Origin of the sequence: Streptomyces sp. NPDC048111, from assembly GCF_043202815.1 — a bacterium.
Taxonomy (GTDB): Bacteria; Actinomycetota; Actinomycetes; order Streptomycetales; family Streptomycetaceae; genus Streptomyces.
On the sequence record NZ_JBIDBD010000015.1, the window covers coordinates 1 to 86,229 of the forward strand.

The 86,229-nt window shown below is 72.0% G+C and carries 77 protein-coding genes and 1 CRISPR repeat array; of the genes, 36 read left to right on the plus strand and 41 right to left on the minus strand.

Translation table 11 applies throughout. The features are described from left to right. The first annotated feature begins 125 nt into the window (after positions 1-125). Positions 126-387: a CRISPR direct-repeat array (repeat unit 23 nt; unit sequence AGGGGCGCGGGGAACTGCGCGAG). Between the two features lie 62 nt (positions 388-449). The 3 genes from ACGF3I_RS22700 to ACGF3I_RS22710 all read right to left on the minus strand — a co-directional run bounded on the left by ACGF3I_RS22700 (position 450) and on the right by ACGF3I_RS22710 (position 4,296). Next, positions 450-2,297: a glycosyl hydrolase family 18 protein gene (locus tag ACGF3I_RS22700; RefSeq protein ID WP_393134733.1), complete on the minus strand. Its 1,848-nt coding sequence runs from the start codon at positions 2,295-2,297 to the stop codon at positions 450-452. Positions 2,298-2,461: 164 nt separating this feature from the next. Next, complete coding sequence (locus tag ACGF3I_RS22705; protein WP_393134736.1) at positions 2,462-3,106, minus strand: response regulator; 645 nt, start codon at positions 3,104-3,106, stop codon at positions 2,462-2,464. Beyond that, on the minus strand, positions 3,103-4,296 hold the full coding sequence (locus tag ACGF3I_RS22710; protein WP_393134738.1) for a sensor histidine kinase: 1,194 nt from the start codon (positions 4,294-4,296) through the stop codon (positions 3,103-3,105). Before ACGF3I_RS22710 ends, ACGF3I_RS22705 begins: the two co-directional genes overlap by 4 nt. Positions 4,297-4,446: 150 nt before the next feature. Here ACGF3I_RS22710 and ACGF3I_RS22715 point away from each other — a divergent pair, with 150 nt between their 5' ends. Genes ACGF3I_RS22715 through ACGF3I_RS22735 form a run of 5 tightly spaced genes read left to right on the plus strand, consistent with a single transcriptional unit; the run spans position 4,447 to position 7,929 of the window. Further along, positions 4,447-5,082, plus strand: coding sequence for a hypothetical protein (locus ACGF3I_RS22715; RefSeq protein WP_393134741.1), 636 nt, complete (start codon positions 4,447-4,449; stop codon positions 5,080-5,082). Between the two features lie 23 nt (positions 5,083-5,105). Continuing rightward, positions 5,106-5,801, plus strand: coding sequence for a response regulator transcription factor (locus tag ACGF3I_RS22720; protein ID WP_393134743.1), 696 nt, complete (start codon positions 5,106-5,108; stop codon positions 5,799-5,801). Next, positions 5,798-7,261, plus strand: a complete 1,464-nt coding sequence (locus ACGF3I_RS22725; protein ID WP_393134745.1) for a sensor histidine kinase — start codon at positions 5,798-5,800, stop codon at positions 7,259-7,261. Before ACGF3I_RS22720 ends, ACGF3I_RS22725 begins: the two co-directional genes overlap by 4 nt. Positions 7,262-7,303: 42 nt before the next feature. Continuing rightward, entirely contained in the window at positions 7,304-7,738 is a 435-nt protein-coding gene (locus tag ACGF3I_RS22730; protein ID WP_393134747.1) for a hypothetical protein, read from the plus strand. Next, on the plus strand, positions 7,708-7,929 hold the full coding sequence (locus tag ACGF3I_RS22735) for a hypothetical protein (RefSeq protein WP_393134749.1): 222 nt from the start codon (positions 7,708-7,710) through the stop codon (positions 7,927-7,929). Before ACGF3I_RS22730 ends, ACGF3I_RS22735 begins: the two co-directional genes overlap by 31 nt. A gap of 67 nt (positions 7,930-7,996) precedes the next feature. Here ACGF3I_RS22735 and ACGF3I_RS22740 read toward each other — a convergent pair whose 3' ends face one another. The 3 genes from ACGF3I_RS22740 to ACGF3I_RS22750 are packed head-to-tail and all read right to left on the minus strand — an operon-like array spanning position 7,997 to position 10,151. Continuing rightward, on the minus strand, positions 7,997-8,569 hold the full coding sequence (locus ACGF3I_RS22740; protein WP_393134751.1) for a cob(I)yrinic acid a,c-diamide adenosyltransferase: 573 nt from the start codon (positions 8,567-8,569) through the stop codon (positions 7,997-7,999). Between the two features lie 13 nt (positions 8,570-8,582). Further along, positions 8,583-9,344: an ABC transporter permease gene (locus ACGF3I_RS22745; RefSeq protein WP_393134753.1), complete on the minus strand. Its 762-nt coding sequence runs from the start codon at positions 9,342-9,344 to the stop codon at positions 8,583-8,585. A 24-nt stretch (positions 9,345-9,368) separates the two neighbouring features. Further along, on the minus strand, positions 9,369-10,151 hold the full coding sequence (locus ACGF3I_RS22750; protein WP_393134755.1) for an ABC transporter ATP-binding protein: 783 nt from the start codon (positions 10,149-10,151) through the stop codon (positions 9,369-9,371). Positions 10,152-10,233: 82 nt separating this feature from the next. Between ACGF3I_RS22750 and ACGF3I_RS22755 the strand changes: the two genes are divergently transcribed. The 4 genes from ACGF3I_RS22755 to ACGF3I_RS22770 all read left to right on the plus strand — a co-directional run bounded on the left by ACGF3I_RS22755 (position 10,234) and on the right by ACGF3I_RS22770 (position 15,184). Then, a complete protein-coding gene (locus ACGF3I_RS22755) occupies positions 10,234-10,875 on the plus strand; it encodes a TetR/AcrR family transcriptional regulator (RefSeq protein ID WP_393134758.1) in 642 nt (213 codons plus the stop codon). Positions 10,876-11,010: 135 nt separating this feature from the next. Then, the gene (locus ACGF3I_RS22760) at positions 11,011-11,859 is read left to right on the plus strand and encodes a 3-hydroxyacyl-CoA dehydrogenase family protein (RefSeq protein WP_267056429.1); all 849 of its coding nucleotides are present in this window, start codon (positions 11,011-11,013) and stop codon (positions 11,857-11,859) included. Between the two features lie 136 nt (positions 11,860-11,995). Next, positions 11,996-12,319 carry an STAS domain-containing protein gene (locus ACGF3I_RS22765; RefSeq protein WP_393134760.1) on the plus strand — a complete coding sequence of 108 codons (324 nt, stop codon included), beginning with the start codon at positions 11,996-11,998 and terminating at the stop codon, positions 12,317-12,319. Positions 12,320-12,607: 288 nt separating this feature from the next. After that, positions 12,608-15,184, plus strand: coding sequence for an ATP-binding protein (locus ACGF3I_RS22770; RefSeq protein ID WP_393134762.1), 2,577 nt, complete (start codon positions 12,608-12,610; stop codon positions 15,182-15,184). 102 nt (positions 15,185-15,286) lie between these two features. Here the strand turns inward: ACGF3I_RS22770 and nucS are convergent, their stop codons facing one another. Then, entirely contained in the window at positions 15,287-15,958 is a 672-nt protein-coding gene (nucS, locus tag ACGF3I_RS22775; RefSeq protein WP_393134764.1) for an endonuclease NucS, read from the minus strand. Between the two features lie 228 nt (positions 15,959-16,186). Here nucS and ACGF3I_RS22780 point away from each other — a divergent pair, with 228 nt between their 5' ends. After that, positions 16,187-16,579, plus strand: coding sequence for an SCO5389 family protein (locus ACGF3I_RS22780; protein WP_120721356.1), 393 nt, complete (start codon positions 16,187-16,189; stop codon positions 16,577-16,579). A 103-nt stretch (positions 16,580-16,682) separates the two neighbouring features. Here ACGF3I_RS22780 and ACGF3I_RS22785 read toward each other — a convergent pair whose 3' ends face one another. After that, positions 16,683-17,720: an LLM class flavin-dependent oxidoreductase gene (locus ACGF3I_RS22785; RefSeq protein ID WP_393134766.1), complete on the minus strand. Its 1,038-nt coding sequence runs from the start codon at positions 17,718-17,720 to the stop codon at positions 16,683-16,685. A 217-nt stretch (positions 17,721-17,937) separates the two neighbouring features. Between ACGF3I_RS22785 and ACGF3I_RS22790 the strand changes: the two genes are divergently transcribed. Beyond that, positions 17,938-18,267 (plus strand): ATP/GTP-binding protein, encoded by a 330-nt coding sequence (locus tag ACGF3I_RS22790; protein WP_393134768.1) that lies wholly within the window; start codon positions 17,938-17,940, stop codon positions 18,265-18,267. Between the two features lie 32 nt (positions 18,268-18,299). Here ACGF3I_RS22790 and ACGF3I_RS22795 read toward each other — a convergent pair whose 3' ends face one another. The 7 genes from ACGF3I_RS22795 to mce all read right to left on the minus strand — a co-directional run bounded on the left by ACGF3I_RS22795 (position 18,300) and on the right by mce (position 28,312). Continuing rightward, positions 18,300-19,154, minus strand: coding sequence for an ABC transporter permease (locus ACGF3I_RS22795; protein WP_393134770.1), 855 nt, complete (start codon positions 19,152-19,154; stop codon positions 18,300-18,302). After that, entirely contained in the window at positions 19,151-20,404 is a 1,254-nt protein-coding gene (locus ACGF3I_RS22800) for an ABC transporter ATP-binding protein (protein ID WP_393134772.1), read from the minus strand. The genes ACGF3I_RS22795 and ACGF3I_RS22800 overlap by 4 nt, the downstream gene beginning before the upstream one ends. Positions 20,405-20,544: 140 nt before the next feature. Next, positions 20,545-21,324, minus strand: coding sequence for an ABC transporter permease (locus tag ACGF3I_RS22805; protein WP_393134775.1), 780 nt, complete (start codon positions 21,322-21,324; stop codon positions 20,545-20,547). Between the two features lie 3 nt (positions 21,325-21,327). Beyond that, positions 21,328-22,332, minus strand: coding sequence for an ABC transporter ATP-binding protein (locus ACGF3I_RS22810; protein ID WP_393134777.1), 1,005 nt, complete (start codon positions 22,330-22,332; stop codon positions 21,328-21,330). 95 nt (positions 22,333-22,427) lie between these two features. Continuing rightward, on the minus strand, positions 22,428-23,366 hold the full coding sequence (locus ACGF3I_RS22815) for a cellulose-binding protein (protein WP_114038199.1): 939 nt from the start codon (positions 23,364-23,366) through the stop codon (positions 22,428-22,430). Between the two features lie 114 nt (positions 23,367-23,480). Next, positions 23,481-27,671 carry a polarized growth protein Scy gene (scy, locus tag ACGF3I_RS22820; protein WP_393134780.1) on the minus strand — a complete coding sequence of 1,397 codons (4,191 nt, stop codon included), beginning with the start codon at positions 27,669-27,671 and terminating at the stop codon, positions 23,481-23,483. Between the two features lie 200 nt (positions 27,672-27,871). Next, positions 27,872-28,312, minus strand: a complete 441-nt coding sequence (gene mce, locus ACGF3I_RS22825; protein WP_393134782.1) for a methylmalonyl-CoA epimerase — start codon at positions 28,310-28,312, stop codon at positions 27,872-27,874. A gap of 139 nt (positions 28,313-28,451) precedes the next feature. Between mce and ACGF3I_RS22830 the strand changes: the two genes are divergently transcribed. The 3 genes from ACGF3I_RS22830 to ACGF3I_RS22840 all read left to right on the plus strand — a co-directional run bounded on the left by ACGF3I_RS22830 (position 28,452) and on the right by ACGF3I_RS22840 (position 32,183). Then, complete coding sequence (locus ACGF3I_RS22830; RefSeq protein ID WP_393134785.1) at positions 28,452-29,651, plus strand: acetyl-CoA C-acetyltransferase; 1,200 nt, start codon at positions 28,452-28,454, stop codon at positions 29,649-29,651. Between the two features lie 72 nt (positions 29,652-29,723). Next, positions 29,724-30,683, plus strand: coding sequence for a methylmalonyl Co-A mutase-associated GTPase MeaB (gene meaB / locus ACGF3I_RS22835; protein ID WP_393134975.1), 960 nt, complete (start codon positions 29,724-29,726; stop codon positions 30,681-30,683). 258 nt (positions 30,684-30,941) lie between these two features. Then, positions 30,942-32,183: an MFS transporter gene (locus ACGF3I_RS22840; protein ID WP_393134786.1), complete on the plus strand. Its 1,242-nt coding sequence runs from the start codon at positions 30,942-30,944 to the stop codon at positions 32,181-32,183. On the opposite strand, the gene ACGF3I_RS22845 is transcribed toward ACGF3I_RS22840, so the two are convergent. From ACGF3I_RS22845 to ACGF3I_RS22860, 4 genes are all read right to left on the minus strand, one after another. Continuing rightward, a complete protein-coding gene (locus ACGF3I_RS22845; protein ID WP_393134788.1) occupies positions 32,089-32,565 on the minus strand; it encodes a MarR family winged helix-turn-helix transcriptional regulator in 477 nt (158 codons plus the stop codon). The genes ACGF3I_RS22840 and ACGF3I_RS22845 overlap by 95 nt on opposite strands. Positions 32,566-32,702: 137 nt before the next feature. Then, positions 32,703-33,479 (minus strand): AIM24 family protein, encoded by a 777-nt coding sequence (locus ACGF3I_RS22850; protein ID WP_393134790.1) that lies wholly within the window; start codon positions 33,477-33,479, stop codon positions 32,703-32,705. Beyond that, a complete protein-coding gene (locus ACGF3I_RS22855; RefSeq protein ID WP_393134792.1) occupies positions 33,476-34,126 on the minus strand; it encodes an AIM24 family protein in 651 nt (216 codons plus the stop codon). Before ACGF3I_RS22855 ends, ACGF3I_RS22850 begins: the two co-directional genes overlap by 4 nt. Then, a complete protein-coding gene (locus tag ACGF3I_RS22860) occupies positions 34,126-34,758 on the minus strand; it encodes an AIM24 family protein (RefSeq protein WP_393134977.1) in 633 nt (210 codons plus the stop codon). The genes ACGF3I_RS22855 and ACGF3I_RS22860 overlap by 1 nt, the downstream gene beginning before the upstream one ends. Before the next feature lie 185 nt (positions 34,759-34,943). On the opposite strand from ACGF3I_RS22860, the gene ACGF3I_RS22865 reads away from it, so the two are divergent. The 4 genes from ACGF3I_RS22865 (at position 34,944) to ACGF3I_RS22880 (ending at position 39,547) form a co-directional block, all read left to right on the plus strand. Then, positions 34,944-35,288 (plus strand): DUF3817 domain-containing protein, encoded by a 345-nt coding sequence (locus tag ACGF3I_RS22865; RefSeq protein ID WP_393134794.1) that lies wholly within the window; start codon positions 34,944-34,946, stop codon positions 35,286-35,288. After that, positions 35,285-35,581 carry an MTH1187 family thiamine-binding protein gene (locus ACGF3I_RS22870; RefSeq protein WP_328309500.1) on the plus strand — a complete coding sequence of 99 codons (297 nt, stop codon included), beginning with the start codon at positions 35,285-35,287 and terminating at the stop codon, positions 35,579-35,581. Before ACGF3I_RS22865 ends, ACGF3I_RS22870 begins: the two co-directional genes overlap by 4 nt. 240 nt (positions 35,582-35,821) lie before the next feature. Continuing rightward, positions 35,822-37,588 carry a glycosyltransferase family 2 protein gene (locus ACGF3I_RS22875; protein WP_393134979.1) on the plus strand — a complete coding sequence of 589 codons (1,767 nt, stop codon included), beginning with the start codon at positions 35,822-35,824 and terminating at the stop codon, positions 37,586-37,588. 3 nt (positions 37,589-37,591) lie between these two features. Beyond that, a complete protein-coding gene (locus ACGF3I_RS22880; protein WP_393134797.1) occupies positions 37,592-39,547 on the plus strand; it encodes a galactose oxidase-like domain-containing protein in 1,956 nt (651 codons plus the stop codon). A 6-nt stretch (positions 39,548-39,553) separates the two neighbouring features. On the opposite strand, the gene ACGF3I_RS22885 is transcribed toward ACGF3I_RS22880, so the two are convergent. Beyond that, positions 39,554-40,561, minus strand: coding sequence for a glycoside hydrolase family 6 protein (locus ACGF3I_RS22885; RefSeq protein WP_393134799.1), 1,008 nt, complete (start codon positions 40,559-40,561; stop codon positions 39,554-39,556). A 200-nt stretch (positions 40,562-40,761) separates the two neighbouring features. Between ACGF3I_RS22885 and ACGF3I_RS22890 the strand changes: the two genes are divergently transcribed. The 4 genes from ACGF3I_RS22890 to ACGF3I_RS22905 all read left to right on the plus strand — a co-directional run bounded on the left by ACGF3I_RS22890 (position 40,762) and on the right by ACGF3I_RS22905 (position 45,579). After that, positions 40,762-41,268: a MarR family winged helix-turn-helix transcriptional regulator gene (locus ACGF3I_RS22890; RefSeq protein WP_393134802.1), complete on the plus strand. Its 507-nt coding sequence runs from the start codon at positions 40,762-40,764 to the stop codon at positions 41,266-41,268. 378 nt (positions 41,269-41,646) lie between these two features. Next, positions 41,647-41,985 carry a DUF3817 domain-containing protein gene (locus ACGF3I_RS22895; protein ID WP_189963748.1) on the plus strand — a complete coding sequence of 113 codons (339 nt, stop codon included), beginning with the start codon at positions 41,647-41,649 and terminating at the stop codon, positions 41,983-41,985. Between the two features lie 83 nt (positions 41,986-42,068). Further along, positions 42,069-43,769 carry a methylmalonyl-CoA mutase gene (locus ACGF3I_RS22900; protein WP_393134804.1) on the plus strand — a complete coding sequence of 567 codons (1,701 nt, stop codon included), beginning with the start codon at positions 42,069-42,071 and terminating at the stop codon, positions 43,767-43,769. A gap of 187 nt (positions 43,770-43,956) precedes the next feature. Further along, a complete protein-coding gene (locus tag ACGF3I_RS22905) occupies positions 43,957-45,579 on the plus strand; it encodes an MFS transporter (RefSeq protein ID WP_393134806.1) in 1,623 nt (540 codons plus the stop codon). A 654-nt stretch (positions 45,580-46,233) separates the two neighbouring features. Here ACGF3I_RS22905 and ACGF3I_RS22910 read toward each other — a convergent pair. Together ACGF3I_RS22910 and ACGF3I_RS22915 are read right to left on the minus strand one after the other, a co-directional pair. Further along, the gene (locus tag ACGF3I_RS22910; RefSeq protein WP_393134808.1) at positions 46,234-47,619 is read right to left on the minus strand and encodes an ATP-binding protein; all 1,386 of its coding nucleotides are present in this window, start codon (positions 47,617-47,619) and stop codon (positions 46,234-46,236) included. Continuing rightward, a complete protein-coding gene (locus tag ACGF3I_RS22915; RefSeq protein ID WP_393134810.1) occupies positions 47,616-48,311 on the minus strand; it encodes a response regulator transcription factor in 696 nt (231 codons plus the stop codon). The genes ACGF3I_RS22910 and ACGF3I_RS22915 overlap by 4 nt, the downstream gene beginning before the upstream one ends. A gap of 63 nt (positions 48,312-48,374) precedes the next feature. Here ACGF3I_RS22915 and ACGF3I_RS22920 point away from each other — a divergent pair, with 63 nt between their 5' ends. Further along, positions 48,375-49,520 (plus strand): glycosyltransferase, encoded by a 1,146-nt coding sequence (locus tag ACGF3I_RS22920; RefSeq protein WP_393134811.1) that lies wholly within the window; start codon positions 48,375-48,377, stop codon positions 49,518-49,520. Further along, the gene (locus ACGF3I_RS22925; protein ID WP_393134813.1) at positions 49,517-50,569 is read left to right on the plus strand and encodes an SDR family NAD(P)-dependent oxidoreductase; all 1,053 of its coding nucleotides are present in this window, start codon (positions 49,517-49,519) and stop codon (positions 50,567-50,569) included. Before ACGF3I_RS22920 ends, ACGF3I_RS22925 begins: the two co-directional genes overlap by 4 nt. A gap of 96 nt (positions 50,570-50,665) precedes the next feature. On the opposite strand, the gene ACGF3I_RS22930 is transcribed toward ACGF3I_RS22925, so the two are convergent. Next, the gene (locus tag ACGF3I_RS22930) at positions 50,666-51,304 is read right to left on the minus strand and encodes a TetR/AcrR family transcriptional regulator (protein ID WP_393134815.1); all 639 of its coding nucleotides are present in this window, start codon (positions 51,302-51,304) and stop codon (positions 50,666-50,668) included. Positions 51,305-51,600: 296 nt separating this feature from the next. Between ACGF3I_RS22930 and ACGF3I_RS22935 the strand changes: the two genes are divergently transcribed. The 4 genes from ACGF3I_RS22935 to ACGF3I_RS22950 all read left to right on the plus strand — a co-directional run bounded on the left by ACGF3I_RS22935 (position 51,601) and on the right by ACGF3I_RS22950 (position 55,860). Then, positions 51,601-52,569, plus strand: a complete 969-nt coding sequence (locus ACGF3I_RS22935) for a tetratricopeptide repeat protein (protein WP_393134817.1) — start codon at positions 51,601-51,603, stop codon at positions 52,567-52,569. Between the two features lie 644 nt (positions 52,570-53,213). Beyond that, the gene (locus ACGF3I_RS22940; RefSeq protein ID WP_393134820.1) at positions 53,214-53,912 is read left to right on the plus strand and encodes a DUF6230 family protein; all 699 of its coding nucleotides are present in this window, start codon (positions 53,214-53,216) and stop codon (positions 53,910-53,912) included. 99 nt (positions 53,913-54,011) lie between these two features. Next, positions 54,012-54,509: a DUF6114 domain-containing protein gene (locus ACGF3I_RS22945; RefSeq protein ID WP_393134822.1), complete on the plus strand. Its 498-nt coding sequence runs from the start codon at positions 54,012-54,014 to the stop codon at positions 54,507-54,509. After that, positions 54,499-55,860 (plus strand): hypothetical protein, encoded by a 1,362-nt coding sequence (locus ACGF3I_RS22950; RefSeq protein ID WP_393134824.1) that lies wholly within the window; start codon positions 54,499-54,501, stop codon positions 55,858-55,860. The genes ACGF3I_RS22945 and ACGF3I_RS22950 overlap by 11 nt, the downstream gene beginning before the upstream one ends. A gap of 104 nt (positions 55,861-55,964) precedes the next feature. Here ACGF3I_RS22950 and ACGF3I_RS22955 read toward each other — a convergent pair whose 3' ends face one another. The 7 genes from ACGF3I_RS22955 to pta form a co-directional block, all read right to left on the minus strand. Then, positions 55,965-57,194 (minus strand): D-alanyl-D-alanine carboxypeptidase family protein, encoded by a 1,230-nt coding sequence (locus ACGF3I_RS22955; RefSeq protein ID WP_393134826.1) that lies wholly within the window; start codon positions 57,192-57,194, stop codon positions 55,965-55,967. 196 nt (positions 57,195-57,390) lie between these two features. Then, positions 57,391-57,738, minus strand: a complete 348-nt coding sequence (locus ACGF3I_RS22960; RefSeq protein WP_393134828.1) for a hypothetical protein — start codon at positions 57,736-57,738, stop codon at positions 57,391-57,393. Positions 57,739-57,749: 11 nt separating this feature from the next. Beyond that, complete coding sequence (locus ACGF3I_RS22965) at positions 57,750-61,571, minus strand: hypothetical protein (RefSeq protein WP_393134829.1); 3,822 nt, start codon at positions 61,569-61,571, stop codon at positions 57,750-57,752. Positions 61,572-61,671: 100 nt separating this feature from the next. Next, positions 61,672-62,589 (minus strand): FG-GAP repeat domain-containing protein, encoded by a 918-nt coding sequence (locus tag ACGF3I_RS22970; RefSeq protein ID WP_393134832.1) that lies wholly within the window; start codon positions 62,587-62,589, stop codon positions 61,672-61,674. A gap of 398 nt (positions 62,590-62,987) precedes the next feature. Beyond that, complete coding sequence (pyk, locus tag ACGF3I_RS22975) at positions 62,988-64,418, minus strand: pyruvate kinase (RefSeq protein WP_393134834.1); 1,431 nt, start codon at positions 64,416-64,418, stop codon at positions 62,988-62,990. A 105-nt stretch (positions 64,419-64,523) separates the two neighbouring features. Then, complete coding sequence (locus ACGF3I_RS22980) at positions 64,524-65,753, minus strand: acetate kinase (protein ID WP_393134837.1); 1,230 nt, start codon at positions 65,751-65,753, stop codon at positions 64,524-64,526. Continuing rightward, complete coding sequence (gene pta, locus ACGF3I_RS22985; RefSeq protein WP_393134839.1) at positions 65,750-67,837, minus strand: phosphate acetyltransferase; 2,088 nt, start codon at positions 67,835-67,837, stop codon at positions 65,750-65,752. The genes ACGF3I_RS22980 and pta overlap by 4 nt, the downstream gene beginning before the upstream one ends. Before the next feature lie 256 nt (positions 67,838-68,093). Here pta and ACGF3I_RS22990 point away from each other — a divergent pair, with 256 nt between their 5' ends. Beyond that, positions 68,094-69,119: an ATP-dependent 6-phosphofructokinase gene (locus ACGF3I_RS22990; protein WP_393134842.1), complete on the plus strand. Its 1,026-nt coding sequence runs from the start codon at positions 68,094-68,096 to the stop codon at positions 69,117-69,119. Between the two features lie 27 nt (positions 69,120-69,146). On the opposite strand, the gene ACGF3I_RS22995 is transcribed toward ACGF3I_RS22990, so the two are convergent. From ACGF3I_RS22995 to ACGF3I_RS23020, 6 genes are all read right to left on the minus strand, one after another. Further along, complete coding sequence (locus tag ACGF3I_RS22995) at positions 69,147-69,815, minus strand: helix-turn-helix domain-containing protein (RefSeq protein ID WP_393134845.1); 669 nt, start codon at positions 69,813-69,815, stop codon at positions 69,147-69,149. A gap of 129 nt (positions 69,816-69,944) precedes the next feature. Then, a complete protein-coding gene (locus ACGF3I_RS23000) occupies positions 69,945-70,757 on the minus strand; it encodes a carbohydrate ABC transporter permease (protein WP_393134980.1) in 813 nt (270 codons plus the stop codon). 29 nt (positions 70,758-70,786) lie between these two features. Beyond that, a complete protein-coding gene (locus ACGF3I_RS23005) occupies positions 70,787-71,698 on the minus strand; it encodes a carbohydrate ABC transporter permease (RefSeq protein WP_393134848.1) in 912 nt (303 codons plus the stop codon). Next, the gene (locus tag ACGF3I_RS23010) at positions 71,695-73,080 is read right to left on the minus strand and encodes an extracellular solute-binding protein (protein ID WP_393134851.1); all 1,386 of its coding nucleotides are present in this window, start codon (positions 73,078-73,080) and stop codon (positions 71,695-71,697) included. The genes ACGF3I_RS23005 and ACGF3I_RS23010 overlap by 4 nt, the downstream gene beginning before the upstream one ends. A gap of 118 nt (positions 73,081-73,198) precedes the next feature. Continuing rightward, complete coding sequence (locus ACGF3I_RS23015; RefSeq protein ID WP_393134854.1) at positions 73,199-73,885, minus strand: response regulator; 687 nt, start codon at positions 73,883-73,885, stop codon at positions 73,199-73,201. Next, on the minus strand, positions 73,882-75,480 hold the full coding sequence (locus ACGF3I_RS23020; RefSeq protein WP_393134857.1) for an ATP-binding protein: 1,599 nt from the start codon (positions 75,478-75,480) through the stop codon (positions 73,882-73,884). The genes ACGF3I_RS23015 and ACGF3I_RS23020 overlap by 4 nt, the downstream gene beginning before the upstream one ends. A 139-nt stretch (positions 75,481-75,619) precedes the next feature. Between ACGF3I_RS23020 and ACGF3I_RS23025 the strand changes: the two genes are divergently transcribed. Continuing rightward, positions 75,620-76,975, plus strand: a complete 1,356-nt coding sequence (locus tag ACGF3I_RS23025) for a cation:dicarboxylate symporter family transporter (protein WP_393134860.1) — start codon at positions 75,620-75,622, stop codon at positions 76,973-76,975. An 82-nt stretch (positions 76,976-77,057) separates the two neighbouring features. Here the strand turns inward: ACGF3I_RS23025 and ACGF3I_RS23030 are convergent, their stop codons facing one another. Both ACGF3I_RS23030 and ACGF3I_RS23035 read right to left on the minus strand, forming a co-directional pair. Then, complete coding sequence (locus ACGF3I_RS23030) at positions 77,058-77,510, minus strand: phospholipase (protein ID WP_393134862.1); 453 nt, start codon at positions 77,508-77,510, stop codon at positions 77,058-77,060. Positions 77,511-77,644: 134 nt separating this feature from the next. After that, entirely contained in the window at positions 77,645-78,208 is a 564-nt protein-coding gene (locus tag ACGF3I_RS23035) for a TetR/AcrR family transcriptional regulator (RefSeq protein ID WP_393134982.1), read from the minus strand. Positions 78,209-78,436: 228 nt separating this feature from the next. Between ACGF3I_RS23035 and ACGF3I_RS23040 the strand changes: the two genes are divergently transcribed. From ACGF3I_RS23040 to ACGF3I_RS23055, 4 genes are all read left to right on the plus strand, one after another. Continuing rightward, positions 78,437-80,086: an MFS transporter gene (locus tag ACGF3I_RS23040; RefSeq protein ID WP_393134984.1), complete on the plus strand. Its 1,650-nt coding sequence runs from the start codon at positions 78,437-78,439 to the stop codon at positions 80,084-80,086. A gap of 80 nt (positions 80,087-80,166) precedes the next feature. Then, positions 80,167-80,622: a MerR family transcriptional regulator gene (locus ACGF3I_RS23045; RefSeq protein WP_393134863.1), complete on the plus strand. Its 456-nt coding sequence runs from the start codon at positions 80,167-80,169 to the stop codon at positions 80,620-80,622. A gap of 12 nt (positions 80,623-80,634) precedes the next feature. After that, positions 80,635-80,967, plus strand: a complete 333-nt coding sequence (trxA, locus tag ACGF3I_RS23050) for a thioredoxin (protein WP_393134865.1) — start codon at positions 80,635-80,637, stop codon at positions 80,965-80,967. 187 nt (positions 80,968-81,154) lie between these two features. Further along, positions 81,155-83,389 carry a HelD family protein gene (locus ACGF3I_RS23055; protein WP_393134867.1) on the plus strand — a complete coding sequence of 745 codons (2,235 nt, stop codon included), beginning with the start codon at positions 81,155-81,157 and terminating at the stop codon, positions 83,387-83,389. Positions 83,390-83,416: 27 nt separating this feature from the next. On the opposite strand, the gene ACGF3I_RS23060 is transcribed toward ACGF3I_RS23055, so the two are convergent. The 3 genes from ACGF3I_RS23060 to ACGF3I_RS23070 form a co-directional block, all read right to left on the minus strand. After that, positions 83,417-83,623, minus strand: a complete 207-nt coding sequence (locus ACGF3I_RS23060) for a DUF397 domain-containing protein (protein WP_393134869.1) — start codon at positions 83,621-83,623, stop codon at positions 83,417-83,419. Between the two features lie 77 nt (positions 83,624-83,700). After that, positions 83,701-83,907, minus strand: coding sequence for a DUF397 domain-containing protein (locus ACGF3I_RS23065; protein ID WP_393134871.1), 207 nt, complete (start codon positions 83,905-83,907; stop codon positions 83,701-83,703). Continuing rightward, positions 83,904-84,740, minus strand: a complete 837-nt coding sequence (locus ACGF3I_RS23070) for a Scr1 family TA system antitoxin-like transcriptional regulator (RefSeq protein ID WP_393134873.1) — start codon at positions 84,738-84,740, stop codon at positions 83,904-83,906. The genes ACGF3I_RS23065 and ACGF3I_RS23070 overlap by 4 nt, the downstream gene beginning before the upstream one ends. A 107-nt stretch (positions 84,741-84,847) precedes the next feature. Here ACGF3I_RS23070 and ACGF3I_RS23075 point away from each other — a divergent pair, with 107 nt between their 5' ends. Next, positions 84,848-85,333, plus strand: coding sequence for a hypothetical protein (locus ACGF3I_RS23075; protein WP_393134875.1), 486 nt, complete (start codon positions 84,848-84,850; stop codon positions 85,331-85,333). A gap of 32 nt (positions 85,334-85,365) precedes the next feature. Further along, complete coding sequence (locus ACGF3I_RS23080) at positions 85,366-85,926, plus strand: GNAT family N-acetyltransferase (protein WP_393134877.1); 561 nt, start codon at positions 85,366-85,368, stop codon at positions 85,924-85,926. The last annotated feature ends 303 nt before the right edge of the window (positions 85,927-86,229 follow it).

The following is an 86,229-nucleotide window of genomic DNA, read 5'->3' on the forward strand; positions in this document are numbered from 1 at the left end:
GGGCTCCGCCCCTCGAACCCCGGCGGGGGCTGCGCCCCCTGCACCCCCCATCGCGCCTGAACGGCGCTCGTCCTCAATCGCCGGACGGGCTGAGGTGGCCGATGCTGCCCAGCACCGAGCAGTTAAGGGGCGCGGGGAACTGCGCGAGGCAGGCTGGGATACACGTGCGGGCCGGCGCCGGTCCTGTCAGGGGCGCGGGGAACTGCGCGAGAAGCGACCGCGGTCCGCACATGACCGGGGGTTAGGGGCGCGGGGAACTGCGCGAGGCAGGCCGGGATAAACGTGCGGGCCGGCACCAGTCCCGCCAAGGGGCGCGGGGAACTGCGCGAGGAGCGACCACGGTCCGCACATGACCAGGGGGTTAGGGGCGCGGGGAACTGCGCACTGCCCGGGGTGCGGGAAGCCCCGGCCGGTGGGGGACGGGCCCAGCGGCCGGGGCGGGGGGTAGGTCAGGCGAGGCCTGCGTTCATTGCGGACAGCAGTTCGCCGTTGGAGGTGTCCCCGCTGAACTCCCAGAAGAAGGCCCCCCGGAGCCCTTGGTTCTTCACATAGGTCATCTTCCCGGTGATCGTGGCGGGTGTGTCATAGCTCCACCAGTTCGACCCGCAGTGGGCATAGGCCGTCCCCGCCACCGTCCCGGTCACGGGGCACGTGGACTTGAGGATCTTGTAGTCCTCGATGCCCTGCTCGTACGTGCCGGGCGCGGGCCCGGTCGCCGTGCCCCCGGGCGCGTCCTGCGTGACGCCCGTCCAGCCGCGTCCGTAGAACCCGATGCCCAGGTTGAGCTTGCTCGCCGGGACGCCCTTGCCGAGGAACTTCTGGATCGCCGCGTCGGTGTTGAAGCCCGCGATCGGGATGCCGTTGTACGACGTGAGCGGGGAGTGCGGGGCGGTGGGGCCCTTGGCGTCCCACGCGCCGAAGAAGTCGTACGTCATGACGTTGTACCAGTCGACGTACTGCGCCGCGCCCCCGTAGTCGGCCGCGTCCATCTTGCCGCCGGTCGAGCCGTCGGCCGTGACCGCCGCCGTGACGAGCGCCGAGCTGCCGAACTTGGTGCGCAGCGCGGACAGCAGGGTCTTCAGGGCCGCGGACCCGCTGGTGTCGCACGACAGGCCGCAGGCGTTGGGGTACTCCCAGTCGATGTCGATGCCGTCGAAGACGTCGGCCCAGCGCGGGTCCTCGACCAGGGAGTAGCAGGAGTTGGCGAAGGCCGTCGGGTTGGCCGCGGCCGCGCCGAAGCCGCCGGACCAGGTCCAGCCGCCGAAGGACCAGAGGATCTTGATGTTCGGGTACTTCTTCTTCAGCTCGCGGAGCTGGTTGATGTTGCCCGCGACCGGCTGGTCCCAGGTGTCGGCGGTGCCGTCCACGCTGGAGGAGGCGTCGTAGGTCTTCTGGTAGTCGGCGTAGGCGTCACCGATCGCGCACTGGCCGTTGGTCACGTTGCCGAACGCGTAGTTGATGTGGGTCAGCTTGCTCGCCGAGCCCGAGGTGACGATGTTCTTCACCTGGTAGTTGCGCTGGTAGATGCCCCAGTCGGTGAAGTAGCCGAGCCGCACCTTGTCACCGCCGGGCTGCGGGCCGCCGCCCCCGCCGGTGGTCGTGACGGTGACCGAGCCGGAGGACGGGCCGGTCTGGTCGGCGGTGTCGCGCGCGGTCACGCTGTAGGTGTACGTCGTGCCCTTGGTCAGGCCCGAGTCGGCGTAACTCGTGCCGGTGACGGTCGCGATCTTCGCGGAGCCCCGGTACACGTCGTAGTTCTTGACGCCCTTGTCGTCGGTCGCCGCCGACCAGGACAGCGAGACACCGGTGTCGGTGACGTTGCTCGTGGCCGGGGTGCCGGGCGCGGAGGGCGGGTTGTCGCCGGGCGGCGTCGAACCGCCTTCGCAGGAGCCGCCGTTGAGCTTGCAGCCCGAGGGCGCGCCGGAGCCGGCGCCGTTGAAGCCGAAGCTCACGCTGGCGCCGGGGGCGATGGTGCCGTTGTAGGACTTGTTCTTGGCGGTCCAGTGCGTGCCGGAGCTGGTGACGTCCGCGTCCCAGGCCGAGGTCACGGACGTACCCGAGGGGTAGTCCCACTCCACGGTCCAGGAGCTGAGGGCGGTGGTGCCGGTGTTCTTGATGGTCCAGCCGGCCCCGAAACCCGAGCCCCAGTCCGAGGACTTGGCATAGGTGGCGGTCGCCGAGCCGGCGGCTTCAGCGGGGGAGGCCAGGCCGACGAGTGCGGCCAGGGGGAGGGCGAGTGCGGTCAGGGCCGCTGCGGCTCTTGATCTGAAGCGCGTACGGATGGCTGCGGTGCTCAAGGCTGCTCCCAGTGGTGCGACGGTGGTGGGGGTGGGACCCTGCTCCGTCCGGTGGGCGCGCCGTTGAGCGTCAGGGATGGCATGCCCACCACAGCAGTGCGGTGAGCGTAGAAAGGTCTGGACCAACCGTCAAGAGGTCCAGACCTCCGACACCGTTCGGTGCGCTAGATCCCCAACTCCTGGGCCAGTACGGCTGCTTGGAGCCTGCTGCGCAGTTCCAGCTTGCCGAGCAACCGGCTGACATGGGTCTTCACCGTGGCCTCGGCCATGTCGAGGCGCAGCGCGATCTCCGCGTTGGACAGGCCGAGGCCCAGGCACGAGAGCACCTCGCCCTCGCGCCGGGTCAGGGTGTCGAGGGCGGCGGGCCGGGGCGGCGGCGCCGGGCGGGTGGTGGTGGCGAACTCCGCGATCAGGCGCCGGGTGACGGCCGGGGCGATCAGACCCTCGCCGCGCGCGACCGTGCGCACCGCCTCGATCAGGTCCTTCGCGTCGGTGTTCTTCAACAGGAAGCCCGCCGCCCCCGCGCGCAGCGCCCCGAACACATACGCGTCGAGGTCGAAGGTGGTCAGGACCAGCACGTCGGCGAGCCGTTCGCCGGTCACCGCGGCCGTCGCCGAGACGCCGTCCAGCTTCGGCATCTGGACGTCCATCAGGACCAGATCGGGGCGCAGTTCCCGGGCCAGGGCGACGGCCCGCTCGCCGTCCGCGGCCTCGCCGACCACCTCGATGTCGGGGGCGCTGGAGAGGATCAGGACGAGCCCGGCCCGTACCGCGTTCTGGTCCTCGGCGACCAGTACCCGGATCGTCATGTGCTCAACATCCTTTCCTCGCAGGGCAGTTGGACCCCGACCCGCCAGAGTTCCGCGCCGTCGGCCCCGGTCACCGGGCCCGCGGCGAAGGTGCCGCCGAGCAGTTCGGTGCGCTCGCGCATCCCGATGAGACCGGCCCCGGAACCCGGCGCGCGGGGGCCGGTGCGGTCGCCGCGGGGGCTGGTGACGCGGACGGTGAGCAGGCCGTCCGCCCGGGTCAGCACCACTTCCACGGTGCCGGGGGCCGCGTGCTTGAGCGCGTTGGTCAGGGACTCCTGGACGATCCGGTAGGCCGCGAGCTCCACCGGCGCGGGCAGCGATCCGCGGCCGGCGCGGCCGTCGTCGAGGGTGAAGACGAGACCGCTGTCGGCTCCGTTGGTGCGGGCCTGGGCGAGCAGCGCGTCGAGCCCGGCCAGGGTGGGCGCGACGGCGGGCTCGTCGGGTCCGCCGGTGTCACGCAGCAGCCCGATGAGGCGGCGCATCTCGGCGAGCCCGTCCACGCTGTTCTCGCGGATCACCGTGAGCGCCTGCCGGGTGGTCGCCGCGTCGTCGAGGGAGAGCGCGGCCGTGGAGTGGATCGCGATGGCGGAGAGGTGGTTGGCCACCATGTCGTGCAGCTCGCGGGCCATCCGGGCGCGCTCGGCGACCACCGCCTGGCCGCGGTCCATCTCGGCCAGCAGCGCGGTCTGTTCGGCCCGCAGCCGGGCGCTCTCCGCCTCCTCGCGATGGTTGCGCACCAGCGCCCCGGTGGTCGCGGGCGCGAACGAGACCAGCGCGGTCACCACCCCGATGAGCAGGGCCTCCGGCTTCTGGAACCAGGCGTAGAAGCCGATCGTCGCGCCCACCGTGATCAGGCCGGTGGTGACCGGGATGCGACGGGCCGAGGCCGGGGTGCCGTACAGGACGGCCGCGTAGACGAGGTCGGTGAACATCACGACCGTGGCCAGGCTGCCCAGGGTGAACTGGTCGAGGACCACCAGGCAGGTGCCGAGCGTCAGGGCGGCCCGCGGGGCGGTGCGGCGCAGCAGTTCGAGCCCGGCGGTGCCCGCCAGGGGCAGCAGCACCCAGGCGCCGCCCAGCGGACGGCCGCCCTGCGTGTGCAGACCGAGCGCCCACAGCAGCAACCCGCCGAGCAGGCCGGCCACGGCGATCAGGACGTCGTCGCGGTGCGGTCGGGAGAACGGGGTCACGCACCCATCCAACACGGCCGCCGCGGCGCGGGCGTCCCCGCCCGGGCCGAGACGCGGCTACACCGAAGGATGCAGCCACGTCTCGTCACTGGCGACGACGCCCCGGCGCCGGGGGCGGGCCAGCCTTGAGGGGTACGAGAGGAGACCACCGTGATCGTCACGCTGATCATCGCCTGCGAAGCCGGGTTCTGGGTCCTGCTGGCCGCGGGCCTCGCCCTGCGCTACCTCGCCGGCATGCGCCGGACGAGCGTGGCGGTCCTGCTGTGCGAGCCGCTGCTCGAAGTGGTCCTGCTCGTGGTGACCGCCGTCGACCTGAAGAACGGCGCGCAGCCGGACTGGAAGCACGGCCTGGCCGCCGTCTACATCGGCTTCTCGGCCGCCATGGGCCACCATCTGGTGACCCGCGCCGACGCCTGGGTCGCCCACCGCTTCGCCGGCGGCCCCCGGCCCGCAAGGGCGCCCAAGGGCGGCGCCGCGCGGACGGCGTACGAATGGCGGACCGCGGGGCGCTACACCGCCGCGGCGCTCATCGCGATCGCCCTGCTCCAGGCCGCGATCTGGTACGTCGGCGGTGACGGCAGCACCGCCTCGCTGCGGACCTGGCAGGGACGGATGCTGATCGTGATCGCCGTCAACCTGGTCATCGCCCTGAGCTACACGCTGTTCCCGAAGCGGACCGCGCGGGCCGAGGATCCGCCCTCGCCGCTCGCCCGGCCGCTCGGACCGGCCGCCGACCGGGCCCCCGGTGAGCACACAGCGGAGGACCGTACGCTGACCGGTCGGTAGCGGGACGACGCGAGGGAGCGCCCATGAGCGGGCCGGGCCGGGCCGGAGACGTACTGGTCGTGGACGACGACGACGCGGTGCGCCGCTCGCTCGACCGGGGACTGCGGCTCAACGGCTTCCGGGTCCGCACCGCCGACGGCGGCCCGGCCGCGCTCGCCGCGATCGCCCGGCGCCCACCCGACGTCCTGGTCCTGGATGTGTCCATGCCCGGGATGAGCGGCATCGAGGTGTGCACCGCGCTGCGCAGGGACGGCCACGACCTGCCCGTCCTGATGCTCTCGGCGCTCGACGAGACCGCCGACCGCATCGCCGGGCTCCAGGCGGGCGGCGACGACTACCTGGTCAAACCCTTCGCCCTCCAGGAACTCGTCCTGCGCCTGCACGCCCTGCTGCGCCGGCGCCCGCCCGTCGAACACGACGTGGTCCGCGCGTGCGGCCTCGTCATCGACCCGGCGGCCCGCACCGCCCACCGCGAAGGCCGCCCCCTCGACCTCACCCGCCGCGAGTACGAACTCCTCGAAGCGCTCGCCCGCAACGCCGGGATCGTCCTCAGCCGCGACCAGCTGCTCGAACGGGTCTGGGGATACGACGTCGACGTGCGCACCGACGCCGTCGACACCTTCGTCAGCTATCTGCGTCGCAAATTGGAGGCCGGCGGGGCGACCCGGCTCGTGCACACCGTGCGCGGCGTCGGCTTCGTCCTGAGGGAGCGGCCGTGAAGCTCGCCACCCGGATCGCGCTCGCCGTCGGCGTCACCGTGCCGCTCCTCGTCCTCGCCTGCGGAGGTCTGCTGCTCGCCCTGGTCGGCCGCGATCTGCACCGCGCCGAGGACAGCCATCTGCGGGCCCGGGCCACCGCCGTCGCCCAGGACGCGCGCACCCTGCTGCGGGCCGCCGCGGACGGTCGCCCGACCGCCGAGGAGAACCGCCAACGGCGCCTGCTGAACACCGCGTTGGACGTGGGCGTACGCCTGGTCGGACCCGACGGCACCTTCAGCGGCGGCCCCCAGCCCGACCCCTCGGTGGCGCTCCCCGCCGTCACGAGGACGCCGGTCACCGTGCGCGGCGGCGGCCGCAGCTGGCGGGCGTACGCGCTGCCCGTCACCGGGGCACAGGTGTCCGGCACCCTGTGGGTGTTCGAGCCGGACACCGCGAGCCGCGTGCAGATCGCCCTCGTCCGCAGGCGCGTCGTGACCACCGCGCTGCTCGCCGCGCCGCTCTCCGCGCTGCTCGCCTGGGGCATCGCGAGTGCCGCGGCCCGCCCGCTCGGCCGGCTGCGGAAGGCCGCGGCCGGGCTCGACCCGCGAACCACGTCGGCCCGCCTGGAACACCGGCCGACACGGGTCGTCGAGGTCGACGACCTGGCCGCCACCCTCCGAATGGTCCTCGCCCGCTACGACGAGCAGGCCGCCCGCACCGCCGAGGCGCTGGACACCGCCCGCTCCTTCTCCGCGGCCGCCTCGCACGAACTGCGCAACCCGCTGATGAGCATGGGGACCAACCTCGACGTCCTGGCCCACCCCGGGCTGCCCGCAGCCGAGCGCGCCGACGTCGTGGCGGACCTGCGGCGCGAGCACGGGCGGCTGCTCGGCATGCTGGTCGCCCTGCGCGAACTGGGCCGCGGCGATCTCGTCGAGGCCGAGGCGTTCCGGACGCTCGACGTCGCGGAGGTCGCCGACGCCGCGGTCGCCGAGGCCCGCAGGCGCGCGCCGGACGCGCTGATCACCCTGGACGCGGGGCCCGCGCCGCTGTACGGCTGGGAGCCGGGCATCCGGATCCTGCTCGACAACCTGCTCGGCAACGCCCTCGCGCACGGCCGGGACGCCGAGGGCCGCGCGCTCGTCGCGGTCGTGGTCGCGAAAGCCGGGGGAGAGGTGCTCGTCACCGTCGACGACCGGGGGCCCGGGATCGCGCCGGGCGCCCGCGACGAGGTGTTCCGCCGCTTCCACCGGGGGCCGGCCAGTACCGGCTCCGGGCTCGGGCTCACCCTGGTCGCCCAGCAGGCGGCGCTGCACCGGGGGAGTGCCGAACTGGGGGAGGCGCCGGGCGGGTCCGGCACGCGGTGCACGGTGCGGCTGCCGGCCGGGGCGGCGGGCCCGGGGCCCGAACTGCCCGCTCGGCGCGACTGGTTGACGGTCACGGCGGGCCGGTCACAAGGTTCCCACAAAGAGCCCTCCTAGCCTCCGGGGCGTAGCCGTACTCACCCCTCGGGAGGCAGCGCCATGAACGACACCATCCACTCGACCAGGTCGATGACGACCCGCCGCCGGATCGCGGCGGCCGCGTTCGCCGCGGCGGCGGTCCTGACCGTCACCGCGCCCGGCGCGTTCGCGGCCGACAAGCCGTCCGGCGGCGCCACGGCGCCGGCGCCCACCTCCGACGGCGCGAAGGGCGTCTGCAAGCGGGCACCCAAGGCGGGCAAGCACGTCGAGCGCGCCCTGAACCGGCTCGACGGGGGCGCCACCACGGTGGGCTCGGTGGCGCGGATGCAGCAGCGGCTCGACAACGCGCGGAAGGAGGGGCACACGGCGATCGCGACGTTGCTCGACCACAAACTGACGTACCGCAAGGGCCTGGTGACGACCCTTCAGCAGCGCCAGAAGGACCTCAAGGACGTGACGTCCTGGTGCGCGGCGAACGGGAACGGGGCGAAGTGATGCGGCGGGGCGGGGTGTGGGTGGTGGGGGTGGCGGTGACGGGGCTGCTGGTCGCTGGCTGCGGGGCGTCGCACGCGCGGCCGGGGTCGTCGTCGTCCTCCACCCCTTCCGTGGGGCAGATGGAGAAGAAGGTGAGCGACGCGGAGTCCGCCGCGGCAGCGGCGGACCAGGACACCCAGTCCAACCAGTGACCCCCCCCCGCCCCTCAGGCCCGGGCCGGGGGCGCCCCGCGACAGGCAGGGTCCCGGGGCCGCGGGGTCAGCGGTCGCCGCCCGGCACCCACAGGACGTCGCCCACCCCCGCGTTCGCCGTCCGCGCGAGGATGAAGAGGAGGTCGGACAGCCGGTTCAAATACGTCGCGGTCAGCGCGTTCATCACGTCCCCGTGGACCTCCAGCGCCGCCCACGTCGAGCGCTCGGCCCGCCGCACCACCGTGCACGCCTGGTGCAGCAGGGCCGCGCCGGGTGTGCCGCCGGGGAGGATGAAGCTGCGGAGCTTCTCCAGGTCCTCCAGGAAGCGGTCGCAGTCCGCCTCCAGCTTGTCCACGTACGACTGCTCGACCCGCAGCGGCGGGTACTCGGGGTTCTCGGCGACCGGCGTCGCGAGGTCCGCCCCGACGTCGAACAGGTCGTTCTGGACCCGGACCAGCACCTTCACGACCTCCTCGGACAGCTGCCCGAGCGCGATCGCCGTGCCGATGACGGCATTGGCCTCGTTGGCGTCGGCGTACGCCGCGATCCGCAGATCGGTCTTGGCGGTCCGGCTCATGTCGCCGAGGGCAGTCGTGCCCTGGTCGCCGGTGCGGGTGTAGATGCGCGTCAGATTGACCATGCGGCCAGAGTAGTTACGCTCCGGCCGTCCGGAACACGCGTGTGCCCACCGTCACGGCGAGCGCCGCGAAACCCGCCGCGACCAGGCCCCCGTACAGCACGGCCGGCGTGGCGTACGCGCCGAGGTAGGCCGAGCGCACCGCGTCCACCAGGTAGCGGAACGGCATGAGGTGGGACAGCACGTCGAGCCAGGCCGGCGCGAGCGTCATCGGCAGCATCAGACCGGACAGCAGCATCGACGGCATGGCGATGGCGTTGACCGCCGGGCCGAACCCCTGCGGCGTGCGCACCTTCATCGCGAGCGCGTAGGACAGCGAGGCCAGCGACAGCGTCAGGAGCGCCACGAAGACGAAACCGATCAGGACGCCCGCGAGCGGGGCGCGCAGCCCCATCACCACAGCGGCGAGCACGAGCAGCACCGCCTGGAAGACGAACAGCGCGGCGTCCCGCAGCACGCGGCCCAGCAGGAGGGCGAGGCGCGAGACGGGGGTCACGCGCATCCGCTCCACCACGCCCCAGCTGTTCTCGATGATGATCGCGAACCCTGCGAACGAGGCGCCGAACAGGCCGAGTTGGAGCAGCAGGCCGGGGACGAGCACCTGCCAGGAGCTGCCCCGCGAAGCCAGCGGCAGGTCCGTCAAAAGGGGGCCGAAGAAGAGCAGGTAGAGCAGCGGCATCAGGACGCCGAAGAGGATCTGGAACTTGGAGCGCAGGGTCTGGCGGGCGTACCTGCCGAAGATCAGCGCGGTGTCGGAGAGCAGGGGCGAGGCGGTCATGGGGAGGTCCTGGAGGGGTGTCGGCTAGACGGCTACGGGGGCGGATTCCTGGGGCGGGGCCGGGCGGCCGGTGATGGCGAGGAAGGCGTCCTGGAGCGAGGCGCCGGGGCCGCCCGCGTACCGGGTCTTGAGGTCGGCGGAGGTGCCCTCGGCCACGACCACGCCGCGGTCCACGACCACCAGGCGGTCGGCCAGCGCGTCGGCCTCGTCCAGGTAGTGCGTGGTGAGGAAGACGGTGGTGCCGTGCTCCGCCCGGATGCGGCGGACCAGGTCCCACAGGTCGGCGCGGCTGCCCGGGTCGAGCCCGGTGGTCGGCTCGTCGAGGAACAGCACCGCGGGCCGGTGCATGAGGCCCATCGCGATGTCCAGGCGGCGCCGCTGTCCGCCGGAGAGGGTCGACGTCTTGCGGTCCAAGAGCTCCGACAGGCCGAGGTCGGCCGCCAACTCCCGTGCGCGCACGGCGGATTGGGCCCGGCCCAGGCGGTAGAGGCGGCCCTGGGTGGACAGCTCCTCGCGGACCGAGAGCGTCGGGTCGACGCCCCCGGACTGCGGTACGTACCCGCACGCCCCGCGTACGGCGGCGGGGTCGCGCAGCAGGTCGTGCCCCGCCACCGTCGCGGCGCCACCGGTCGGCGGGAGCAGCGTGGTGAGCATGCGCAGCGTCGTGGTCTTGCCCGCGCCGTTGGGGCCGAGGAAGCCGAGGATCTCGCCGGGCTCGACGGTCAGGTCGATGCCGCGCACCGCCTCGACGGGCCCCGCCTTGCTCTGGAACGTCCGGGCGAGCCCGGCCGTGCTGATGATTGCCATGCCCGTAAGAAAAACAGGGCCAGGCCAAAATTGCAACGGCCCCAAAATTTAAGTGGGCTCACACATCGCCTACGCTGGTGCCATGGCAGAAGGGCTCAGGGAGCGGAAGAAGCGCGAGACCCGGCAGCGGATCTCGGACCTGGCCACCGGGCTCTTCCTGGAGCGCGGCTTCGAGGCGGTCACCATCGCCGAGATCGCCGAGGTGGCCGATGTGTCGGTGAACACCGTCTACAACTACTTCCCCGCCAAGGAGGACCTCTTCCTCGACCGCAGCAAGGGCATCGTCGACCGGCTCTCGCGCTGGGTGCGGGGCCGCGACGCGGGGGAGTCGGCCGCGACGGCGGTGCTGCGCGAGCTGCGCGGCGAGGTCGAGTCGGTGTCGCCGCGGGTCGGCCTGATGGAGGGCTACAGCCGCTTCATGGCGGTCGTCGAGGGCTCGTCCGCGCTGAAGTCGCGGCTGTGGGCGGTCGGCCAGGACGTCCTGGCGAACCTGGAGGCCACCCTGCGCGAGGAGACCGGCGCGGCCCCCGGAGATCCGCTGCCCGCGCTGATCGGCGGTCAGATCAACTGGGTCCACCAGACGGCCATGGCCGTCATCGGCCGCGAGATGATGGCCGGCCGCGACCCGCGGGAGGTCTCCCGCGAGGTGCTCGTCCTCATCGACGAGATGGAGGGGCTGCTGGGGGACAAGGTGCTCAACTACGCCGTACGGGGCGCCCGCTGAGACCCACCTCACGCCCCGCGGTGTGATGTCCGTCATCTGAGACGTGACGCGCATCTCTTAGCCCTCCCAGAACGCCGCGCGGCCGATAGCCTCCGCCAAGAAGGCTTGGGTGGAATCGCGTTGGAGGGAAGTGTCGTGGCCAGGAAGCTCGCCGTCATCGGAGCCGGACTCATGGGGTCCGGTATCGCGCAGGTCTCGGCCCAGGCGGGCTGGGACGTCGTCCTGCGCGACGTCACCGACGAAGCCCTCACCCGCGGCACCGACGGCATCAAGGCCTCGTACGACAGGTTCGTGAGCAAGGGGCGGCTGGCCGCCGAGGACGCCGAGGCGGCCCTCGCCCGCATCACCACGACCACCGATCTGGACGCCGCCGCCGACGCCGACATCGTGGTCGAGGCCGTCTTCGAGAAGCTGGAGGTCAAGCACGAGATCTTCCGCACGCTCGACAAGATCGTCCGTCCGGAGACCGTGCTCGCCTCCAACACCTCCGCCATCCCGATCACCAAGATCGCGGCGGCCACCGAGCACCCCGAGCGGGTCGTCGGCGTCCACTTCTTCTCGCCGGTCCCGATGATGCAGCTGTGCGAGCTGGTGCGCGGCTACAAGACCAGCGACGAAACGCTCGCCGCCGCGCGGGAGTTCGCCGAGTCGGTCGGCAAGACCTGCATCGTGGTCAACCGCGACGTGGCCGGCTTCGTCACCACCCGCCTCATCTCGGCGCTCGTCGTCGAGGCGGCCAAGCTGTACGAATCGGGCGTGGCCAGCGCCGAGGACATCGACCTCGCCTGCAAGCTGGGCTTCGGCCACGCGATGGGCCCGCTCGCCACCGCGGACCTCACCGGCGTGGACATCCTGCTGCACGCCACCAGCAACATCTACACCGAGTCCCAGGACGAGAAGTTCGCCCCGCCGGAGCTGATGCGCCGGATGGTGGACGCGGGTGACATCGGTCGCAAGAGCGGGCAGGGCTTCTACAAGCACTGAGCCGCCGACCACCCCGGACCTCACTCGCACGAGTGAATTAGGTATCGGTTCGCTCACGGGCGGCAACTTCTGCGGCCGTGCGGCAGTCAGTTGTTGAGTCGGTTGACGCAAAGCCAGAGCACTCTCGGGAGCGCATATGCACATCAGGGGCGACCACGTCGAGCTGGTCGTCGGGGGCCGCCTCGACGTCCGCAGCGCGGCGGACGCCCGTACGGTCCTGCACTCGGCGGTCGACGACGGAGCCGGTGACCTGGTGCTCGACCTCACCGAACTCGACTCGTGGGACGCCACGGGCCTCGGCGTGATCATGGGCGCCCACCGCCGTGCCGGACGGTGCGGCCGGCGCCTCGTGCTGCGCGGCGTACCGCCCCAGATGCAGCGCCTCCTGGTGGCCACCCGGCTGCACCGCATCCTCGCCATCGAGGGCGGCATCATCGCCGAGGCCCTGCCGCGCGTCTAGGCGCCGGCCCCGGAACCGCCGGAGGGCCGCACCGGGGGCCGGAGTCGTCGTTGTCGTGACTTGGCCGCGGGAATCGGACTCCGCACCCAATCCTCACGAGACTGTGACGTCTTGGGCGGGGCGGCACCCCGCCTGTTCGTAGATACTGTGCGGAGTCTAGGGTTCGGCTTCCCGCCGATCGACGAACCCACACGGCGGGCACCGGACCAGAAGCGACAGCGAAGAGCGAAGTGTGCAAGGGCCGGGAGGGGCAATCCTTACGCACCACGCATCTGGGGGGCTTTCACCATGGACCCGATGAACCGGGGACCGGAAGAGTTCAACCATGCCGACGACCCGGTCGGCGTTGCGGGCGCACACACGGAAACCGGCGGCGGGGCACCGCGCCCCGCGCGGGACAGGGAGCCCGTCACCCCCGACTTCGGACCGCGCGCGGCCGGACTCGCCCGGACCGTCCAGCTCGTCGCCGGCGACTTCCTGCTGACGGTCAATCCGGTCGACGGCAGCGAGATCGAGAACTGCCCGCCGGGCGAGATACCCGGCCGGCCCCAACGCCGAAGCCCCGCCGAGCGCGCCGAGGCCGAGCGCGCCGCCCGGCCGCCGCTGCCGCCCAACCTGATGCCCCTGGCCCCCGTCCTGCTGGAACGGCAGGACGAACGCGCCCAACTGGTACGGCTGCTCGGCCGGGGCCGCTCCGTGCGGCTCACCGGGCCCGCGGGCTCCGGGCGCAGCGCCCTGCTCGACGCGGTCGCCGGCGACTGCGCCGAACTCGCCCCCGACGGCGTCGTCCGCCTCTCGGGGTACCGCCGCACCCCCACCGAGCTGCTCCACGAGCTGTACGCCACGGTGTTCCACACCCCGCTGCACCGGCCCGACCGGGCGACGCTCCTCGACCGCGTCCACGACATCGGCGCCGTGGTCGTCCTCGACGACCTCGAATTCGGCGGAGCCACCCTCGAAGAGCTCCTGCTGGCCACGCCCGAGTGCGCCTACGTCCTGGGCGCCACCCCCGACGTCCCGGCCCCGCACCCCGATTCGCACGTCGAAGAGGTCCTCCTCGCCGGACTCGGCCGCAGCGCCACGCTGGAACTCCTGGAACAGGCGGTCGACCGGCCCCTGACCGACGAGGAGGCCAACTGGGCGGGTGACCTCTGGTTCGAGTCCGAGGGCCTGCCGCTGCGCTTCGTCCAGGCCGGGGCCCTGCTGCGCCAGCGCGACCGGCTGCGCGGCGAGGTCAACTCCCTCGACGCGTACGGTTTTCCGGTGGACGAGCCCGCCGAGGCCTCGGTCTTCACGGGTGAGGGCCGCGAGGTCCCGCTGCCCACGCTCGGGGAGGGTGCGGCCCCCGCGGCGCTGCTCGCCTCGCGGCTGGGCGAGGCCGCCCGTGACACCCTGCGCTTCGCGGTCGCACTCGGCGGCGAGGTGCCGCACCAGGCGCACCTGCCCGCCCTGATCGGCGACACCCACGCGGACGCGGCGCTCGGTGAACTCCTCGACAGCGGCCTGCTGTCCCCGGTCGGCTCCCGCTACCGACTGGCCGCGGGCGTCCTCACCCAGCTGGAGGGCGCCGGGTACGGCGAGGGCGCGGGGGAGCGCGCCCACACCGCGGCCCGGCACTACACCTGGTGGACCGGCCACCCCTCGGTCACCCCCGAGCGGGCCGCGGCCGAGGCCGACGCGGTGCTGGCCGCGATGAGCGCGCTCGTACCGGGCGAGGACGACGAACACCCCGCCGCCGCCGTCGAACTGGCCCGCACCGCCGCACCCGCCTTCGCCGCGGGCCTGCACTGGGGGGCCTGGGAGCGGAGCCTGCGCATCGGGTCCGAGGCGGCCCGGCTGACCGGCGAGGTGGCCGAAGAGGCGTACTGCCACCACGAGTTGGGTGTACTGGCTCTGTGCAACGGCGGCCTCGACCGGGCCCGCGCCGAGCTGGAGGCCTCCATCGGGCTGCGCGGCGCGCTCGCCGACAAGCGCGGCACCGTCGCCGGGCGCCGGGCGCTCGCGCTCGTCGAGGACCGCGCGGGCGGGCTCTCCCCGGCCGTGCGCGCCCCCGTGGGCGATGAGCTGCCCGGAGCCCGCCACGAGGACGCCAAGGCGCCGCCCGGTGGGGTGCCCTCCGCCGTGGTGACCGCTCAACTCCCCGATTCCGGCGGGGCGTTGGTCACCCGCCGGGACACCCCGGTCGGGGGCGCCATGCCGCAGGCCCGGCGCCGCACCGTGTTCGGCGGCGCCCGGCGCAACCTTGTCGCGGCCGGCGCAGGCGCCTTCCTCGCCGCGGTGCTCGGCACCGTGGTCACGCTCGGCGCGACCTCCCACCACAACGACGACGGCGGCCAGGACGGCGGCGTCCAGCAGCGGCAGTCCGCCGACGACGGCGGGTCCAGCGAGGGCGCCGACGCCGACCCCGACAACCCCGGCGGCACCACCGACCCGGGCGACAGCAAGGCCGGCCGGCCGTCGAGCCCGGTCAGACCCGGCACCAGCGGTACGCCCGGCGTCTCCGGACGGCCGAGCCCCGGCACCAGCGGCTCCCCGAGTGCAACGGGCCACCCGTCCTCGGGAGCCTCGTCGCCGGGCAGCACGACGAAGCCGACGGGCACGCCGTCGGGGAAGCCCACTCCTTCAGGCAAGCCCACTCCTTCGGGCAAGCCCTCGCAGCCGACGAAGCCGCCCACGGAGACACCCACCGGCTCTTCCTCGGCCTCCCCCTCGACCCCCGCCGGCACCGGAGGCACCGGGAGCACCGGCCCGCCGCCGTCCACCAAGGCGCCGCCACCCCCGAGCACCGCCCCCGCCTCCTCGACGTCCACCGCGTCCGCCCGATCCACGCGGCCGGAGACGCCGACCCCGGCGGGCGACCACTGACAGCAGGACCAGGACAGTTGAGTACACGAGAAGGGGCCCGCAGCACTCTGCGGGCCCCTTCTCGTACGTGCCGGATCGGCCGTGCCGCCGGCCCCCGTACCGTCAGAACAGCCGGAGCTTGTCGTCCTCGATGCCGCGCAGGGCGTTGTAGTCGAGGACCACGCAGCCGATGCCCCGGTCGGTGGCGAGCACCCGGGCCTGGGGCTTGATCTCCTGAGCCGCGAAGACGCCCTGGACCGGGGCGAGGTGCGGGTCGCGGTTGAGCAGTTCCAGGTAGCGGGTCAGCTGCTCGACGCCGTCGATCTCGCCGCGCCGCTTGATCTCGATCGCGACCGTCTTCCCGTCACCGTCACGGCACAGGATGTCCACCGGGCCGATGGCCGTCGGGTATTCGCGCCGGATCAGGGTGTAGCCCTCGCCGAGGGTTTCGATGCGGTCGGCGAGCAGCTCCTGGAGGTGCGCTTCCACGCCGTCCTTGATCAGGCCGGGGTCCACGCCGAGTTCGTGGGAGGAGTCGTGGATGACCTCCTCCATCGTGATGATGAGCTTCTCGCCCGCCTTGTTGATGACGGTCCAGACGCCCGCGTCGTCCCCCGTGCCCTCCTTGAGGGTGCAGGGCGGCGACATCCAGTTGAGGGGCTTGTAGGCCCGGTCGTCGGCGTGGATGGAGACGCTGCCGTCCGCCTTCACCAGGATGAGGCGGGGGGCGGAGGGCAGGTGGGCGGTGAGCCGGCCCGCGTAGTCGACGGAGCAGCGGGCGATGACGAGACGCATGGGGCGCAACGCTACTCGACTCTCCCCGCCGAACGCGATTCGCCCTGGAGTGCACTGTTCGTTATTGGCCGGTTATGTGCCAAGTACCTGCCATGGGCCGTACATCGCGCCTACCGTGGAAGCGGGAGGTTGTCGGTCGCGCACGCTGCGTTGTCGGGAGAGACGGCCGTCACGCTCCCCTTCCCTGCCCGTAAGGCCCCGCTCCCCGGGGTCGCGAGAGGAGAAACCATGTCGCTCGACGTCTCACCGGCCCTACTCGAACAGGCCGAGCGAGGCGAGGTCGACGAAGCCGCCTTCGTCGACTGCGTCCGGACCTCCCTGCCCTACGCGTGGGAGATGATCAGCTCTCTGGTGGCCCAGCTGAAGGTCGACGGCGGTACGTTCGCCGACAACCAGACGCCACCGCCGGACGAGCAGGCCCGCGGCCAGCTGCTGCGTGCCCTGGCGAGTGACGCCATACGCGGTGCGCTCCAGCGGCACTTCGGTGTCCGTCTGGCGTTCCAGAACTGCCACCGTGTCGCGGTGTTCCCTCTGGACCCCTCATCCGATGAGCGGCTCGCCCGCTTCACCTCGATCCGGGGTCAGCTGCTCAACCAGTCTCCGGAGCTTCGGGACTGCTGACGCCTTCGCTGCCGCTCCGCGTCGCGGGAGGTGCAACTGACGCGGGGCGGCGGTCACTTGGAGCCATCACCCCGTTCGACCCGTCCGGTACGCCGTACGCCGGCTACGTCAGAAGGGGCAGCACCTCCGTACCGAGACGGCGTACGTTCTCCTCGGTCGCCGCCAGGTCGCCCGAGCCCTCGACCAGCAGGGCGAAGCGGGTGATGCCGGTGCGCTCGGCCGTGGCCGCGAGCCGGTCGGCGGCGAGGCGCGGGGTGCCCACCGGGTGCAGACCGCACAGCAGCCCGGTGTACGCCACCGGGTCGCGCATCGAGCGGTGGCGGCCGTCGACCGTCACATGGGCGTCAAGCCCCTGCTTCAGCCAGCCCGGCATCGACTTCAGCAAGGTCTCGGCGGCCTCCGCCCGGCGGTCGGCGATCTGTGCGACGCCCGCCGAGACGTGGCCCGCTGCGGCGATCCTGTCCGGCGTGTGGCCCGCGGCCCGCGCCTCCCTGCGCCACAGTGCGACCATCTCCGCCTTGTCCTCGTCGCCGCAGTGCATCCCGAGCAGCATCGGGAGCCCGCGCTCGGCGGCCAGCTTCACGCTCTTGGGCGAGGTGCACGCCACGATCACCTCGGGGCAGGCGTCCCCGGGATCGCCGTCCAGGATCTCGGCGGGCCGGGGCACGACCGGGACCTCGCGAAAGCTGAATCGTTCCCCCGCACCCGCCACGCGGGGCTCGCGGAGCCAGCGCAGGAGCAGGTCGAGCGATTCGGGGAAGCCCTGCTCGTACGCCTTCAGGCCCGAGCCGAACACCTCCAGGTCGACCCAGGGGCCGCCGCGGCCCACCCCGAGGGTGAACCGCCCGCCCGAGGTCAGGTGCAGCAGAGCGGCCTGCTCGCCGAGCGCCACCGGGTGCGCGGTGGGCAGCACGGACACGGCGGTGCCGACCCTGATCCGTCGTGTGCGGCCGAGCAATAACGCCGCCAGCGTCACGGCGGACGGGCACACGCCGTACGGTACGAAGTGGTGTTCGGCCAGCCACACCGCGTCGAGCCCGGCCTCCTCGGCCACCTCGGCGGACCTGACCGCGCGATGGAGCGTTTCTCCCTGCCCCTGGCCCGGAAACTGGGCCGCCAGTACAAAAGTTCCGACACGCATCGCCTTCTGCCTCCTTGCGGCCGACGCGGCTCTCCCCCTCTTACTGGCAAGAACGTCTGACAAGTGCCAAAGGCACGGCCCGCCGCCAACTTCTTGCGATTGTCCGCTAAGAGTCCCTCGAACGGGTGACGCCCGGCACCCGCTCCCCAGGCGGGTACCCGCCGTGCGGGGGCCTAGGCTGGAGCGAACCGTCCGCCCCGCCCCATGAGGTGTCTACGTGTCCCCGCGCCGCAACCGCCCCAAGGGCGGCGAGAAGCCGACCGAGTCCGAGAGCCGGACGGGCGGCGACCGATTCGGCGTCCAGGGCACCGAGTCCTGGCAGGGCGAGGAGTGGTCGGTGCGGCACGTGGCGGGAGCCAGCGCCGCGGGCAAGCGCTACCGCTGCCCCGGCTGCGACCAGGAGATCCCCTCCGGCGCCCCGCACCTGGTGGCCTGGCCCGAGTACGGCGGCGTGGACGAGCGCCGGCACTGGCACAAGGCCTGCTGGAACGCGAAGGACCGCCGCACCACGCGGGTGCAGCGGTCCAGGAACGCGCCGCGGTACTGAGGCCTTCCCGGCCCCGTCCCGCCGCAACGGCCTTACACGTCGCGGGACTTGAGCGCCAGGAACGCCCCGCCGAGCGCGACGGCGGTGATCGCGGTCATGATCCACAGCGGCTCCCAGCCGCTCGGGCCGCTGTCCGAGACGGTGGCGCCGTAGAAGGCCCCGAGCTGGCTCGGGATCGAGTACTCCATGAGGAACTGGCGCACCCCGCTCAGCGATTCGGTGAACATGAACAGGGCCAGCACCAGCGGGAGCAGCACCAGACCGATCATGATCGTGATCGACCCGGCCGAGTGCCGGATCAGCGCGCCCACCGCGAGCGAGAGCAGCCCGACCATGGCCACGTAGAGGCCCACGCCCACCGTCGCGCGCAGCCACTCGCCGCCGGTCGGCGCGGTCGCGTTCGACACCAGCGCGGTCTGCGCGACGGCGACCAGGGCCGTGGTGACCGTCACGATCACGAACGCGAGCAGGAAGAACACCACCGACTTGGCCGCCAGGATCCGCCCGCGGCTCGGGCAGGCCGTCAGCGTCGTACGGATCATGCCGGTGCCGTACTCGGAGGCGATGGTCAGGACGCCGAGCGTGATCACGCAGATCAGCCCGAGCAGCACCCCGTAGAAGCCGAGCACGAGGACCGGGGTGTCGCCCATGTCGGGATCGCTGGCCCGCACCACGAACCCGGCGAGCAGGCCGAGGCCGAGCAGGAGCACGACCAGGACGCCCAGCGTCCACATCGTGGAGCGCACCGAGCGGATCTTGGTCCACTCGGAGGCGAGCGCGTCACCGAAGGTCGCCCGGCGCAGCGCGATCGGCGAGGTGTACGTACCTAGCTGCGGGCCCGGCGCCTGCGGGAAGGGCGGCTGCTGCTGCTGGTAGGGGGTGGTCATCGGCTGTCCTCGGGCTTGGTCGGGGCGGCAGGCGCGGCCGGGGCCTGCGGAACCGGGGGAGCGGCGGGGGGCTGCGGGGCCTGCTGCACCGGGGGCTGCGGGGCCTGCGGTGCCGGGGCTTGCGGGGCCTGGGCCTGCGGTGCCTGGGCCTGCGCCTGCGGTGCCGGCGGCTGCTGGGCCTGCGGCTGCTGGGCCGGGGCCTGCGCGGGCGCCGCGTACGGGTTCTGGCCGGGCGGCGGCGGGGCGTACCAGCCCTGCTGCGGGACGTCGGGGACGACCTGCGGCGGCGCGTACCCGGGCGGTACGACGGGCTGCAGGCCCGCCTTCTGGTCGTCCGTCGAGCGGTAGTCGACCGCGCCCTGCGTCATCCGCATGTACGCCTCCTCCAAGGAGGCCTGGTGCGGGGAGAGCTCCCAGAGGCGTACGTCCGCCTCGTGGGCCACGTCGCTGATGCGGGGCAGGGCCAGGCCCGTCACGCGCAGCGCGCCGTCCGGCTCGGGCAGCACCTGGCCGCCCGCCTCGGTCAGGGCGGCCGTCAGCTTCTCGCGCTGGGCGGGCTCCGTGCCGGGCGTACGCACCCGCGCGAAGTCGGCGGAGTTGTGCGAGATGAAGGCCGTGACGCTCATGTCGGCCAGCAACTGACCGCGGCCGATCACGATCAGGTGCTCGGCGGTCAGCGCCATCTCGCTCATCAGGTGCGAGGAGACGAACACGGTGCGGCCCTCGGCGGCGAGCTGCTTCATCAGGTTGCGCACCCACAGGATGCCCTCGGGGTCGAGCCCGTTGACCGGCTCGTCGAAGAGCAGCACCTGGGGGTCGCCGAGCAGCGCGGCGGCGATGCCGAGCCGCTGGCCCATGCCGAGCGAGAACCCCTTGGAGCGCTGCTTGGCGACCTCCTGGAGGCCCACCACGCCGAGCACCTCGTCCACCCGGCGGGCCGGGATGCCGGAGAGCTGGGCGAGCGAGAGCAGGTGGTTGCGGGCGCTGCGGCCGCCGTGCACCGCCTTGGCGTCGAGCAGCGCACCGACCTGGCGCGGGGCGTTGGGCAGGTCGCGGAACGGGTGCCCGCCGATCGTCACGCGCCCCGCGGTCGGCTGGTCGAGGCCGAGGATCATGCGCATGGTGGTGGACTTGCCGGAGCCGTTGGGCCCCAGGAATCCGGTGACCGTGCCCGGTCGTACCTGAAAGGAAAGGTTGTGCACGGCCGTCTTGGCGCCGTAGCGCTTCGTCAGGCCGACTGCCTCGATCATTCTCCAGCCCCATCGACGGTTTGGGTCGTCGGGGCGGTGTCCGGCGCTCGGCCGGCATGCCCCCGTATGAGTGAGGAGCTTATCCAGGCCTTTACGGTTCCGGCCAAGCCGTCACAGCTGTCACGCCGTGACCAGCGGACTCAGGCGTCCCGGTGCTTCAGGACGAGGTAGCCGCCCGCGAGCGCCGCGACCACCCACAGCGCCATGATCCCGAGGCCGCCCCAGGGCCCGTACGGCGCCGGGTCGCTGTTCATGGCGTCCGGGACCACCTGCATGATCTGCGAGCCGGCCCGGTCGGGGAAGTAGCGGGCCACGCTCTTGGCGCCCGGCACCGCCGAGAGGATCTGCGAGATCAGGAAGAAGAACGGCATCAGGATGCCGAGCGACAGCATCGAGCTGCGCAGCATCGCGGCCACGCCCATCGAGAACAGCGCGATCAGCGCCATGTAGAGCCCCGCCCCGATCACCGCGCGCAGCACGTTCGGCGCGCCGATGGTGGTGCGGTGCGGGCCCAGCAGCGCCTGCCCCAGGAAGAAGGACAGGAAGCTGGTGGCCATGCCGACCACCAGCGCGAGCAGGGTGGCCACGGCGAGCTTGGAGAACAGGAAGGTGGCGCGCCGGGGCACCGCGGCGAGCGAGGAGCGGATCATGCCCGAGCTGTACTCGGTGCCGACGACCAGGACGCCGAAGACGACCATCGCCAGCTGCCCCAGGATCATCCCGGAGAAGCTGATGAACGTCGGGTCGAAGGTCAGCTTCTCGGCCGGCTTGAGGTCGTCGAACTGCGTCTTCATCAGCGCGCACAGCGCCGCGCTGATCGCCACCGTGACGATCAGGGCGCAGGCCAGCGTCCAGGTCGTCGAGGAGACCGTACGGATCTTGGTCCACTCGGACTTGAGGACCGCGGGTACCGATGCCATCGCTCAGACCCCCTCGTCCTGGCCGGACGCGCCCCACCGGGGCGCGGAGCCGCCGCCTCCCCAGGCGGGCGGCGGCGCGGCCGGCGGTCCGCCGGGCGTGGTGGCGCCGTGTGCGTGGTACTCGACCGAACCTGCCGTCATCTGCATGAACGCCTCTTCCAGGGAGGCCTGTTGGCCGGAGAGTTCGTGCAGGACGAGCTGGTGCTGGGCGGCCAGTTCACCGAGCGCCTCGATCCTGCCGTTGTCGACCTCGATGGCGCCGTCCCCGGTCTGCACGAAGGGGACGCCGGCCTGTCCGAGCACGTCCAGGAGCCGCTCCCACTGCGGTGAGCGCAGCCGGACGAAACTCCGCGAGTTCTGCCGGATGAAATCGGCCATCGATGTATCGGCGAGCAGTCGGCCCTGTCCGATAACGATCAAGTGGTCCGCGGTGAGCGCCATTTCACTCATCAGATGGGACGAAACGAAGATCGTCCGCCCTTCGGCCGCGAGCTGCTTCATCAGATTGCGGATCCAGTGAATTCCCTCGGGGTCCAGACCATTGACGGGTTCGTCGAACATCAGGATCTCGGGATCGCCGAGCAGTGCCGAGGCGATTCCCAGACGCTGTCCCATACCGAGCGAGAAGCCCTTGGCCTTCTTGTTCGCCACCGCGGTCAGACCGACCGTGTCGAGCACCTCGGAGACCCGCGCCGCCGGAATCCGGTTGGACTGCGCCAGGCACAGCAGGTTGTTGTACGCGGTGCGGCCGCCGTGCATCGCCTTGGCGTCGAGCAGCGCCCCGATGTACTTCAGCGGCTCGGCCAGCTCGCGGTAGTGCTTGCCGTCGATGCGTACGGTACCGCTGGTCGGGTTGTCGAGATCGAGCAGCATGCGCATGGTCGTCGACTTGCCGGCCCCGTTCGGGCCCAGGAACCCGGTCACCACGCCCGGTCTGACCTGGAAGGACAGCTGGTCGACGGCGACCTTGTTGCCGTAGCGCTTGGTGAGGCCCTCAAGCTCGATCATGCGGCTACGCTAAATGCGGACAAAGCCCCCCGCCACCGGAGTGGCAGGGGGCTTCGTGGTGCCGGTCGCAGCCCACGGGGGAGGGGCTGCGGCGACTAGCGGGACTGCTGGGCCGGAACGCCGCGCGAGACGGGCTCGTCGTCGACCGGGGAGCCGGCGGCGGCCACGGCCGCACCGGTCAGCGTCGCGAGCATCTCGCGGACGTTGGTCAGCTGCGCGTTGATCGAGTCGCGGCGGTTGGTGAGCGCCGCCAGCTCGCGCTCGGATTCCGAACGGATGCGGTCCGCCTTGGCGTTGGCGTCGGCCACGATGTCCTCGGCCTGGCGCTGCGCCGTCTCCACCGTCTGGCGCGCCCGGCGCTCCGCGTCCGTACGCAGCTTCTCGGCCTCCAGGCGCAGCTGCTCCGCGCGGTGCTCGATCTCCGCGAGGCGCTTCTCGGCCTTGGCCTGACGCGACGCCAGGTCGCGCTCGGACTGCTCGCGGCGCTTGGCGAGGTTCGTCTCGAAGTCCGCGGCGGCCTGGGCGGCCTTGGCGCGGGTCTCCTCGAAGAGCGCGTCCGCCTCCTCGCGCTTGGACTGCGCGTCCTTCTGCGCCTCGGAACGGAGCTGAGAGGCGTCACCCTTCGCCTTCTCGACGATCCGGACGCCCTCGTCTTCGGCCTTCGCCTTGCGCTCGGAGGCGAACGACTCGGCGTCGTTGCGCACCTGCTGGGCGGCCGACTCGGCGAGCTCACGGTGCTGTTCGGCGGCCCGGCGGGCCTCCTCGCGCAGGTCCTTCGCCTCTTCCTCGGCGAGCCGCAGGATCTTCTCGACCCGCGCGCCGAGACCCGCGTACGACGGCTCCGCGTCGTTCACCTGGGCCTGGGCGTTCTGCGTTTCGAGGTGGAGCTCCTCGATGCGCTTTTCCAGAGAAGTGATCCGTGCCAGAGCACTGTCACGGTCGGCGACGAGCTTGGTAATGCGGTCATCCACCTGACCGCGGTCGTAACCACGCCGCACGAGCTCGAAGCCGAAGGGGGAGGAAGTGTCGCTCATGGGGTTCCTGTCGAATGAGACCGGTGAGGTGATAGGGGGAATCCTAGGGGCCCGAGCGGCGTGTCATCGAGTGGATGCCGGTTTGATCTGGAGAATGTCCAGCCTTTTGAGTGGCTAGCCCTCCGAAGACTTGCCACTCGAACGGGTCGCCCCGGCCGTGGCACCCGCCTTGACACCCGCGGACGAGCCGCCGCCCGAAGCGGATTTACCACCCGAGGCCGGCGCCTCGAATGATTCCAACGCCTCAAGTACGTCCTGGACACGGGAGATCTCGGCATTGATGTCCTGCCGGCGCCGGACCAGGACGTCGAGTTCACGCTTGCCCTCCTCGACCGTACGGCGCGCCTCGGCAGCCGCCTCGTCGCGCAGCGCGGTGGCCTCGCGGACCAGTTCGGCCTTCTTGGTCTCGGCCTCCTTGAGCAGCGCCTCCGCCTTCTTGACGGCGGCGATACGCACCTTGCCCGCCTCGGAGTTGGCGTCCGACACCAGCTGCTTGGCCTTGGCCTCCGCCTCGGTGGCCTGCTCGGTCGCGGCCTTCACCAGCTTGTCGACCCGCTCGCCCGCCGTCTTCATCTGCTCGGCGCTCTCACGGCGGGCCCGCTCGTGCAGCTCCTCGATCTCCGCCTCGGTACGCGCCCGCACCTCCTCGGTGCGCTCCCTTATGGCGGTGGCGTCCGCGCGGGCACCGGCGAGCAGCTCGTCCGCGTCCGTACGGGCCTTCTCCACCAGGGAGTTGCCCTCGACCGTCGACTCCGCGACGATCCGCTCGGCCTCCTTGCGGGCCGCGCCCACCATCGTGTCGGCCTGCTCCTCGGCCTCGGTGGCGGCGCGCAGCGCCTCCTCCTGGGCCTTGTTGACGAGCTGGTCCGCCTGCTCGGCCGCGTCCGCGCGCCGCTTGGCCGCGGCCGTACGTGCCTCGTCGAGCAGCCGGTCGGCCTCCTCGCGGGCCTCGGCACGGGTCTGCTCGGCGGCCTCGTCGGCGCGGGCGCGGTTCTTCTCAGCCTCGGCCCGCATCCGCTCGGCCGCCTGCTGCGCGGAGCCCACCGTCTCGGCGGCCTCGGCGCGCAGCCGCTCGGCCTCGCCGCTCGCCTCCGTGATGAGCTGGTCGGCCTGGGTCGCGGCGTCGCTGCGGCGCTTGTCGGCGGCGCCGCGGGCCTCGTCGAGCAGCCGCTCGGCCTCGGCGCGGGCCTCGCTTATCGTCTGCTCGGCCTCGGCAGCGGCCGCGCCGAGCGTGGAGCCCGCGTCGGAGCGCGCCTCGGTGGTGACCAACTCGGCATACGCGTTCGCCTCGTTGGTGGTGCGCTCGGCCTCCATCCGCGCCTGGCCGGTGACCCGCTCGGCCTCCTCGCGGGCGGCCGTGGTGACCTGCTCGGCCTCGGCGAGCGCGGCAGTGGTGACCCGCTCGGCTTCCTCGCGCGCCTCGGCGCGCAGCGCGTCGGCCTCGGCCTGGCCCTCGACCCGTACCTGCCGGGCCTCGGTGACCAGACGCTCCGCCTCGGCCGTCGACTCGGCGGCGAGCCGCTCGGCCTCCGCCGTTGCCTCGGTGACCAGACGGTCGGCCTGGCTCGCGGCGTCGGACCTGATCCGGTTGGCGTCCTCGCGCGCCTCGGCCCGGGTGCGGGCCGCGTCCTGCTCGGAGGAGGCCAGCGCGTCGGAGGCCTCGGTCCGCATCCGCTGCGCGTACTCGGAAGCGTCCGAACGGGCCTTCTCCGCCTCGGCCATGGCGTCCGTGACGGTCCGCTCGGCCAGCTCCCTCGCGGCCTCGGACTCCTCCTGGGCGCGGGCCCGAACCCGGCTCGCGTCCTCGCCGGCCCGCTCCCGCTCGGCGTGCGCGTCGGCGCGGACCCGGTCCGCCTCCTGCTGCGCCTCCGTCGTGGTGCGCTCGGCGGCGTGCTCGGCGGCGCTGCGCAGACCCGCGATCTCCTGCTCGGCCTCCTCGCGGAGCCCGGCCACCGAATCCCGTACGTCCTTGGCGGTCTGCTCGGCCGTCGACACCAGTTCGGTGGCGCGCCGGTCGGCCTCCTCGCCGAGCCGCTGCGCCTCGGCCTGCGCCTCCTCGACGCGCTTGCGCGCGGAGGCGAGCAGCTCCTCGCTCTGCTCCCGCGCCTGCGCGCGCTCCGAATCGGCTTCCCCGCGCGCCGAGTTGAGGGTCTCCTCGGCCTCGCGGCGGCGCCGGGTGGCCTCTTCCTGGGCGGCGGCCAGCGCCTCGGCGGCCTCGGCCCCGACCCGCTCGGCGGCGGCCGCGGCCTCCGTGCGCATACGGTCGGCGGCGTCCTGCGCCTCGGACTTGAGCCGCTCCGCCTCCGCCGCCGCCTCGGCGCGCAGCCGCGAGGCGGCGTTCTCCGCCTCGGCGCGGGCGGTCGAGGCATCGGACGCGGCCTCGGTGCGCAGCCGCTCGGCCTCCTGCTCGGCCTGCGCCTGGAGCGTACGGACACGCTCGGCGGCCTCGGTGCGGATCCGCTCGCTCTCCTCGGCGGCCTCGCGCCGGATGCGCTCGCCCTCGGCCCGGGCGTCGGCGAGGGCCTGCTCGGCGGCGGCGTGGCGCTGCTCGGCCTCGGTGTGCAGACGGGTCAGCTCGGCCGCGGCCTCGGCCTGGCGGGCCGCTATCGCCCGCTCGGTCTCCTCGCGCAGCTGGGCGGCGGCGCGCTCGGCGTCCGTCGTGGTCTGCCCGGCCTGCTCCTCGGCCTCCGCGCGCATCCGCTCGGCCTCGGCGCGGGTGCGCTCCAGGGTCTCCTCGGCCTGCCTGCGCAGCGTGTTGGCCCGCTCGACCGCTTCGTTGCGCACGCGCTCGGACTCGTTGCCGGCGGTGGTGCGCAGCTCCTCGGCATCGGCCTTCGCCTTGGCGAGCAGCTCCTCGGCGGTGCTGGCCGCCTCCTCGATCTGCTGGACGGCCTCGCGCCGCGCCTCGCCCCGGATCCGCTCGCCCTCGGCGACCGCCTCGGCGCGCAGCTGCTCGGCCTCGCCGCGCAGCCGGCGGGCCTCCTCCTGGAGCTCGACCGTCTTGGCCCGGTACTCCTTGGTGTCGTCCTTGGCCGCGCCCTTGAGCTCGTCGGCCTGCTCGGCCGCCTCGCCGCGCAGCCGCTCGGCCTCGGCCTCCGCCTCGCGCCGGATGCGCTCGGCCTCCTCGGACGCCTTGCGCGTGGTCTCCTGCGCGTTCTCGGACGCCTTGGTGAGGACCTCCTCGGCGGTGCGCGCGGCCTTCGCGAGCTGGGCCGCGGCATCCTCGGCCGCGCTGGTGCGGGCGGTCTCGGCGGCCTCGGTGCGCAGCCGTTCGGCCTCCGCCCTGGCGTCCGCGAGCGCCTGCTCGGCCTCGGCCTTGAGGGTCTCGGACTCCTTGGTGGCCTCCGCTACCAAGCGTGCGATCTCGGTCTTCGCGGTCCTGGTGCGCTGCTCGTTGGCGGACTCGGCGCTCGCGACCTGCTTGGCCGCGGCCTCCTTCGCCTCGGTGACGGCCCGTTCGGCCTCGGCCCGCGCCTCGCGCAGCGCGGCCTCCGCCTCCTGCATCCGCTGTTCGGCGGCGCGGCTCAGCTCGGCGGCCTGCTGGCGCGCCTGGTCGGCCTCGGCGGTGGTGGACGTCCGCAGCTGCTCCGCATGGGAGGTGGCCTCCTGGGCCTGTGCGGAGGCCGCGTTCAGGAGCCGCTCGGCGTCCTTGCGGGCGCGCAGCAGCGTCGCCTCCGCCTCGGCGCGGGCCGACTCGGCCTCGGTGCCCAGCCGTTGACGGGCCTCCTCGGCGATACGGGTGGCCTCCGCGCGGGCCGCGGCCAGGGACTGCTCGGCCTCCGCCCGGGACTCCTCCATGAGCCGGCGGGCCTGCGCCTCGGTACGGGCGCGCAGTTGCTCGGCCCAGGCCACGTTCTCGTTGACGTGCGACTCGACGGTGGCCCGGCGCTCGGCCAGCTCCTGGTCGAGGCGCTGGCGGCGGTTGACGGCCTCGGCGTGCAACTCGGCCTGCAGGCGCGCCTGGTGCTCGGCGTGCTCCTGGAGGATGCGCTGGGTCTGGGCGCGGGCGTCACGCAGTTCGCGCTCGGCGTCCGTGCGCAGCTGCTCGGCCTGCATCTGGGCGTTGCGCAGCAGCTGTTCGGCCTGGTAGCCGACGTTCGCCGTGTCGTAGGCGGGACGGGTCGCGAGATTGCGGCGCGCCTCGTGGAGCTTGGCGCGCAGCACTTCGACCTGGTAACCGAGATCCTCGGCGTGCTGAACGGCCTTCTCCCGCTCGGTCTTCAGCCGCTCCATCTCGGCCTCGAACCGCGAGAGGTGGTCGTCAGGCCGGTGGCTCTGGCTCTCCTGGCGTTCGTAGCCCCGCACTGCGCGGTCCCATCCGTCCCCTGGTCGCGAACACTGCCCGTACGAGCGCCGTCCGACCGCGAGTGACGGCGGACGGGCCCCCGGTGAATGGTGTCAGATCAAAACAGGGGCGTGGGTCCCAGGCCCCGACCCGACCCCGGCCCGGAACCGCCCACTGTACCGGGCCGGGAATCCGGAGGTCCGGCCTCCACTGTGTGGGCTCAGTGGGCGGACGCGTCGGTGGGTGCGGAAGTGACGAGTTCGGTGAGGACGCCGTGGCAGTCCTTGGGGTGAAGGAAGGTGATCTGCGAGCCCATCGAACCGGTGCGCGGCTGGTCGTAGAGGACGCGGACGCCCTTGTCGCGGATGGCCTCGGAGTCGGCGGTGACGTCCGCGGTGCCGAAGGCGATGTGGTGGACGCCCTCCCCGTTCTTGGCCAGCCACTTGCCCACCGCGGAGTCCTCGCGGGTCGGTTCGAGGAGCTGGAGGTAGGAGGCCCCGCCGTCGGAGGTCTCGTTGATCTTGAGCATGGCCTCGCGCACGCCCTGTTCTTCGTTGACCTCGGTGTGGAACACCTCGAATCCGTAGGTGGCACGGTAGAACTCGACGGTCCTGTCGAGGTCGAAACAGGCGATCCCGATGTGGTCGATTCGCGTCAGCATGCCTCCAGTGCAGCGCTCGCGGGGTGGTTACGCAACGTGCGCGCGATCACACCGGCTGCCCGGTGACGTGGGGCAGTACCGCTCAGTACATTCGAAGTAAACCCTCGTTCACACCTCACCTCCCAAGGGGCCGTGCCTCATGTCTGGAACGACCGGTACCACCTCAGTGATCGTCGCGGGCGCCCGTACGCCCATGGGCCGTCTGCTCGGCTCCCTCAAGTCCTTCTCCGGCGCCGACCTCGGCGGCTTCGCCATCAAGGCGGCCCTGGACCGGGCCGGCATCGGCGGTGACCAGGTGCAGTACGTGATCATGGGCCAGGTGCTCCAGGCCGGGGCCGGCCAGATCCCCGCGCGCCAGGCGGCCGTCAAGGCCGGCATCCCGATGAACGTCCCCGCGCTCACCATCAACAAGGTCTGCCTCTCGGGTCTGGACGCCATCGCGCTGGCCGACCAGCTGATCCGCGCCGGTGAGTTCGACATCGTGGTCGCGGGCGGCCAGGAGTCGATGACCAACGCCCCGCACCTGCTGCCCAAGTCCCGCGAGGGCTTCAAGTACGGCGCGATCGAGATGCTCGACGCCATGGCGTACGACGGTCTGACCGACTCCTTCGAGAACATCCCGATGGGCGAGTCCACCGAGAAGCACAACACCCGTCTCGGCATCGCCCGCGCCGCGCAGGACGAGATCGCCGCGGCCTCGCACCAGCGCGCCGCCGCCGCCCAGAAGAACGGCATCTTCGAGGCCGAGATCACCCCGGTCGAGATCCCGCAGCGCAAGGGCGAGCCGGTCCTGTTCGCCAAGGACGAGGGCGTGCGCGCCGACACCACCGTGGAGTCCCTCGGCAAGCTGCGCCCGGCCTTCACCAAGGACGGCACCATCACCGCCGGCACCTCCTCGCAGATCTCGGACGGCGCGGCCGCGGTCGTCGTCATGTCCAAGGCCAAGGCCGAGGAGCTGGGCCTGGAGTGGATCGCCGAGATCGGCGCCCACGGCAATGTCGCGGGCCCCGACAACTCGCTCCAGTCGCAGCCCTCGAACGCCATCCGGCACGCGGTCGGCAAGGAGGGCATCGCGGTCGAGGACCTCGACCTGATCGAGATCAACGAGGCCTTCGCGGCGGTCGCCGTGCAGTCGATGAAGGACCTCGGGGTGTCCCCGGAAAAGGTGAACGTCAACGGCGGCGCCATCGCGCTCGGCCACCCCATCGGCATGTCCGGCGCCCGCGTCGTCCTGCACCTCGCCCTCGAACTGAAGCGCCGCGGCGGCGGCGTGGGCGCGGCGGCCCTGTGCGGCGGCGGCGGCCAGGGCGACGCGCTCATCGTGCGCGTGCCCCGCTAGTCACGGCCCGGGCGGGCAGCCCCGGAAGCGATCCTCGACCCTATGGTGCGTACGCGACTGAACGGAGCGGCAATGGTGGACGTCCCCGAACTGGTGGCCCAGGCCCGGGAAGGCCGGCCCAGGGCCGTCGCCCGGCTGATCTCGCTGGTCGAGGGGGCGTCGCCGCAGCTGCGTGAGGTCATGGCGGCGCTGGCCCCGCTCGCGGGCAACGCGTACGTCGTGGGGCTGACGGGCTCGCCGGGTGTCGGCAAGTCGACATCCACCTCCGCGCTCGTCACCGCGTACCGCCGGGCCGGCAAGCGGGTCGGCGTGCTCGCCGTCGACCCGTCGTCGCCCTTCTCCGGCGGCGCCCTGCTCGGCGACCGGGTCCGGATGTCCGACCACGCCTCCGACCCCGGCGTCTACATCCGCTCGATGGCCACCCGGGGTCATCTGGGCGGCCTCGCCTGGGCCGCGCCCCAGGCGATCCGGGTGCTGGACGCGGCGGGCTGCGAGGTGATCCTGGTCGAGACGGTGGGTGTGGGCCAGTCCGAGGTGGAGATCGCCTCGCAGGCCGACACCTCGGTGGTGCTGCTCGCGCCCGGCATGGGCGACGGCATCCAGGCGGCCAAGGCCGGCATCCTCGAAATCGGCGACCTCTACGTCGTCAACAAGGCGGACCGGGACGGCGCCGACGCCACCGCCCGTGAGCTCAACCACATGCTGGGCCTTGGCGAATCGCGCGGCCCCGGCGACTGGCGCCCGCCCATCGTCAAGACGGTGGCGGCCCGTGGCGAGGGCATCGACGAGGTCCTCGAAGCCCTGGAGAAGCACCACGCGTGGATGGCCGAGCACGGCGTGCTCGCCGAGCGGCGCAGGGCCCGCGCGGCCCGCGAGGTCGAGACCATCGCGGTCACCGCGCTGCGCGAGCGCATCGGCTCCCTGCACGGCGACCAGCGCCTGGACGCCCTGGCCCAGCGCATCGTCGAGGGCGAGCTCGACCCGTACGCGGCGGCCGACGAACTGGTGGCCAGCCTGACCGAGACCGCCTAGCCACCAGATCCGTAGGCGGCGGCCGACGAACCGGCGGCGACGAAGCGGTGGCCGGCCTCACCCGGACCGCCCGGCCACCTCCACGACAGCCCCGGGAAAACCGCTGGTCCGGCGGGAACCGGGGCTGTTAGCGTGCGTGCCGTGTTCCTGCTCTGCGTCTAGGACCCGCCCCGGCGCCGCGGCCGGCCCCGAGGGGGCAGACGGCCCGCGGCCCGCTTCGGCGACCCCTTCCGCGCGCAGCCGTCAAGGAACACCCCCATGTCTTCGTCGTACGCAGCCGTCCTGCGCACCCCGCACGCCGCCCGCGCCTTCGGCTCGGCCCTTCTCGGGCGCCTCTCCTACGCGACCGTCCCGCTCGCCCTCGTCCTCGCCGTCCAGCAGGGCTCCGGCTCGTACCCGGTGGCAGGCACCGTGATGGCCCTGTTCGGCATCGGCGGGGTGCTGCTGTCACCTGCCCGCGCCGCCCTCGTGGACCGGTACGGTCCGCGCCGGGCCCTCGCGCCGATGGCCGCCCTGCACGGGGCGCTGCTCGGCGCGCTCGCCGCGGCCTGTCTGCTCGGCTCGTCCGGTGCGGTGCTCCTCGGCACCCTCGGCGTCGCCGCGGGAGCCTGCGTCCCGCCGCTCGGGCCCACCATGCGCGCCCTGTGGAGCGAGCTCCTCGCCGACCGGCGGATGCTGGAGCGCGCCTACAGCCTGGACGGCGTCTGCGAGGAACTCCTCTTCGTGAGCGGCCCGCTGGTGATCGGGGTGCTCGTCCAGTTCTGCCATCCCGCCGTCGGCGTGCTGGTCGGTGCCGGGCTGGTGATCGCGGGCACGCTCGCCCTGATCGCCTCACCCGCGGTGCGCGCGACCAAACCCGCGGCCGGCCGCGCCGAGGCTCCGCGCGGCGGGGTGCGGGCTCCCTGGCGGCCCGCCCTGGTGGCGGCCGGCGTGGGCCTCGGGCTCGGCGCCCTCGAACTCCTGGTCCTGGCGTTCGCCGACGAGCACGGCCGGGCGTCGGCCGCGCCCTGGCTGCTGGCCGCGCTCTCGGTGGGCAGCGCGGTGGGGGGCCTGGTCAACGGAGCCGTGCACTGGCGCCGCCCGGCCGCCGGACGGCTCGCCCTGTTCGCGGTCGGCCTCGCCGGGGCGCTCGCCCTTGCGGGATGCGCGCCCGGGCCGCTCGCGCTCGCCGGAAGCCTGGCCCTGGCCGGTCTCTTCGTCGCCCCGGCGCTCACCACGGCCTATCTGTACGCCGATGAACTCGCCGCGCCCGGAGCCCGCACCCGGGCCGGGGCCTGGGTCAACACCGCGGTGAACGCCGGGTGTTCGGGCGCCTCGGCAGGGGTGGGGATGCTCGTCGGACGGCTGCCGCTCGCGTGGTGCTTCGTGCTGGCGGGCGTACCCGCGCTGTGCTCCGCCCTCGCCGTCAGATCTTCCCGCGGTGTCCGCGCAGGTGGTCGGCGACCGGTCCGAGCGACTCGCGCAGATCGGCCAGCGCCTCGCTCGACAGCAGGTCGATGAAGTGGCGGCGTACGGAGGCCACGTGGTGCGGGGCGACCTTCTCCATGGTCGCCGCGCCCTGCTCGGTCAGGACGGCGAACAGGCCGCGCCGGTCGGACTCGCAGTTCTCGCGCCGCACCAGGCCCGCGTTCTCCATGCGGGTGATCTGGTGCGAGAGCCGGCTCTTGGACTGGAGGGTGGCGGCCGCGAGGTCGCTCATCCGCATCCGGGTGTCCGCCGACTCCGAGAGGTTCACCAGGATCTCGTAGTCGTTGTTGGTCAGGCCGAACGGCTGGAGGTCCTTCTCCATCTGGTAGGTCAGCATCCTGTTGACGTCCAGGTAGGTGCGCCAGGCGCACTGCTCGTCGTCGCTCAGCCAGTTCGTGGCCGTCTCGGTCTCCATATGTGGATTCTACCTAAGAAGTTGAATTCTGAACCAAGTTGGGGTGTGTGACGCCCCGCACGCGAGGTGAACGCGCCCCGCGCGCCCGCCGCCCCGAGGGGCTCAGGCGTTCGACGTCACACTCCGCAGACTACCGCTCACAGGCCGAAGCGACGCTGCAGGTCCCCCAGCTGGCCGGGAAGGCGCGGTACCGCGCCCGCCTGGCCGGGCCCGCCCTGGCCGCCGCCGGGCACCCCCGGCTCGCTCGCGACCTGCCCGGTCGCCTGCTCCTGCATCAGAACCTCGGTGGACTGGAGCAGAACCGTACCCGCCCCCACGAACTCGAACTGGTGCTCCTCGCCGGACGTACCGCCGAGGCCGGTCAGTGACCGGATTCCGCCCAGGACGCCCGTCATGTAGCCGTGGTCGTAGTGGTGGCAGGGCGAGGGGCAGTCCGCCCAGCCGACCAGCGCCTGCGGGTCCACCCGGATCGGCGGTTCCATGAAGACGACCGGCCCGTTGGAGGCCGCCACGAACTTCCCCGTGCCGATCAGCGTCAGGAAGCCCGGCACGATGGACTGCTTCAGGGCCAGCGTGGGCTGGTACGCGAGCAGGTTGCCGGAGCGGATCGTCAGGTTGCCGTCGTCCAGGTCGTAGCTGTTCACGTCGAAGGCGCGGTCCGCGAGCAGCATCTTGCCGCTGCCGTCCGCCACCACCCAGTCCGCCGCGTGCAGCGGCGAGTGGAAGCTGGTGCGCAGCAGCCGGTCGAGCCGGCCGTGCCCGATGCCGTTGAACTCGATGCGCCCGTAGTAGGCGATCATCTTGCCCTTCTGCAGGAACCACTGGCTCGACTTGAGCTCCACGCAGAACGTGTACTTGTTGACGTTGTCGTCGGTCGGCAGCGAGTGCGGATCGAAGATCACCGGGGCGGTCACAGCTTCTCCTCCGAGGCCTGCACGTACACCGCACCCTGGCCGGACAGTTCGAGCTGGAAGGCCTCGCCGGAGCCCCGGCCCACCATGTCGCGCCAGCCGAGCGCGGTCGAGAGCTTGTTGCGGACGTCGCCGTGGTGGGCGACATAGGCCTGCGGGTCGACGTGCACCGGGCGCTGCGGGGTGATCGGCAGCTCGATCACGCCGCCGTGCGCCATCACCGCGACCGCGCCGTGGCCCTTGAGGGTGGTGGTGAACAGGCCCTGCCCGGTCACCTGGCCGCGCACCATGCCCATGACCCCGCCCTGCGAGCCCAGGAACATGGTGCCCTGCTGGAGGGTGCCGTCGAAGGCGAGCAGCCGGTCGGCCTCGACGTACAGGGTGTCGCCCTGGAGGTTGATGACCTGGATGTGGTGGCCGCCGTGGCCGAAGAGCACGGTCCCGCTGCCGTCGACCGTCATGAGCGGTGTCGCCTCGTTGGCCACCCGGCGGCCGATCATCGACATCACGCCGCCCTGGCCGCCCTGGATGTTGGGCGTGAAGGACACCTCGCCCTTGTACGCGAGCATCGCGCCGCGCTGGCTGTACATCTTCTGGCCGGGGACCACGGTGGCTTCGACCATCTTGGAGTTGATCTCGCGGAACGGCATCAGACGTCCCCGCCGATCGTGTTGCGCTCGCTCGGCTGCACGTACACCAGGCCCTCGCCCTCGAACCGGATCTGGAAGGCCTCGCCGGAACCCTCGCCGATGAACGTGCGGAAGGTCACCCCGGACTGGAAGTGCTGCTGGAGGTTGCCCTGGTGCGCGATGTAGGCGCCCGGGTCGACCGACAGCGGGTACTGGGCGCTGACCCGCAGCACCACCGCCGGCCCGTCCGACATGATCGCGGCCTGGCCGTGGCCCTCGATCGTCGTGGTGAACAGGCCGTTGCCCTGGCTCGCGCCGCGCAGCCCGGTGAACGTGGTGCCCGTGCGCAGGCCCGCGTCGGTGGCGAGCAGATTGCTCGCCTCGACGAAGAGCTTGTCGCCGCTCAGGCTCACGAGGTTGATCTCGCTCGCGCGGTCGGCGAAGTAGCACGTGCCGTGCCCCTTCACCTCCATCACGGTCATCTGCTCGCCGGTCAGCCGGCGGGTCACCATGCCGCGCAGGCCCTCACCGCCGCCGGACATCTTCTTGAACGCCATCTGGCCGTCGTAGGCGACCATCGAGCCGTTCTTCGCTTTCACGGCATCGCCTGTCATGTCGACGGCGAGCACCTTGCTGCCCTGGAGTCGGAACATTGCCACGGCCCGACGTTAGCGGGCCGGGACCCGCCCCGACAGGGGCAAGGGGGCGATGTCAGAATGGGGAACGTTTGTGCACGCGTTCACAAAAGATCGCCGCCGGACGGTGGCCGCCAGCCGCCGAACGGTCGCCGCCAGACGATCACCGCAGCCCGCTCCCTCCCAGCGAAGGTGCCCCACCCGTGGACCTCAAAACAGCCTCCGCCCTGCACCGCCTCCGACTGATCTCGCTCCCCGAGGCCATCTCGTTCCCGATCCTGCTGGTGTGCTCCGTGCTCAAGCGCACCACCTCGTTCGACGGGGTCATGGTGATGGGCATGGTCCACGGCGTCCTGTTCACGCTGTACGTGCTGTTCTGGCTGGACGCCTGGAACCGCACCAAGTGGTCCCTGAAGACCGGCCTGCTCTACTTCGTGCTCGCCGTGCTGCCCTTCGGCGGCTTCTTCGCCGAGCGCAAGATCCGCCGCGAGCTGGACGACGCGGTGATCGCGACCCGCGCCCGCAAGGAAGGCGTGGTCAACGCATGATCGTCGCCTTCTCGGTCAGCCCGCTCGGTGTCGGCGAGGACGTGGGGGAGTACGTCGCCGACGCGGTGCGGGTGGTCCGCGAGTCGGGTCTGCCCAACCGCACGGACGCCATGTTCACGTCGATCGAGGGCGAGTGGGACGAGGTCATGGACGTCGTCAAGCGGGCCGTCGCCGCCGTCGAGGCCCGCTCCCACCGCGTCTCGCTCGTTCTGAAGGCGGACATCCGCCCCGGTGTCACCGACGGCCTGACCTCCAAGGTCGAGACGGTCGAGCGCCACCTGGCCGCCGAATAGCGGCCGCTTCCGTCAGGCACCGCCCAGAGCCCCCGGCCCGCCCCGGCCGGGGGCTCTCGCGCGTCCCGGGCCGTCCGATGCGCGTCCCGGGCCGTCCGTTGCGCGGCGCGGCCGGACGAAAACGCCGTCCACCGTAGAACCGCTCACTCGGAGTACTCCAGTCGACACGCCGGGCATTCTCCACTTTTGTGGGGATATCAACCCAGTTTGCCCCTGCTCGACGATCCGCTGGAGGGCACCGTGCGCCCGGAGGGCTACGACTACGACACCCACAGCCGGCTGGCCGGACCGCTCACCGAGCCGGGCCCCGCGCCCTACCGGGTGCAGTACCGCAGCCTGCTCTCCCAGGAGCCGCACCGCATACGCGCCGTCCTCCTGATGACCCTGGCGCCCGTACTCACCGGCCTGCTGCTCGTCTACCTGGTCTGGCCCACCCACTGGGTCGAGCGCGAGGGCGGCGACCGCTGGCTGGTGGACCTCGACATCGCGATGCTGGTCTCGATCGGCCTGATCGAGCTCTTCATGGTCGCCAACGTCGCCTCCGTCGCCCACGCCACGATGGTGGCCCGCGACCCCGTCCCGGTCACCCCCGAAGAGGGCACCCGGGTCGCCTTCCTCACCACGTACGTGCCCGGCAAGGAACCCATATCCATGGTGCGGGGCACCCTGGAGGCGGCCGTCCGGCTCACCCACACCGGCCCCCTGGACATCTGGCTCCTGGACGAGGGCGACGACGAACAGGCCCGCGCGCTCTGCGCCGAACTGGGCGTGCGGCACTTCACGCGCAAGGGCGTCCCGGAGTGGAACCGCAAGAAGGGCGCCCACAAGGCCCGCACCAAGCACGGCAACTACAACGCCTGGATCGCGATGCACGGCGGCGGCTACGACTTCTTCGCCTCCGTGGACACCGACCACGCCCCGCTCCCCAACTTCCTGGAGCGGATGATGGGTTACTTCCGCGACCCGGACGTCGCCTTCGTCGTCGGGCCGCAGGTGTACGGGAACTACGACTCGCCCGTCACCAAGGCCGCCGAGTCCCAGCAGTTCCTCTTCCACGCGCTGATCCAGCGGGCCGGCAACCGCTACCGCGCACCCATGTTCGTCGGCACCAACAACGTGGTGCGGCTGGCGGCGCTGCGGCAGATCGGCGGCCTGTACGACTCGATCACCGAGGACATGGCCACCGGCTTCGAACTGCACCGGCACCGCAACCCCAGGACCGGCAGGCACTGGCGCTCCGTGTACACCCCGGACGTGCTGGCCGTCGGCGAGGGCCCCGCCTCCTGGACCGACTTCTTCACCCAGCAGATGCGCTGGTCGCGCGGCACCTACGAGACGCTCGTCAAGCAGTACTGGAAGGCGCCGTTCACGATGCCGCCGGGACGACTGCTCTCATACACCCTGATGCTCGTCTACTACCCGATGACGGCCGTCAACTGGCTTCTGGGCATCGTGAGTTGCGTGCTCTTCCTCTGGTTCGGCGCCTCCGGGACCGAGGTCACCGCCTCGGTCTGGCTGATGCTCTACAGCGACGCCGCCGCGCTCCAGATCGGCCTCTACCTGTGGAACCGGCGGCACAACGTCTCGCCCCACGAACCCGAGGGCTCGGGCGGCCTGGCCGGGATGGGCATGTCCGCGCTCTCGGCGCCCATCTACCTCAAGTCGCTCGGCTCGGCCGTGCTGCGCACCCGCGGCCGCTTCGTCGTCACCCCCAAGGGCGGCCGGACCAGCCCGGACCGGCTGTGGACCTTCCGCATCCACCTGTTCTGGGCGGCCGTGCTCGCCGCGTCGCTCGGCGCCTCCGTGCACTACGGCCACACCCACGCCGCGATGCGCACCTGGGCGGTGCTCGCGCTGTGCATCGCGCTGGCCCCGGCCGCCATCTGGGCCGGCACCACCGTCCGCGAACGGGCCGCCGCCCGCGGCACCGCCAAGGCCACCGGGCGGGCGCCCAAGGCCACGGGCGAGGCGGAACCCGCCATCGCCACGACGACAGGAGGGAACTGAGCCATGGCCTACCGGCCCTCGAAGCGGACGAAGAAGACCCTGTTCGGCGGCGGCGCCGTCGTGGTCCTCGCCGGGCTCAACGCCCCCGCCGCCCTGTCCTTCGCCACCGAGCAGTACCACGCCTACGAGATCGCCCAGCCCGAGTACATGGCGCGCTACGGCGCCTGGCACGGCGTCGACATCCCCAAGGAGTACCGCACCAACGCGATCCACGCGGCGCTGCTCCACACCGGCAAGGTCCTGATCATCGCCGGGTCCGGCAACAAGCAGGACCACTTCGACGCGGGCACCTTCGACACCGTGCTGTGGAACCCGAAGGACAACACCTTCAAGAAGATCCCCACCCCCGAGGACTTCTTCTGCGGCGGCCACGCCCAACTCCCGGACGGCAAGCTCCTGGTGGCCGGCGGCACCGCGCGCTACGAGGTCCTCGACGGCGAGGTGAAGCGGGCCGGCGGCGGCATGCGGGTCAAGAACGAGAGCCCCGACAAGGACGTCACCCTCAAGAAGGGCACCAGGTTCCGTTCGCCCTCCGGGGTCGAGTACGTCTCCAAGTTCGACGTCACGGTGCCGCGCGCCAAGCGCGAGTTCGAGATCTCGTACTACGCCACGGGGCAGATGAAGCCCTGGAAGACCAAGACCACGGCGGCCGAGGCGCGGGTCTTCGTCGAGGCGGTCTCCGAGGGCCGCCAGTCGGTCGCCACCGACCAGGCCCAGTACGAGGTCGAGGGCCTCACCGGCAAGGACGCCGACAACGTGTACGGGCTCGCCGAGAAGATCACCCTGGACAAGCAGGACTTCCAGGGAATCAGGGCCGCCTACGAGTTCGACCCCAAGGCCGAGAAGTACGTCCCGGTGGCCCCCATGAAGGAGGCCCGCTGGTACCCCACGCTGACCACGCTCAAGGACGGCCGGGTGCTCGCCGTCTCCGGGCTCGACGACGTCGGCGCCATCCTCCAGGGCGACAACGAGATCTACGACCCGAAGACCAAGAAGTGGTCCAAGGGCCCCACCCACTATTTCCCGACCTACCCCTCGCTGTTCCTGACCAAGAGCGGCAAGCTCTTCTACTCGGGCGCCAACGGCGGGTACGGGCCCGCCGACAAGGGCCGTGAGCCGGGCCTGTGGGACGTCGAGAAGAACACCTTCACCAAGATCGGCGGGCTCAGCGCCACCGACCAGCTGGAGACGGCCAGTTCGCTCCTGCTGCCGCCCGCCCAGGACCAGCGGTTCATGCTGCTCGGCGGCGGCGGGGTCGGCGAGTCCAAGAAGGCCACGCCGCGCACCGCGGTGGTGGACCTGAAGAAGAACAGCCCGGCCTTCCAGAGCGGACCCGAACTGCCGCAGGGCACGCGCTACTTGAACAGCGTGATCCTGCCCGACGACTCCGTCTTCACCAGCGGCGGCTCGTCCGACTACCGGGGCCGGGGCGGCTCGAACATCCTGAAGGCCCAGTTCTACGACCCCAAGGCCAACGCCTTCCGCGAGGCCGCCGACCCCACCGTCGGCCGCAACTACCACTCCGAGGCGCTGCTGCTGCCCGACGGCCGGGTCGCCACCTTCGGCTCCGACTCGCTCTTCGGCGACAAGGACAACACCAAGCTCGGCAAGTTCGAGCAGCGCATGGAGGTCTACACCCCGCCCTACCTCTACCGCGACAAGGACAAGCGTCCCGCGCTCGGCGACGGCCCCGAGGCCGCGGCCGCCGACGGCCGGGCGACCTTCAAGACCGACCACCCCGAACGCGTCGTCAAGGCCCGTCTGATGCGGCCGAGCGCGGTCACCCACACCACCGACGTGGAGCAGCGCTCGATCGAGCTGGGCCTGACCAAGGACAAGAACTCGGTCACCGTCACCGTGCCGGGGGACCGCGCCCTGGTCCCGCCCGGCTGGTACATGCTCTTCGTCGCCGACGGCGAGAACACCCCGTCCGAGGCGAAGTGGCTCCGGGTGGACTGAGCGGCCTCAGAACCGGGCGCGCTTGGCCAGACCGAGTGCGTACTCCGGCCACCAGGTGCCGGCGGACGGGCCCCCGCGACAGGGCCCGTCCGAGTCACCGGGCCGCTTGATCCACAGGTACGCGTCGACGAGCGGGTCCCCGGTGCTCACCGACGGCGGGGTTCCCAGGGAGCGACCCGGGGGATTGCACCAGGCCTGGTCGCGGTCGCCGAGCAGCGGCCCCTCGCCGTTGCGGCTGGTGTCCATCACGAAGTGCTTGCCGCCCAGGCCCTGGGAGACCTTCGCCCCGTACGCCCGCACCGTGTCGTTCGTCTGGAAGTTGGAGACGTTCAGGGCGAAGCCGTCCGCCTTGTCGACCCCGGCCCGCCGCAGTGGCTCCACGAGACCGGCGGGGTCGGGGATCCAGGACGGGTTGCCGGCGTCGAGGTACACCTTCGTGCGGGGCAGCTTCTTGAGGTGCTCGACCGCCTCGTTGAGCAGCTGGTAGCGCTCCGCGTGGTGGTCCGGCGTCGTACAGCCGTCGACCATGTGCGCCACCGCGTCGGGCTCCAGGACGACGACGGCGGGCGCGTCCGCGACGGCCTCGGCGAACATCCCGTACCAGGCGCGGTAGCCCTCCATCCCGTTAGCGCCCCCGGCCGAGTACTTGCCGCAGTCGCGGTGCGGGATGTCGTACGCCACGAACAGCGCGGTCCGCCGCTCCCTGGCGGCGCCCTCGACGGCCTTGCGGATGCCGGGCCGCGGGTCGTCCCCGGAGGGCCAGACCGCGACCGGCTGCTCGGCGATCCGCCGCAGCGCCTGGGCGTCGGCCGTACGGCCCTGCCCGCGCCACACCTCGACCTGCCGGGCGGCGTCGCTGTGGGGATCGACCCAGAACGGCGATCCGGACGCGGGGGCGGGGGCCTCGGCCTGTGTCCCGGTACGGACCACGGAGGCCCCCCGCGACCCGCCTCCGGAGCATCCGGCGACGGCGGCGAGCAGAACGGCGGCGAGCAGGATTCGGTACCGGGACATCCGGCCCCCTCGGGGGTCGCGCGGGTATGCACAGGACCGGACAAGCGTGACATGTCGGTCACCCCGCGTACGGAAGCCATGCCGGGCCGCCGCCCGGGCCGCCGACCGGCACGGCCCGGATCGCCGCGCGCGCCGGGCACAGCGGTACCGAACTCCGAGACAGGGCTGACCGCCATATGACCAGTCGGTAAGGTCAACGGGTGCCCAAGCCGCTCAGCCTTCCCTTCGACCCCATCGCCCGAGCCGACGAACTCTGGCAGCAGCGCTGGGGACCCGTGCCCGCGATGGGGGCGATCACCTCGATCATGCGGGCGCACCAGATCCTGCTGGCCGAGGTCGACGCGGTGGTCAAGCCGTACGGGCTGACCTTCGCGCGGTACGAGGCGCTGGTGCTGCTCACCTTCTCCAAGGCGGGGGAGCTGCCGATGTCCAAGATCGGCGAGCGCCTGATGGTCCACCCGACCTCCGTCACCAACACGGTGGACCGCCTCGTGAAGTCGGGCCTGGTGGCCAAGCGTCCCAACCCGAACGACGGGCGCGGCACGCTGGCGTCCATCACGGACAAGGGGCGCGAGGTGGTGGAGGGGGCCACCCGGGATCTGATGGCGATGGAGTTCGGGCTCGGTGCGTACGACGCGGAGGAGTGCGCCGAGATCTTCGCGATGCTGCGCCCCCTGAGAGTCGCGGCGAACGACTTCGAGGAGTGACCCTGCGGGGCGGGGTGTCCTGACGGCGCTGGCCAGCCGGGGGTGCCCTTATTGCGCAGTTCCCCGCGCCCCTTGGCTCCGCGGTCGTGCGCGGACCGCGGTCGCTTCTCGCGCAGTTCCCCGCGCCCCCAAAATCCGCCTTCGTGTGCGGGCCGCGGTCGCTTCTCGCGCAGTTCCTCGCGCCCCTAAGCAGCACCGGTACTGGTCTGCATCGGGACACCTCAGCCCGTCCGGCGTTTGAGGACGAGCGCCGTTCAGGCGTGAAGGGGGGTTCGGGGGCGCAGCCCCCGAGCAGGGGTGCAGGGGCCGAGCCCCCGCCGGGGGGCGGGGCGGCGCCCCGGGGGAAGATCGCCCCGCATGTCCGGTTACGCTCACCGCATGAAAAAGAGCGTACTGACCCGCTACCGGGTGATGGCGTACGTCACAGGCGTGCTGCTCGTCCTCCTCACCCTCGGGGTGATCGCCAAGTACATCCTGGACATGAACGGCGCCGCGGACTTCACGAAGGTCGTCGGCATCGCCCACGGCTGGCTGTACGTGATCTACCTCGTCTTCGCCTTCGACCTGGGCTCGAAGGCCAAGTGGCCGGTGGGCAAGCAGCTGTGGGTGCTGATCGCCGGCACCATCCCCACCGCCGCCTTCTTCGTCGAGCGCAAGGTCTCCAAGGAGCTGGAGTCCAAGGTCGCGGACGGCGTTCCCGCGGGCGCCCGGGCCTGACCGGAGCGCGATCGACCGCCACGCGGGCAATGCGTGGCGGTCTGCCATCGACATTTACTAGGACGTCCAAGTAAATTTGAGCCATGGACGCTGACGCGATCGAGGAGGGCCGCCGTCGCTGGCAGGCCCGTTACGACAAGGCCCGCAAGCGCGACGCGGACTTCACCACGCTCTCCGGGGACCCGGTCGACCCGGCGTACGGGCCGAGGCCCGGCGACACCTACGAGGGTTTCGAGCGGATCGGCTGGCCGGGCGAGTACCCCTTCACCCGCGGCCTGTACCCGACCGGCTACCGGGGGCGCACGTGGACGATCCGGCAGTTCGCCGGGTTCGGCAACGCCGAGCAGACCAATGAGCGCTACAAGATGATCCTGGCCGCCGGCGGCGGCGGACTGAGCGTCGCGTTCGACATGCCCACGCTCATGGGCCGCGACTCCGACGACCCCCGCTCGCTCGGCGAGGTGGGCCACTGCGGCGTCGCCATCGACTCGGCCGCCGACATGGAGGTCCTCTTCCAGGACATCCCGCTCGGCGACGTCACCACGTCCATGACCATCAGCGGGCCCGCCGTGCCCGTGTTCTGCATGTACCTGGTGGCCGCCGAGCGCCAGGGCGTCGACCCGGGCGTCCTCAACGGCACGCTCCAGACGGACATCTTCAAGGAGTACATCGCGCAGAAGGAGTGGCTCTTCCAGCCCGAGCCGCACCTGCGCCTGATCGGCGACCTGATGGAGCACTGCGCGCAGGGCATCCCCGCGTACAAGCCGCTCTCGGTCTCCGGCTACCACATCCGCGAGGCGGGGGCGACGGCCGCGCAGGAGCTGGCGTACACCCTGGCCGACGGGTTCGGCTACGTCGAACTGGGCCTCAGCCGCGGCCTGGACGTCGACGTCTTCGCCCCCGGCCTGTCCTTCTTCTTCGACGCGCACGTGGACTTCTTCGAGGAGATCGCCAAGTTCCGTGCCGCGCGCCGCATTTGGGCCCGCTGGATGAAGGAGGTGTACGGCGCGCGGTCGGACAAGGCGCAGTGGCTGCGCTTCCACACCCAGACCGCCGGGGTGTCGCTGACCGCGCAGCAGCCGTACAACAACGTGGTGCGCACCGCCGTCGAGGCGCTCGCCGCGGTGCTCGGCGGCACCAACTCGCTGCACACCAACGCCCTGGACGAGACCCTCGCGCTGCCGTCCGAGCAGGCCGCGGAGATCGCGCTGCGCACCCAGCAGGTGCTGATGGAGGAGACCGGCGTCGCCAACGTCGCGGACCCGCTGGGCGGTTCCTGGTACATCGAGCAGCTCACCGACCGCATCGAGGCGGACGCGGAGAAGATCTTCGACCAGATCAGGGAGCGCGGCACCCGGGCGCACCCCGACGGCCGGCACCCCATCGGCCCCATCACCTCCGGCATCCTGCGCGGCATCGAGGACGGCTGGTTCACCGGCGAGATCGCGGAGTCGGCCTTCCGCTACCAGCAGTCCCTGGAGAAGGGCGACAAGAGGGTGGTGGGCGTCAACTGCGCCCACGGCTCGGTCACCGGCGACCTGGAGATCCTGCGGGTCAGCCACGAGGTGGAGCGCGAGCAGGTACGGGTGCTGGCCGACCGCAAGGACCGGCGCGACGACGCGGCGGTGCGCAAGGCCCTGGACGCGATGCTGGCCGCGGCCCGCGACGGGTCGAACATGATCGCCCCCATGCTGGACGCGGTACGGGCGGAGGCGACGCTCGGCGAGATCTGCGGAGTGCTCCGCGACGAGTGGGGCACCTACACCGAGCCCCCCGGCTTCTGAGCCACCCTCTGCCGACGGGCCACCCTCTGCCGACGGGCCGCGCGCACACGACGGCGCGCGGCCCGTCGGCGCGGGGCCGCCGGTGAGTGCGGGGGGCAGATGGGCGCGGGCTCCGACGCGTCTCGGACTGTTCGCGGGGCACCGTCCTACGGATGCGGCGCTCGGCGAACGGTCCGAGAATGAACAGATGAGTGGCACCCCTGCGGCTCAGGGCGCGGCCGCTGAACCGGCGCCCAGGACCCCGCATCAGACACTGGCCCTCGCTGCGATGCTGTTCGCGGTGGCGATGACGTTCATCGACCAGACGATCGTCTCCATCGCCGCCCCCGACATCGTCGACGAGCTGGGCCTGTCCTCTTCGGGCATGCAGTGGGTGGTGAACGCCTATCTGCTGTCGCTGGCGGCGTTCTTCGCCCTCGGCGGGCGGTTGGCCGACCTCCTCGGGCCGCGCCGGATCGTCATCATCGGCACCCTCGTGTTCGTCGTCTCCTCCGTGCTCTGCGGCTGTGTCCCCAAGGGGGACTTCGCGCAGAGCTGGCTCATCATCTTCCGCGCCACCCAGGGCTTCGGGGCGGCGCTGCTGTTCCCCGCCGCCCTCGCCGTGGTGGTGGCCGTGTTCCCGGTGGAGCGGCGGGGCAGGGCGCTGGCGCTGTTCTTCGGCCTGTCCGGAGCGCTCACCGCCGTCGGCCCCCTGCTCGGCGGCTGGCTCACGGGCTGGACCTGGCGGGCGATCTTCTGGGTGAACGTGCCGGTGGCCGTCGTGGCTCTGGTGCTGACCGTGATGGCCCACGTCAAGGACGTGCGACGGGCCGAAAAGCTGGACGGCGTCGGCGCCGTGCTCATCGCAGTCGGCATGGGGCTGAGCGTGCTGGGCTTCCAGCAGTCCGCGTACTGGGGCTGGGACAGCGCGGCGACCTGGGCCTGCATCGTGGGCGGCCTGGCGGTGCTCGTCCTGTTCTGGCGTTACGAACGGGGCAGGCGGCAGCCACTCGTCAACCTGGCGGTGTTCCGCGACAAGGCCTTCACGGTCGACTCGCTGGTGCTGTTCTTCGCGATGCTGGCCTTCGTGCCGGTGTTCTTCTTCGCCTCGGTGTACGCCCAGGTCTCGCTCAGCGCCTCGCCCAACCAGGCGGCGCTGTACCTGCTGTACTTCTTCGCCGGCTTCGCCATCGCATCGCAGTGGGGCGGCCGCATGCTGGACAACAAGGGCGCCCGGCTGCCCATGAAGATCGGCACGATCCTGGGCGCGGTCGGATTCGCCCTGTGGGCGGGCAAGTTGACCCATCTGTCGATGCACGACCAGTGGCCGTACGTCGCTCTGGCCGGCGCCGGCATCGGCTTCATCCTCGCGCCCGCCTCGACGGACGCGGTCAACCGGGCGATCGGTGCGTCGTACGGCGAGGTCACCGGCATCACGCAGACGATCCGCAACTACGCGGCGAGCGTGGGCCTGGCGGTCCTGGGCACGCTGCTCACCCACCGCATGACGGAGAACGTCGTCTCCACGCTCACCTCGCAGGGGCTGTCCCAGGACTCGGCGAAGGGGGTGGCCAAGAGCATCGCCGAGGCGGTGACGGGCAATGGGGACGCGCGGGTGCCGTCCGGGACGGGGAGTGCGGCGACGGCGGCGCGGGATGCGATGTCGGGTGTGCGGATGGACTTTGCCGAGGCGAACCAGTGGGTGTTCTACGGCATGGCGATCGCCCTGGGCATAGCGTTCCTCATCGCCCTGAGGCACCCCGGAGGCAAGGTGACCCCACCCACCTCCCTCCCCATGGAGGCCCCCGCACCCCCCATCCCGACGCACTAGCCCCCATCGGCACTTGGTGCCACCGCCACGGGGTGCGGGCCGCGAAGGCCTTTCGCGCAGTTCCTCGCGCCCCTTGGTTCGGCGGTGCGTGCGGACCGTGGTCGCTTCTCGCGCAGTTCCCCGCGCCCCTGGCGGAACCGGACCGGCCCGGGGTTTGCGCCGTTCCCCGCGCCCCTAACCCCCTGGTCGTGTGCGGGCCGTGGTCGCTTCTCGCGCAGTTCCTCGCGCCCCTGGGCGGGACTGGTGCGGGCCCGCACGTGTGGCCCAGCTCGTTTCGCGCAGTTCCCCGCGCCCCTAACCCCCGGGGCATGTGCGGGCCGTGGTCGCTTCTCGCGCAGTTCCCCGCGCCCCTAAGCAGCACCGGTGCTGGCCCGGACCGGGCATCTCAGCCCGTCCGGCGTTTGAGGACGAGCGCCGTTCAGGCGCGAAGGGGGGTTCGGGGGCGCAGCCCCCGAGTAGGGGCGCAGGGGGCGGAGCCCCCGCCGGGGTTCGAGGGGCGGAGCCCCTCTGGGGGTCTGGGGCGCAGCCCCAGGGGCCGCACCCTTCAACCCCCTGCACGGGCGGGTGGGTGGGCAAACCCCTCGGGGGGTCTGGGGCGCAGCCCCAGGGTTCAGCCGAGCTGGGGCGCACGCGGGTGGGCAAGCTCCCCCCGGGTCAAGCAAGAGGCAGGGTCAGGCGGAACAGGGCTCCGCCGCCGGGCGCACCCAGGGCGACGAGCTCGGCCCCGTGCGCCCGGGCGATCTGCCGAGCCATCGCAAGCCCCAACCCCGACCCCGGCAGAGCCCGAGCCCGCTCGGCCCGGTAGAACCGGTCGAACACGTACGGCAGATCCGTCGGGGCGATCCCGGGCCCGTGATCCCGTACCGTCAGCTCCCCAGCCCCCAGCACCACTTCCACCGGCGCCCCCGGCGGACTGAACTTCGCCGCGTTGTCCAGGAGGTTGGAGATGAGCCGGGCGAGCCGAGCCGGCACCCCGGGCAGCGTCGCCGACGCGTCCAGCAGCTCCAGGTGGAACGGCGTGGCCGGCCAGTGCGCCCGCGCGGTGTCGACGGTGTGCGCGAGCAGCGGGGCCAGGCGGACCTCCTCGAGCAGCGGCGTGGGTTCCTCGTCCCGCGCGAGGTCGATGAGGTCGTTGACCAGAACGGACACCTCCCGGATCTGACGCCCGAGCGCGGCCGAGGCCCGCTCGCGCTGAGCGGGCGTCAACCGGTCACCCCGCGCCAGGAGTTCCGCGTTGGTGCGCAGCGCGGTGAGCGGTGTGCGCAACTCGTGGGAGGCGTCCGCGACGAGCCGCCGCTGCGCCGTCACCGACTGCTCCAGCTCGCCCAGCATCGTGTTGAACGACGCCGCGAGCCGCGTGACCTCGTCCTCCTTGGAGGACGGCCCGGGCGGCAGCTCGATGCGGTGGCTCGGATCGCGGGTGGCCGCGATGTGCTCGGCCGTCGCGGTGAGCCGAGCCACCGGCGCGAGGCCGGTGCGCGACACCATGTACCCGAGCGCCGCGGCGAGCAGCACCCCGGCCGCCCCGACCCCGCTCAGGAGCCACGCGGCCTGGCCCACCCCCTTGTGCACGGTGTCCGAACGCAGCGCCACCTGGAGCGACTTGTGCCCGCCCGGGAACGTCGTGGTGAGCATCCGCGCGGGCAGCCCGCCGGGCAGCGTGATGTTGGTGTAGTACGCGTTGCGCGCACCGGAGGCGACCGCGCGAACGGGCGGGCTCACCGGCAGCAGATAGGGCTCGGACGGGTCCTTCGCGGGATCGGCCGGGACGACCTGGGCGCAGGCCGGCGCCGACAGGTAGCGGCACTCCCCGGCGAGCACCCCGGGCGCCGCGCCCCGGTTCTGCTGGACGGCCAGGGTCGCCGACTGGGTCAGGTTCAGGTCGAGCTGGTGGAACAGCTCGTAGCGGATCACGAAGAACGCGCCCGTGCACACCCCGACCGCGACCAGCGCCACCGCCGCGGACGCGGCCATCGCGAGCCGGGTGCGCAGCGGACGGTGCCGGCGCCAGCGGGCCCCGAGGCGCCGCCGGGAGCTCATGAGGCCTCCAGGCGGTAGCCGACGCCGTGCACGGTGTGCACGAGCCGGGACTCGCCCGCCGCCTCCAGTTTGCGGCGCAGGTAACCCACGTACACCGCGAGGGAGTTGGAGTCGGGGCCGAAGTCGCGTCCCCAGACCAGTTCGTGGATCAGCTCCCTCGGCAGGACCTGCCCGGGGTTGCGCATCAGCAGTTCGAGGAGGGCGAACTCGGTCCGGGTGAAGTCGATGGGGCGCTCGCCCCTGCGGGCCGTGTGGGCGACCGGATCCACCACCAGGTCCGCGTAGCGCAGCTCCTGCGGTTCGGCCGGATCGGGGGCCGCCCGGCGCAGCAACGCGCGGACCCGGGCGATGAGTTCGTCCAGCGCGAAGGGCTTGACCAGGTAGTCGTCCGCACCCGCCTCCAGGCCGTCCACCCGCTCGCTGACCGAATCGAGCGCGGTGAGTACGAGCACCGGGGTGCGGTCGCCCATGGCCCGCAGCTGGCGGCACACCGCGAGCCCATCGAGCACCGGCATCATCACGTCCAGGACGATCGCGTCGGGCCGCCAGGCGGCCACCTCGGAGAGCGCCGCGAGCCCGTCGGGGGCGCCCCGCACCTCGTACCCCTCGACCGCGAGGCCGTCCTCGACGGCCGCCCGTACCTCCGGCTCGTCGTCGACGACGAGGATTCTGACCGCGCGCGTGGTGCTCATGGGCAAAGCCTGCCAAACGCGGCTCTTAGAACCCTCTTAAGGCGCCCCGTGAACCTCGGTGCCATGCGCACACCATTGTCAGTAGTGATCGGGGCGGGCGGCACCGGCGGGCACATCTACCCCGGACTCGCGCTCGCCGAGGCGCTGCGGCGGGCCGTCCCCGACGCGGTGATCTCCTTCGTCGGCACGACCCGGGGCCTTGAGGGCGAGCTCATACCCCGCGCCGGGTACCGGCTGCACACCGTCGACATGATCCCCTTCGACCCCTCGCTCGGCGCCAGGCGCTATCTGCTCCCGGCCGCGCTGCTGAAGTCCGGCGCGCAGTGCCGGTCGCTCCTCAAGGCGCAGGGCGCCCAGGTCGCGGTCGGTATGGGCGGCTACCCGAGCGCGCCCGTCATCGTCGGCGCGAAGCTGGCCGGGCTGCCCAGTCTGATCCACGAGTCCAACGCGGTGCCGGGCCGCGCCAACCAGTTCGCGGCCCGGCTCACCCCGAACATCGCGGTCGCCTTCGACCGCAGCCGCGCCCACCTCGCGGGCGGCCAGGACGCCCTCACCACCGGCATGCCCATCGCCGCCTCCCTCGCCTCGCTCGACCGCACGGCCCTGCGCGGCGAGGCCCGGCACGCGCTCGGTGTGCCGCCCGGGGCCCGGCTCGTGCTGGTCAACGGCGGCAGCCTGGGCGCGGCCCGGCTCACCGCGGCGGCCGTCGGCCTCGCCCACCGCTGGCGGGACCGCACCGACGTCCACCTCCTCATCAAGACCGGGCCGTCCCAACTGGCCGAGACAGAAGCCCAGTTGACGGGCATGACTCATGCCCGCGCCGTGCCGTACCTGGACCGGATGGACCTCGCGTACGCGGCCGCCGACCTCGTGGTGTGCCGGGCCGGCTCGGCGACCGTCGCCGAACTCGCCGCCACCGGCGTGCCCGCCGTGCTCGTGCCCTACCCGCACGCCCCCGGCGACCACCAGACCCACAACGCGCGGGTCCTCTCCGACGCCGGTGCGGGACTGCTCGTGCCGGACGCCGAGACCACCGCGTTCCGGCTGGCCGGCGTCCTCGAACCGCTCCTCGCCGACCCCGTCCGGCTCGCCGCGATGAGCGGCGCCGCCGACCCCGGCAACCACGCCCGCGCCGCCGACCTGCTGGCCGCCCGGGTCCTCGAACTCGCCTCCTGCCCCACCTCGCCCACCAGGGAGTACGCAGCATGAGCACCACCGCCTCCACCGCCCGCTCCATCTCGGCCGCCGGCGCCGACACCACCGCCGGCGCCACCGCCTGGCACGGCCATACCGTCCTCGTCACCGGAGCCGAGGGCTTCATCGGCTCGACCCTCGTCGACCTGCTGGTCGAACTCGGCGCGCACGTCCGGGCGTTCGTGCACTACAAGCCGTACGCCGAGAAGGGCCACCTGGCCCACCTCATGCACCACCCCTCGGTGGAGATGATCGCGGGCGACGTCCGCGACGCGGGCCGGGTCTCGGACGCGGTCGCCGGCTGCGACACCGTCTTCCACCTCGCCGCCCTCATCGGCATCCCGTACAGCTACGACTCCCCGGGCGCCTATGTGCAGACGAACGTGGTCGGCACCGAGAACATCGCCGAGGCGTGCCGGCGCCACGCGGTGCGCCGGCTCGTCCACACCTCCACCAGCGAGGTGTACGGGACGGCCCTGACCGCCCCGATCGGCGAGCGCCACCCGCTCCAGCCGCAGTCGCCGTACTCCGCGTCCAAGATCGGCGCCGACATGATGGCGCTCTCGCACTGGCACGCCTTCGAGCTCCCGGTCACCGTCGTGCGCCCCTTCAACACCTACGGCCCGCGCCAGTCCGCCCGCGCGGTCATCCCCACGATCCTGGCCCAACTGCACGCGGGCGTACGGGAGATCAAGCTCGGCTCGCTGACCCCGACACGCGACTTCACCTACGTCACCGACACCGCGCGGGGCTTCCTCGCGGTCGCCGCGTGCGACCGGGCGCTCGGCGAGGTCGTGAACCTCGGCACGGGGCGCGAGATCGCGATCGGCGACCTGGCCGAGGCGCTCATCGCGGCGTCCGGCCGCGAGGCCTCCGTCGTGGTCGACCCGGCCCGGCTGCGGCCCTCGGGCAGCGAGGTGGAACGTCTGCTCTCGGACAACACCCGGGCCCGTGAATGGGCGGGCTGGGAGCCGGAAGTCGACCTGGAGGACGGCCTGAAGCGGACGTCGGCCTGGGTGGAGGAGAACCTGGCGCTGTTCGCGCCCGGGCGCTACCAGGTCTGACAGGGCTGACGGGTCTGAGCCGCCCGGCCGGCCCGTGGCCACGCCGGCGGCCGGCCGGCCGGCCGGTGGCGTGGCCGTGCCCCCGCCGGCGGGCCCTCAGGCCGCCGTCGCGGCCAGGCCCGAGCAGATCAGGAGCGTGAAGTCGCGGGCCCACTCCTCGTCCACGGGCTCCGCGCTGACCAGCGCCCGGTGCACCACCGCGCCCGCCACCACGTCGAAGATGAGGTCGGCGTGACGGGCCGATACGGCCGGATCGTCCTCGTAGGGGAGTTCCCCGCGGGCCTGGGCCCGCTCCCGGCCGACCAGAACCAGCCGCTTCTGGCGGTCCACGATGGCCGAGCGGATCCGCCCGCGCAGCGCGTCGTCCCGGGTGGATTCGGCCACCACCGCCATGAGCGCGGTCTTCGTCTCGGGCCGTTCGAGCAGCGCCGCGAACTGCAGCACGACGCCTTCCACATCGGCCATCAGGCTGCCCAGGTCCGGGAGTTCGAGCTCGTCGAAGAGGACCGCGACCGCGTCCACGACGAGCTCGTTCTTGCCCGCCCAGCGACGGTAGAGCGTCGTCTTGGCGACCCCGGCCCGGCTCGCCACGTCGCCCATCGTCAGCTTCGACCAGCCGAGGTCCACCAGCGCCTCGCGCGTCGCCAGCAGGATCGCGGCATCGGCCTCGGCGCTGCGGGGCCGGCCCGTGCGGCCCGTGCAGGACGGTCGCGCGGCGCGGGATGAAGAAGGCATGTCGGCGACCATACCGGCCGGTAGCAATCGCGCCAGGGGGCTCGGGGTGTGCGCGAGATCACCCCGCGCGCCGCCCGTGCACCAGTTACGCTACGGCTCGTAGCGAAAGCCGTGAGCGGCCTTCCGCGACAACCACATGTCACCGGCGCCGGGGTGGGGACCCGGGCGCCACCAGCACCGACCGGCGGCGGATCCGCGCCCGCCCGCAGTCTCGCATCCGGCGGGAGACCGCGGGAGGGGCCCGGATCCTGCCACCGGATCACCACGCACCGTCGCGGAAGGGGGAGGATGTACGCATGCAGCCTAGGAACATGTCCATGAGCGGCGTCGTCGACCTCGCCGCGGTGAAGGCGGCCGGCGAGGCCAAGAGCAAGGCGGAGCAGGCCCGGGCCGAGGCCGCCCGGCAGGGCGGGGTCCCGGCCGTGGCGCCGTCCGCCCTCGTCATCGATGTCGACGAGGCCTCCTTCGAGCGCGACGTCCTGACGCGCTCCTCCGAAGTACCGGTCGTCATCGACTTCTGGGCCGAGTGGTGCGAGCCCTGCAAGCAGCTCGGCCCGCTGCTCGAACGCCTCGCCGTCGAGTACAACGGCCGCTTCCTCCTTGCCAAGATCGACGTCGACGCCAACCAGATGCTGATGCAGCAGTTCGGGATCCAGGGGATCCCGGCCGTCTTCGCGGTCGTCGCGGGCCAGGCGCTGCCCCTCTTCCAGGGCGCGGCCCCCGAGGCGCAGATCCGCGAGACCCTCGACCAGCTTGTGCAGGTCGCCGAGGAGCGCTTCGGCCTGACCGGCATCGCGGTGGACCCGGACGCGTCCGCTCCCGCCGCCGACGCCCCGCTCCCGGCGGGCCCGTACGACGCCCTGCTCGAAGCGGCCGTCGTCGCCCTCGACTCGGGCGATCTGCCCGGCGCGGTCCAGGCGTACAAGAACGTGCTGAGCGACGACCCCGGCAACCCCGAGGCCAAGCTCGGCCTCGCGCAGGCCGAACTGCTCCAGCGCGTGCAGTCGCTCGACCCGGCGCAGGTCCGCAAGGACGCCGCCGAGAAGCCGGCCGATGCGGCCGCCCAGATCGCCGCGGCCGACCTCGACCTGGTCGGCGGTCATGTGGAGGACGCCTTCGGCCGTCTCGTCGAGACCGTGCGGCGCACGTTCGGTGACGACCGTGACGCGGCGCGAGTGCGCCTGCTGGAGCTCTTCGAGGTGATCGGCGGCGACGACCCCCGCGTCACGGCGGCCCGAACCGCGCTGGCGAGGGTGCTTTTCTGACCCGCTGACGAGCGTCGTCGAACGCTCGCGAAACTGTCACCGACGGAGTGTCCGGGCACGGTCCGCGACGGACGATTTGGCGACAGAGAGACAAGAGGCGGCCGCGCTTTACCAAAACTTGGTAAACGCGGCCGCTGTTACTTGCAGTAAGTTGAGCCGCTTCTTACGTCCGCTTTTCTGCGGCGATTTCCCCTTGTGTCCGGTCACTCGGCGGCACCCTGAGTGCCCGCCCGATACCGACCGGTCGTGCTTCGGTTATCGGGCCGTTACTGGCTAGTAACGATCCCCCTTGTGCCGAGGCTCCGAATGGACCACGATCGGCCACGCTCGGTCCAATAACGCACCAGCCCGACACCCACTCGGCGCTGCCGCCCACTTGGGTCCCCACCGGGCCGGCCGGAGCCAGTGGCACCGGCCGTGGACAGGGGGGTCTCTGCTTCCCGGCAGGGCCTGTCCAGAGGTTGCGCGAATGCGTGGCCAGTGGTTGTCGCTCGGGGGTGATCGCCGGTGTCGGACGAGGTGCGCGAGTCGTACGCGGTCGACCTCCCGCGCGTTCCCCTTCCCGAGGACGTAGCACTTCTCCCATCCCGTGACAGCCCTTGAGGGTCCGTCCCGGAGATGTACGTCCGAGAAGGAGGAAAGTCATGGAGTCCCAAGTACGTGGCGGGACCAGATGGAAGCGGTTCGCTCTGGTCATGGTGCCGAGCGTGGCCGCGACGGCCGCGATCGGCGTCGGCCTGGCGCAGGGTGCGCTCGCGGCGTCGTTCAGTGTGTCGGGTGTCGACTTCAAGGTGACCGCCGAGAAGCTGGACGGCCAGAACCTCTTGCAGTACGGCAGCGTCGCGACCGGTAAGTCCCTCGACGGCAAGGACCAGACGAACGCGGTCGTCGTCTCGGGCTTCAGCCACGCGGGCATCGACAAGATGTGCCAGTCGGTCGTGCAGCCGATGCCGTTCGGTCTCGGCTACGTGACGATGAAGCTGAAGGCTGGCGGCCAGCAGCAGATCCAGGCGGACAACATCTACCTGGATGTTTCCGAACTGGCGACCGACGCGCAGTTCACGAACATCGACATCGGTGTCGCGGCCGGCGAGGGCAAGCGGGACAAGGACGGCAACCTCGTCACGAAGATCCAGCCGGGCGCGGACGGCAAGACGCCCGGCGGCAGCCCGTACGGCTTCGCCCAGCGGGCCGACCGTGCGGAGCTGAGCAACGTGGAGCAGCGGGCGTGGGCCACCACGGCCGGCTCGTTCAAGCTCCCCGGCCTCAAGCTCAGCCTTGCCGTGGACAAGGACCCGAAGAAGAACGAATGCGGGTCCTGGCAGCAGGAGTTCAAGCAGTAGGCACTCCGTTCGGTGGCCGCTGATCGCGTCAGTGTCCGGCGGCCACCGGAACCTCTCCATCTTTTTCACAGCAATTGCGGTACCAGGGAGCTGTTTTCCATGAGCGCCGAGACCACGGGTTCCCGCGACTTCCGATACTGGCGGCTTCGCTTCCGGGCGTGGAGGGAGCACAGGCCCTTCTGGGCCGGGCTGTTCACCCTTGCCGGTGGCGTGCCCATCATGTACTTCCCGTACGCCAACATGCACCTCGGCAACGTCACGCTGGCCATGTCGACCACGGCAGGTGCGGGCTCGCTCATCATCGGCGTTCTGTTGGTCACGCTCGGTCTGACCATGTGGTTCCACAGCGTGGTCCGGACGTTCGCGGGGGTCGCGGCGATCCTTCTGGCGCTGATCTCCATCCCGATCGCCAACATCGGCGGATTCCTCATCGGCTTCCTGCTCTCCCTGTTCGGCGGCGCGCTCGCCTGTGCCTGGGTGCCGTCCAAGCCGCGCCGGGGCGAGAAGGTGGAACAGGCCAAGGACACGCCGGACCCCGGAACCGCCGCCACCGAAACGACAGTTGACGCCAACGGCGGGAGGAACAGTGCGGGGTGACGAGACGCAGCTGGACTCGACCGGAGGCGGCGACCCGCGGGCAAGAAGGGGGCCGCGGCACGCGGCTCCGAAGAAGTCCCTGCTGACCAAGTGGCACATGCCCGCCGGCAAGGCGATGGCGCTGGCCGCGATGCCCACGGCCGTCCTGGTCGGGATGAGCCTCACGCCCAAGCTCGCGATGGCCGACGACAAGACGGACATCCCGTTCGCTCCCGGCCCGTGCGTGACCCGTTCGGACAGCCCCTCGGGCTCGCCCAGCCCGTCGAGCAGCGCGTCGGGGAAGGCCTCGCCGAGCCCGTCGGCGTCGTCGAAGGCCGACGACAAGACGGCGGACGACAAGCCGGACGCGCAGTCGAAGACGCCCGCGCCCACCGCCTCCGGTTCCGCCGGGGACACCGTGGACAAGCTCCTGAAGCCGGCGGCCCCGCCCTCGTCCAAGCCGTCCACGGTCCAGCCGCCGGCGAGCAAGGACACGGCGACGCCCGCGCCCGAGAAGAAGACCAACCCGCTGGACCCGCTGGGCCTCGGCGACGCGCTCAAGGGCCTGTTCGGCATCCACACCACGCCGAGCCCCACGCCCACGCCGACCACGCCGACGCCACCCGCGCCGAAGCCCTCGGCGAGCACGGCGACGCCGCCCAAGTCCACGTCTTCGTCCTCGCCCAAGCCGTCCAGCAAGCCGAGCACCCCCGCCAAGAAGAGCGACACGGTGCTCGACAAGACGACCGAAGCGATCAAGAAGGCGGCTGACGCGACGGGTCAGCAGGTCTCCGAACTCCCGGACGCCGTCAAGGGGTTGGACCCGAAGGCGGACACGGCGATACCCGACGGCGCCAAGCCCCGCTTCCCGTGCCCGACCGCCGACCCGAAGGCGCTCGCCGAGGCCAAGCTCGATCAGGGCGTGCCGGTGCTTCCCAGCCAGCCGTGGATCCTCAAGAGCTCGCTGCTCACCCTGACTGGTCTGAACTACGAGGGCATCGTCGAGGTCAGGGCCGGCGACACGACGAAGAAGGTCCTCAAGTTCACGGCGACGTACGTGGGCATCGACAACCTGGACCAGCAGGTGTACGGCCCCGAGGTGAACGGCAAGCCGACCACGGCCCACGTCGTGGCACGCTCCGGCTCGAAGTCCGAGATCACCAACGGCAAGGTGACGATGTACACGGAGGAGCTGAAGGGCAATCTCCTCGGCCTCATCCCGATCACCTTCAGCCCGACCAGCCCGCCTCCGCTGAACATCCCGGCGGCCTTCTTCACCAACGTGACGATCCGTCAAGCCGGTCAGTTCGGCGGCACGCTCAAAGTCCCCGGCCTGCACAACTACGTCACGGACGGCAACCCCACCACCTAGCCCAAGTGCCTTTCAGGGCAAGCCGGTTGAGCCGTGGCCCGCCTTCCCTCATCGGGGGAGTGCGGGCCACGGCCGTGTCATGGACGGTTGCCGGGGAGCTTGGCTCAGCGCCCCGCGCCACCCCGCTTGCGCCGGGTCAGCAGCAGGACGCCCGCGCCGCCCGCGACCACCACGGTCGCGCCGATGGCGGTCCAGCCGAGCGCGCCGATGCCCGAGTCCGCCGAACCGGCCGCCGCTCCCGTCGCCGAACCGTTCCCGTCCGAGCCCGCGGCCGCCGGGGCCGGCGGGTTCAGGGTGCCCACCGGAGCGGCCCTGCCCGCCGCGGCGAAGCCCCAGTCCAGGAGTTGGCGCATCTCGGTGTACACCTTGTCGTGCTTGTTCTCCTGCGGGTTCATCACCGTCGCCACCAGGGTGTGGCCGTCTCGGGTGGCGGCCTCGGCCAGGGTGTTCCCGGCGTTGGTGGTGTAGCCGTTCTTGCCGCCGATCAGACCGGGGTACTTGGCCACCCCGTCGATGCCGGACAGCAGGCGGTTGGTGTTGGAGATCCCGAACGGCTTGCCCTTGGTGTTGGGACCGCCGGGGAACGCGGCGGACGCCGTCCCGCAGTACTGCTTGAAGTCCGTGTTCTTCAGGCCGGAGCGCAGGAACAGCGCCAGGTCGTACGCGGACGAGACCTGGCCCGGGGCGTCGTAGCCGTCCGGGCTCAGCACATGGGTGTCCTTGGCGCCGAGGGCCTCGGCCTTCTTCTGCATGTCGGCGACCGTCTTGGGGACCCCGCCGTTCATCGCCGCGAGGACGTGCACCGCGTCGTTGCCCGAGCGCAGGAACACCCCGCGCCACAGATCCGGTACCTGGTACGTCTGGCCGGGCACGATGCCGACCGCGCTGCTGCCGTCGCCCATGCCCTTGAGGTCCTCGTCGCTGACCTTGCGGCTCGCGCCGTGCGGCACGGCCGGCAGCACCGTGTCCGCGAAGAGCATCTTCAGGGTGCTGGCCGGAGGGAGCGGCCAGTGCGCGTTGCGGGCCCCGAGCACTTGGCCGGTGTCGGCGTCCGCCACCACCCAGGACAGCGCCGAGAGGTCCGGCGGCAACGCCGGTGCCCCGGCGCCGACTTGGTCGCCCGCCAGCCCCAGGCGCGCGCCGCCCGTCTGCGCCATCCCGGCCGGCGGCTGCTTCTTGGCCTCGGCCCCGGGCGCCCCGGGCGTCGTCGGCGCGGGCCGCTTCGCGAGGTGGCCGCTCGCAGCCGCCGGGCCGACGGCGGCGCCCGCGGTGACCGCGGTGGCGGTGAGCGCCACGAGTGCGCGTCGGACCTGCGGCGATATGGGAAGACGCATGGACGTGAACGTACCGCAGGAGATGTCACGGAATTGATTCGTCCGTCCGTGGAATTCGCCACGCCCCGCTCATGGAACGGCCAGGTGCCTCAGCCCGTCCGGCGGGCGGCCGGGCCCGGACGCGGGTGTGGCCCGCACCCCCCGAAGGGAGTACGGGCCACGTGGCGGGCCGGGCGCTCGGCCCGGCCCGGGTCGGTCAGGCGCTCGGCGCGCCTCCGTCCAGTCGGTCGGCCTCCCGCAGGAGGGCGGCCGTGATGCCGTCCGCGTCCTGGTAGAACGCGGACCGGTCGTGCGCGGAGGCTCGCAGGAGGGCACCGTCGTGCGGTCGCTGGAGGACGGCGATCCGGTGCGCCAGACCGCGCGCCCAGGGCGGCAGCCCCATCCAGTCCTCGTCGAGCAGCACCCGCAGCATCGCGATGAGCTCGTCCGCGGAGGCGTAGGTGACCGCCTCCACGAACTCGATCTCCGCGAGACCGAACGCCGGGTCGCCGGCCGTCTTGTTCTCGGGAACGACGGCGCGCGCCAGTGCGATCAGATCCGGCATGAAGCGACTCCTTAGGGGCCGGGCCAGTAGGTACCGATGGCGAGCATGTCATCGGAGACCTGAATGATCTTGTAGCCGATCTCGACCTTGCCGATCCGGGTCAGCCGGTCCGGGATGGCCCCGCCGCGCGGCAGCTTGCCGCCCTCGCCCAGGAACGTCATCACGTCGTTCATGATCGCCTTCTCGACCTCGTCCGGCGTCAGGCTCGTCTTGCGGAAGTCGTTGAGCACCTGCGGGCCCTTGTGCGCCCGGTAGAACGAGTGGCCCGTGTTGAACTTCCAGGTGAACCCGCCCGCCTCGACGGCCCGCTTGAGGTTGACGATGTTCTCGCCCGCCGCGGACAGGATCTTGTACGGGCCGATCTCCATGTGCGCGCTGACCACGACCTTGGCCCGCACCAGCGACCGCAGCCGCTCCACGGTCTGCTCGGCGATCCGCAGCGAACGGAAGAAGTCCGACAGGCCCGAGGAGATGCTGACGATCGCCTTGGCGACCGCCGGGATCTTGCCGATGATCGCGATCAGGCTGGCCGCGTTGACCAGCGTCCACAGGCAGCTCTCGATGTCACCGGACGAGAAGCAGCGCTTGGCGTCGGTCACGCCGACGACGTCCAGGAGCACCTGGCCGCCGTTCTCGATCACCCAGTCGATGACGCTCTTGTTGGCGTCGGCCTGCGCCTTGCGGAACTCGTCCACACAAGCCTGCCCGCACTGCTCGCGCAGCGCCTGCTCCTCGTCGGCCGACAGCTCGGGCCCGGCGTTGCCGCTGCCGCCGTCCCCCTTGCTGGCCGCGAGCGCCGCCGCCCGCTGCTGCGCCTGGAAGGCGCGCAGCTCCTCCTCGGCGTGGGTGGCGGAGGCGTCCGCGTCCTTGGCGTAGGCGTCCGCGTTCGCCGCGGACTCCTCGGCGGCGGTGGCGTCGCTCTCGGCGGTGGTCGCCGTGGCGCGGGCGCTGGAGGCGTCGCTCTCGGCGGCGGTGGCCGCCGAACGGGCGCCGCTCGCGCTCTGCTCCGCCTCGGTCGCCGAGGCGCGCGCGGCGGTCGCGGAGGTGCCGGCGGCGGTGGCCGCCTGCTGCGCGAACATCGCGTCCTCGTTGGCCTGCCGGTCGTACTCGACCGTGTGGGCCTCGGCGGTCCGCGCGGCCTTGGCGGCCTTGGCGGCCTCGGCCGCGGACGCCTGCGCCTGCTTCACCGACACGGCGGCCGCGGCCGCGGAGTCGGCGGCGTTGGACGCGGCGGTCGCGGCCGCCTTGGCGTCGGCGTCGGCCTTGGCGGCGAGCGCCTTGGCCTCCACGGCGGCCTTCGCGGCCTGGTCGGCCTTGGCCTGGGCCACGGCCGCCTGCTGCTCGGCCGCGGTCTTCGCGGCCTGCCCGGTCAGCACGGCCAGACCCGCCGAGGAGTCGGTCTCCTTGTACGGGGAGCCGAGCTCGATGGCGTCATTGGCCGGCTTGACGACCTGGAGCGCCGAGTCGCGGGCGGCGGTGGCCGCCTGTCCGGTGGCGTAGGCGTAGCCCGCGGTCTGGACGGCGGTGGCCGCCGCCGCGGTCGCCTCGGTGCGGGCGGCGGTGGCGTTCTGCCGTGCGGTGACGGCGTGCTGCGCGGCCTCGGCGGCGAGCGCCTGGGCGTTCTTGACGTTCTGCGCCGCCGCCTCGGAGGCGGAGATGGCGTCGGCCGCCGCCGCGTGGGCGGTCATCACCGCCGCGTGCGTGGTCGCGGCATCGGCCGCGGCTCCGTCCGCCGCCGCCTGCGAGCGGGCCGCGGCGCCTTCGGCGCGGGTGGCCGCGGCGTCGGCGGCCTGCGATGCGGCCCCGGCGTCGTCGGCCGCCGCACGGGCCGAAGTGGCCGCGCCGGTCGCCGCGTTGGCGGCGTTGCGCGCATCGGTCGCGGCCTGGCGGGTCTCGCCGGCCGCCGCGGTGCCCTCGGCCGCCGCTGCCGCCGCCTCAAGGGCCTTGGCGCGGGCGGTGGTGGCGTCCTTGTTGCGGTCGGCGGTCGCCGCGTCGTTGCGCGCGTTGAACGCCTTCAGCTCGGCCGCCTCGGCGTCGGCCCGCTTGCTGCTCGCGGTGGCGCCCGCCGTCTCGGCGTTCTGGCGCGCGGTGGCCGCCGCGGCCTGCTGGGTCTGCGCCCGGGCCTCGGCGTCCGCGGCCTTGGCCCGCTCGCGGTCGGCGGTGGCCCGCTCGGCCGCCGCCTTGTCGCGCTCGGCCTCGGCGGTGAGCCGCTTGGCGTGGGCGTCGGCGGCGGCGTCCTTGGCGGTCGACTCGGCGGCCTCTGCCTTGGCCTGCGCGGCCTTGGCCTTGGCGGCGTTGTCGGCGGCGAGCTTCGCCTGCAGGGCCGCGCCGTCGGCGGCGGCCTTGGCCTGCGCCGCGGCCTCCTCGGCCGCCTTGCGGTGGAACTCCGCCTTCGAGGCGTGCGCCTGCGTCATCGCGAGCGCGTTCAGGGTCTTGCTGTCGGCGGCCGAGGCGCGGGTCGCGTTCGACGCCGTCTCGGTGGCCTTGGCCGCGGCCTGCGCGGCGGCGGCCGACGCCTTCGTGATCTGGGCGGCCTGCTGCCCGTAGAGCAGCCCGCGGCCGCGCGGCACACCGGCCGCGTCCGCGATCGCGTACGCCGCCAGCTGCGCGGTGTCGACCTTGGCGGCCTGCGCCTTGGCGTCCAGCGCGGCACGCGAGGCGACGTAGAGCCGTCCGGTGGCGCGCGCCTTGGCGTTGGCGATGTCGACCTTGACCTTGGCGAAGTCGGCCTTCGACGGGTACGAGAGCCCCACCTTCGCCGGGTCGGCCTTCAGCCAGTACGCCTCCCAGTCCGCGAGCCGGCTCGCGATCAGCGACTGGCCGAGCGACTCGCCCATCGCCTGCGCGGCGACCTGGAGGTCCTTGTTGGCCTGCGCCTCGGCGCCCAGGATGACGTCGCGCTGCCCCTTCTGGGCCGCGAGTTCGGCCTGCCACTCCAGGGACGCGGTGGCCAGCTCGGTGCCGAGCACGTTGTGCGGGTCCGGCGGGTTGTCACTGGCGCACGAGGCGAAGCGCGCCTTCAGGTTCTCCACGTCGATCCGGAACTCCATGGAGTCCGGGTCGGGCGCGGCCGTGGGGAAGCCGCCGTTCTGCAGGAAGATGCGCGCGTCGTCCGCGTACATCCCGTGCATGAACGTCATGTCCTCGAAGGCACGGCGGTCGTAGTAGTTGTCGTTGGTCTCGGGGTAGTACCGGGCCTTGGCGAGCGCCGTGACCGCGTCCGCCGAGGCCTTGTTGGCCAGCGGCGTGAGGTCGTTGTAGAAGTCGCTCTCGCTGGTCCAGAACTGGTCGGCTATCCAGCCCGAGAACCCGGTCTGGTCCATGATCGACGGGTTCGGGTCGCCCGGCATGCCCGGCGGGTCCTGGAAGGCGGCGACCGAGGTGTAGCCGGGCGGCGGCTCCTGGTTCAGGGACTGCGACCAGACGTCCTTGCGGGCGTACAGCTCGTCCAGCTTCGCCGAACCCGCTGCGTGGTCCTTCTCGTACGCGGTGGAGAGCGGCGTGGTCTCCCAGTACTGCGGGTTGGCGGCCGTGGCGAGTTCGGCGTCGGTGCCGTTCAGGCCGGCGCGGGCGACGGCCTTCATCCCGCCGCCGCCCTTGCGCAGCACGAAGTCGAGCCGGCACTGGTCCTGGCGGACCTTGGCCGCCGCGTCCAGGTCGAAGCCGGGCGGTACGTCGACGGCCGCCGCGGTGTCGCGGGCGGTGAACGGAGGCTGGAGACCGCTGCCGGAGACGGTGGTGGCCAGCGCGGTGGCGAGGGCCGTGGAGGCGAGGAGCTTCGACCAGTTGCCGAGGTGTCGGCGGCGTCTGGCCCCGGGTGCGTAGGTACGCATCACGAAGTAGCCGTTCTTCTGGGGGAGTTGAGAAGGCGCGCGAGAGTCGAGGAGCCGCGCGGGAGATCAGGGGGCGGGGGAGCGGGCCGGGCGACGCCGGTCAGAACAGGACGTCGAAGGCGGCCCAGCCGCTGGTGCCGATCTGCGTCTTCGCGGCGAACGGCGCCTTCGGGTCACCGGTGCCCTTGAGCAGCCACAGCGCTCCGGCCGCGTCGTTGCCGATCAGGTCGGCCCTGCCGTCGCCGTTGTTGTCGCCGGTCGACACGAGCTGCTTGTACGACTCCCAGCCCTTGCCCACGGTGATGCGGGTGCCGATGGTGGCGTCCGCCACCGCCTGGCCGGTGCCGGGGTAGACGTAGAGCGTTCCGTCGGTGCCCCGGGCGACCAGGTCGGTCTTGCCGTCGCCCGTGAAGTCGCCGCGCCCGACCAGCTGGTTCATGCCGTTCCAGCCGCTGGTGCCGATCCGGATCCTGGTCTGGAAGGTGCCGTCCGGCTTGCCCTGGTAGAGCCACAGGGCACCGGCCGTGTCCCGCGCGATGAGGTCGGGATCGGCGCTGCCGCCCATGTTGCCGGCCGACACGAGCAGGTTGTACGCGTCCCAGCCGTTGCCGATGACCTTGGTCTCGATGCCTTCCTCGGCGGTGTAGTACAGCGTCCCGCCCACCCGGTGGTACAGGTCGTTTCCGGTGCCCCCGGCCGAGACGTTCGCCTGCACGAGGGCGGTCGCGTCGCCGAAACCGCCGCCCAGGTCCACCTGGGGCTGTACGCCGCCGGTGCCCTTGGGTTCGTAGTCGTAGAGATGGCCGTTGCTCTTGTGCGCGAGCAGCGGGAACATCTTGGCCGGGCCGGGTGCGGTCGCCACCGCCTGCTGGGCCGCCGCCGGCTGCGCGGGCGCCTGGCCGGTGCGGGCCGCGGCCACGCCGACCGCGCCGGCCACGGAGAGGGCCACGGCCGCGGCCAGGGCCCGGCGCAGCGGGCGTCCGGCGAATCCGGCGGCGAAGCGCCATCCTTTTCGCATCTGTCTTCCTGCCTCTGGGTGCTGGTTCGTCCCTGAGGAGGCGCACGGTGCGGTGGTCCTGGCCGGATGAACCGGCCGGTCCGCACAGCACCGTTCGCGAGAAGACGGCACAAAGGTACCGTTCGGGCAGATGGCCCGTATGCGGTGTCTGACAGCCCTGACGCCCCCCAGGGCTCACACGATCCTTACACCTCGTCCCCACAACTGGAAGTCACAGTTTGGGAGTTGGCGGGACGATTGGCGGGCAAAGCGGCGCACTTCGCCCGCAGGAGATCGCGCGGCGGCGCGTCATCACGGCCCCGTGAGGGCGGCGCGGGGGCAGGCGGGGCCGCGGACGCACCGGAGGGCGGCACCCGTGCTCGACGGGGTGCCGCCCTCCGAAGGGGTGGAACCGGTGGCTACTCCTGCGCGGAGCCGCCGAGGTGGTGCACCCGGACCATGTTGGTGGTGCCGGGGATGCCGGGGGGCGAGCCGGCCGTGATGACCATGATGTCGCCCTCGTTGTAGCGGTTGAGCTTGAGCAGCTCGGCGTCGACCAGGTCGACCATCGCGTCGGTGGAGTCCACGTGCGGGACCACATAGGTCTCGACGCCCCAGCTCAGCGCGAGCTGGTTGCGGGTGCCCGGGTCCGTGGTGAACGCGAGGATCGGCTGGCAGGTGCGGTAGCGCGACAGGCGCCGCGCGGTGTCGCCGGACTTGGTGAAGGCCACCAGCGCCTTGCCGTTGAGGAAGTCCGCGATCTCGCAGGCCGCGCGGGCCACCGAGCCGCCCTGGGTGCGCGGCTTCTTGCCCGGCACCAGCGGCTGGAGGCCCTTGGACAGAAGCTCCTCCTCGGCCGCCTCGACGATCTTCGACATCGTCTTGACCGTCTCGATCGGGTACGCGCCCACCGAGGACTCGGCGGAGAGCATGACCGCGTCCGCGCCGTCCAGGATCGCGTTGGCGACGTCGGACGCCTCGGCGCGGGTCGGCCGCGAGTTGGTGATCATCGACTCCATCATCTGGGTCGCCACGATCACCGGCTTGGCGTTGCGGCGGCAGAGCTCCACCAGGCGCTTCTGCACCATCGGGACCTTCTCCAGGGGGTACTCCACCGCGAGGTCGCCACGGGCCACCATCACACCGTCGAAGGCGGCGACGACGCCCTCCATGTTGGCGACGGCCTGCGGCTTCTCCACCTTGGCGATGACCGGCACCCGGCGGCCGACCTCGTCCATGACCTTGTGGACGTCCTTGACGTCGTCGGCGTCGCGGACGAAGGAGAGCGCGACCAGGTCGCAGCCCATCCGCAGGGCGAACCGCAGGTCCTCGATGTCCTTATCGGACAGCGCCGGGACGTTGACCGCCGCACCGGGCAGGTTGATGCCCTTGTGGTCGGAGATGACACCGCCCTCGATGACGATGGTCTTCACCCGGGGGCCCTCGACCGAGACGACCTTGAGCTCGACGTTGCCGTCGTTGATCAGGATCGGGTCGCCCTTGGCCACGTCGCCCGGCAGACCCTTGTAGGTCGTGCCGCAGATCGACTTGTCGCCCGGGACGTCCTCGGCGGTGATGGTGAACTCGTCCCCGCGGACCAGCTCGACCGGGCCCTCGGCGAACTTCGCGAGGCGGATCTTGGGACCCTGGAGGTCGGCGAGCACGCCCACCGCGCGGCCCGTCTCCTCGGCGGCCTTGCGGACCCGGTCGTAACGGGCCTGGTGCTCGGCCTGGGAGCCGTGGCTGAAGTTGAAGCGGGCCACGCTCATGCCGGCCTCGATCAGAGCGACGAGCTGCTCATGAGAGTCGACGGCGGGGCCCAGGGTGCAGACGATTTTGGAACGGCGCATAAGGCGGATCCTATCGGTTTGTTTCGCTACGGAATATTCCGTCTGGTGGAATGTACAAATGGGCGGGGTGACGCTCAGGTGTCGTCCAGACAAACCGGAATCCGGTCAGGAATTCGGGACCGGGGTGACCAGCGCATACGTCTGCTGGGCGATTTCCAGCTCCTCGTCCGTCGGCACCACGGCCACCGCGACCCTGGCGTACTCCGGCGAGATCAGCCGCGCGGCGTCGGACCGTACGGCGTTGAGCTCGCCGTCCACCGCGAGGCCCAGCTCCTCCAGACCCGCGACGGCCGCCTCCCGCACCGGGGCCGCGTTCTCGCCGACGCCCGCCGTGAACGCGATGGCGTCCACCTTGCCGAGCACGGCGTAATAGGCGCCTATGTACTTCTTCAGACGGTGAATGTAGATGTCGAAGGCGAGTTGCGCCTTCTCGTCGCCCTCGTCGCAGCGGCGGCGGATCTCCCGCATGTCATTGTCGCCGCACAGCCCCACCAGGCCGCTCTTCTTGTTGAGCAGCACGTCGATGTCGTCCGCCGACATTCCGGCGACGCGCTTGAGGTGGAAGGTGACCGCCGGGTCGATGTCGCCGGAACGGGTGCCCATGACCAGGCCTTCGAGCGGGGTGAGCCCCATCGAGGTGTCCACGCACCGCCCACCGCGGACCGCCGACGCCGAGGCCCCGTTGCCCAGGTGCAGCACGATCACGTTGACGTCCTCGGGCGCCCGCCCCAGCAGCTTCGCCGTCTCGCGCGAGACGTACGCGTGCGAGGTGCCGTGGAAGCCGTAGCGGCGGATGCGGTACGCGTCGGCCGTCTCCACGTCGATCGCGTAGCGCGCCGCGGACTCCGGCATCGTCGTGTGGAAGGCGGTGTCGAACACCGCGACCTGCGGCAGATCCGGGCGCAGCGCCTGTGCGGTGCGGATGCCGGTGATGTTCGCCGGGTTGTGCAGCGGGGCCACCGGCACCAGGCGCTCGATCTCGGCGAGCACCTCCTCGGTGATCACGGTGGGCGCGCTGAACTTCAGCCCGCCGTGCACCACCCGGTGCCCGATGGCCGCCAACTCCGCGGAATCCAGGCCGAGTCCATCGGCCGCCAGCTCCTGCGCGACCGCCTTGAGCGCGGCCTCGTGGTCGGCGATCGGGCCGTTCTGCTCGCGTGTGCCGCCACCCGTCGCCAGCGGGGTGTGCTTGAGCCGCGAGGTCTCCTCGCCGATCCGTTCGACGAGCCCGACGGCCAGACGCGAGGCGTCCCGCATGTCGAGCAGCTGGTACTTGACCGACGAGGAACCGGAGTTGAGCACGAGGACACGCGTGCCCTGGTTGGCGGTGGTCATGCGGAGGCCTCCTGCTCCTGCGCCTGGGCCTGGATGGCCGTGATGGCGACGGTGTTGACGATGTCCTGGACGAGGGCGCCGCGCGACAGGTCGTTGACCGGCTTGCGCAGACCCTGGAGCACCGGGCCCACGGCCACGGCGCCGGCCGAGCGCTGCACGGCCTTGTAGGTGTTGTTGCCGGTGTTGAGGTCCGGGAAGATCAGCACGGTCGCCTGCCCGGCCACCTCCGACTCCGGCAGCTTGGTCGCGGCGACGGACGGCTCCACGGCCGCGTCGTACTGGATCGGGCCCTCGATCTTCAGGTCGGGCCGTGCCCCGCGCACCAGCTTGGTGGCCTCGCGCACCTTGTCCACGTCGGCGCCGGAGCCGGAGGTGCCGGTCGAGTACGACAGCATCGCGATCCGCGGGTCGACCCCGAACTGCCGGGCGGTGGCCGCCGCCTGCACCGCGATGTCCGCGAGCTGCTCGGCGTCCGGGTCCGGGTTGACCGCGCAGTCGCCGTACACCAGGACCTTGTCGGCCAGGCACATGAAGAAGACCGAGGAGACGATCGAAGCCTCCGGCTTAGTCTTGATGATCTCGAAGGCGGGGCGGATGGTGGCGGCCGTGGAGTGCACCGAGCCCGACACCATGCCGTCGGCCAGGCCCTCCTGGACCATCAGCGTGCCGAAGTAGTTCACGTCCGCCACCACGTCGTACGCCAGCTCCACCGTGACGCCCTTGTGGGCGCGCAGCTGGGCGTAGCGCTCGGCGAAGCGCTGGCGCAGCTCGGAGGTCTGCGGGTCGACGATGTCGCACTTGAGGACGTCGATGCCGAGGTCGGCGGCCTTCTTGCGGATGGCCTCCACGTCGCCGAGCAGCGTCAGGTCGCAGACGTCGCGGCGCATCAGGACGTCGGCCGCGCGCAGCACCCGGTCCTCGGTGCCCTCGGGCAGCACCACCCGGCGCCGCAGCGCGCGGGCCTGCTCCAGCAGGACGTGCTCGAACATCATCGGGGTGACCCGGCCGCTGCGGGCCACCGAGACGCGGCGCAGCAGGTCGGCGGTGTCCACGTACCGCTCGAAGAGGCCGAGCGCGGTCTCCGCCTTGCGCGGGGTCGCCGCGTTCAACTTGCCTTCCAGGGCGAAGAGTTCCTGCGCGGTGGGGAAGGAGCCGTGGCTGACCGCGACCACCGGGGTGCCCGGCGCGAGCCGGTCGGCCAGCGTGAGGATCGCCTCGCCGGGCCGCTCGTCGAGGGTGAGCAGGACGCCCGCGATCGGCGGGGTGCCCGCGCTGTGCGCGGCCAGCGAACCGACGACCAGGTCGGCCCGGTCGCCCGGGGTCACCACGAGGCAGCCCGGGGTCAGGGCGTTGAGGAAGTTGGGCAGCATGGCGCCGCCGAAGACGAAGTCCAGCGCGTCGCGCGCGAGCCCCGAGTCGTCCCCGAGCAGCACGGTGCCGCCCAGGGCCGCGGCGATCTGGGCGACGGTGGGCGCCGAGAGGGCGGGCTCGTCCGGCAGGACGTAGCAGGGCACCGGGAGCCGGGCCTCCAGGCGCTCCGCGATCTCGTGGCGGTCGGCCGGGGCGACCCGGTTCACCACCATCGCGAGCACGTCGCAGCCGAGCACGTCGTAGGCCCGGTGCGCGTTGCGCGCCTCGGCCCGTACCGACTCCGCGGTCTGGCCCTTGCCGCCGACCACCGGGATCACCGAGGCGCCGAACTCGTTGGCGAGGCGGGCGTTGAGGGCCAGCTCGTCGGGGAGCTGGGTGTCGGCGAAGTCGGTGCCGAGGACCAGGACGACCTCGTAGTCACGGGCCACCCGGTGGAATCCCTCGACGAGCCGGGAGACCAGTTCGTCGGTACCCTTCTCCGCCTGGAGCGCGGCGGCCTCGTGGTAGTCCATCCCGTACACCGTGGCCGCGTCCTGCGCCAGCCGGTAGCGGGCGCGGAGCAGGTCGAACAGGCGGTCCGGTCCGTCGTGCACCAGGGGGCGGAAGACGCCCACCCGGTCCACCTGGCGGGTCAGGAGCTCCATGACTCCCAGCTCGATGACCTGGCGGCCGTCTCCCCGGTCGATCCCGGTCACGTACACGCTGCGCGTCACGCGTGCTCTCCTGTTCTGCATCGCGGGAAATTGTCCATATAGGGCGGTCTTGCCCTCTTGACAATACCTCTGCGGATGGATAGGACGCCCGCCGGACGAAAGGCCCGGCGGAAGGGTCGGAAGACCCACCGTCCATGATGGTCGGAGTAGCAGGATGGGCGGGTGGCGCACGGTGCGTGGGACAATCTGAATTGCTCACGTTACGGATGATTAGGGCGTGACGTCCCAGGACCAGCGAAGCAGGAGATTCACCACGATGCGCATCGGAGTACTCACCGCAGGCGGAGACTGCCCCGGCCTGAACGCAGTGATCCGGTCGGTCGTGCACCGGGCCGTGGTCGGCCACGGCGATGAAGTCATCGGATTCGAGGACGGGTTCAAGGGCCTGCTCGACGGTCACTACCGTCCGCTCGACCTCAACGCGGTGAGCGGCATCCTCGCCCGCGGCGGCACCATCCTCGGCTCGGCCCGCCTGGAGCGCGACCGGCTGCGCGAAGCGTCCGAGAACTGCGCCGAGTTGGCGACGCGTTACGGGATCGACGCGCTCATCCCGATCGGCGGCGAGGGCACGCTCACCGCGGCCCGGATGCTCTCCGAGGCGGGCATGCCCGTCGTCGGCGTGCCCAAGACCATCGACAACGACATCTCCGCCACCGACCGCACCTTCGGCTTCGACACCGCGGTGGGGGTGGCGACCGAGGCCATCGACCGTCTGAAGACCACCGCCGAATCGCACCAGCGCGTCATGGTCGTCGAGGTCATGGGCCGGCACGCGGGCTGGATTGCCCTGGAGTCCGGCATGGCCGGCGGCGCCCACGGCATCTGTCTGCCCGAGCGGCCCTTCCAGGTCGACGACCTGGTCAAGATGGTCGAGGAGCGCTTCTCGCGCGGCAAGAAGTTCGCGGTGATCTGCGTCGCCGAGGGCGCGCACCCCGCCGAGGGGTCGATGCCGTACGAGAAGGGCGCGATCGACCAGTACGGCCACGAGCGCTTCGCCGGCATCGGCAACCGCCTCGCCGTCGAGCTGGAGCGGCGCCTGGGCAAGGAGGCCCGCCCCGTCATCCTCGGCCACGTCCAGCGCGGCGGCGTGCCGACCGCGTACGACAGGGTGCTCGCCACCCGCTTCGGCTGGCACGCGGTGGAGGCCGTGCACCGCGGCGAGTTCGGCAACATGACCGCGCTGCGCGGCACCGACATCGTGATGGCCCCGCTGGCGCACGCGGTCACCGCGCTCAAGACGGTTCCGGACAACCGCATGTACGAGGCGGAATCGGTCTTCTAGCGCGCACACCGGGCGGCGCCGCGGGAACTACCCGTGGGCCAGGTCCCAGAAGCGGTCCACGATGCGGTCGAGGAAGTCCCGTCCGGCGTCCCCGGTGTCGTTGTCCGAGCCCCAGTTGAGCGTGGCGACCATGTGCGACTGGTACTCGGTGTGCAGCTGGTCGAGCACCCCCTCCACATGCTGCCTGGAGAGCGGCAGCAGTTTCGTGGTCGGCTTCACGTACGCCTGCCAGCGCGTGGTCACCGCGCTGCGCAGCAGTTCGGCGAGGTCCTCGTTCTGGCCGGTGGCGGTCACGTAGTCGCGCAGCGGCAGCTGGAGCAGATCGGCGAGCGCCGCCGACTGGCGTTCGTTGCCGCGCCAGCGCCCCGCGTCCTCCATGCGCCGGTAGGCCCCGGCGTCGAGCCCGACCCGGCGGGCCATGTCCTCGATGCCCAGGCCGCGGGCGAGCCGGTGCTCGCGCAGGGTCGAGGCAGCGGCCATCAGATCGCCGGGGGAGCACCACAGGACGCCGGCGAGCGCGGTCAGCTCCTTGGACCCGGGCGCCGCGAGCCCCCGCTCCCACGCCATCACGGTGTCCGGTGAGACCACGAGTCCGTACTGGGCGCGCATGCCGTAGGCGACATGGCCGGGAGCCATGCCCAGGGCTTCACGCAGGCGGCGCGCCGCGGGGGCATTGAAGGGTGGGGTGGGGTGCACGCGCACACCGTAGGACGGTAAGTGACATCTGCCTACGGTGTGTTCCACCAAAGAAGGTGAATTGGAGGAAAGTACGGTTTTGGTGGCGTCCGGGTTACTTAAGGGTTCGGTAAGCGTCCGCTCGCCACCTCACCCCTTCACCGCTCCGGCCAGTGCGAAACCTCCGCCCAGCCGCCGCGCGATCAGCACGTACAGCAGCAGCACCGGGGTGGAGTACAGGATCGAGAAGGCGGCCAGCTGCCCGTAGACCACCGAACCGTGATTGCCGAAGAACGTGAAGATGGAGACGGACGCCGGGAGCTTGTCGGGAGAGAGCAGCAGCATGAAGGGCACGAAGAAGTTCCCCCAGAGCATGATGAAGGTGTAGACCGTCACCACGGTCACCCCCGGGCCCATCAGCGGCAGCACCACCCGCACCAGGGCCTGCGGCACGGACGCCCCGTCCGTCCAGGCGGCCTCCTCGACACTGCGGGGCACCCCGTCCATGAAGTTCTTCATCAGCCAGACGGCGAACGGGAGTTGGGCGGTGGCCAGGAACAGCGCCGTGCCGTACGTGGTGTCGACCAGGTTCACCCGCACGAAGAGCCCGTACACCGGGACCATCACCGCCGTGATCGGCAGACAGGTGGTGAACAGGATCGTCAGCAGGTACGGACGGGTCAGACGGGAGCGGTGGCGCGAGAGCGGGTACGCCGCGAGCACCGCGCACACCACCGTGACCAGCGTCGAACTCCCGCACAGGACGAGGCTGTTGAGCATCGGCGCATAGGTGATGTCGGGGGTCAGGACGGCCGTGAAATTGTCGGCGGTCGCCGAGCCGGGGACGCGCACCCGCAGATCGGCCCCGCTGTCCACCGAGGCGAGCAGCAGCCACAGCAGCGGAACCGCGAAGCCCGCCGCCACCGCGAGCAGGGCCGCGTCGGCGGCCAGGCGCTGCCGCATGCGCCGCCGCGCCCGGCCGGACCCGGCGCTCACACCTCCACCCTCAGCAGCCGCAGGTAGACGACCGAGAACAGCGAGCCGACCAGGAGCAGCAGCAGCGCGACCGCCGTGCCGTACCCGAGCAGGCTCTTGGAGAACGCCTGGTCGTACATGAACACCGGGAGCGTACGGCTGCGGTCGCCGGGTCCACCGCGCGTCATCGCCCAGATGAGCCCGAAGACCGAGAGGGTCTGGAGGGTGTTGAGCATCAGGCTGGTGCCGATGGAGCGCCGGATCATCGGCAGCGTGATGTGCCAGAACCGGCGTACCCCGCTCGCCCCGTCCACCTCGGCCGCCTCCACGACGTCGCCCGGGATCTCGGCGAGCGCGGCCGAGTAGATCAGCATCGAGAACGCGGTGCCGCGCCACACGTTCGCGAACGACACCGCCAGGATCGGCAGCGTGAACAGCCAGTTCTGGGTGGGCAGATGGAGGAATCCGAGGACCGCGTTCAGCGTGCCCTCGCGCCGGAAGAAGGCGTACAGGACGAAGGCCGCCACGATCTCCGGCAGCACCCAGGCCGTGACCACCAGCGCCCCCGTCGCCGTGCGCACCGGGCGCGAGGCCCGCCGCATCAGGACGGCGAGCGCCAGGCCCAGGGTGTTCTGGCCGAGCAGTGAGGACAGCACGGTGAACACCAGTGTGAGCCACACCGCGTTGCGGAAGGCCGGGTCGGCGAAGGCCCGCCGGAAGTTGGCGAGGCCCACGAAGTCGACGGCCGAGGAGCCGGTCAGCCGCATGTCGGTGAAGGCGAGGTACCCGCAGTAGGCGATCGGACCGCCGAGGAACAGCGCCAGGAGCAGGGTGGCGGGGGCGAGCGGCAGCAGGCGCAGCGCCCGCGCCCGTACCCGCACCCCGGGCGTCGTCAGGGGGCCGCGCGGAGCCGCCGCGGGCGCGCTCAACCGGCGTCCTCGGCAAGGGACGTGACGTGTGCGTCGTACGCCTTCGCGGCGTCCGCGACCGCACCGCCGGTGGTCACCGACTCCATCGCCTCGCCGATCGCCGCCGACACCCGCGGATAGACCGCGAGGGCGGGCCGGTAATGGGTGTCGGCGACCAGGCCCGTGAAGAAGGTGACGCCCGGAGTGGAGCGCCGGTAGGCCGGGTCGGCCGCCACGTCGTCGCGCACCGCGATCTGGGCGTCCGCCACGTCCCACTTCACCGCGTTCTCCTTCGTCTGGAGCGTCTTGACGAAGTCGAAGGCGAGGCCGGGGTTGGCCGCCTTCGCGGGGACCGCCCACGTCCAGCCGCCCGACATCGAGACCCGGCCCGGCGCCTGGCCGTACTGCGTCGGCATCGCCGCCTGGCCGAGGGTGCTGGACCAGGCGGGCCACGGCCGGGGCCCCTTGTCGATCCAGTTCTGACCGAGCCAAGACCCGTCGAGGGCGATGGCCAGCTTGCCGCCCGGCATCCAGTCGGTCGCCACCCGCGTGCCGACGTTCGGGTCGAGGGCGTCGGACGGGTCGGGCCCGAGCTTCTCCGCGTACACCGTGCGGACGAAGTCGAGGGCGTCCCGGAAACCCCGCGACCCCGTCACCCAGCTCTTGGCCGCCGGGTCGTACAGCGGATCCGGGCCCGTCCCGTACAGCAGCATCTCGAAGCCCTGCATCGCGGCGGCCTCGCCCGCCGCCCTGCCGGTGTAGACGTTGAGCGGGACGACCCCGGGAACCTTGCGCCGCACGGCGCGGGCGGCGTCCAGCACCTGCGCCCAGGTCCTCGGCCGCCAGTCGGCGGGCAGGCCCGCCTTCGCGAAGATCTGCCGGTTGAACCACAGCCCCCGGGTGTCGGTGCCGTCCGGCACCCCGTACGTCCGGCCGTCCGCGCCCCTGGCCGCCGCCTTCGCGGTGCCGGCGAACCGGCTCCACTGGTCCCAGCCCGCCAGCAGATCGTCCAGCGGGCGGAGGTAACCGGCCCCGATGTCGGAGCTGAGGCGGAAGGTGTCCTCGTAGACCAGGTCCGGGGCGGTCTTCGGTGAGCGCATCATCTGCTGCACCTTGGTCGCGTAGTCGTCGTCGGAGGCCTGGATCGGCACCAACTCGGCCTTCTTGCCCGGGTGTTGCTGCTCGAACTGCTTCCTTACCGATTCCAGGAAGGCGTCCTTGAAGCGGATCGTGTTGTCGGTGGAGCGGTTGTACGCGATGCGCACCGTGTCGGCGTCACGGCCGGGGCCCCCGCACCCGGCGAGCGCCCCGGCGGCGAGGGCGGCGGCAAGGATCAGGGGGAGCCGGTGGCGGGCTCCCGTGCGGCGCGGGCGGAAGCGGGAACCGGGGGCGGTGGGGCGCACGGGCACGACCTCCTCGGGCCGGGCGTGCGGCCATGGCCACGGCCGCACGGTGGCTGCCCGGTGAACGTAGGCGCGCCCGGTGGCCGGGTCAACCCCGCCCCGCGCGCCCGTGCGAGACTCAACCGCCGTGCCGGGATGGCGAGTTGAGCCAGCGGTACTGGAGCTCCGGGCGCCCGATCTGGCCGTACTGCGGGGTGCGCTCGGCCCGCCCCGAGGTGACCAGGTGCTCCAGGTAGCGCCGGGCGGTGATCCGCGAGATGCCGACCGCGACCCCGGCCTCCGCCGCCGTCACGCCCCGCGGCGCCTCGCGCAAGGTACGGGTCACCGCTCGCAGGGTGGGGGCGCTCAGGCCCTTGGGCAGCGCGGAGGGCTGCGGGGCGCGCAGCGCGGCCAGGGCGCGGTCCACCTCTTCCTGGCCGCTCGCCTCGCCGGCCGCCGCCCGGAACTCCGCGTAGCGCACGAGCCGGTCGCGCAGCGTGGGAAAGCTGAACGGCTTCAGCACGTACTGCACCACCCCGAGCGAGACGCCCTCGCGCACCATCGCCAGATCGCGGGCCGAGGTCACCGCCACCACATCGGCGCCGTGCCCGGCCGCCCGCAGCGAGCGGACGAGCTGGAGTCCGTGGCCGTCGGGCAGATACAGATCGAGCAGCAGCAGATCCACCTCGGTGCGCTCCAGGGCGCGCAGCGCCTCGGCCCGCGAGTGCGCGACCGCCACCGCCGTGAAACCCGGCACCCGGCCGACGTAGAGCCGGTGCGCCTCGGCGGCGACCGGATCGTCCTCCACGACCAGCACTCTGATCATGCCCGTACTCCCTGCTCCAGGGGCAGCCGCACGGTGAACTCGGCACCCCCGTAAGGGCTTTGGCCGAGACCGATGGTGCCGCCGTGCCGGGCGGCGGCGAGCCGCACCAGGGCGAGGCCGAGGCCGCGCCCCGGGCTCTTGGTCGACCAGCCCCGCTCGAACACGGCCTCGGTGGCCGCCGGATCGATCCCGGGCCCGCTGTCCGCGACCCGCACCAGGAGCTGCCCGTCCTCGGTGGTGAGGGTGACGGCGACCTCGGCGCGGGCGCTGCCCTGTGCCGCGTCCACCGCGTTGTCCAGCAGGTTGCCGAGCACGGTGACCAGATCGCGGGCGGGCAGGGTGTCCGGGAGCAGGCCGTCGCCGATCGCGCTGCCCTCGGTGAGCACCAGCTCCACGCCCTGCTCGTGGGCCTGGGCCGCCTTGCCGAGCAGCAGCGCGGCCAGCACCGGCTCGCCGACCGCCGTCACCACCTGGTCGGTGAGCGCCTGGGCCAGCTCCAGCTCGGCGGTCGCGAACTCGACGGCCTCCTCGACCCGGCCCAGCTCGATCAGCGACACCACCGTGTGCAGCCGGTTCGCGGCCTCGTGCGCCTGCGCCCTGAGCGCCTGGGTGAAGCCGCGCTCGGAGTCCAACTCGCCTGACAGGGCCTGGAGTTCGGTGTGGTCGCGCAGGGTCACCACGGTGCCGTGCCGGTCCCCGGAGGAGACCGGCCGGCTGTTGAGCACCACGATCCGGTCGGCCGTCATGTGCACCTCGTCCACCCTCGGCCCGCGGGCGAGCAGCGCGCCGGCGAGGGCGGCGGGCAGCCCGAGGCCGGCCACCGGCCGGCCCACCGCGTCCTCGCCGAGCCCGAGCAGCTCCCGTCCGCCGTCGTTGATCAGCGCGATCCGCCGCTGCCCGTCGAGCATCAGGAGTCCCTCGCGCACCGCGTGCAGGGTGGCCTGGTGGTAGTCGTGCATCCGGCTCAGCTCACCCGCGTTCATGCCGTGCGTGTGCCGGCGGAGCCGTGCGTTGATCACATACGTGCCGAGCCCGCCGAGCGCGAGCGCCCCGCCCGCCATGACGGCGAGTGCCACCAGCTGTTTGCGCACCTGCTCGCTGATCCGGTCGATGGTGATGCCCGCACTCACGAGCGCCGTGATCCGGCCATGATCGTTCGGATCGCGTACGGGGGCCACGACCCGTACCGAGGGCCCGAGCACTCCCATGTGGACCTCGTCGAACGTCGCGCCGCGCAGGGCGGGGCCGGTGTCCCCGAGGTACTTCCTGCCGATCTCGCCCGGCACGGGGTGCGTCCAGCGGGTGCCGTCCGGCGCCATGACCACCACGAAGTCGACGCCGGTCGTGGTGCGCAGCGTCTCGGCGTACGGCTGGAGCGCGGCCGTGGGGTCCTGGGTGCGGGCCGCCGCCACCACCGCGGGCGACGCGGCGACCGAGGTCGCGGTGGCGATGGCCTGGCGGCGCGCGGTCTCCTCGGCCTGGCGGCGGTCGGTGACGTACGAGAAGAGCGCGCAGCCCGCCACGATCGCGGCGACCAGGACGACCTGCATGGCGAAGAGCTGGCCGGCGAGGGAGCGGGGTCCGGGAAGACGCATCCGGTAAGTGTGCTGGCTGGATCTGCATGAACGAAATGCACGTAACGGTGACCGGCGTCACAGCGTGCTGGATAGTCGCGGGGATCGCTGAATCGGGCCGTCGGGACACGGCCGCAGCCGCAACCGAGGAGGAACCCCCGTGGCAGAGCCAGCCGCCGCCCGCCGGGAACGCACCCACTACCTCTACCTGGCCGTGATCGGCGCGGTGGTGCTCGGCATCGTCGTGGGCTTCGCGGCGCCGGGGGTCGCCGTCGAGCTGAAGCCGATCGGCACCGGGTTCGTGAACCTGATCAAGATGATGATCTCGCCCATCATCTTCTGCACCATCGTGCTCGGCGTCGGCTCGGTGCGCAAAGCCGCCAAGGTCGGCGCGGTGGGCGGCCTCGCCCTCGGCTACTTCCTGCTCATGTCGACGGTGGCGCTCGCCATCGGACTCCTGGTCGGCAACCTCCTGGAGCCCGGCTCGAGCCTCCACCTGACCGAGGCGGCCCGGCACGCGGGCGCCAAGCAGGCGGCCGGCGCGAGTGAGTCGACGGCCGACTTCCTGCTCGGGATCATCCCGAAGACCATGGTGTCCGCCTTCACCGAGGGCCAGGTCCTCCAGACCCTGCTGATCGCCCTGCTCACCGGCTTCGCCCTCCAGGCGCTCGGCTCGGCCGGACAGCCGGTGCTGCGCGGCGTCGAGCACATCCAGCGCCTCGTCTTCCGCATCCTGGCGATGGTGATGTGGGCCGCGCCCGTCGGTGCGTTCGGCGCCATCGCGGGGGTGGTCGGCGAGACCGGCGTGGACGCCCTGAAGGCCCTCGCGGTCATCATGATCGGCTTCTACATCACCTGCGCCGTCTTCGTCTTCGTCGTGCTCGGCGCGATCCTCCGGCTGCTGACCGGCGTGAACATCTTCAGCCTCCTGAAGTACCTGGCCAGGGAGTTCCTGCTGATCCTGTCCACGTCCTCGTCGGAGTCGGCGCTGCCGCGCCTCATCGCCAAGATGGAGCACCTCGGGGTCAGCCGCTCGGTCGCCGGCATCACGGTGCCGACCGGCTACTCCTTCAACCTGGACGGCACGGCCATCTATCTGACGATGTCCTCGCTGTTCATCGCCAACGCGATGGGCAAGCCGCTGGCCGCGGGCGAGCAGATCTCGCTGCTCCTCTTCATGATCATCGCCTCGAAGGGCGCGGCCGGCGTCACGGGCGCGGGTCTGGCCACCCTGGCCGGCGGCCTCCAGTCGCACCGCCCCGAACTGGTCGACGGCGTGGGCCTGATCGTCGGCATCGACCGCTTCATGAGCGAGGCCCGCGCGCTGACCAACTTCGCGGGCAACGCCGTCGCCTGCGTGCTGGTCGGCACCTGGACGAAGGAGATCGACCGGGCCAGGGTCGACGAGGTCCTCGCGGGCCGCCTGCCCTTCGACGAGGCGATGCTGACCGCGGGCGAGCCGGAGCTTCCGGAGCAGCGCGACGAGCCCAAGTCGGCTTCTGTCGTGGGGAGTTGACGTCCGTCTCGCTCAGCCGCACGCCGCCGTCCGCAGGCAACGGGACGGCGGCATCGGTGTCTTCGGGTCCGGGCCGCGGGCGTCAGCTGCCCAGGTTCTTCACCGCCTCGTAGTACGTCCACGCCGTCGCGTTGCACGACGCCTTCTTCGCCGTGCCGTACGCGCTGCACACGCGCTTGAGGTCCTCGTACAGGGCGCTGTCGACGCGGGCCTTGTTGGCGGGGAACTGGCCCGCCGCCTTGTAGTTGCGGTACCCGAAGTCATGCCGGGCACAGGACGACTTGAACGGGAAGCCGAAGGGGTTGTCGGGGGACTTCGAGCAGTAGTCCGTCGACCAGTCGAAGCCGTACGCCGCCCACTTGGCCTGATTGGCGCGCGCGGCCTGGAACGCGTTCGAGCTGCTTGCGCTGGTCTGCGTGAAGGAGGCGAGTACCTGCGCCTTGTCGGCCGGGGCTGCCTGGGCGGGGGCGGTGGCGAGGGCGGCGATGGCGAGTGCCGCGGTCGCGGTCACGCTCAGGGTGGTACGACGGCGCATCCTGAACCTCCGTGGGGCGAGGGGCGATTGACGTGCCGTCACTCTGTCCCCACGGACTGTGCCCGCGCTACAGATTCACTGGAGGCTGAAAAACACTGCGCGGGACGGCCGCCCCGGCGCCCGACGGGCCGCGGTTAGCGGCTCAGCGCCGCCGTCACGATCTCGGCCGTACGGGACGCGGGGACGCCCGCCGAGAGCAGCAGGGTCGTCGCCGCCGAGCGGCCCGCCTCGGGCGCGGCCAGCGCGCCCTCGTTGACCGCCTCCATGAGCCCGAACAGGGCCTGCTCGTGCACATAGGCGAGCGCGGCGGGTGGCAGCGGGGAGGTGAACACCCCGGCGCTCAGCCCGCGTTGGAGCAGATCCACGCACTCCTTGCGGACCGGCGCGAGGCGCTGCTTGAGGCCGGCCATGGTGACGCTGCGCTGGGCCAGGGCGACCAGGAGGCGGTAGCGGTCGGCGATCTCCCAGACCGCGAGGGTGGCCCGGGCCAGTGCCTCGGCCGGGTCGGTGACGCCCTCGCGCCCCTCGCGGTGGGCGTCCGCGACGGTCTCGGCCGCCTCGTCCACCAGCGCCGAGATCAGCGCGTCCCGGCTCGGGAAGTGCCCGTACACCGTGCGCCGCACGACGCCCGCCGCCCGCGCGATCTGGTCCATCGACGCGTCCGGGTCGTGCACCAGCTCGGCGAAGGCCACCTCCATGATGCGGCGGCGGTTCGCGTCGGCGCGGCCCCCCGAAGGGGCGGCAGGGGTAGCAGTCACAGCCCCATTTTGCACAGCGCCGTGCAGGGGCGTAAATTGCACAGCAGTGTGTAATTGCACAGCGATGTGCAAGTAGATCTTCCGGAGGGAGTCCCGGACTTCCCCCGGTGCAAGGCCGAGAAAGGGTGGGACATCGTGGGTCTCGTCATCAACCAGCCCGTCGAGAAGATGGGGGCGCCCTACCGGCGGCGGTGGTGGGCGCTGCTCGTGCTGTGCCTCAGCCTGCTGATCATCGTGATGGCCAACACGGCGCTCACGGTGGCGGCCCCCGACATGACCAAGGACCTGGGGCTCAGCAGCTCCGACCTCCAGTGGGTCATCGACGGCTACACCGTTCCCTACGCGGCGCTGATGCTGCTGCTCGGCGCGATCGGCGACAAGTACAGCCGCCGGGGCGCGCTCGTGCTCGGGCTCCTCGTCTTCGCGGGCGCCTCCGTGGCCGGCTCGCTCGTCGACAGCTCGGCCGGGGTCATCGCCTCGCGCGCCGTCATGGGCGTCGGCGCCGCGCTGATCATGCCCGCCACCCTGTCGCTGCTTGCCTCCACCTTCCCGCGCGGCGAACGCGCCAAGGCGATCCTGCTGTGGACCGCGACCGCCGGCATCGCCATCGCGGCCGGCCCGCTGGTCGCGGGCGCCCTGCTGGAGAACCACGGCTGGGCCTCGACGTTCCTCATCAACGTGCCCGTCGCGCTGCTCGCGGTGGTCGGCGCGTTCGTCCTCGTACCGCCGTCCAAGGCCGCCCACCACGACCGCATCGACTACGTCGGCGGCCTGCTCTCGGTGGTCTCCGTCGGCGCGCTCGTCTACATGATCATCCAGGGCCCGCACTTCGGCTGGGACGCCAAGGCGATCGGCGCCGCGGTCGTCGCCGGCCTCGGCCTCGTGCTCTTCGTCCTGTGGGAGCTGCGCCACCCGCGGCCCGTCCTGAACGTGCGCCGCTTCGCGCACCGCATGTTCTCCGGCTCGCTGCTCGCCGTCGCGCTGTTCTTCCTCGCGGTCTTCGGCGCCTTCTACTTCCTCACCCAGCACCTCCAGTTCGTGCTCGGCTACACCCCGCTGGAGACCGGCGTCCGCATGCTGCCGCTGGCCGGTGCCGTCTTCGTGGGCTCGGCCCTGACCGGGTTCCTCACCCCGCGGCTCGGCATGAAGGTCACGGTCAGCGCGGGCATGGTCGCCGGTACGGTCGCCCTCGCACTGCTCACCCGCGTGGACGCCACCTCGGGGTACGGCGACTTCCTGGCCCCGCTGATCATCCTCGGCGTGGCCATCGGGCTCGCCCTGTCGCCCTGCACCGACGCGATCATGGGCGCCTTCCCGGAGGCCGAACTCGGGGTCGGCGGCGCGGTCAACGACACTTCGCTCGAACTCGGCGGCTCGCTCGGCATCGCCATCCTCGGCTCGGTGCTGGCCAAGTCGTACTCCTCGCACCTCGCGGACGCGACGGCCGGCACCAAGCTCCCCGCCTCCGCGCTGAGCACCGCGCAGGACTCGGTGGGCGCCGGGTACGCCGTCGCCCAGGGCATCGGCGAGCAGGCCAAGCAGCTCGGCGCCCAGGCCCTGCACGCGGGCTCCCCGCAGCAGGCGGCGCAGCTCAAGGCGCAGGCCGAGCAACTGGCCGCCGGCGCCCAGCAGATGAGCCACGCGGTCGGCTCGGCGTTCTCCGACGCGGTGGCCCGCACCAGCCTGATCGGCGCGGTGATCCTCGGCGTCGGCACCGTCCTGGTCGCCGTCCTGCTGCCGCGGCGCGGTCAGGGCGAAGCGCAGAGCGGCGGTGCCGAGCGGGAGCCGGAGCGCGAGACGGCCGCGACCGGCGTCTGACGCCCGCCCCCCACCCCGAGGTGTCCGCCCGCACTTCGCCGCTTGCCTTGACGTCGGCGTGAAGGCTTACGGTCCTTCGTATGCGCATCGGCGAACTCGCGGCGCGGGCGGGCACCACCACCCGCACGCTGCGTTACTACGAGTCGCGCGGCCTGCTGGCCGCGCGGCGCACGGACAACGGCTACCGCACGTACGACGAGGACGACCTGCGGATGCTCCAACAGATCCGGACCCTTCAGGACTTCGGGTTCGAGCTGGAGGAGACCCGTCCGTTCGTGGAGTGCCTGCGGTCCGGCCATCCCTCCGGGGACAGTTGCCCGGCGTCGCTCGCGGTCTACCGCCGCAAGCTGGCCGAGCTCGACGTGCTGATCGGCGAACTCGGCTCCGTACGGGACCGGGTCCGCGACGAACTGGCGCGGGCCGAGGCCCTGGCGGTGGCGCAGGCGGCGGACGCCCCGCCGCCGCGCTGCGAGCTGAGTTCGGACGGGCCCGCCGACGCGCACCGGATCCGCCCGGACACGGGTGACGAGGAGTGAGGGGATGACGCGATGATCAAGGCAGCAGGGGTGGACGAGGTCACGGACGAGACGTTCGCCGACGAGGTGATGCGGCCGGGGCTCCCGGTGCTGGTGGAGTTCACCGCCGACTGGTGCCCGCCGTGCCGGCAGATCGCGCCCGTCCTGAGCGCGCTGGCCGAGGAGGAGGCGGACCGGCTGAAGATCGTCCAGTTGGACGTGGACACCAACCCGCTGACGACGACCCGCTACGGCGTCCTGTCGATGCCCACCCTGATGGTCTTCGTCGACGGGGAACCGGTGAAGTCGATGGTGGGCGCCCGGCCCAAGCGCCGGCTGCTCCAGGAGCTCGAAGACGTCCTCTGACGAGGAAACGTCCTTCGCGCGGGAACCGCCTGACGCGGGCCCAGCTCGCGGGCCCGAGCAAAGAAAAATGCCCCGGATGAATTGACATCCGGGGCATTCTCTCGCGTATATTAGGCGTTTCGTGTCTGGCTATTACAGCAGCACGAGTAAAGCCTTATGGAAGCACTGTACCGCGTCAGGAGTGGAATTGTCAACCGAGGAATTTCGGAAGGAACAGCAATTCATCACCGACCTCTACACCCGCCTCGACGAGCTGCGGGACCAGGCCGAACGGGCCGTGCGGTCGGCGTTGACGCAGGTCGGGACCGGTCAGCAGGCTCGGCTTGAGCGGGACGTCATGGTCGCCGAGCAGTCCGGCCTGCTCGGCGCGCTCAACTCCGGGGAGAACGGGCTGTGCTTCGGAAGGCTCGATTTCCAGGACGGCACCGCACATCATGTGGGCCGGATCGGAATTCGCCGGAATGACCGGGAGCGGACGCCCCTGGTGATCGACTGGCGGGCCGAAGTGGCCCGGCCGTTCTATCTCGCCACGGGCCATTCACCGATGGGCCTGCGCCGCCGGCGCCACATCACCACCGAGGGCCGCACGGTCACCGCGCTGCACGACGAACTCCTCGACCTGAGCGACACCGAGCGCACCGGACACGAGGGCGCCAACGCCGACGAGGTGCTGCTCGCCGCGCTCGACGCCGCCCGCACCGGGCGCATGCACGACATCGTGCAGACCATCCAGGCCGAGCAGGACCGCATCATCCGCGCCCCGCACCGCGGCGTGCTCGTCGTGGAGGGCGGCCCCGGCACCGGAAAGACCGTCGTCGCGCTGCACCGGGCCGCCTACCTCTTGTACGAGTACCGGGAGTTGCTGGCCCGCCGCGCCGTGCTCGTCGTCGGACCCAACCCCGCGTTCCTCGGCTACATCGGCGATGTGCTGCCCTCGCTCGGCGAGACGGGCGTCCTCCTGTCGACGATGTCCGAGCTGTTCCCCGGGGTGCACGCGACCGGTAGCGACACGCCCGGGGCGGCCGAGGTCAAGGGCCGCGCCGCCATGGCCGACGTGCTCGCGGCGGCCGTGCGGGACCGCCAGACCGTGCCCGAGCGGGCCATCGAGGTGCCGCACGACGGATACGGCACGCTCCAGCTCGACCGTGCGATGGCCGAGGACGCCCGGTGGCGGGCGCGCGAGAGCGGCCTGCCGCACAACCTGGCCCGGCCGCACTTCGCCTTCCACATCATCGACGCGCTCACCGCGCAGCTGGTCGAGCGCATCGGCGCCGACCCCTTCGGCGGGCCCAACCTGCTCGGCCCCGACGACGCCGCGCAGATGGGCAAGGAGATCGCGACCAGCGGCGAGGTGCACGCGGCGATCGCCTCGCTCTGGCCGCACCTGAACCCGCGGGACTTCCTGGCCGACTTCCTCGCCGAGCCCACTCATCTCCCGGACGAGGAAGCCGAGTTGATCCGCCGCGAGGGCGGTGAGTGGACCCCCGGCGACGTGCCGCTGCTCGACGAGGTGGCCGAGCTGCTCGGCGAGGACGACAGCGCGGCGCGCGCCGCCGCGGAGGCCGAGCGCCAGGAGCGGATCGCCTACGCGCAGGGCGTGCTCGACCTCTCCGCCGGCTCGGAGTCGTACGAGTTCGAGGACGAGGAGTCCGAGCTGCTCGCGGCGCACAACATCATCGACGCCGAGCGGATGGCCGAGCGCCACGAGGAGGCCGACCACCGCAGCGCCGCCGAACGCGCGGCGGCCGACCGGACCTGGGCGTTCGGCCACATCATCGTGGACGAGGCGCAGGAGCTCTCGGCGATGGCCTGGCGGCTGCTGATGCGACGCTGCCCGACCCGTTCCATGACCCTGGTCGGCGACCCCGCGCAGACCGCCGAAGCGGCCGGGGTGGGGTCCTGGGAGCGCATCCTCGCCCCGTACGTCGCCCCCGGCAGTTGGGAGCACGTCCGCCTCGGCGTCAACTACCGCACCCCCGCCGAGATCATGACGGTCGCGGCCGAGGTGTGCCGGGCCGCCGACCCGTCCTTCGTCCCGCCGAGCTCCGTCCGCTCCACGGGGGTACGCCCCTGGGCCCGCCGCGTCACCCCCGAAACCCTCGCCACGGCGGTGTCCCAGGCGGTGGCCACCTCCCGCGACACCGGCCGCCTGGCGGTCATCGCCCCGGCGCCCCTGCACCCCGCCCTCCGCGAGGCCGTCCCCGAGGCGTCCTTCGGCCCGGTCCCCGACCTGACGAGCGAGGTCGTCCTCATCGACCCCCGTCAGGCCAAGGGCCTGGAGTTCGACACGGTGCTGGTGGTGGAGCCGGGGGAGTACGGGGTGAGCGACCTGTACGTGGCCCTGACCCGGGCGACGCAGCGCCTCGGTGTGCTGCACACGGCCCAACTGCCGGGCACGCTGAGGGGGTTGGAGCCCCGGTAGGCCCTACCGAGCCGTGCCCCCTTCTCTTCAGGCGCCGCCGTCCTGCTTGGCCAGTGCTATGAGGGTGGTGAAGGCGGAGGGGGTGAGGGTGAGGGTGGGGCCGTCGGGGTTCTTGCTGTCCCGGACGGGGATGATGTGGTGGGTGTGGGCGAGGTTGGTGGCCACTTCTACGCACTGGCCGCCGTTGTCGCTGTAGGAGGACGTGCACCAACGGGGGTTCGGCTCGGTTGTCACGGGTTCCCTTTCGCGATCGCTGCGCCGGGGGCGGGCTCCCTCGGGGCCCGGAGGGGAGGGGCCCGCCGTGAAATGGGCTACGCGGTGCCGCCCTGCTTGGCGAGTTCTATGAGGGCGGTGAACGCGTGGACGGACAGGGTGAGGGTGGGGCCGTCCGGGTTCTTGCTGTCGCGGACGGGGACCACGCCGTGGGTGGGAACGAGGTTGGCGGCGACCTCGACGCACTGGCCGCCGTTGTTGCTGTACGAGGACGTGAACCAACGGGGGGTCGCTTCGGTTGTCACAGGGCGCCCTTTCGTATGTCTCTGATCATGGCCACGGATGCCGCCTGGGAATGCGCTTCGGCCTGTAGCTGATGGTAGGCGGTCAACATGGGCAGTACGCCGGTGCTTTCGCGTTCGAGATGGCCGCGCTGAGAGGACTCGGCGTACGACATGAGCGAGCGGTCCGCGAGGGTCAGCACCGTCACCGGGAGGTCGAACGGCCGTCGTTCCCCCATGGCGAACGGGGCGATCTGGAACACCGTGTTGGGGAGTTCTGCGAAGGCGAGGAGACGGTCGAACTGGGCGGCCATGACGGCCGGTTCACCGATGGACCGGCGCACGCAGCTCTCGTCCAGGACGACGAACAGCAGGGGCGGTGAGTTCCTGACGAGCGCCGCCTGACGCTCCGCCACCAGCGCCACGCGCTCACTGGCCTGCTCTGGCGTGATCGCTCCGCGCTTGACGGCGCCCGCGGCGAGGACCGATGCGTACTCGGGCGTCTGGAGCAGGCCGGGCACGACGCCGACCTCGTACAGCCGGATCTCCGCCGCCCGGCTCTCGTGCCCCACGTACTCGGGGAAGCCCTCCAGCAGCGCGCCATGGCGGATCTCGCGCCAGTCCCGCTCGAAGGTGTCGAGCACGCCGACGAGTCCCAGGGCGATGTCGGCACTTCGCGCGAAGCGAAGAGTAGGCATCTTGCGACCGGTTTCCACGGCGGACACATGCGTACTGGAGTAACCGATGTGGGCGCCCAGCTCCTCCTGCTTCCATCCGCGTGCCTCGCGCATCCCGCGCAGACGGGCCCCGAACGCCGCCTGCGGGCTGCTGTCCGGCTCCAACTCCTTCCGGTTCACGCCCCCTTCACCAGCCTTCCGTGCTTAGCCGACACGTTGAGTGAATGCCGACTCTAGGCCACGCTCACTCCCGTCGGTAGCCGTTTCGCTACGGAGAGGAGTCGTCCGTGTTCGGGAACCGGAGCGCTCACGAGGGGCCCAGTCCAGAGGTGCTCAGGGCCGTACTGGCCGGTCTGCGCAGGCGGTTGGAGCCGGAGGAGCAGGCCCTGCCCGAGGTGCTGCCCGTCCCCGGGTGCGACATCTGCCGGGCGGCCAGTGGTGCGCGGGCCGGGGCGCACATGGCGGGGAGCCCCGTCGCCGTCCGCCAGGCGACCCACATCATCCGAAGCCATCCGCACGGTGCGGGCGCCTTCCTCAACCTGGACGCATGGGAGTTGGCGGAGTTCGCGCGACCCCGGCCGGGGTCGGTCGACCCCCGCGTGTGTGCGGAATGCGCGCTGATCAAGCTGCTCGCGGTGGAGGTGGTGGCGGCGGACAGCCGGGCGCTGGCCGCGCGCTGGGCGGAACTCGCCTATCGGCACGCGGAGTTGGGGCACCCGTCGGACCGCCGCCGCACGCAGCGCCGGCCGGGGAGCAACTCTCCGACCCCCTGACAGCGAGGGGCAGTGCGGACGACCATGACGGCATGGAACGACCGAGGCGAATGATCGAGTGCGGGGACTTCGTCCTGCGCAGTTGGCGGGGGCAGGACGACTTCGCCGCTGCGTGCCGATTGATCGAGGAGTCGCTGGACCACTTGCGCCCCTGGGAGCCGTGGGTCGCCCGTCACAGTGCGGAGCGCACCCGGGACTTCCTCGCGATCTCCGAGGCGAAGTGGGTGAGTGGTGACGTGTACAACTACACGATGGCCCAGGACGGCGCCCTCCTGGGCATGTGCCAGACGTACCGCGCGCCGGAGCCCGGGGGGAGGCGCATCGGGTACTGGCTGCACCCGGCCGCCACGGGCCGGGGCATCGCGACGCGGGCGGCGGCGGCCCTGGCGGAGGAGATGTTCGCCCTGCCGGACGTGGAGTACCTGGAGATCGTGCACGACCTGTCCAACGCCGCCAGCGCGGCGATACCGAACCGGCTGGGCTTCACGAAGATCCGACAGGAACGGAGCACGCTGCCGCCGGCGCCGTCGGGGAGCGGGACGGAGGTGGTGTGGCGTTTGGGCCGGCCGGGGGAGCGGGTGGGGCGGCTGTGAGGTGCGGCGGGGGTCGGAGTGCCCGGGGCGAGGTGTGGCGGGCCCGGGTCGAGTGCGGGCCGTGGTCGCTTCTCGCGCAGTTCCCCGCGCCCCTAAAGCCGTCGGTTGAGTGCGGGCCGTGGTCGCTTCTCGCGCAGTTCCCCGCGCCCCCAGCAGGGTCGGTGCTGGGCAGGACCAGGTCACCTCGGCCCTTCCTGCGCGGTTCCTCGCGCCCCCAGCAGGGTCGGTGCTGGGCAGGACCAGGTCACCTCGGCCCTTCCTGCGCGGTTCCTCGCGCCCCCAGCAGGGTCGGTGCTGGGCAGC

What these genes read in the sequence shown, in the direction of transcription:
- ACGF3I_RS22720 (WP_393134743.1), top strand. Translation starts at nt 5,106, where the DNA reads ATGAGCGGGCCGGGCCGGGCCGGAGACGTACTGGTCGTGGACGACGAC.
- ACGF3I_RS22910 (WP_393134808.1), bottom strand. Translation starts at nt 47,619, where the DNA reads ATGAGCTCCCGGCGGCGCCTCGGGGCCCGCTGGCGCCGGCACCGTCCG.
- ACGF3I_RS22940 (WP_393134820.1), top strand. Translation starts at nt 53,214, where the DNA reads ATGGAGTCCCAAGTACGTGGCGGGACCAGATGGAAGCGGTTCGCTCTG.
- ACGF3I_RS22880 (WP_393134797.1), top strand. Translation starts at nt 37,592, where the DNA reads ATGGCCTACCGGCCCTCGAAGCGGACGAAGAAGACCCTGTTCGGCGGC.
- ACGF3I_RS22845 (WP_393134788.1), bottom strand. Translation starts at nt 32,565, where the DNA reads ATGGAGACCGAGACGGCCACGAACTGGCTGAGCGACGACGAGCAGTGC.
- ACGF3I_RS22870 (WP_328309500.1), top strand. Translation starts at nt 35,285, where the DNA reads ATGATCGTCGCCTTCTCGGTCAGCCCGCTCGGTGTCGGCGAGGACGTG.
- ACGF3I_RS22980 (WP_393134837.1), bottom strand. Translation starts at nt 65,753, where the DNA reads ATGACCACCGCCAACCAGGGCACGCGTGTCCTCGTGCTCAACTCCGGT.
- ACGF3I_RS22970 (WP_393134832.1), bottom strand. Translation starts at nt 62,589, where the DNA reads ATGCGAAAAGGATGGCGCTTCGCCGCCGGATTCGCCGGACGCCCGCTG.
- ACGF3I_RS22750 (WP_393134755.1), bottom strand. Translation starts at nt 10,151, where the DNA reads ATGGCAATCATCAGCACGGCCGGGCTCGCCCGGACGTTCCAGAGCAAG.
- ACGF3I_RS22740 (WP_393134751.1), bottom strand. Translation starts at nt 8,569, where the DNA reads ATGGTCAATCTGACGCGCATCTACACCCGCACCGGCGACCAGGGCACG.
- trxA (WP_393134865.1), top strand. Translation starts at nt 80,635, where the DNA reads ATGATCAAGGCAGCAGGGGTGGACGAGGTCACGGACGAGACGTTCGCC.
- ACGF3I_RS22785 (WP_393134766.1), bottom strand. Translation starts at nt 17,720, where the DNA reads ATGCGTGTCGGAACTTTTGTACTGGCGGCCCAGTTTCCGGGCCAGGGG.
- ACGF3I_RS22895 (WP_189963748.1), top strand. Translation starts at nt 41,647, where the DNA reads ATGAAAAAGAGCGTACTGACCCGCTACCGGGTGATGGCGTACGTCACA.
- ACGF3I_RS23020 (WP_393134857.1), bottom strand. Translation starts at nt 75,480, where the DNA reads ATGCGTCTTCCCGGACCCCGCTCCCTCGCCGGCCAGCTCTTCGCCATG.
- ACGF3I_RS22925 (WP_393134813.1), top strand. Translation starts at nt 49,517, where the DNA reads ATGAGCACCACCGCCTCCACCGCCCGCTCCATCTCGGCCGCCGGCGCC.
- pyk (WP_393134834.1), bottom strand. Translation starts at nt 64,418, where the DNA reads ATGCGCCGTTCCAAAATCGTCTGCACCCTGGGCCCCGCCGTCGACTCT.
- ACGF3I_RS22755 (WP_393134758.1), top strand. Translation starts at nt 10,234, where the DNA reads ATGGCAGAAGGGCTCAGGGAGCGGAAGAAGCGCGAGACCCGGCAGCGG.
- ACGF3I_RS22705 (WP_393134736.1), bottom strand. Translation starts at nt 3,106, where the DNA reads ATGACGATCCGGGTACTGGTCGCCGAGGACCAGAACGCGGTACGGGCC.
- ACGF3I_RS22860 (WP_393134977.1), bottom strand. Translation starts at nt 34,758, where the DNA reads ATGTTCCGACTCCAGGGCAGCAAGGTGCTCGCCGTCGACATGACAGGC.
- ACGF3I_RS22935 (WP_393134817.1), top strand. Translation starts at nt 51,601, where the DNA reads ATGCAGCCTAGGAACATGTCCATGAGCGGCGTCGTCGACCTCGCCGCG.
- ACGF3I_RS22730 (WP_393134747.1), top strand. Translation starts at nt 7,304, where the DNA reads ATGAACGACACCATCCACTCGACCAGGTCGATGACGACCCGCCGCCGG.
- ACGF3I_RS22930 (WP_393134815.1), bottom strand. Translation starts at nt 51,304, where the DNA reads ATGCCTTCTTCATCCCGCGCCGCGCGACCGTCCTGCACGGGCCGCACG.
- ACGF3I_RS23030 (WP_393134862.1), bottom strand. Translation starts at nt 77,510, where the DNA reads ATGCGCCGTCGTACCACCCTGAGCGTGACCGCGACCGCGGCACTCGCC.
- ACGF3I_RS23040 (WP_393134984.1), top strand. Translation starts at nt 78,437, where the DNA reads ATGGGGGCGCCCTACCGGCGGCGGTGGTGGGCGCTGCTCGTGCTGTGC.
- ACGF3I_RS22840 (WP_393134786.1), top strand. Translation starts at nt 30,942, where the DNA reads ATGTCTTCGTCGTACGCAGCCGTCCTGCGCACCCCGCACGCCGCCCGC.
- ACGF3I_RS22780 (WP_120721356.1), top strand. Translation starts at nt 16,187, where the DNA reads ATGTCGCTCGACGTCTCACCGGCCCTACTCGAACAGGCCGAGCGAGGC.
- ACGF3I_RS22885 (WP_393134799.1), bottom strand. Translation starts at nt 40,561, where the DNA reads ATGTCCCGGTACCGAATCCTGCTCGCCGCCGTTCTGCTCGCCGCCGTC.
- ACGF3I_RS22800 (WP_393134772.1), bottom strand. Translation starts at nt 20,404, where the DNA reads ATGATCGAGGCAGTCGGCCTGACGAAGCGCTACGGCGCCAAGACGGCC.
- ACGF3I_RS22920 (WP_393134811.1), top strand. Translation starts at nt 48,375, where the DNA reads ATGCGCACACCATTGTCAGTAGTGATCGGGGCGGGCGGCACCGGCGGG.
- ACGF3I_RS22960 (WP_393134828.1), bottom strand. Translation starts at nt 57,738, where the DNA reads ATGCCGGATCTGATCGCACTGGCGCGCGCCGTCGTTCCCGAGAACAAG.
- nucS (WP_393134764.1), bottom strand. Translation starts at nt 15,958, where the DNA reads ATGCGTCTCGTCATCGCCCGCTGCTCCGTCGACTACGCGGGCCGGCTC.
- ACGF3I_RS23015 (WP_393134854.1), bottom strand. Translation starts at nt 73,885, where the DNA reads ATGATCAGAGTGCTGGTCGTGGAGGACGATCCGGTCGCCGCCGAGGCG.
- mce (WP_393134782.1), bottom strand. Translation starts at nt 28,312, where the DNA reads ATGCTGACGCGAATCGACCACATCGGGATCGCCTGTTTCGACCTCGAC.
- ACGF3I_RS22745 (WP_393134753.1), bottom strand. Translation starts at nt 9,344, where the DNA reads ATGACCGCCTCGCCCCTGCTCTCCGACACCGCGCTGATCTTCGGCAGG.
- ACGF3I_RS22795 (WP_393134770.1), bottom strand. Translation starts at nt 19,154, where the DNA reads ATGACCACCCCCTACCAGCAGCAGCAGCCGCCCTTCCCGCAGGCGCCG.
- meaB (WP_393134975.1), top strand. Translation starts at nt 29,724, where the DNA reads ATGGTGGACGTCCCCGAACTGGTGGCCCAGGCCCGGGAAGGCCGGCCC.
- ACGF3I_RS23080 (WP_393134877.1), top strand. Translation starts at nt 85,366, where the DNA reads ATGGAACGACCGAGGCGAATGATCGAGTGCGGGGACTTCGTCCTGCGC.
- ACGF3I_RS22765 (WP_393134760.1), top strand. Translation starts at nt 11,996, where the DNA reads ATGCACATCAGGGGCGACCACGTCGAGCTGGTCGTCGGGGGCCGCCTC.
- ACGF3I_RS23045 (WP_393134863.1), top strand. Translation starts at nt 80,167, where the DNA reads ATGCGCATCGGCGAACTCGCGGCGCGGGCGGGCACCACCACCCGCACG.
- ACGF3I_RS22955 (WP_393134826.1), bottom strand. Translation starts at nt 57,194, where the DNA reads ATGCGTCTTCCCATATCGCCGCAGGTCCGACGCGCACTCGTGGCGCTC.
- ACGF3I_RS22900 (WP_393134804.1), top strand. Translation starts at nt 42,069, where the DNA reads ATGGACGCTGACGCGATCGAGGAGGGCCGCCGTCGCTGGCAGGCCCGT.
- ACGF3I_RS22915 (WP_393134810.1), bottom strand. Translation starts at nt 48,311, where the DNA reads ATGAGCACCACGCGCGCGGTCAGAATCCTCGTCGTCGACGACGAGCCG.
- ACGF3I_RS22945 (WP_393134822.1), top strand. Translation starts at nt 54,012, where the DNA reads ATGAGCGCCGAGACCACGGGTTCCCGCGACTTCCGATACTGGCGGCTT.
- ACGF3I_RS22855 (WP_393134792.1), bottom strand. Translation starts at nt 34,126, where the DNA reads ATGCCGTTCCGCGAGATCAACTCCAAGATGGTCGAAGCCACCGTGGTC.
- ACGF3I_RS23035 (WP_393134982.1), bottom strand. Translation starts at nt 78,208, where the DNA reads ATGGAGGTGGCCTTCGCCGAGCTGGTGCACGACCCGGACGCGTCGATG.
- ACGF3I_RS22905 (WP_393134806.1), top strand. Translation starts at nt 43,957, where the DNA reads ATGAGTGGCACCCCTGCGGCTCAGGGCGCGGCCGCTGAACCGGCGCCC.
- ACGF3I_RS22770 (WP_393134762.1), top strand. Translation starts at nt 12,608, where the DNA reads ATGGACCCGATGAACCGGGGACCGGAAGAGTTCAACCATGCCGACGAC.
- ACGF3I_RS22965 (WP_393134829.1), bottom strand. Translation starts at nt 61,571, where the DNA reads ATGCGTACCTACGCACCCGGGGCCAGACGCCGCCGACACCTCGGCAAC.
- ACGF3I_RS22990 (WP_393134842.1), top strand. Translation starts at nt 68,094, where the DNA reads ATGCGCATCGGAGTACTCACCGCAGGCGGAGACTGCCCCGGCCTGAAC.
- ACGF3I_RS22810 (WP_393134777.1), bottom strand. Translation starts at nt 22,332, where the DNA reads ATGATCGAGCTTGAGGGCCTCACCAAGCGCTACGGCAACAAGGTCGCC.
- ACGF3I_RS22805 (WP_393134775.1), bottom strand. Translation starts at nt 21,324, where the DNA reads ATGGCATCGGTACCCGCGGTCCTCAAGTCCGAGTGGACCAAGATCCGT.
- ACGF3I_RS23000 (WP_393134980.1), bottom strand. Translation starts at nt 70,757, where the DNA reads ATGCGGCAGCGCCTGGCCGCCGACGCGGCCCTGCTCGCGGTGGCGGCG.
- ACGF3I_RS22830 (WP_393134785.1), top strand. Translation starts at nt 28,452, where the DNA reads ATGTCTGGAACGACCGGTACCACCTCAGTGATCGTCGCGGGCGCCCGT.
- ACGF3I_RS22815 (WP_114038199.1), bottom strand. Translation starts at nt 23,366, where the DNA reads ATGAGCGACACTTCCTCCCCCTTCGGCTTCGAGCTCGTGCGGCGTGGT.